Consider the following 83,884-nt stretch of genomic DNA (forward strand, 5'->3'; position numbering starts at 1 on the left):
AGTTACAACAACAATAATTATATTTTTGAATTAATAAGTCTATAAAACACCAGTCCTAATTAAGGGAGGGTTACAATGCATTGAATGAAGATATTTTGTTTGCGCGTCGCGTAATTGCTTTTGTTCTTCATTTTGAGAAGATTGAAGCGACCGGAGATAATCTATTACTGCAGTCTGCACGTTGTCCACTATGCTCCAGTCTTTTTCAATATAAATGTCAGTAACACGATGTTCACCGTCAACATGGTTTAAAGCTTCGGCAATATCATCTTTGCTGATCCGGCATTTATTCCGGGCAATGCTTGCGAAGGTATGCCTTGCCCAATAGAATGTAATCTCTGGTATGCCGGTGATAGTTCTTAGTTGCCGCATCCCTTTGCTCAGAGCGGTATCAAGGCCGTTATGGGTAGTGTACCTGCTTTTCAAAATACCAGCGTACTTTTCAAGAAACGGTCTTGCTTCGTCAACGATCTTAATGCTGATAAAGGCATTGTCGTCCCGGACGCCCTCAGTTTTGGATCGGTTGTATTCCAAACGTTCTGCAGTTGTATCGTAGCCGTCAAGATTATAAAAGTCCACGGCGTTCATGCCGCATAAATAAAAACTGGCAATAAATAGTTCTTTAGCCAGTTCGGCTCGGCTATTGGGTGGAACCTCACAATTCATGAAGGTGAGCAACTGCTCCGGTGTAATATTCCGTTTTCGGGTACGCGGCGGCGCACCAACTTTATAAACCTCAAAAGGGTAATGCTTAATTCGGATAATACCCAAATCTTTGTTGTTGTACTTGCGGCAAGCTTCATTAAACAAAGTACGCAGGTCCCGCATGTGAGGATAAATGCCGCCATCCTTTAAACCTTGCTCGGTGGTGGTGACTTCCTTTTGAAGATGATTAGTGCGGATCATCGTTCTTTCGGTTCGCAGCCACTTATCATAGCGAAACAGCATGGCTGAATTGATTTCGATAATGGCAATGTTATCCCGGCCAAAGTAGTCAACGAGGCTGTTCCTCACCGTACGGTGGTTATCTGCCGAACCTCCGCGGCCGGCTTTACGCTCTTCGGCGATATGCTCATCGCAAAATTTGATAAAATCGACTTCCTCATCTTTATTGGACAAGTAAGCTTTCAGATCATCGCACGTAAAAAAATCAAGACGCGGCCCCAGTTCACCGATAGTGCGGCGGTAGCCATACAGCGTATCGTCGAGTTGCTTCTGAATAAATTTATCTCTTATTTTCAGGTTTTTGTCGAGCTGCTTATCGGTAACGTATTGGTTTGTTTCGATGAAGCGCCTGACGTCTTTATGGAACACTTTGATTTGTACGTGGTAGGTCCCATCTTCTCTTTTAAATTGCTCGTAGACCACGGCATTAACAGTCGCCATAACTTTTAATCGTTGGTCGCGAAAAACGGCGTGACGGAATAGTGACGGTTTTCCGCGAAGTTTAACAAAAAATTATGCAAATCCTGACGTTGTGCAGTAGTCCGGCGTCAGTACCGTGGTTTGTGATAAACCGCTCAAATATACGAAAAAAGGCCATTTTGCATTACAAAATGACCTTTTTTGCTCTGTGCGCCCACCTGGGCTCGAACCAGGGACCAAAAGATTATGAGTCTTCTACTCTAACCGACTGAGCTATAGGCGCGGTTATTTTTGTGAGTTGCAAAGGTAAAAAATTCCTTGTTACTTAAAAATGAAATTGTGCAAATTGTATCTTTTTTACCACTCAATTTTTGTGCTTATTAGTATGTTTGTTATGTCAACAATTTAGCAACCTGCTATGCCAGCTATCAAAAACATAATTTTCGACTACGGCAACGTAATATTTATGCTCGATTTCCTGAAATCGCAAAAGGCATGGGAAGATATTGGCATCACCAATTCCAATGTATTCTATGCGCACGGCGTGCAGGATCCGATCTTCACGGCATTTGAAGATGGCTCGGCCGATGCCACTCAGTTCCGTGAGTATATCCGCCAGAAAACCGGCAACCCCAACCTGACTGATGAACAAATTAATAAAGCCTGGAATGGATTGCTTGTAGGCGTGCCCCACGGAAACCATGAGCTATTGCTTGATCTAAAGCTGAAATACCGCACATTTTTGCTAAGCAATATCAACCCTATCCACTACGATTACATAATGGATTACCTGGATAAAGAATTCGGCTTCAAAGGGAATGACCACCTGTTCGAGAAAGTGTACTACTCGCATATGGTGGGCAAACGCAAGCCGAACGCCGAGATATTCGAACAGGTATTGACCGAAAATAACCTCGATCCTGCGGAAACTCTGTTTATTGACGATAGTCCGCAGCATATTGCAAGTGCCTCAAAGCTTGGTATCAATACTTATTTGATGACAGCTCCGGATAATATCCAGGCTTTGAGATTTTTGCAGTAATCGGTTCTTGCTTTAGTAAGAAGGCTTAACTCCCTTGCCTTTCCAATAATCAATAATAGGCTTGTAAGGGCCATATTTGTGCTGCGCTTCGGTAAACGGATCTTTGAACGGGCCCCTGTCATAATCTATTGCTTTTTCCTCAGCGTTGGGGTATTGGTATTCTTTTACAAACGGGCGTTGATGTATCTTGTCATCGTTAATAAATGCAGCGAGATCCAATGCTTCGGCACTCGTTAAAAACGGCTTATCGTGGGTGGCCTTATCATAGGGCATGTTCGACACCAGCCACCGGGCCATCTTCACTACCCTGTGCATGCTTGATCCCGGCTGATAGGCTTTAGGTCCCCATAAGGGTGGATACTGATAAGTAACGTTATCCAAACGCATTTTACCTTGTCCATTGTCGCCATGGCAACGTGAGCAGTTAGCGGCGTATAACCGGGCGCCGGTAACAGGCGATGCCGCAGTGTCGGGCAGCTCTATTTCGGCGTTTTTCAACCCTAGTGTATTCTTGCCGACATTACATGAGTCACTCAGCCATTTAAGGTACGACATGATGCCTACCATTTCCCTGCTATCCAGGGGGAGCGGCTTTCCAAGGTGTGGATGCATAATACAGTTGTTAATTCGCTCCGCTAAACTCAGTACTCTTCCCTCCCTTGCGCGGTATGAGGGATAATTTCGAAACGCTGTAACCAAATTCAGTGAAAACGGCTTAGTGCCCGCGTCCTGATGGCAGTTGCTGCAATTCATCTTATTGCCCAGGTATTTGCCGTTAATACCGTCAGGTCCGATATAATAGGCTGTCTTTAACAACAATTCCCGGCCGTATTTCACCGCTTCACCAAATTTGCCGGACGGTATTTTATTGGTATCGACAGTAACTATTGAGTCTGCCCTGGCTACAACAGTCTGCCCTTCATTTATATCACTGCCTTTGCTGCTTGTGCAAGCAGTATAAAACTGTATAACACCCGTTAGTAATATCAGTCCTATAGTATACAAGTATCTTTTTTTCATTTCTTTACTCCTCTTCGTTATGTTAAGGTTTTAGATATGGCTCAAGCTCGCTGCCCCTGATAAATTCTGCACGATAGGTCGGCACGGCTGTTTCCATCGTCCATAACAATGTTCCTTTTCTGTCGGTAAGTACTATAATGTGCCTTTTTGAGCAGCAAACCAATATGCAGGTATCATTTATCATATAGGCGCTACCCATCCTGCCATTAAAAATCTGTTTGGGCAGTTTTATATACATGTCTATCCTCGACGATTGATTTTGTTCATCAATTTTCATCGCAAACACACCCGACTGCTGTTTTTCTACACCATTGTCAAAAAACATTAGATCACCTTGCTGATTGATATGCACAGCATGCGTCTGCGTAAAGTCGCATTCCGCAGGTTTAACAATCGTACCCCCCTTACCAAATTTCCAGATAACCTTTCCGCTTTTCGAATCTATCTTCCATATCTGCCCGTTGTTATAAAATGATAGCAGGAAATTTCCGTCCCTATCATAACTCAGGCTGTTGGCATGCATCCAGTCTTTCTTTATTTTTAACAGATGTTTATCTTTTAGCGGGTCTAACGTATTAAACACACTCCATTGCCATAATTTTTTGCCGGTTTTATCCATAACGATAATTCCGTCGCCGCTTACGGTATCTTTGTCTTTACCACCGATTGCGCGAAGATCCATCACCTTTTTATCCACATAGATAGTAACGAGCTCGCCCTTATCATTTTTCAAAATCTCGTGATGAATATTGGCCGGAAGGTCATTCTGTCCTTTTTTTAAATGCAGTACCGTATCGCCCGATAAATTAAGTTCAAGTATTTCATGTCCGTAGCTGGTAGGCTCGTCATTACCGCCCATGATAGACAGCAAGGTATGGTCTTGTGTAAAATGCAATACCTTAAAGCCAAGGTCGGCAACCATGTGATACCAGCGGATTTCTGCTTTCCTGTCGACCAGGTAAGCCACGCCGGGTGCATAACGTTTGTTAATCAGCATCAGGCCGTCGTTAAACTCCCCGGGCGGGTTGATCGATTTAATCGTATCAGCCCTAAACTGATCCTGTAAAAACATCGGCAAGGCATTGGTTTTAAAAGTGTAAACTTTACTTATGGTGGCTGCATTTTTGTTTTTTGCCACGATACGATAAGCGTAGTCCGTTTCAGGAAATATGTTGCAGATAATCAGCCTGCCTTTCGAAGTATTCCTTGCAACTGTCGACGACCATTTTTTGGTACTATCCTTTTCTTTCCAATACTCTGCGTATATATCTGCAGGCGTGTTTGTGGTAACTTCCAGCTGGATTTTTAACTCATTGTTATTATGCAACCCGACGTGTATCTCGCTCAAAATAATTTTTCCGCTGCCTTCACATCCCGAAAAAGCTATTGGGACCAGGAGCAACGCTATGCATCTTATTAAAAATTCGTATGGGTATTTATCTTGCATCATCTACCTGCCTGGCTACTTTATTCAAAGCGGCGGGTTTAAAACCCACCGCTATAAAACAATTGCTTTATTATTCCTGCCTGCCTGAATTATTTAAATTAGGGTTGACATTTACCTGGTTAAGCGGATAAGGGAAATATTGGTCGCGCGGCAGCTGCACCCTTGGAGTCTGACCTATGCGGGTCAGGTATGCGTTTACTACCTTATCATATTTGCCCATTCTTAACAGGTCGGCGCGGCGCTTGCCTTCATAAAAGAACTCCCAGCCGCGTTCCTGTAAAATAGCGTCCCTTAAAGTCTCCTGGGTAAAATCGCCAAGTTTCAGTTCTTTTGCGTGCGAGCGGTCTTTTACCTGGTTGATCAGGCTGATGGATTCAGATGTAGGGCCGTTCAATTCATTTAGTGCTTCGGCGCGGGTTAACAGTACATCGGCATAACGCAGTATGTCAACACTGTGGCCATCATAATAAGTTTTTCCGCTGTTGGGATCGGCATATTTGGTTGTGGCAACGTCAGGCATGTAAAAAACGCCATCCGGAGGGGTTGCACCTAAACTGGGGGCCTCTTCATGTTGCAGGCCATCAACACCCATGTACGATGGGAAAAAGCACTTTTTGCGATCGTCAGCATCGTCAAATGTGTGGTAAAAATCCCAGGTAACCGCGTAATATTGCCACCTGTCGGTAAGCACAGGGTGCAATAACGGGCCAAAGTGGTTCAGTAGTTCAGTGCCATTAACATTGGCATCACTCAACACCGAAAAGATGTTTTCTGAACACCATTTATTACTTTCTGCAAACAGCCCGGAATACGACGGATAAAGCTGATAAACATTTAAATCCATTACCTGTTTAGCCATATCCGCGGCTTTTTGCCAGGCGTGTTGGCGCAGATATAGTTTGGCCAGTAAAGTCATTGCCGCACCCTTGGTAGCTCTGCCGGGGTCGCTGGTTGAGTAAAAGGTTTTTGCGTCATAATTAACCGGCAAGGTTGCAATAGCGCCTTGCAGATCATTTATCAAAAACGCCTCAATATCGGCAAGCGGAGTCACTTTGGCCTTAGCCGTATAGTTAGGGTCAACCAGGTCTTTTTCTGTGGCCAGTATCACCGGGCCCCACAGGTCGGTAAGGTCCATATAAGCTACAGCACGTAAAAATTTAATTTCCGATAAAAACTGGTTCTTTTCGGCATCGGTGATAGTTTTCATAGCCGATATATTCAAAATGGCATTATTAGCATTGGCCACCAGCTTGTATATCTGCCGCCAGTCTTCTGCAATCAAACCATTTGATGAGTTCCACTGAATTAGCGAAAGTTGGCCGGGGTCGCCGCCATACATACAGTGCCCCACATCGGTAGTAAGGTCTGTAAGCGCAAAATGCCTTACTGTCCAGTAGTCAAAGTTATCACCCACTGCGGGGCCTTTTAGACGGGCGTATACAGCATTAACCGCTGCAATGGCATCTGACTTTGTTTTAAAAGCGTTAGCACTGGTCAAACTGCTATAAACCTTGGGGTCGAGGTTCTTATTACAGCCAAACTGCAAAACTACAGCTGCTGCAACCATCGTTATTATATATCTTTTCATTTTCATGTTATTTGTATTGATGTTTAATGTCTGCCACGCACCTACTGAAGCGAAAGTTTTATTCCTACGGTATAGGTTCTGAAAGCCGGGAAAGCACCGAAGTCCAAACCGCCGCCAGTATTTGACCCGTGCACATTAACTTCAGGGTCAGTACCTTTATAAGAGGTTATCGTGAATAAATTTTGCGCCTCGCCATATATTCTTAAACCCTGTATATGCTTGATGTGCGAAAACAAGGTTTTTGGAAGGCTATAACCGAGCGACAGGTTTTTAAGGCGCACGTACGATGCATTTTCAACAAACCTAGAGTTTACATAGCTGCCGTAAGTGCTCAGGAAGTAGCCTTCGCGCGGTACATCGGTGTTTTCATTCTTACCGGCCACAAAACGGTTTAGCGCGTCAGTCGAAGTTGTCGACTCCAGCACCAGGCGGTTCATATCGTATAAATAATAACCGAATGAGCTTTGGAAAAACACATTCAAATCAAATCCTTTATAGTGGAAATCGTTACCAAAACCTGCTGTAAAATGCGGGTTTGAATTGCCCAAATATGTCTGGTCTGCAGGGGTTATCTTTCCATCACCATTTACATCCTTATATTTCGGATCGCCTGGTTTCGAATCAGGCTGCGGCGAATAAGTTTCACCGGTTTTTATGACGCCCTCATATACATAGCCAAAAAGCTCGCCCAATTCCTGTCCGGGTACAAGCTTGGTAAACTGCCTGCCGGATACCGTTCCGCTCGGGTTAGCTGTGTTGGCGTCTATTTCAGTCACCCCGGGTGCAAGTGTTATGTCTTTTTGCTTGTTGTAAGCAATGTTAAAGTTCGTATTCCATGAAAAGCCGGAGCTGCGAATATTGTGTGACGTGATACCCAGTTCAATACCGGTGTTCCTTATCGAACCACCATTAACATATTGCGTAGTAAAACCATACTGTTGACCAATTGGTACCAGTATCAGCAGGTCGCTGGTTGTTTTGCGATAAAAATCGATGGTGGCGCTTAATCTGTCACCGGCAAATGTCATGTCTAAACCCGCATCAAACTGCGCTGTACTTTCCCATTTCAGGTTTGGGTTAGGCAGTGTTGCCGGTTCAATACCTACCTGTAAAGGACCGCCAGGAGCCAGTACGGTGCTATAGTTTCCGAAAGTAGTCAGGTACAAGTAGTTGGTTATACGGTCGTTACCAGTTATGCCATAGCTTACCCTCACTTTCAGGTCCGAAAAAGTATTCAAATTTTTAACAAAATCCACATCGGTAAGCTTATATGCTAATGCGCCTGACGGGAAAAGACCGTACCTGTGGTTAGAGCCGAATTTTGAAGAACCGTCATACCTTAATGTAAAGGTCGCCAGCAGCTTATCATCAAACGAATAATTTACCCTGCCAAAGTAGTCTGTAAGAGTCGACTGTGCTTTGTTACTTCCATACCCGTTAGTTAACGAACCTGCACTGAGGTTATAGTACAGGAATGCGTCAGTTGGAAACCCCTTGGCCGCAGCGCTTAATGACTGGCTTACATCCTTCTGATTTGATGTACCCGCCAGCATGGTAAAGTCGTGTCTTTTATTGATGTTAAATTTGTAAGTAAAATAGTTTTCAACCAACCACCTGAATGAAGTGTATGATTGTTCAGCAGCCAACCCGTTGTTGGCAGCACCCGCAACGAGGGAACGCGGAGTATATTGCCCCAAAGTTGTCTGGCTGAATTCGCTGCCTGCATTCAAATGGTAGGTCAGGTTTTTCAATAACGTATAATCCAGCGTTACGTTACCGTTGATCAGTTTGTTGTCTGAATTGTTAGTTGGCTCAATAAGGTTAGCAAGTGCATTGTTCTTACCGTTATACCTGTAGTAGGTACCATCGGGGTTATATACCGGGATATTTGGCTGCGCCGTGAGAATACTAAATAAAGGAGCGGTTATATCGCCCGTATACGATTGCAGATTTTGAAAAGTGCTGGCTCCATAAAAGTTTGCACCTATCTTGATGTCTTCATTCAGGTTCTTTTCAGTTCCTATCCTGGCCGAATATCTTTGCATGCTGGTATTCTTCAATACACCAACCTGGTTCAAATAACTGCCTGATACATAAAGCTTCGAGTTTTTATCGCCGCTGGTAATGCTTAAATTCCTGTTCTCAACCGTGGCATTTTGTGTTGCTATTTTCATCCAGTTTGTATTAGCCACCGGAAATCCCGCCGGAAAAATCGGCGGGTTACCGTCTTCTACGGCGGTTGCGTTCTGAATATCGGTGTATTGCTGCCCGGTTAATAACGACGGTTTATAAGTTAAAAATTGCTGCCCGTTGGCAACGTCAATGTCGATAGCTACCCTGCCTGCTTTGCCTTTTTTGGTAGTGATGAGCACAACGCCATTACCACCCCGCGAACCGTAGATAGCCGCCGCCGATGCATCTTTCAATACCTGAATATCTTCAATATCATTGGGATTTATAAGGTTCCCATTGTCTGATATAAAACCGTCAACCACATATAGCGGGGCATTGCTGGTATTGATAGAGTTACCGCCCCTTATCGTTATAGATATAGCACCTCCCGGGGCAAAGTTGGTTTGCTGCACCTGCACGCCGGAAACCTTGCCTTGTATGGCCTGGCCAACGTTAGATGTGGTGCCGCCAAGATTCAGGTCATCGCCTTTTACTGAACCTACCGAGCCGGTAAGGTCTGTCTTTTTTACCGAGCCGTACCCAACCACCACAACTTCCTGCAGGGCAGTATTATTGTCACGCAGCGTTACAGTAATAAAGCTATTATCGTGTATGGTTACTTCTTTAGTTATATAACCGGTGTAGCTTATTACCAATACCGCACCCGGATCGGCGTCTATCGAAAAGTTGCCTGCCTGGTCAGTCAGGGTAACCTTTTGGGTGCCTTTAATTTTAACCGTAGCACCCGGTAAAGCAAAACCGGTGCTATCGACCACTTTTCCTTTTATTGCTGCCGCGGAGGTCTTTGACTTATAGGCCGGATTGCGGGAAACTGACGCAATTGCCGCTTCGGTAGCACAGCATATCAGCAAACACAACAAGGTGCTTGCCAGGGCGTAGCTTTTTAATTGTTTGAGTATAGTTCTGTTCATAATATTGATGGATTAATGAGTTTATGTTGTTTTTTGGGGCTGGCTTATCCTTCTTAAGGACCGGCTTTCACGATGGGCTGCAGGCGATTTTCATATAAAAATGCATTAGTGTTCGATAATCAGGCATGTTAACGGTGTGTTAACAATGTTGGAAATTAGAGATTTGCGGAGTGCAGATACGAATGGAACAGCGCGCAAACGTTTGTGCTCTATGAGTTGTTTGCGTCTGGAAACGCAACTAAAAATAAGCCAGGTAATTAAAAAGCGCTCAATACACTAAGTATCCGCAACACCTTACATTTTTGGAACTTTATGAAATATAGACTTTAGCTTAAAATCAGGTAAAAAGCGGGCTTTGTCTACCTTTTTGCCTGCCGTAACAAACGTTTGCGTGAAAAAAGGCGGGTTAGAACGGCCCAAAATAAAAAAGCCAGCGGCAAATTACCTGCTGACTTTCGCGTTTTTGGGAGGTATTTAGATTGATGTTTTTTATTGGCTGATGTGCTTTATCCTTGCTTCAAGCGCATTAAGCTGTTTTGCATGGACTTGCTTTTGTTGTTTTAGCAAACGTATCACGCTGTCCATGTCATCCTCCAGCTTATCATCAACCAGGTTTGGATACGGCGCACCAACGCCCAGGTGCTCGGGCCAACCGCGCGCTTCTTTAACCTTACGCTCTGCTTCTCCGGTTTTTTTGGCCTTAATCAATTCAAGGGCAAGCATTAGCTTGGTTTGCTCATATAGTTTATGACCATCCCTTGAGCCTTCGTAGGGTAATACACGCAAGGTATCTAATACACTTTCTGCGGTTTTGTATTCACCGTTCAGCATTTGACAGCGGGCATAAAGCATACCCATAATATAATTTTCCGGATGGGCGACGAACCAGGGCGATACAGTGCTCAATGCCTCTTTATATTGTTTTTGGACCAGGTAAAAATCGGCCAGGTTTTTTACATAATGCCAGTCGCGCGTATCGATAGTTGCAGCTTTTTTTAGATCACTCAATTGCAGATCGTGGCGCGTAGAATCGTGCAAACGTGCCCGGTAGGCGTAAAATGGCGCGAAGTCTATGTCTCCGTTAATACCTTCTATTTCATGGCGTGCCTTTGCCCTATCGTGGGCAGCTTCGTATAGTAATGAAAGATAGTAGCGCGGTTTCCAGTCGTGTTTGTTTTGGGCAGCAGCCCATTGCATTATTGTTGTGCTTTCCGCTTTGTACGGAAACACCATATCGGCACTTCCGTTTACCGCATCATTAAGCCATTGTACGACAGATTTATCATATCTGTGCAAATATGCCAACCAATAGGCCAGCTCATTATTCTTTGCAGGAGCCAGTTGTAAGATTGCGACACTTTCCTGATTCCGGTTAAGAGCATGATACCATACCGCCAGGTCGAGATAAGTTTGTTCCGGGAGTTCGTCGCGGATTAAAGCCGTGAATTGTTCGACAGACTCCTTATTCCGGTGCTGCCAGTATTTTTCAAAGCGGATAAAATGGTTCAGCGGGTCGAGGGCCAATATCCTCTCCCCTGTTTGTTTTTGCAGTTTTGATTGACCGCAAAGCCTGGCAGATAAATACTGCAGTTGCAGGGCGGTAGTATTTTGAGCATTGTACTCCAGCGCCTTTACGGCATATTTGCCGGCCTCGGTATATTTTTGCTGCATCATACGGATGCGCGCCAGTTCTGTAAACGCCGCCGACCGATAGTCCGTTGTTAATGCCGCCAACTCAAATCCGTCTTCTGCGTCGTATATCTTATCCAGCTTTAGCGCGGCCAGCCCATAGTAGTAATTTGCTTTGCCATCATAAGTATCAATACTTAACGCTTTTTGTGCATAATCAAAAGCGGCCTGGTAATTCATTTTTTTATATTGAATCAGGGCCATTTCCGAAAGTGCCGGTATAAATGCAGGTTCTTTGGCCAGCGATGCTTTAATACATTCTTCGGCCTCGGGATAATGCCGGGTGCCTGTAAAATAATGGCCTTTTAAGTACAAGCCATAGGCCGAGGCATAGTCTGCCTTTTCAACCGGCGTGGCTGGCCTGCTAAGTACTTTTTCAGCGCTATCCTTAACTTTGCAGACCAAATCGCCGATGGAGATTTGGCTGGGTGTTTCTCCGCTTTTTAGGTCAACTGTTTGTTCAAAGCCCTGTAACGGATCGAGCTTTAGGGCTTTACTATAAATTATCTCTCCAAGGCGGTCTGCCACTTTTAGCGTATCTTTCACATAGTCAACCGGCGAAAAATAAATTTTCAACTGCTGCCCATCCTGCTTTACGTTTATCACTCCTGTGGTATCGGCGATAGCTACGCCGTCGGTTTGGCTAAATGGATACCAATATTCTTTCCAGGTATCTGTCTGATAAGGCATAAAAGAGGTTTGCTTGTAGGGTGTATAAACACTCTCCGGCACGTTTTGGATGTATAATCTGCCACTCTGCAATTCGGCATATTGCCCGGCGTTATCGTTAAGCAGCTTATCCCATATCATACCCTCGCGCGAGCGGCCCCAAACAAACACTTTCTTGCCAACCTTATCCTCCCGCTCTGCATAGTGCATCATGCCATAATTCTCATTTTTCCAGAACGCGCCCCAGTATTTGCTATATGTGCCGGTAACATGGAATGACTGCGAACGGCCAAAGTCCAATTCCCCGTAATGCGATAAGTTGCGCTTGTGCTCAGCATCGATGGGCCAATTATAGGCTTTCCCGTCATGGAAAATATGGCGGGTGCCCGGCTCTATAAATTGCAGGTCGTCGCTCACTTTTTCAGCCAGGTTCATCCAACTGTAGTAGGGCATGTCTTCGCCGCTGCCATTATGCCAAAAAACAGAAGTAGTAAAATAAGCTTTGTCCTTGGGCAGTCTTATCTCCATACTCCAGCGGCTTTGGGTAAGTAAATCCAGCAGGCTTATTACACAACTTACACTACCGTCTTCATTTTTCCGGGCGATGTAATCCACAGGATTGGATACACCCGGCGTATGACCAATGATGCCAAAATTTGCCTCAATGCCGCCGCTTGTCCACGGGCCGCGCATGGCGATATCCCTGAACTTTACTACATCATTGTTGTAGATAAAAGGTTTATTATTTTTTTTGTCGGTCGCCGTCCATATTTTACCGCCGATCTGCGGCATAATTTGCACTTTAATAAAATCGTTCTCCAACTCAACCACCTTCCATTGCTGCTGAACAGGATTGCCGGTAAAACCATCGAAGCGAAAATATGGGTATATCAGGCCGCTATTAGGCACCGGGTTTGGCTGCGAAAACGGGTAGGTGGTATAAGTTTTCAGGTACTCTTTAATTGTCGCGTCGTTTTGAGCATGGGTTAATAAGGGTAACCATGCCATTAAAAATACCGCGTAATATTTAAGGCCGGATCTTTTCATAAGGTTAAATTTTGGCTTACAATATTGAAAGTTAGTGCTTAAGCTATTCCACTTTCGAATAAAACCGCGCGCAAACGTTTGTTTTCACAAAAAATCCCGGAAGTAACCAGCTCCCGGGATGCGCCGGCATGTGCATGGCGGCATTTCGATCAATCAACTAATCAATACTTTCTCAAAACCCGCTGTCATCCAGCGCGAACACATTTTTGCGGGTTTTCCATTTGCCTTTGGTAAAGTCCGGAAACTCCTGCGGGGCATTGCCTTCTTTTAATGACTTTGTCGACAGAGGTGCGATTACGCTCATGGTAACCGAATCATAAACGTCTATCGGGGTTTGCTTTTTATTCTTTACAGCCAATATAAACGCGTTAAATACAAACCAGTCCATACCGCCGTGACCTGCTCCCGCCGCATCGCTTGAATATTTTTTCCAAAGCGGGTGATCATATTTTTCGAGCCATGCCTTGGCTGGTTCCCATGCATCGTCCTGTTTAGAAACATGATCGATGTAAATGCTTTGGTTTACATCCATCCAGATACCTTTGGTTCCATCAATCCTGAAACCCAACGAATAAGGGCGGGGCAGGTGTGTATCATGTGTCAGTAAAACGGTTTCACCATTGGCGCAATTGATCATGGTTTGGGTAATATCGCCGTTTTTGTAGTGTATCTTTTCATTCTTGTGGCCAGGGGCAATTTCATGGATATAAGCCGCCAACCCCCGTGCCTTGCTGCTGAATGACGACAGGCTTGTAAAGCGGTTTCCCCTGTTAATATCGATGTACTGCATGCATGGGCCTGCGCCGTGTGTGGGATAAAGGTCGCCATCCTGGTCGATGTTGAATTGCGTACGCCACATTGCCTCGCTGATGGTGGAGGGGCCATATTCCGGACCGACACTGTAATCGTCTTTTCCATTGTTAAAAAGCACATTACGCAGGTTATGCTGGTACCCGCCTTCAACGTGCAACAACTCACCAAACACATTCTGGCGCACCATATTAAGTGTCGCCATTACATCGCGGCGGTAGCAAACATTTTCCAGTGTCATGTAAGGCATGCCGGTACTTTCAGAAGTATGCACAATATCCCAGTGCTCATCAACAGTAAGGCCCGCTATTACTTCGCATCCGACATATTTACCCGCCTTCATGGCATCTATCGCCTGCGAATGGTGGAACTGCCACGGGGTAGCGATAATTACAGCATCAATATCTTTACGGTCGAGTAATTTTTTATAGGCATCCAGGCCGCCGGTATATTCGGCAGCAGCGGGACGGCCTTTTTTGGCGATATATTCGCGGCAACGTTTTAGCGAACGTTCCTGTACGTCGCAAATAGCTACTATCTCCACATCATCGCGCAAAATCCCTTCGGATATATGGCTCATGCCACGATCACCCACACCAATGTATCCCAAACGTACTTTATCTTTTACCGAGGCAAAAAGGCTGCCCGACGGCAAAATGGTTATCCCTGCTGCGGCAATTGCGCCGTTTTTTATAAATTCTCTTCTTTCCATTATATGATTAATTGATTATAGTTTCAACTATGTTCACTGCTACCGGTTTTATGGCCGGATATACCATAATACAAAATATAAATATAACAGGGCACCATACTTAACAGGAATGCCAATTGTGATGTTGACACCTTTGCCAGGTAGGCATACACCTGCGGTATTACTGCTCCTCCGGCCACACCCATAACCAGCAAGGCCGAACCCAGCTTGGTGTGCTTGCCCAGTCCTTTGATACCTAAAGGGAAAATTGCCGGCCACATTAATGAGTTAGCCAAACCCAAAAGGGCGATAAACAATATACTTGTGTAGCCTGTGGTAAAATAAGCAGCCACAGTAAACAGCACGCCAATGATGGCTGATATTGCCAGTGCGCGTTCCTGTTTTATATACTTTGGAATACAGATTATGCCTATGATATACCCCACCACCATAGATGCGAGCGTGTATGAGGTAAATATCTTCGTTTTATCTATACTCATACCTAAGGAACGCCCATAACTGCCAATAACATCACCTGCCATTACTTCTACCCCCACATACAGAAAAATGCATATAATACCCAGGTTAAGGTTACGGTATTGAAAAATACTTGCCTTGGGCTTTACCGATTTGCCATCCTCGTTTACATGGTCTTCCTCCGCGTTAATTTCGGGCAATGACGATGCCCGAATCAGCAAGGCGAGGATGACAAGCACTATAACTATAACGATGTAAGGGGGTACAACGCGCATGGCCAGTTCGTGCAGCAATGTCTCTTTTTGTGCAGCATCAGATATGCTTTTGAGCTTATTTTCGATATCCTGTGCTCCTTTTAACACAAGCGCACTCAGAATCAGCGGGCTTAATGCACCTGCTATTTTATTGCAGATGCCCATAATGCTTATACGCTGTGCCGCACTTTCTATAGGCCCTACAATGGCTATATATGGGTTTGATGCAGTTTGTAAAAGAGATAAACCCATGCCCTGCACAAACAAACCCAGCAGGAACAAACCAAATGTACGCGTACTGGCTGCCGGAATGAAAATCAGAGCGCCCACAGCCATTACAAAAAGCCCCAGCGCCATGCCCTTTTTAAACCCGGTTAGCCTGAGTATGTAAGATGACGGTATTGACAAAAAGAAATACGCTATATAAAATGCAAACGTTACCAGCAAAGCCTGGGAGGTATTAAGTTCGCAGGCCAGTTGAAGAAATGGGATCAGGGTACCGTTTAACCAGGTAACAAACCCAAACACAAAGAACAATGCACCAACAATAATAACGGGACCAAAGCTGCTGGCTGATTGCGCTGAATGTGCGGCTGATGTTTTTTTCATGTTTTATTTTGATAAGCTTATCGTGTCAAACTCAAAGATTGTCCGGCTGCGAAATACCTCGCCCTCCCGAAGGACAGTGGATGGAAAATGCACATGATTAGGTGCATCGGGATAATGTTGTGTTTCAAGGCAAAACCCACCGCGATTGTTATACAAAACACCATTCTTCCCTTTGGTTCCCCCCAGCCAGTTACCGGTGTATAAATGTACCGAAGGTTCGGTGGTATATACAAATAAAATGCGGCCACTATTCGGGTCAGTTACACGGGCGGCTAATTTCAGCTCCGGCGAATCTTCCTTTTTAATCACCCACGTATTGTCATATCCCCTGCCCATCACCAAAAAAGGGTTCGGCGAATCGATATCTTTGCCGAACGCCTTTGGCTTGCGGAAGTCAAAAGGCGAACCCGCTACATCAGCAAATGTGCCATCCGGCACGTGCAGTCCCGTTACCGGCAGGTATTCATCCAGCGGCATCATCAGCTCCTGGTCGTAGATATCAGGACTATCGCAACCTGATAAATTAAAATAAGTATGCTGGGTAAGGTTAAGTAAAGTGGTTTTATTTGTAGTTGCCTCGTAATCTACCAGCAGTTGATTGTTATCATTTAATGTATAGGTAACTGAAACATTTAGCTCACCCGGAAAACCTTCTTCGCCGTCGGGGCTGATATAATTCAGTCGTATCGACTTATCATCAGCATCAATCACATCCCACATTTTTTTATTGAAACCCGCCTTACCCCCATGGTGATGAAAACCGGCTTCTTTTATAGTAAACTGGTATTTTTTTCCGTCCAGTTCTACTGATCCGCCTGCAATCCTGTTCGCAAAACGACCTACGACACAACCCATGTAATTTTGATCATCGCGGATGTAATCTTCCAGTTGATCATAGCCCAGGGCTATATCGGCAAAGTTTCCCGCTGCGTCCCTTACCTTGATGCCGATAATGGTAGCACCAAAATTGGAAATGGTTACAGAGGCGCCGCCTGCATTATTAAGCTTGTAAATAAAAGCGTCCCGACCTTCGTAAGTGCCCCAATATTTTTTATCGGCAATCCTTTCAATCATCTTGAATTACAGTTGTCCTGGTAAGTGTCTTTAGAAGAAAATAGTGTTTATAACGTTTGTCAATGATACTCTAAATTTACCTGATACATTATCCCGCGGATAAATTTTCTTTGCGCAAACGTTTGCATAAACATCTGTCTCAAACTTAGCCAATCAAGCATCCAGGTTTTGTACCGCCGGTACTGCAAAATATACTTTAAAACGTCCATTAAATGAAAATAATGATTTAATGAACGCTGAAGGCCAATTGAATATATTCCAGGTATATTTTCTATATTATCAAAAATCACACGCAAACGTTTGATATTTTGGAAATAGCTGTTACCTTTTGCCGAGATTTGAGAAAACGCTGCACATTAATGACTAACAGAACGAAACCTGCTACGATAAAAGAGATTGCCCAGCTGCTGAATATCTCTGTTTCGACTGTATCGAGGGGGTTGCATGACCACCCGAGCATCGGGCTCACTACCCGGCAGAAAATAAAAAAACTTGCTAAAGAGCTCAACTACGAACCCAACCAAACGGCGATATTTCTTCAGAAAGGAAGTACGCAGACCATAGGCGTCATCCTGCCTGAATTATCTGAGGCATTTTTCTCGACAGCTATAAGTGCTATTGAAGATACGGCTTATAAGCGCAATTATACGGTACTGCTTGCCCAGTCGCATGATGATGAGCAACTGGAAAAGCAATTGGTGGAGAAAATGAAGAACCATCGTGTAGACGGCTTGCTCGTGTCAGTTGGTAAAAGCACTTCATCCTATCAACATTTCGAGCGGCTGAAACAGTACGACATTCCGATAGTGTTTTTCGACCGTATTCCTGCCATGCCCAACATACATTATGTTGCCTGCAATATGGAAACCGGCACTGTAGAGGCAGTAAGCTACCTGCTAAAGAAGGGCCATCGCAATATTGGAATGATCAACGGCCCGTCTACTATCTTCGCCAGCAGCGAACGCAAAGGAGGATATATTAAAGCACTGGCCAAAAACCGGCTGAAGTTCGATCCTTCGCTCATCGTGTCATGCGACCTCACCGAAGCCGGAACCCGCGATGCTATGGATAATTTACTAAGCAAAAAACGCAAGCCGACCGCTATCGTAACATTTAATGACTATGTAGCCTTGTTCGCTATAAAATATGCTGCTGAATTAAAACTATCTATTGGTAAAGACCTCGAATTTGTAAGCTACGCCAACTTGCCTATGATTAATTTTATGGAAAAAGTACCCACAGCATCAGTTGAGCAATTTCCTTACATGCAGGGGCAAAAAGCAGCAGACATTTTATTAGATTTACTGAATAATAAACAACGCGGTATGCCAGAACAGACGGCTTATTATAAGATCATTATTGAGTCGCAACTGGTGGAAAGCCGCAAACCAATAACCCACAAAACCCCTAAAAAATAAACAAACGTTTGCGCAGCATCCGGCGGCATCCTGAAAAGGTGATTAGGTATGTTTGAGCAAGAATCACTGAAATAATGCTGCATACGATATTAAAAGCCTATAGCCTTAAACCGGAAAACTTTAAGATAGAATCATTTGGATCGGGCCTAATTAACCATACCTGGAAGGCAACCGGCCCGGAGAATTCTTATATTATCCAACGCATAAATAAGCAGGTATTTAAAGAACCTGAAATTATAGCAAATAACCTGCAAAAGCTTGATGAGTACATTAAGGCAACTGCAGCCGGGTATTTATTTGCAGCGCCGTTGCCCGCTGAAGACGGCAGTTTCCTGGTTCGTATCGATGGCGATTACTATCGTTTATTCCCTTTTATAAAAAACTCCCACACAGTAGACTTTCTTTCAGCGCCTGAACAGGCTTACGAGGCTGCGAAACAATTTGGCCGCTTTACGCGGTTGCTGGGCAATTTTAATCTTTCCGGCTTAGGTTATCCTCTGCGGGATTTCCACAATCTCGAACTCCGGTTGAAACAATTTAATGATGCACTGACACATGCCGGCGCTGACCGCAAAAAAAATGCGGCGGCAGAAATAGCACACATACAGCAGCTTTCCGACATATCTCTTACCTATGAAAAAATCGTCCGCGATGCATCCATTCCGCTAAGGGTAATCCATCACGACACCAAGATCAACAATATCTTATTCGATGAGGATGAAAAAGGCCTTTGTGTAATCGATCTTGATACCGTAATGCCCGGGTATTTTATCAGCGATGTGGGCGATATGATGCGCACGTACCTGGCTGAGGCCAACGAAGAAGAGAAAGACCTGGATAAGATCATCATTCGCGATGATTTTTTTGCTGCCATTTACGCCGGTTACATGGAAGAAATGGGTAGTGTATTGAGCTCGCGGGAAAAGGAACTGTTTATTTATGCAGGAAAGTTCATGATTTATATGCAGGCCGTCCGCTTCCTGGCAGATTACCTAAACGGCGATATTTACTATACTACCAATTATCCTGAACACAACCTGGTCAGAGCACGGAACCAATTGCGGCTGCTTGAACATTACCTGGCGCATGAAGCCGCTTTTAAAAGCATGATTGCTCAATTTCAAAAGCAGGTAGCTGGTCAAAATTAATTACCGTACCAGGCTTTTTTGATATCGCCCCAGGTAACCAAATAAATACCCTTTGCTTTTATTTGCGCCTTAAATTCTTCGCTGGTTCCATAATTATAATCCTGCTGCCTCCAGGTGCTGCCATAATCAGGATGATCTTTGGCGATAGCTTTCATCTCGTTATCCTCAAAAGCCAGGTGAAATACCAGCTCGTTCAGGCCGGGTTTTAACTGCTGTAAGTTAGTGTTATAAAAATTTTTCCATTTGTCTGCAGGCGCCATCATATAGGCCATAATGAAGTTGTCCACAATCACCGCTGATGTATCAATAGAAGCCACCAGCTTTGGCGCAAGCATTTTGACGTAGCCTAACGGAACCAATACAGGCAGCTTATATTCGCGCCCTAAACGCTGGTACATCTCTATAATACCGGGTGATGTAAGGATGCTGCCCATGTGATTATCGAGGTGAGTTAGCCGTATGCCAAATGCCTTTGCCTTCTCAATCTGGGCGCGCATTTCCTTTTCAGCTTCGTCAACTTTGGCATTTGCGCCAAACTCTTCGTTCGACGGATAAAGATAACCGTCTTTATTCAACAGGCTCGGGGTTTGACCGGATGACGCCACACCACCCCATTTGTAGTTTTTCCACTCCGCTGTTAGTGTCAAATGTATGCCCCAGTCCATTTCTGGATGAGCTTTTGCAAAGCCAGCGATCTCGGGAAACCATGGGCAAGGCACCATAATGCTCGCCGAATTAATAACACCTTTGGTATAAGCCGACATAATTGCTGAATCGGCACTGTGTGAAAATCCGGCATCATCCGCATGGATAATGAGCAGTTTCGCATCTTTGGGATAGCCTAATTTTTCGGCCAAATTCTTTTTTTGAGCGAATGTGATCAGGCAAACAAAAAACAGGGGGACAAAAGCGGTAAATCTTTTCATACAGGTTATATTGGCTGACGGATGCCGGTAGCATTCCAATAAGCTAATATAAAGATGTTTTAGTTAACCTGCGTGCGCTTTCTACTCAAATACGCACGAACCGGTGTATCATACACCAACATCACCAACCAGGCGAAACCGATCAAAAGCACGGTGCAGCAACCAATAATAATTGCCAGTTTTCCGGGGCCGGGTTTATTTGCGGCATAATAGTTGGCAAACATCCAGATAAAAGTATAATGCGTCATATAAAGCGGGTAGGATAGCCTGCCTGAGAAAATGCAAATTTTCTTTAAACCGTCAGCCAACTTTGCTCCTGCCCCTAAAGCAACCAGTAACGGGAAATAAATAATTACTATCAGCGGTTCAACTATCCAATTCCACCTGGAAAAAGGGCTCACAAAGGCAAGAAACAGTAATATTGCCAAACCAATAAAGCCCAGCCTGTTTTTGATGATCCAGTTGGATCGATAAATCAGCATTCCCGCTAAAAACGAAAAGGCCACCCGGGCGGCGCCATCCCATTCATTACCCTTCCCCCAGCCGCCCATTAAATTGCCTGCGCGGTAACACACTGTACATAAAACAATTCCGGCAATTATGGTCAATACAAATAACAATTGCCGGCCTGCGCGCCATAGTACAGCAGCAAATAATATATTCGCAACATATTCCCAAAACAGAGACCAGGCAGGCGCATTAAAGCCGAATAAATTAAAGGCCCTGTCCTGAACAACCGGAAAAGGGATCATGAAGATCGAAGCAAGAAATATAACGATGATCCGTCCCGTGGAATAAGCTCCGGGGTGCCCGCCGAATGGGTCGAACAAAAAGGCAAGTAAGCCCAGTACCGAACCCAGAATAACCAGCGGGTGCAGCCGGATCAGCCTCGATTTAAAAAACTCCGCCATACCCATTTTGCCAATACGGTCGTCATACGCATAAGCGATCACAAATCCTGACAGGCAGAAAAAGAAATCGACTGCCAGAAAGCCGTGACCAATAAAATCCTGGCTGTAATTGGAATAAGCTACTTCCATAAAATGGAACAGTACAACAGAAATTGCGGCAATGCCACGCAGCCCGTCAAGTATTTCGAAATGTTGTTTGGTCTGCAGCAGGCCTGGTGATAATTTTTCTTGCTCCATCAATTCGTTTCAAATACGGGTTGGCAACAAGAATAGCCAATAATGGCGGCTTCGTCAATTAAATTGACAAATCAGGGCAGGAAAAGGGCGCATACAATGGATGTTAGCCTGTAAAACGGGCAAGGCTTAGCACCTAGCGTTTCCGATAGTAAGATTAAGTATGCGGAGAATACCGGTATCAGATCCAGCCGCTTTAAAAGCAGCCTGGCTCATGATTAATACCAAATGGCATTTTGTTAACCCGGCCATGCGAGTTGTCAAACACCTTGTAGTGCAGAGATACTTTTTTGTACGAATGTTGAATGACCTGCATTTCGACAGCTGGTTCAATCTTCTCGGGTTGAACAGCTTTAGCAACTTTTTTCATAACCCCTCCTATAATTGGTTTAACTAAGTTAATTATTAATTAAGCCATTTCAAATATTTTTTTGAATAAAGATTCTCTACTCCGGTGTAGTGAATTAGAATGCGGGTTTATTAAAATAATACGCCCGGCAGTGGGCCTACTTCACCCATTCCATCTCTTTTAAATACCTCGCCAACAACTGATTATCTGAAGATAATGCCGGAATCCAATCTCCAACTTTTTTTCTTGTCCAATATAAATTTTGCGGATTGCCCGGCTTTGCGAAATTGTAGATATATAATGTGGCCCTGATATAACGCGGCGGCTTGCCTGGAAAAGGGTTACCGGCAAACAGCCCCACCGCATCTTTGTCATTATGCAGCAATTTCCAAACCATGTTATAAGTCCATGGGTATTGGTCGGCGGTTGACATGGAGGCAAACCACATTTGCCAGTCTAACCGTAGCTGGTAAGGTGCTATTTGTGGCGGGCGCTTATTTAATAACACCGGCAGGCCTTTGTAAATATATGGTTTCCATATCGCATGGCCCCCGGTGGTGTCATCGTTAGTACCTTCAAAAATTACATTGGGCCGCTCCCTGCCTACGGTTCCAAATGCGCCGTAGGTATTCACCAGGTCGAGCGGGTCGAACGAGCCGTTCATAATTTGTTTGGCGGAGAGGATATTCAACGCAGGCTCAACACTCAGCATTCCCAATATAATGGTAACTATCCATATGAACCTGGGTGTCCCTGCCTGCTCCTCAGCGCCCCGGACTGCCGCTTCGGCTTTCCGGACAAGCTGACGGGGTAAAACCCCCGACAAAAAGGCATCATCAAAACAAGCAATTGCCGGCACGATGGTTAACCAGTTGAGGAAAGAAAGATTACCGCTTAGAATGATAACGATTTGAAAGCCTATGATAACTATGCCGGCTATATGCCGCCCTGCCCTGGGCCAAAATACAAAAAGCGGTGCTACCAACTCAGCCAGCCAATTAAACCAAACGCCAATTTTTAACAACATTCGTGGCAAAAAGTGGAACCACCTACTTAAGGGGCCGGGAATAGGTTGAGTTTCGAAGAAATAATTTAACGCAGTACCGTCGCGCCATATCGCATCGCCTCTGAACTTTATTAACCCCGCTCCAAACATGATGCGAAAAGTTAGCCACCGGAACAAAACGATAACCGGAAAAGGCGGCGGTTGTTTGGGAAATGGCCGCATATCGAAAAATGGACAGAGGAAAATAGCAAGAAAACCTGTTTCAGTTAACTGAATTTCCCATCCATAGCCATACCAGTCTTGCCCGATGTGGTTAAAAGACATATATAACAGCCACAAAACTGTTAAAGAAAGGCCGTTAGTGTAACCGGCCAATGTTGCAAGAGACAGCACAAATCCAATCCATGCTACCACCAGCAACGCCGTATCCGAGTGCCAGAACCAAAAGAGGGACGGCAGATGCATAAACCCCGACGCCTCGGAACCATAAGCCTGGCCAATCTGCTTTAAGTATAAGCTCGCCGGCAGCAAACCGTTAGAGCCGATTAAAGGAACAACTTGATTGATAGCAACCACGAAAGCAACGGCATATACTGCGCCTAACAAACGCAAAAGGACAAACCGGGTGAGCCAGTAGTTAGGTGCCCCGGCCGGGCCAAAAGTTCCTGTGGATGCGCTGTCCATTTTACCTTCATTGTTACTTATTAAACAATTCCGGCAAAAAAAGTTCAACGCGCTTTCTAAATAAAAGCACGCCGAAACGGCCGTCAAATCGGGCTATTTCACTTCCCCACCTCGATCACATGAAATGTCCCGGAAACCTGTTTTGGCCGTCCGCCTGCCGGGTTGGGCTCTGTTTTGGCAGTCGGCAGAAATAAGTGGTGAGTTACTTCATCCAGGCCGATCGTGCGGGCGCCGGGCTCGGTAGGAATATTCTCCACAAATTCGAATTTGTTGGCGTTTATTTCCCTTACAACTGAAATATTTCCATTGCCGTTTGAAGCATAGGCCAATTTCAATTGATTATCAAATACAACGCCATCCGTATTACCAATAGGGAATTTGGCAATAGTTTTGCCGTTTGCCGCGTCCATCACTACCATGGTTTTTGAGTCGCCGCAGCCAATAAAAAGGCGGTTGGTTTTACGGTCGATGGCCAGGCCGCTGGGGGCTTCTCCGCCGTCTATTTTATATCTTGCAGTTTCTTTGTAAGTCATAGCATCAAAAACAATTACCGTACTGGTACCCTCACCGTTTACAAATATTTTGCCTTTACCGTCTGATACCGCTGTTTCAGGTTTATCGCCAAGCGGCACGGTAGCTACAACCATTCCTGATGCCGGGTCGAGCACGGTCGCATCTTTACTCCGTCCGTTACAGGTAATGATCTTTTTCGAAAAGTCGTCATAAAAAATAGCGTCCGGATTTTGGCCAACTGCAATCTGAGTCAAAACCTTTAAAGTGCCAATATCAAACACCACAACCGCGTTGGCGCGACCGGCGCTGATATAACCCTTGCCCAGCGAAGGCACGAGGGCAATGCCATGGACGCCAGGCGTGTTGGGTATGTAACCCACCGAGTCGCCGGTTGCTGCATCAAGTACATTTACCTGGTTGCCATGCGACACATACAGCCTTTTTGCCGCGCCATCGGCGGTGATGTAGTCCCAACCGCCGGAGCTGGCTATTTTATACTTTTTAATTACATGGAAGCCTGTTTTTTGCTGTGCTTTAGCCGGAACGGTCAGGCATAGTGCCATGCCGGACAACAGCATAGCCGTAGTTATTTTTTTCATCGGGGTTAATTTTAATTTTTAACCAAGTTAATCATAAAATCTGTCAAAAATCTGTAGTTAATTATATAGCTACGTTCCTTACTGCCAGATGAAAATTTATCTTATTCGTAATAATTCAGGGTTTACACAAGGTTTACACTTTTTGCCTGAAACCCTAACACAACAAACTGATAATAAGCAAGTTAAATGATTTCAGTTGGGTTACACCTGTAACCTTGCGCCAGCGCCTTAAAATCGCTTATTATTAGCACACTATTTACAACCTCGCTGCTGCCCTCTCACCTATTCCTGGCATATCACGCTGCAAAGTAATCAACAATTCATCTGCAGCATTTTCGCAAAGCGGCAACAGCTTTTTCGGAACCATAAAGGGTATACCTGTAATCTGCGAGCCCGATAATTGAGAAAGGGCGCTTTTGGTAGTTTCGAATACCTTTTGGCCTTTTTTGTTGAATAGCGAAATGGTGGCACTGGCTTTTATTTTTACCAAAGCCATTTTAGGCCCCACCCCTCTTTTGTCAAGTTCAAACTTTACAAATATTTTCATTATGCCATCACAATCAGGAAAAATAACAAACATCTCTTTCTCGTTGTCATTTTTCTTTTGGTCTGGTAATACCTGGTAACCAGGTACAGGCAGGTTGGTCCTAAAACTTAAAATATCATCCACGTTACCATTTTCCGGTATAAATTGCCTGTAGTCCCTATTACCAAGCACTTCTTTTTCAGGCAAAAGCCGGAAGGGAAATTTATCGGCATCGTTTTTAAAGAACTGCGCCCTGAAGTTTTTAAGAATTGGCAGGATATTCCAGGCGGTATCTTCTGCCAGTTTTGCTGAGTTTAACAAATCTTGCTGCGATGGCTTATCCACAAAACCCAGTTGCTTAGGCATGTACAACGAAACCAGTGCAACCTTTTTCTCCTGTGCGAAGCTTTGAAGTGTAAACAACACTACGAATACAAATAGAGGTATTTTTTTCATTTTTCCTGACCGGCAATTATGCCTGATTTTTGAGCTGACTATACCAGCAAAAATCAGGCCCTGATCGTAATTATATAAAATTATTGCTTGCCAGCCATTTTGCTATAAGTTCCTTGTAACCGCCAATGCCGCCGGTGGTGCTGCGGATGCCGTAGCCATGGCCGCCGGTCGGATAAATATGCAGCTCGGCCGGAACTTTAACCTGCTTTAAAGCACGGTAATAAAAAAGGGCGTTATCAGCATTGATAGGGTCATCTTCTGTCTGAAAGATAAAGGTTGGCGGCGTTTTTTCCGTTACCCTGATTTCCGGCGCCAACTGGCCGGGTTGTTTTTCATTTGCCAAATAAGCCGGGTAAGTTAATATAGTAAAATCAGGACGGCAGCCTACATCATCGGCTGAATCAACCGGTTGATAAGTTCTTTTATCATAACTGTTGCTAACCAGCGCCGAAAGATGCCCTCCGGCCGAGAAACCCATAATGCCGATATGATCAGGTTTTATACCCCACTTCACTGCATTATAACGCACTATACCCATAGCGCGCTGCGCATCCTGTAACGGCAATTCGTATCTGAGTTTACCCGGGAACGGCGGAACACGATACTTCAGCAAAACTGCTGTCACCCCTATCGAATTAAACCATTCGCAAATTTCAGTCCCTTCCAAATCCATTGCCAATATATAATAACCACCGCCCGGACAAACAACTACAGCCGTGCCGTTCGGATGTTTGGGTTTAAAAACTTTAATGGTCGGGTCGGTAATATCGCCCAAACGGATTACATCCTTGCCACTAACCTTGTCGTCTGTAGGTTTAGTAATATCGTGCTCAACCAGTTTATGCCCATTCGCCGTATAAATTATTCTGTCTTTCGGCCATAAATTAATTTCGGCAGGGCTTTGAGCATTAGCTATTGCAGTCATGAGGCAAAACAAGGCTGATATGTACGTTTTCATTGCTTTAAAAGTACGGTTAAAAAGTTACCTGTCAATAAAAATAACGCGCGGTATTCCCCATGTTGACTGTAAAAAATAAGCCCCATGTCAATCTATAGTCACTTTTATAATACAATCTATTAAAATTCCCGGGAGCCAAAACATTTGATTTTGCAATGGTGTTATCAGCTTACCAATTGTAAAAATTATGTCGAAAAGAATTTTGATCGTAGAGGATGACCGTGATATTCTCGGCTTGTTGAAAGACCTTTTAGAAGACGAAGGTTATGAAGTGGCTGCCCTAAACTACACCGAATCCATCATCAAAAGCATTAAAGAATATGCGCCGGATTTGGTGATGCTGGATTTTTTACTGGCGGGCATTAATGGCGGTGAGCTATGCCATGAAATTAAGGCCACGCCGGAAACATCGCATTTGCCGGTCATTATGGCTTCTGCTTTTCCGCGCGTGCTCGATTCGCTTGGCAATTATGGTTCCGACGCATTTTTAGTTAAACCATTTGATATAGAGGTGGTGCTGCGTACGGTGAGGGACTGTATAGAGAACAGGATGATTCACGCCTAGCAGGCTGCCGGTTCACAATGTCTTAGCACAGGTGTGCCAGCCTGTGCTAAGCACTATCATCTTACAACCCATCCAGCTTGACCCCTGCTGCCTTTATATTTTGCAGCAGTGTTGCCATTAACTTCAGCCGCTTATCCTCGTACCCGTGTGCTTCTACCCAAACATTGGTCATCACCGTATAGCCGTCTTTTTCGAGCGACGAAACGCCTATGCGACGGGCCGGCTCCGCAAGAATGCTTTCTTCTTTGTCAATCGTGTCGTTAATCACTTTCGTTAGCTGGTTAAGATCCACAGCGTTGCCGAATTTATAAGTTATATCCAGCCGGCGCTTTCCTTCACGGCTGATATTGATGATAACCTCGTTAGAGAGCTTGCTGTTTGGAACAATGACGGTGCGATTGTCAAACGTCCGCACTATAGTGTAAAATATTTGTATCGATGTTACCGTCCCTTCTAATCCCTGGGTAATAATATTATCACCGACAACAAACGGCTTCAACAGCAGGATAAGCACGCCACTGGCGAAATTCTGTAAAGTACCCGACAAGGCCAGGCCTGCTGCCACACCAAAAGCACCAACCAGCGCGGTAAAGATAGTGAGCTGGAAGCCCATGATCTGGACGACGCAGATTACCAATAACAATCGCAGTATCACAGCTATAAGGCTGACCAGAAAAGGCTTAAGGGTGGGGTCAACATTCTTTCTTTCCAAATTACCATGCGACCACTTACCGAAAAGCCTGATCAGCCAAAGCCCGGTAATCAATACGACTATGCCCAGCAATACCTTTGGCCCGCTGGTTAACAGCCAGTGGTAAAAATGTGTAATCAGCGTATTTATATCAAAATGCATAAGGGTTGAACTTAATTGCTACTGAAAATACGCTTGCATAAAGCAAATTGTTTGAATACCGGTATATTAGAAACCTATTAATGAATTGCCATGACCGATTCCTTAGCTTACATTCTGCTGCTCCTGACCGCCGGAATTGTACTTATTGTGTTACTGACCACACGGTACAAGGTCCCGGCTTTTTTTGCGTTGTTTGCGGCGTGTCTGGTAGTTGGGCTGGGCATTGGTTTGCCATTGACTGATGTAATAACTGTAATGAAAGAGGGCTTCGGCAATATAATGAAGTCGCTGGGCCTGGTAATCATATTGGGTACCGCCCTGGGGGTGTTGCTGGAATATACCAGCAGCACAGCGATTATGGCCGCCTGGCTGCTAAAAAAACTGGGTAGTGGTCGTGCGCCCCTGGCCATGAGCATCACCGGCTTTATTGTTGGTCTGCCAATATTTTGCGATTCGGGCTATATAGTTTTAAGCGGTTTAAACCGTTTTATGGCTAAACGGACAGGCGTACCCGTGGCAGTGATGTCCGTTTCGCTGGCTACAGGCCTGTATGCTGTGCATTGCCTCATTCCGCCGCACCCCGGCGCATCAGGTGCGGCAGCTACTATTGGAGTTGATTTCGGCAAGTTGATTCTGATCGGGATAGCGGTTGCAATGCCCGGAATGATTGCAGGTAATTTATGGGCAAAATATGCCGGAATAAAATTCCCCGGCATAATAACAGATGACGGACTGGAAGTAAAAGAGACTAATTCCGCACCGTCGCTTATCAATGCATGCCTGCCGGTCTTCGTACCGATAATTTTAGTTGGAGTAAAATCGTTTTTATCTGCCGGACAGCACATCTACGCCAACTGGCTTAAATTTATGTTAGCGCTTGGCGACCCGGTTATGGCTCTGCTCATTGGTGTATTACTGGCATTTAACTGCAAACGCGACTGGAAAAAAATGAGCTCCGGGGAGTATTACAGGAAGCAACCGAAAAAGCGGGTGGCATCCTGGTGATTATTGGAATGGGTGGCGCATTTGGCGCCATTTTAACCGCCGCTAAAATTGGTGAACATTTTAGCCAGGTTGCTGCGCTTGGCAGCATGGGTATCTTCTTTCCATTCTTATTGACATCCGTCTTAAAAACCGCGCAGGGTTCTTCAACCGTGGCTATAATTACGGCCGCATCAATTATATTGCCGCTGCTGCCGGCTTTAGGGTTAACCACCGAAAGCGGCAGGCTGCTTTGCGTTCTGGCCATGGGCGCGGGCTCTATGATGATATCGCATGCCAATGACGCTTATTTTTGGGTGATAGCCAAATTCTCGGGTATAGATCTGAAAACGATGCTAAGGGTTTATTCAATAGCTACAATATTGATGGGGCTGACCACAATAACTATCATTTATCTTTTATCAGGAGTATTGTAACATGCACATCCTCGTCGCCCCAAATGCTTTTAAAAACAGTCTTGACGCGTGGCAAGTTGCACAGGCACTTGGTGAGGGCCTTGCACAAAGCAACCTGGAATGCACTACCCAATTGTTTCCGGTCGCCGATGGCGGCGACGGCACCGGTAGTCTCATCGTTAAAAGCTGCAGGGGGTTAATAATCACAAAGGAAGTTGCCGGCCCGGTTGGCCGCAAAATAACGTCACAATTTGGATTGATAGAAAACCGGGCCACGGCAATAATAGAAATGGCAGATGCTTCCGGTTTGCGGTTGTTAAAAGAGGGTGAGCGGAATCCTTTAAAGGCATCTTCCTTCGGCACAGGCCAGCTAATAAAATTTGCGTTGGACGAAGGTGTTAAACGCATTATTATCGCAATGGGCGGCTCGGCAACTGTCGATGGCGGCTGTGGGATCTTGAGCGCACTGGGGGTAGTATTCCGGGATGCCAATGGTGACAGCTTGGCGGCATATCCTGAAAATTTGGTTAACATGGCCAGCATTGACGCCACCCGGCTGGATGAACGCATACACGGATGCGAAGTAGTGATATTGTGCGATGTAAACAATATGCTTTTAGGGCCTAACGGCGCGGCGGCTGTCTTCGGGCCGCAAAAAGGTGCATCGGCTGAAGACGTTACCGTATTAGAGCGCTTCTTAAAGCGGTTTGCGCAAATAACCCTGGCGCAAACCGGCAAAGACATGACCGCCATCAAACATGGCGGAGCAGCCGGCGGGGCTACGGCAGGTCTGTACGCCTGGCTTAACGCGAGGCTGGAAGACGGCATCGGTTATTTTTTATCGTTGACTAATTTTAAAGATGCGCTTCAGCAAGCCGGTATAGTCATCACGGGCGAGGGCAGCATAGACCGGCAAACATTACAGGGCAAAGGCCCGTATGGCGTTGCGCTGCTGGCAAAACAGGCAGGTTTAAAGGTAATCGGGGTAGCCGGTTTAATTCCATCTGAACCAGATGAAGAGTTAAACCGGTATTTTGATGAATTGATCTCTATAAACGAACCAAATATTGCTTTGGCAACAGCCTTAGCCATCACCAGGGTGAATTTAGTTAAGGCCGGAAAGAAGATAGGCAATATGCTTGCCGGCTAATATTTGGTAATGGCCATCACTTCAACTCTATCAAACTCACCGCAAACGGCTTCATCTCAATCGATTCACTTTTAACAGTGCTTTCAATGGCCGCACCATCGCCCGAGGCAGCGTCTATGGTGCTTACTTTCGCTCCGGCAAATTCCGCAGGTAATTTTAAGGTTGCCGGCCTGTTTCGTTTATTCAGCACCAGCACAATTTTGTTTTTACCGTTGGTGAAGGCCTGGGCATGCAAATCTCCGTTTCCGTTAGCTTCGATGCCGGTAGCCACCAGCTTATCACCTGCATGGATATGATCTTTAATAAGCTTTAAAACCCAGAAGCGGGCATTAGGCTTACTATTGGTGTAGTTGATCATGCTTACATCAGGATACTGAGTCGGGAACCCCACCAGTTGCGATTCACCAATGTAATCTATCCCCTGCTTCGTCAACTCAATAAAAAAATAAGCATAAACGGAGGCCGACAGGTTCCAGTATTCCTGGCTGATCGGCTGTGCGCGCATGGCGTTGCTTACAAAGGTGCCCAGTTCGTTAATGTCTGTTTTTGTTTTGGGCGATAAGCGTTTGCGAATGCTTTCTATAAAAGCGACTTTCTCTAAAAAGTTATCCGCCTTATCAAACAAGGTATATTCATAAGCATCAAATTTTTGCCCGTCGTTGGCGTTAGCATAACAGTGATAGGATATCATATCTAAAGGTATCCCGGGTTTATGATTCTTTGGGTTCAAAAAATATTCAAACCAATGCGGCTTCTCAAATGCCAACCCCAAACCAACAAACTTTGTCCCGGGCGATACCTGGTGCATGGCGGTATACATGGCGTCATAAACTTTGGTATAGTGCTCCGGGGTAAAGCTATGTTCCAAATCCGGTTCGTTCAAAATCTCCCAATAAGGTATTTGGAAATGGTAACCCGACTTATGGTATTTTCCCAGTTCATCCGTAAAGCCGCCTTTGGTGTACCAGCTCAGCAGGCGCGCATAATAACCGGTAAGCTCTTTCATAGTTGGGTCGCGAAACTCGGTGCCCCCGCCATAGCCCCAGCCTACCTCGTTCGGGTCGGCGGGGTAATTAACTTTACTGCCGGTTTTAAACATCCATTGAGGGATGGTGCTAAAATTCATAATGAAAGTATGCCCCTTTGTCGCATCCAGAAAATCGATGGTCATGGGGTCTATCAGGCTAAAGTCCCAGGAGGTAGTGGTAGCCGTTGGCGGTTCCAGTTCAGCCACGGCCAGCTTTGGATACGGGAACCATGGTACATAACGTACAAAGTCTGCTTTCAAATCCTTCAGGGCGGCAAAAGATCCATCGTGCATGCTGGCGCCACGCCTTAACATCGGGTTGCCTACAACCTGTAATGTGGCAGTTGATCTCGACACCATTTCAATTTTATTCCAGTCTGCCCTGAGCGACATCTGAGCAGTACATAGTTGAGCCGATAGCCCGAATAATATTAATAGTCTAAGTTTTTTCATACCGTTCTTGTTTCGTTTTCCCGTTGTATCAGCCATTGGGTTGCCTAATCAAATTTAATGTTCTTTACGCCATATTTACCATTATAAACCGGCTTGCTGCGCAACGGCGAGTTTGCCGGCAACTGGTAATTAGTAAAATATTTTAGCTGCATTGCTGACGTTACCCTGGCTGCTCCCGGCTTTTTAAATTGGGGATTAATATTCAGCCCAACCATTTTGCCATTCCGTTGCTCTTTACCGCTTTGCTTAGCCCAGCTGTTGATGTTGGTAAAACCGTCAATATAAAACCCCTTGTTAATGCTCCACCAGTCGTTATCATGGTATTGAGCCTCTCCTACTTTATCTCTGCCCCGCATCAATGAATCGCGGCCCACAAAAATGTTATTATAAAAGCGCATACCGTGGCTGTCGCTGGTTTTAGACCAGCAAAATGCCGAAACCTTATCGTTATAGATAATATTCCCGTAAACATCGCAATCGTGAAAGTCTTTACTGCTTTCGGCGACATTCCAGACATATATGCCCGCCTGCGAATCGGAAACCGTACCGTCATTCTCGCTGATATTAAACCGGATGATGTTGTTGTACCACGGGTCAGCGCCCCAGTATTGAAAAATACAGTACCCGCTCCCCTGGTTACCGTACGACATGCAGTATTGGATAATAGAATTGGTTACTCCGCCGTCAAAGTCAAAGCCGCCGCCATCTGCTCCGCCTTTTGAAGTCTTGTTCTGGTACGAAAGGCAATACTGAATCATGACGCTGTCAGCTTCGTAAGCCCAAATACCAACAGGACCGTTGCCAATACGCGGCATATCCCAACCATTGTTGGTCGCTGTACAATGGTCAATCAAAACATTCCTGCAATCGCCTGCCACAATGCCATTGCCGCTGTGATTGGTCAGATTAGTTGGGTCACCGGGATTATTTTCAGCACGGCAGTTTGATATCGTGATATGAGTGCTTTCGCGGGTTTGATAAGGCGCTTCTACAGTAATTCCTGCGGAGCCGTTATCATGCGCGAATACATTTTTTGCATTTATATACTGCGAGGAATAGATAAGTAAACCTGATTTTTGGAAACCCGAGATATTTAAATCATCAGCAGCAATATGATTACTATGCTTAACCGTAAGGCCATTCCTGGTATTTCCGGCCTTTCGCCCCGAACCGGTTAGCCCTAAATTCCTGAGCGTTATGCCGGTGCATTTTTCAAGTATAATTCCCGCACTGTCGCGTGCGTTGAGTATAGACTTTCCCCTTCCGTAAGAAGTAATTATGATTGGATTTTTTACTGACCCGTTAATGTTATGCAAGTAAAGCGTACCCTCAAAAACTTGCCCTCCTTTAAACAACACGCACTCCCCGGCCTTCAATTGAAGCGAACTAATTTTTTCAAGCGATCTGAGCGGCCGGGCTATGGTTCCGGGGTTATCATCATTACCTGTGCGGGCGTTTACATAGTATGTTTTGGCACGCATCTGTGCAAATGCCATGGTACACCACATTGATAAAGCAAGCGCAACACAATACGTTAAAAAAAATTTTAAAGACATTTACAATCGGCTTAAAAACAGGAAAGATGCCCGGTAAACCAAATGTAGTTATACTGTACGAGAAAAAACGACATTATTAATTGTAAAATAAACAACAAAAAGCCATAACTTATGTGCGTTCAGCCCTCTTAAAAGTGCTATTTATCAAAGATTTTTAATGCTTACCTCCCCATTTTTTTATTATTAAACTATCCATTACATTTGCTCAACCTTAAGTAATTCTGTTCTTCAAATGCACAAATATTCTAAGCAGACCCGCCATTTATTAGCTGTTGATTGTATAGTATTTGGCTTTGATGGGGAAAGCTTAAAAATCCTGCTCATACAACGTGGTTTTCAACCCGAAAAAGGAAACTGGAGTCTTATGGGCGGTTTCGTGCAGCAAAACGAAAGCCTCGACCAGGCATCAAACCGTATTTTAAAGGAGCTAACCGGTCTTGACGGCGTTTACCTTGAACAGCTGCATACTTTTGGCGACACCAGTCGCGACCCGATTGAGCGCACTATTTCAACGGCCTATTTTGCTTTGATCGATATACACAAGTATGAAAAGCAACTGAGTGATGATTATCATGCCGAGTGGTTTCCGCTAAAAAATATCCCCGGGCTCATTTTCGACCACCAGGATATGGTTGAAGCGGCCAAACGGCGTATCAGGTATAAGGCGGCTCTTCATCCAATCCTGTTCGAGTTGCTGCCCGACAAATTTACCATACCTCAATTACAGATACTGTACGAAAGCGTGTTTAATACCACAATCGACAAAAGGAATTTCAGCAAACGGGTTTTAGCCACAGGCTTATTGATCAAATTGTCCGAGAAAGATAAGGCCGGCTCCAAACGCGGCGCCTATTATTACCAGTTAAACAAGCAAAATTATTACGCCAAATTCCAGGCATTCTTGAATTTTATACCCAACCCTGATACATTGCTGCTTTAGAATTCCGGCAACAATTTATAATTATTGATTTCTGATATTGTAAATAATAAAAAATAAGTGTTATTTAGACACGAATTTATAAATCAACTATGATTGCAGACCAATTTGTGATTGGGGTAGACTACGGTACCGACTCCGTCCGCTCCGTATTGATCAATGCGCGCAACGGCGAAGAAATAGCAACTTCGGTATTCTATTACCCCCGCTGGCAAAAAGGTTTGTACTGCAATGCCGCTGAAAACCAGTTCAGGCAGCACCCGCTTGATTATATTGAAGGCCTGGAAGCAACCATAAAGGATTGCCTGCAAAAAGCTGGCCCGGATGCCGCTAAGGCCGTTAAAGGTTTGGCGGTAGATACTACCGGCTCAACACCTGTTGCAGTCGACAAAACCGGCACTCCCCTTGCTTTAACCGCTGGTTTTGAGGAAAACCCGCATGCTATGTTTGTGTTATGGAAAGACCATACCGGCGTAGATGAAGCCGCACAGATAAATGAGCATGCTGCCAAATTCGATACGAATTATCTGAAATATGTAGGCGGTATCTATTCGTCGGAATGGTTTTGGGCGAAATTATTACATACGCTGCGCACCGATGAGGCCGTTGCCAGGGCCTGCCACTCGTGGGTAGAGCATTGCGACTGGATACCGTTTTTATTAACCGGCGGCACGGATGCAGCGCAGATAAAGCGCGGACGTTGCTCAGCGGGCCATAAAGCCCTTTGGGCTGAAGAGTTTGGCGGGCTGCCCCCTGATGATTTCTTTTCATCACTTGATCCGTTGTTAAAAGGTTTTACATCAAGACTATTTACCGAAACTTATACGTCTGACGAACCGGCAGGTAACTTAAGTGCTGAATGGGCGGAAAGATTAGGTTTGCCGACCGATGTTGTTGTCGGCGTTGGCGCTTTTGATGCCCACATGGGCGCCGTTGGCGGACAGATTGAGCCTTATCATTTAAGTAAGGTGATGGGCACCTCAACCTGCGATATTTTGGTGGCCCCGGCCGGTGAAATGGACGGCAAATTGATTCGCGGCATTTGCGGACAAGTGAATGGCTCTGTGATCCCCGGCATGGTTGGATTAGAAGCAGGACAATCAGCATTTGGTGACACTTATGCATGGTTTAAGAATTTGCTGACCTGGCCGCTAAAAGGCTTAGCCTCATCAAAGCTTATCGACCCCCAAACCGCTGAAGCGCTCAGAGAAGAACTGTCAGCCCAAATTATACCCGAATTAAGCAGGCAGGCAGCTTTGCTTCCGGTTGAAGATGACGGTGAACTGGCTGTCGACTGGCTAAATGGCCGCCGCACACCGGACGCCGATCAAACGCTCACCGGCGCGATAACCGGCCTCGGCCTCGGCAGCGATGCCCCCCGCGTTTTCCGGGCATTGGCAGAAGCTACCTGCTTCGGCGCGAAAAGCATCGTGGACCGGTTTGTTGACGAAGGCATACCGGTTAAAGGCCTGATAGGTATTGGCGGGGTGGCAAAAAAATCGCCCTATATTATGCAGATGATGGCTGATGTTTTGTGTATGCCTATTCGCATACACCAATTTGAGCACACCTGTGCGCTTGGCGCCGCAATGTTTGCGGCGGTGGTGGCCGGCATATACCCGGCGGTTGAAGATGCTATGCAGGCTATGGGGCGTGGATTTGATGCCGAATATTTTCCAAACGAGGCCAATAGTAAAGTGTATTTAAAAAGATATGCGCAATATGCGGCCTTAGGGCGATTTATTGAAGGACGCTAGTCGTCAGCATTTATTTCGAAGTTCCGCAATGGGTTTCAAATCCGTTGCCATAAAAAAATAAAGATGAGTAAATATCATCATATCAAACAAAGCGCCTATGCGGCAAACATGCAGCTGCCAAAGCTCGGCCTGGTGCTGTTTACTTTCGGCAACGTAAGCGCGGCAGACCGTAGTCTGGGTGTATTTGCCATTAAGCCCAGCGGTGTGCCGTACGAAGAATTATCGCCGGAAAAAATGGTGATCGTCGATTTTGAAGGAAATACGATCGAAGGCAATTTAAGGCCATCGTCTGATACCAAAACACATGCTGTACTTTATAAGCATTGGGATGGCATAAACGGTATCGTTCATACACATTCCACCTATGCCACTGCCTGGGCACAGTCGCAGCGGTGCATACCAATATTCGGCACCACACATGCGGACCATTTAACGGCCGATATTCCCTGCGCCCCGCCAATGGACGACGAAATGATAACCGGCGACTATGAATATCAAACCGGCTTCCAGATCATCAACCATTTTGAGCAAGCCAGCCTTGATTACAGGGAAACTGAAATGGTTTTAGTCGGCAACCATGCACCTTTCACCTGGGGTAAAACCGCCGAAAAAGCAGTATATAATAGTGCTGTGCTGGAGTCGGTGGCACAAATGGCATACTTAACGGAGCAAATAAACAAGAATGCCCCACGGTTAAAAGATTCATTGATAAAAAAGCACTTTGAGCGTAAGCATGGACCTGATTCGTATTATGGCCAAAGTTAAGTTGGCAGTTTTCAGTGTGCAGCGGCAGATAGAAAAAATTGCGGTAAAAATTAATAGAATTAGCGCCTAATCACTAATTCACTAAATCACTAATTCAATAATTATAAAATGATTGATTTAAAAGCATTCGAGGTATGGTTTGTTACCGGCAGCCAGCATTTGTATGGCGAGGAAACCCTGAAGCTGGTAGCAGAGCATTCGCAGCAGATTGCAGCCGGACTTGATAGCGCGTCAGGCACACCGGTGCGGGTAGTTTACAAACCGGTTGTAAAGACTCCGGAAGAAATTTATACTACCCTGCAGGATGCAAATGTGGCCAAAAACTGTATCGGCATTATCGCCTGGATGCACACCTTCTCGCCCGCTAAAATGTGGATACGCGGGTTAAGCATACTGCAAAAGCCTATGCTGCACCTGCACACACAGTTTAATCGCGACATTCCCTGGAATTCCATCGATATGGATTTCATGAACCTGAACCAGAGCGCCCACGGAGACCGCGAATTCGGGTTCATGGTATCGCGTATGCGCAAAAACCGAAAAGTAGTGGTTGGTCACTGGCAGGACCCTGAAGTATTAAGCCAGATCAACTCCTGGGCACGCGCCGCTGCCGGCTGGCACGACTGGCAGGGTGCAAAATTTGCCCGCATAGGCGATAATATGCGTTATGTAGCTGTTACCGAAGGTGATAAAGTTGAGGCTGAACTAAAATTCGGCTACTCGGTAAATACCTATGGCATTGGCGATTTGGTAAAAGTAATTGAAAGCATTGACCACGATACCATCAACAACCTGGTAGATGAATATGAGTCGGCGTACACCATGGCCGATGATCTGAAAAAGGGCGGCGACAGGCACCAATCTGTATTTGATGCCGCAAAAATAGAACTCGGATTGAGGAAATTTCTGCAAGAGGGCGGCTTTAAAGGTTTTACAGATACGTTTGAAGATTTGCACGGCATCATTCAGCTACCGGGCATTGCGGCACAGCGCCTGATGGCCGATGGTTATGGCTTTGCCGCTGAGGGCGACTGGAAAACCGCTGCTCTCGTCCGTGCGTTTAAAGTGATGGGCAGCGGCCTGGAAGGGGGCAACGGCTTTATGGAAGATTACACTTACCATTTCGACCCTGATAACCAATTGGTATTGGGCTCCCACATGCTGGAAATTGACGCCTCGCTGGCTAACGGAAAGCCGTCATTAGAGGTGCATCCGTTAGGCATTGGCGGCAAAGCCGATCCGGCACGTTTAGTATTTAATGTAAGCGGCGGGCAGGCGTTGAACGCGTCCATGGTAGATATGGGCAACCGTTTCCGCTTGTTGGTTAACGAAGTAGAAGCCGTTGAGCCGCAAAACGACCTGCCCAGGTTGCCTGTTGCCCGTGTGCTTTGGAAGCCATATCCGGATATGAGAACCGGCTGCGCCGCCTGGATTTACGCAGGCGGGGCGCACCATACTGTTTACAGCCAGAACCTGACCGCCGAACATGTTCAGGACTTTGCCGATATGGCCGGTCTGGAGTTTGTCCGCATCGGAAAAGATACTCGCCTGGATCAACTGCGCAATGAATTACGCTGGAACGACGCCAGCTATCGATAAAAGGTCTGTTCAAATATGATTGATTGAGTGTAGTCCGGCAGGGAGTTTTCTTGCCGGACTTTTTTTGTACACTTGTAAGGCAAGGCATCAAACTTTTACCGCCTTCAAACGTCATTACCACTATGAAATATCTGAACATCATTTTCGCAGCAGCAATACTTATGGCGGCCTGTTCACCCGGTGGCCCAAAAACCGAAAATAAAGATGGCGACCAGCCTACTGACTCAACTCTTGTTAAAAACAATTCAGGCGCTGCTACCGATACCTCACGCTGTTTTTTACTGACCGAGGGCAAAGACAATAAAGACACAACCACTATTGAGCTTGCCATAAAAAGCGGAAAGGTGACCGGCCAGATGATCTGGCTGCCTTATCAAAAAGACAAGCGCCAGGGAACATTGGAGGGCGTTATTAAAGATGACAGCATACGCGCCGTTTGGAGTTTTATGCAGGAAGGCATGCGCGATAGCATATCATTAAAATTTTTATTGAAAGGCAATCTGCTGATACAAAAGCCATTGAAGTTTGATGAAAAAATTGGCAAAGAACAAACCGATGAAAAAGCCGGCTATACCTTAGCCTATAAGGAAACGGACAAGATAAAAAAGTAGCAAATTTATCCGCTTGTTTCGGTCTTGACTGACTTTCCGGACTTTACTGACTTTTCCTTATTTTTGATTCCGATGTTAACGTATACCACACACACCCTCGAAAAACTGGAATTGCTGCTTAAATCCGCCGGTTATCGCGTGCGGTACGAAAAAGGTAACTTTAAGACCGGCGCCTGCTTATTGCTGAACAGCAAAATGGTAGTGGTGAATAAATTTTCGGGGCTCGAGAGCAAAATACTTGCTATAAGCGAGCTGGCGCGCGGCCTTGAAATGGATTATAACCTGCTTGATGATAAGCAAATTGCCTTTCACCAGCAATTGCAACAAACAAAACTGGAACTGTGACGATAACTTTTTTAGGAACCGGGACTTCACAGGGTGTGCCTGTAATTGCCTGCAATTGCGAGGTTTGTACTTCGCAGAATCCGCGGGATAACCGCCTGCGCACGTCCATTTTGATTGAAAGTAAAGGAAAGGTGATTGTTGTTGATTCGGGGCCGGATTTCAGGCAGCAGATGCTGCGCGCCCATGTGCAGCGGCTGGATGCCATCGTTTTTACCCATGAGCATAAGGACCATATTGCCGGGCTTGACGACATACGTGCCTTTAACTACAAACAGCAAAGCGCCATTGATGTGTATGCCGACCAGCGCGTGCAGGACGCTTTAAAGCGTGAGTTTCATTATATCTTCGCAGAATTTAAATATCCCGGAATACCCCAGCTCAACCTCCACACTATCGGTCCCGGGCCGTTCAATATAGGCGGCGTTAATTTTATGCCGATTGAGGTATTGCATTACAAGCTGCCTGTTTTAGGTTTCAGGGTGAACGATTTTACCTATATCACCGATGCAAAAACCGTGTCGGAACAGGAAAAGGAGAAGATAAGGGGTACCCGTATATTAGTTATTAATGCACTGCAGAAGGAGGAGCATATATCCCACTTTACTTTCGATGAGGCCATTGCTTTTGCCCAGGAGATCGGCGCCGAAACTACTTATTTAACCCATATCAGCCACCGCCTTGGCCGGTATGCTGCTATTTCAAGGGAATTGCCCGATCGAATTGAGCTGGCATACGACGGTCTTCAATTGAATACGGCAGACTGACCAGCAGTTATCATACAACCCACAGGAATTTAATTTTTTAATAAAAATAAAGGAGTTATCTTAGTCGGAAACATTTTTACCTATAATGAAACAATTAGCCTATGTGAGTACGGCAATCCGCCTAATGACGGACAATGAGCTGACGGATATTTTAAAGGTAGCCAGAAGAAGAAACGCTGAAAATGATGTTACCGGCGTATTGCTTTACAGCGACGGCACCTTTATACAGGTGCTTGAGGGACAGGCTGACAGCATTGATACCATATTTGATTCTATTGTGAATGACAAGCGTCATAAAAATATCATCAAATTGGTTGACGACAAGCTTGATGTAAAATATTTTCCTGACTGGAACATGGGCTTTGCAGCCGTCGATAAAGATAAAGTCCATGAAATAACTGGTTTCCTGGGCTCTACAGGCGAGATCCTGAATGACGGATCTGGCAATTTACTGGCCGGCATCCTGAAAACATTCATTGCGACCAACAACCTGGTGATAGAAAATTAGTTAATAAATTCTACGTAGCTCACACGGTCGATACTGCCACGGTAAAGGCCGAGGTGGCCCGTATTGTGCAGGTCGATACGGCCGCGGATTTTCAATTTTTTATTGCTGATCAGTACAAATTCGCCATCGGTGGGTTCGAACAGGCCTTTGCGTGTGCCCTTAAGATAAAGCAGGCAATCCTGGCTGAAATTTATCCAGAGGGCGTGTTTATATGAATGGTCGGTAAAAAGGCTGTCGTTATAGAGGGCAGATTGGTCTTTTGATTCCTGGTAAGTGCCGGAAACTTCCACGTACTGACCGTCGTATTGCTTAATATTGTTTATTAACGTGCTGAAGTCAACCTTTTTAAAGCTGATGCCGGCATCGCAATTACTGCTGTACACCATCTTATTACTATTGCAGCCCTGTACCGCAAACAATATAAAGCCAAAAGCAATCAAGCGTTTACCAAGTATAATACAAGAATGTTTTGCACAGCTATATGCCATAACCATAAGTTTATTATACTTTTTCGGCAATTACATTTCTACGACAAGGTAAAAACGAAAAAGTTTAGTGCTATTTTTTAATATTTGCATATTTCCGCATTCTGTTTTGCAATAACCAGCAATTCCGGTTACTAAGGATAAACTTTACATAAAAATTGAACTGCTATAAATCTATGAAAAAACAAATCTTGTTAGCGTTGCTTGTAATATCGGGCTTTGCCTTAAAGGCACAACAAAAAGTAATTGAATTATATAACGGCGCTGCCCCCGGATCAGAAAGCTGGGCTTACAACGAAAAGGAAACAACTTCTCCCTACCGGGCGGCCTACAATGTATCTCACCCGACGTTAACTGCCTATTTGCCTGATCCTGCCATAGCTACCGGAACCGGTGTGATTATATGCCCGGGCGGCGGTTTCTTTATTTTAAGTATGGATTCCGAAGGTGTTGATGTGGCTAAATGGCTTAACAAAAAAGGAATCGCCGCTTTTGTTTTAAAGTACCGGCTTGGCCAGTCGTCAACCGATAAGCCTGTAGAGGAGTTGGCAGGAAAGATGTTCCAGAGCAACTTCCCCGATATGATGAAGCCCATTATTCCGCTGGCCGTGGCCGACGGCAGGGCCGCCATTAAATACGTGAGGACTCATGCCGGCGAATTTAATATATCGCCTTCGCGGGTTGGAATTATGGGTTTTTCAGCAGGTGGCACTGTAACTGCTTCCGCTGCCTTTAACTATACGCCTGAAAACCGCCCCGATTTTGTAGCGCCTATCTATCCTTACATGCCGCCGGAATTGATAAAAACTGTTCCTGCAGATGCACCACCGATGTTTATCTGTGTTGCTTCAGACGACCAGTTCGGTCTGGTACCCCATAGTCAGGCGCTATACAACAAATGGCAGGAGAACAAACACATAGCAGAGCTGCACATTTACGAAAAGGGCGGCCACGGATTTGGCATGCATAAGCAAAGTATTCCAACCGATACGTGGATCGACCGTTTTGGCGATTGGCTTGGTCAGCAAGGCTTATTGAAACCCATCGAACCAAAAGCCGCTGTAAATATTGCACAGCGCCAGTATGATTATGAGCACCGTTACGACGGCTTACTGAAGGATTGGGCAAACATAAAACGCTATGAAGCAGATAATTCCAAACTTGCGGCCCCGGCAGCGGGCGAAAACCGCGCAGTTTACATGGGCGATTCCATTACCGACTTCTGGATATACAATGACAGCCTGTTTTTCGCGAACAACCATTATATAGACCGTGGGATCAGCGGTCAAACTACCGGGCAAATGTTGGTGCGTTTTCGCGAGGATGTCATCAACCTGAAACCAAAGGTAGTAGTAATACTGGCCGGCATTAACGACATTGCCGAAAACAACGGCCCATCAAAACTGGAAGACGTGATGGGCAACATTGCCTCGATGGCCGAGCTGGCTAAGGCCGCCAATATTAAAGTAGTACTTTCGTCGGTATTGCCGGCCAGTGCATTTCCATGGCGGCCTGCAATAAAACCTGCCGAAAAAGTAAAGGAATTAAACGCAATGATAAAAGCTTATGCCGTTAAAAATCATCTTGTTTATCTGGACTATTATACACCGATGGTTAACAGTGAAGGCGGCCTGTCGCCCAACCTGGCTAAGGATGGCGTACACCCAACCTTAGAGGGTTATAAAATAATGGAACCAATGGCGGTAAAGGCGATTGAAACGGCAATGAAAACCAGGCAATAAATTTTGTTCATTGCGAGCGAAGCGCGGCAACCTCGTTGCTGTGTATGCCGACCATACATGCGGGCTATGTACAGCTACGAGGTTGTTTCGCTCGTTCCTCGTTTTATGATAAAAAGAGCATAAACACTACCTTGCCAGCTGTTTCTCCAGTTTGCGGTGCGTTACTTCTCTTGCCTTATTTTTCTTTGGCTTTTTACGTTTGCCCCACCAGATGATAAACCCGGTCACCGGTAAGCTCGCGCAGATCAGGCTTGCCAAAAATGCGATAATCTTCCCGGTGATACCCATTATCTGGCCCACATGAATATCATAATTCATATTATTCAGCTTCATACCGGGGCTTTTCTTTGCATGGGGCAGCGTTTTTAAAAGCTTCCCGGTGTATTTGTCAAAAGTATATTCGTCGCTTTTATAAAAGTGCAGTGCTTCGGCATAAGCAGTAATGCCTGCTACTCCCGCGGCGGCATCATCGAAATAAATTAAAAACATTTTTGCCTGCGGAGACTGCATCTGAACCACAGCAAAAGCCCTGTCCATAACAGGCTGACCGGCAATAATTTTCGATTTTAGCAACGTATCTGATTTAGGGATGATTTTTTCTGATGCATAATTTCCGCCGAGATTAGCCGCTGTATAAAGACCTTCTCTAACCCAATCAAAAGAAATGGAAAGACCGGTGACAGCCAGTATAATCGCAATGCCGGTTGCATAAAAGCCAAGCACGTTATGCAGATCGTAGTTTACCCGGCGCCAGCGGCCATTCCATTTAATGGTAAAGCTGCGCTTGCGGTCGCTTTTGCGTTTGGGCCACCAAAGTATAATGCCGGTTATCATCATCGCCACAAAAATGATGACAGATACACCAACAATCATCCCTCCCACTTTTGCCGGCAGCAGCAAATACAGGTGGATAAACTCCACAACCACAAAAAAATTAGTCGCCGGGTTTTCGGTATGTGTAACAGTACCGGTATAAGGGTTCATGAAAACATATCGCGGCCCTCCTTTTGGGAGGCTCACAATCGCCATAGCCGGACGGTCTTTACCGTAATAGTACAGGTAATTAATGATGGCCCCAGCGTGCTGTTTTAAGGCGGTTTGCTTTAATACGGATGGCGCGATGAAAGGCCGGTTTTGTATCTCAACCTTGCGATAATCACATACCGCGTCCTGTATCTCATCCTGGAAACAAAACAGGCAACCGGTAATACTCACAATAAACACCACCAGCCCGGTGATGAACCCGAGCCAGCGATGTAAAAAAAGTATGGTCTTTTTTGTTTTAGTCATACTATAGCTTGTAAGTTGCGCTTAACACAAACTGGCGCAGTTGCTGCGGGTTAATAGTGGTGTAACCGGTGTAATATTCTTTATTACCGATGTTGTTTACACTTAAACCAAGATGATATTTAGGCTTGTCATAAAACACCGAGCCGTTGAATAAGGTGTATGATGGCAGCGAGAACGTGCCCTGGCTTATACTATTAATGATCTTATTATCGCTGGCGTAATTACCGCCCGCACCAAAGCCTAAACCTTTCGCAACGCCATCTACCAAACGGTAGCTTACATACACATTGGCCAGGTACGGTGAACCGGCGGTTACGGGGCGAAGGCCTAACACATCAGGGTCGCCTTTGGTATATTTGGAATCGTTGTAAGCAAAGCCCGCCACAATGTTAATTGCCGGGATTGGGTTGGCAACAACTTCTGCTTCGAAACCTTTGCTGGTTTGAGTGCCATCCTGCATTTGCGCAAATACCGGCGAGTTTGGCACGGCACGTAATACGTTGGTAAGGTTAATGCGGTAATAGCTTAATGTACCGTTGATTTTGCCGTTAAGAAAAGCCATTTTAACGCCGCCCTCAATTTGGTTGGCATTCTGCAATTTCGCCACTACAGATTGGCTGTTCTCGTTGGTATAAAAGCCCGGATTGATGAAGCCGTTCTGATAGTTGGTAAACAACGATACCACATCCTTAACAGGTTGGTAAATCAACCCAAATTTCGGTGCGAAGGCTGTTTGGCTGAACGGCTTGCTGGTTTGTACGTTATCTAAATTATAAGAGCCGCTGTTTTTATAATGGTCGGCACGTACCCCGGCAGATGCAATCAGCTGGTCTGTAATGTTCAATACGTCAGAAACATAGGCGCTGTAGATATCGGTTTTGTAGATGTAGGGATAAGTATTGGCAGAATTTAGCGTCTTTGATGCATAGGCGGAATCCACTTTCAATTTGTTGAAGGCGCCATAGTCAAACGCCGGGTTGTTAATTGGCGCTATGCCATAGTCGTTATCGAAATAGACCTGGCGCGAATTCTGGTGTTGATAATCCAAACCGAGCACAATCCGGTTGCGCATGCTGCCAATGCGGAAATCGCCGTTGATGTTTTCCTGTATTTCGATGGTATTTAGCTTGCTGTGGCTGGTAGACTGGTCGTGGCGCAGGATGTAGTTATTGTTGCCGGCAATATCAGGCGCACCAAAAGTTCCTGCAACAGCGTCTGTAACCAGGTAATAGTAGGGATTCGGGCCGTTTGAGTAGCTGTTTGATGACGAGAAAACAGTCTGCGACGTAAAGCTATCCGAGATTTTATACTTAGCCTGCGCAAAATAGTTCATGCTGCGCGAGTACTGCGAGATGTTGTCGTTGGAGTAAGCGTTATAGTAGTTAATGTTTAAGTCGCTAACCTTGCTTACCGCCATATCTTTCGGGCTCGACCAGAAGAAAAAGAAAGGTTTAGCCGAGTTGCGGCCAAAAAATAGCTCCGCCTGCGCCAGGAATGATAACCGTTCGCTGGATTTGATCGACAGGCTCGGGGCAAGCGCAAAGTTGCGTGTAAGGCCATAGTTCTGAAAGCTGCCCTGGTAGTTATAAGCTGAATTTAAACGGAACAATACGCTTTTGTCTTTAGTAAGCGGCGTATTAAAATCGAGGCTGGTGCGGCTCAAATCGTAATTACCCGCTGCCTGGCCAATCTCGATACCCAAAGTATCATAAGGCTTTTTGGTAACGCGGTTTATCAAACCACCAAATGATGTTAATGTACTGCCAAACAGCGTTGCCGACGGGCCTTTAATTACCTCAATCTTATCGATATTCACCGCATCTATGCCGCTGGTTACTAAACCGGCAACGCCATCGCGCAGGCGTGTTTGCGTAACAAATCCCCGCAGGGTAAAATAACCGCCGCCATCACCGGCACGCCCGGTTGCATCCCATAATTTTTGCAGGCCTGGCGCATTGCGCAACGCTTCATCCACGGTAAAGAGTTGCTGCTCTTTAAGCAGCTCTGTAGTTACTGTTGTATAGCTCTGTGCATTTTCAAGATTATTCAGGGGTATTTTGCCCACATCAGTGCTTATTTTTCTGGCAAATCGGTTCGCACGGCTGGCAATAACGTTTACCTCGCTTAACTGCGCCACCCTGGCGTCTACAGTGATGAGTGGAACATTTATGATTTCGTTGGCGGTAACCGTTACCGGTACCCCTACGGTTTTTACCCCCACGTACGATATGATGAGTGTATAGTTACCCGGTGAAGCTTTAAAAGCGAATTCGCCTGCGGCGTTGGTGTTTGTACCAAAGCTTGTGCCCGTAAGGCCTATAGAAATATCTGAAGCAGGCTGGTTGTTCGCGGCTACAACCCGGCCTTTAAGAGTGCCATAGATCTGCTGGGCCGAAGTACTGCCGGGCGTCATCCATATAAGCGATATTAGGAGTAGCGAAAGTTTAAAGAAAGTTTTTCGTTGGAAGTTTGCCATTGTATTTATTTAGACTAATTATAAATAATGGCGCAAATGTAGGTTTGACGGTTTTAATATCCAAGCGTTTTTGAAAATTGTTTAGAATTATTCTTAATAAGATAATTTGTAATGGCTTAGAAGTTGTGAACAGGTTGCGGACTATGACAGGCGATGTAAGAATTGCGAAGTTCAAAAGCTTCGCAATTCTTAGGGTTATCAAATGATCAATTATTTAACCACCGGCAATATTAATTTCGATTGGTTCAAATAAATATTAATCGTCTCTTTCACAAAATCCGAATCTTTTGCATGATATACATCCACAAATTGCTGCGGATTGCGGTCGGCCAGTGGGAACCAGCTGCTTTGCACCTGAACCATTATGCGATGGCCTTTTTTAAACATGTGCGCGACATCCGGCATTGTAAATTTAACTTCCGTTGGTTTGCCCGGAACAAAAGCCTCAGGCTTGCTGAAACTATTACGGTACCTGCCACGCATAATATCGCCGCGCACCAGCATCTGGTAGCCTGCCATGGTATATTTGGTTACCGGGTTGCGCGGCTCATCATCCGGGTAAACGTCAATCAATTTTACTACAAAATCAGCATCGGTTTTTGATATGCTTACCATCAAATCAGCCATTACCGGGCCGGCAAGCGTTACATCTTTATCTAATATACCGGTTTCATAGCTCAGCACATCGGTCCGGCGGCCGGCGAAGCGCTGGTCGTCAGTCATGTACTCGCGGGTACGGTTAGCGTGTACGGGTTCGGCGTAAGGAACCGGTTTCGCAGGGTCGCTTACATAAGTATCCATTTGCGGTTTGCCGTGTGCTGGTGTGCTGAACGACAGCTTGCCATTCGCTTTGAGGTAGAGGGGCGTAGCAACTGCTTCCGGCAGCGGCCACTGCTTAAATTTATGCCACCTGTTCTCGCCCGAGAAAAACACAACCGCCTTGCTGATGCTATCCAATGTGCCCTTGCCTTTTAAATGATAATTGAACCACGGAACCTCCACATGCTCCTGGTACCACTGCGAAGTGTTGGAGTAAAACATCACATTACCCAAATGCGTACCATCGTTACCGGCCCACTGGCCGTGAAACCATGGGCCCACAACCAGCGTGCTGTTTGTTTGCGGGCTCTTCTGCACCAATGCTTTATAAGTATTCCATGCCCCATAGCCATCTTCGGCATCAAATAAGCCGCCAACCACCAACATGGCCGGTTTCACATCTTTTATACCCGACCGCGTATCGCGCGCGCGCCACCAATAGTCGTAGTTGGGGTGCTTCATCATATTGTCCCAAAACTCCAGGCTGTCGCCGCCTATTTTGGTGAAGTTTGGCAGTGCGCCCATCTTCAGATACCATGCATAGTTGTCCCTTCCGGGAATGTTGTAGGTTTTCGCGGGTTTAGTGGTTGGTTTCGGGTGTGGCTGACTAAAACCATATCCCACATGAAAATCAAAGGCATCCATCAGGAACAGCACACCGTTGTGATGGTCGTCATCGCCCATAAAGCGGTCTGTTACCGGCGCCTGCGGACTAACGGCCTTTAACGCCGGATGACCGCTCAAGGCAGCCTCTGTAGCAAAAAAGCCGGGAAAAGAAATTCCTATAACCCCAACATTGCCGTTGTTATTTTCGATATTCTTCACCAGCCAGTCGATAGTATCATAGGTATCGCTGGCTTCATCTATGTCTTTATTCGTTTTTTTGTTGGGATTGAAAGGCCGCACTACTTCAAAATGTCCCTCGCTCATCCAGCGGCCGCGCACGTCCTGGGTAACCAACACGTAACCTTCTTTGGCGTATTTCAGCATATAGCTACGCCAGTATTGGCGGTAATCCTTGCCATACGGCGAACAAGAATAGGGTGTGCGGGTAATCAGTATTGGATGCTTTTCAGCATTATCCTTCGGTGCGTAGATCGACGTAAAAAGCTTTATGCCATCGCGCATCGGGATAGTAACTTCTTTTTTGACGTAGTTATCCACAAACCAGGTGGAATCGGCGTTTTGGGCAGACGATAAAAATGGGAAAATACAAATTGCCAGAAAGTATAGTTTCTTCATGGTGAATACGGATATGAGTCAGTGAGGTAAATATATTGAGATTCATTGATTAAATATGAGGCAGGTTTAAATGATTTTAGGTCAGGCAGCTTATACCTGTTATCAATGCCGGCTGATAAATCTCCTAACTACTGTCGGACAAAAAAATAGCCGGCGATCTCTCACCGGCTAAACTCCATCCTTATATTTATCTATGAAAACTTAAAGTAAAGCCCTGACTTTTATCAAATTGACAAAGTAAAAATTAATTTTTACTTTAGTTCTTAACAAAAGGCTCCCGGCCTCGCGCCAGGAGTCTTTTTGATTTGATAAATTATTGATGAGCAGGGCGCTCAATGAGTGTATTTATACGGCAACGTTTTTTTTAAGGTTACAGTTTTTTTTAATTTTTTAAAAAAAGCCGCTTTCGCCGAAAACGCCGGGACAATGCCATGTATTTGAGCCTTGGAATTTCATCCTGTTGACCTGGTCCGGGATCCCATATGAATACTCACCTGCTGTCAGGTCTCCAGGCGGATTTATCCGCCCGGAGATTTTTAAGAGCTGTTTAAGCACATTTACTTCCCGGGGCGTAAAATAATAAAAGTCAGCTGCCTGTAAGACGGGGCAAAATCAACGATACAGCGTTTGGCACAACTCACAATAAAAGCTCTTTCGCTGGCTTTTGCCGGTATCTTTTACCATGAAAGGTACATGGTTTCGCGGACACTCCTTTTTGTTATAGGCCAGCCAGTGTCTTTTTAATACACCCGCCTTTTTCCATTTCAAAAAATCAAAACTATAACGACGAGCTTCGTTAGTCATTTCCTTCAGTTTCTTCGGGGGGATAGCGTTTACCTTGCTTAGCGGGTGGATATGCGTATTAAATAAAACCTCATTCTTGATGATGTTCCCAACCCCGGAAAACATCTGCTGATTCATCAGCGCATCGCAGGCCAGCAGGTCCGGTTCGGCTTTCATTTTTTCGATGGCTTTATACGAATCCCAGAGGCCGCTCATTACGTCAGTTTCCCAATCATAAAGATCATCCAGTGGCTCGTTGATCATAAGCAACTGCGCAGCATAAAAATTCAGCTCTCCATTTTCAAACTGTAAATGCAGTCTCGCCGGTTTGTCCCGGTGCGAATTGACGCGATAGCTGCCAAACATCATCATGTGCACCCTAATGGTAAATTCCGGAAAGCAAATCAGGAAATGTTTGCCCCAGCTTTTAAAATCAGTAATAGGTTGATTGATCAGCCGGCCGGCATCAATTGCGCCGTTATTGCACGTTGCATCGATGACAGTCTGACCCTTAAATTCCTTTACCGCTTCTTTTAAAATAATGATAGATGGGCCTTCAGGCATAAATTGATCTTTCCCGGAAAGACAAATAAGCGGCTATTGATGTTTGAATACCGCAGGCATTTGCAACTATGCAATTACATCCGGGAGAGGTTTTTTATCTGATAGCCACGACGCTTTTCCTGAGGAGGCTTCCTGCTGAATCCTTAACCTCTATCGTATAGTTTCCCTTAAAGAGGTAAAGACAGCGCTCTCCTTCACCCGCAACAAGTTGGTCTGCCGGAATGCGGTTGCCAGGCTTTTCATTAGTGTAAAAAGCCTGTATATAGTCTCCGTTCTTCACATTTATTTCCGCGAGATCATATCGTTTGCGCATGCCTCCAACGCTATAAAAATAAGGCCGTTTGCCCATTTTGATGTATTTTGGAAATATCACCGTCGCGTCAACAAAGTCGCCATGCCATGGTTGGTTATTCTGAATAGCGATTACCGGCGCAGTTATATGCTTTAAAATATTTACCGCATTAAACTCCCCTGCATTATGTTGTGGGTACAAATGCTCCACCTGTCGTGTCATTTCGACGGTAAACGGGTCGATACCGGTAAAACCCTTAAAAAACTGGGCCATCTTTTTCCAGCCGTTTTCGCTGCCTTCGTGAATGTGATCGTAACCGGCGTAGACCAGTATTTTAGCGTTCGGAGCGGTTTTAATTATTTTACTGAGGTTAACCGCCATCATAGAATCGCGGAACCGGTTGCAATACTGTGAATCTTTACCTTTTCCGTCGCACTGCGCTTCCGACTCATATTTTATCAGTTTAAAGTGCAATCTGAGCGCCTCCCGTATCAGTTCACCAAAAAGCGGCTCGTGCGTGTAATAACCTGTTTGATAGTCGGGATAGGTTTTCTGATTAATAGTTGAGTCGCCAAGCGTTTCAATTGCCAGGTACCTGTACCCCGCATCATAAAATCTTTTTAACATAGGCAGCACAAAGGCCCGGTGAAAAGGTAGGTGGTGCGCCTCGTTGATCATTACAACCTGCTTTTGCCTGGCCTGGGCAATAATGTAATCAGACGCGTTTACCAGCGAATGGGTTTTCACAAAAGCTGTATCACATACTATCTTCCCTGTTGGTGGCCGGTTGCCATAACGTGCATCAGCATAAAATAAGGCCTTTTCATAATCGCCCAGGAACGATTCATATGTCATAGCAGCCTGCAGCCAATAATTGTATCCCAGGAGGTCAGATGTATCGGGCCTGCCGCCTTCCAAAGCTTTTACCGGTAAAAGATAGTTTTCCGGCTGCTTATCCATCACATGAATGGCGGTATCGACAGGATTAACGAACTTTTTTTGAGCGGTTGCGGTAGCCATTGTAAGTGCAAACGCTCCTGAAAGAAGGAAATATCTAAGCATGAAACAAAACTAACTAATTAGTTTTGAAAAGCCTGCACTTTAAATTATAATACTCGTCTGCAATTTTGCTGATTTGCTGCAGATAAAATTTATTATGAAGTCTTTTTTATGACCTTCCCATTGATTAGCGATAAAAAAATAATGCCGATCCCCGCACCTTTTAGCATTCCGTCCACAAAATCGGGCATGGCAACAAAATGACTCAGGATAAAACTTGCTGAAATTAAAAGCAACCCCGCCGGAAGCATATACTTAACCGGAAACAATGGTCTCATCATATATCCTTTATATTAATTTATATAGCTGGTGGCGTACTTGTCTTGTCACCGTTCCAATCTTCCCATCACCAATAGTCTTCCCATCAACCATGGTAACCGGCAAAGCGTATTGTGTCGTGCTGGTTATAAAAGCCTCTTTAGCACTAAACATCTCATCAAGCCCAAAATCACGTTCAACAACCCTATACCCATCAATATTCAAACCGAGCACCTTACTTCTGGTGATGCCTTTTAAGATATTACTTGTTGGGGTTATAATCTCCCTGGCCGTTACAATAAAAAAATTAGCACGCGGGCATTCGCTGATGATTCCGTTTTTATGATAAAGTATATCATCCAGTCCGTTTTCTCCCAAAAAAGGGTGCAGGCGCACGGCCGCTAGATAATCGATGGTTTTAATATGGGGCAATTGGCGCACGTGGTTATAGCTAGCCAGCTTTAAACCCGATTCCAGGGCATTTTCCTTGGGGAAATTTAACGGGTATTGCATAACCAGCAGGTTTGGTACGCCCATTTTATAGCCATCTTCGGAATAACCGCCGGTAAGCAATAATTTTACGCCCGAGGCAGGCATATTGTTCATTGTTATCAGTTCTTCTACAGTGCTTCTTAATTGCGTACGGTTAAGGCCTGTATCCAGGTGCATCTCTCTGGCAGAGTTAAAAAACCTGTCAAAATGTTCGTCTATAAATACAGGCTTTCCATCAACCAATTTAAAGTAGTCAAAAATGCCGTAGCCACGGTGCATGGCCAAATCGCTAACGCCGATTTTAGCATCATCCGCCAAAACAAGCCCGCCGTTTACAGAGACATATTGAGCTGCCATATAGGTTCTACGCTTTCCCGGTTTTCGAGCCGCCCATACCCCCACCCATACTGAAGATATTTTCGCTGTAGCTAACCACCAGGTTCTCGCGATCGCGCTGACGCTTAAGAGCGACGTCCACCAATGTTTTTAATAATTGACCGAAGTTCTTGTCGCTGGCTTCCCAAAGATAAAATGAAAGTGACCCGGGTATGGTGTTGATCTCATTTACGTAAACCTTATTGTCTTTCTTATCAACCAAAAAGTCGATACGAGACACACCTGAGCAGGATAGAACGCGAAAAGTTTCCTTTGCCAGTTCCTGTATCAGCTGAGTTTGTTCTTTCGGCAGCTCTGCCGGGATCCGGCGTTTGGTGCTGGTCATGCCTTTTGATGCACCGCCTTTTGCATTGCTTACGTATTTGTCTTTATAGCTTAAAATATCGCCTGCCCCAAGCGGCTCCTCGCATACCGATGCGGTCTGGTTGTTTGCGTCGCCGAGTACAGAGCAATTCACTTCTTTCAAATCTACCACCATCCGCTCAACCAAAATGCGGCTGCTGAAACGGCTGGCCAGCTCAACAGCTTCAATCAGCGCTGCTTCATCAGCGGCCTTTGAAACCCCAACGCTCGAGCCCAGGTTTGATGGTTTAACAATAACCGGGAAACCTATTTTTTTTACTTCAGTAATGATAGTGTCTTTATCCATGTGCCAGCTGCGGTCGGTAAACCAGGTATAGTCAACTACAGGCAGCTTACTTTCTTTCAGCACCATTTTCATAATGATCTTGTCCATCCCCAGGGCCGACGATAATACGTCGCAGCCAACATATGGTATACCCTTAAGTTCCAGTAAGCCCTGCAAGGAGCCATCTTCGCCGTTAGTTCCGTGAATAATCGGGAAGGCAATGTCTATCTTGCCAATCTCCTTGCTTTTCCAGATAGAACTTTGCATGGCGTTGATTGTAAAATCGCCATAAGTTGGAGAAAGATATATCTCGGTACATTGGGCTAAAAGAGATTCGGTATTGCGATAGTTGTCAACGTTCAGCAGTGCAGCGCCAGTGTACCATTTGCCGGTTTTCGTTATATAGATGGGGGTAATTTCGAAGCTGTTCCTGTCAAAAGCGCTGATAGCCTGCTGTGCAGAAATAACTGAAATTTCATGCTCAACCGACCGACCGCCAAAAATAACGCCGACTTTAATTTTCATAGTGCTGTTAAAATAAATAATCTATAGTTCGTAAGTATCAGGCAAATCGTTTTCGTACAGTAATACGTCGCCCGCACGTGTCATCCCACTCAAATGGTTTACTGCATCTTTAAAGTTTTGTGCAACATAAATCTGCGCATCAGGGTAATTTTTATTTTTCAGCCCCTTCATTATTGGCAGAGTAATGTTTCTACCTACAAGTATAGCATAATCACAGGTATTTGCAATCTGTTCACCTAACAAAGTATTATAATATTCCTGTTTTTCGCCCAGCTCTATCATGCCCGGGGTAATAATGATCTTTCGCTGCCCCTCGATCCCTTTCAATACGTCCAGGGCCATTTTGCTGCCGACCGGGTTCGAGTTAAAGGCATCATCAATAACAGTCACACCATTCGGGTGTACCTTTACCTCAAGCCTGTGCTGCACAGGCTCCAGTTTTTTAATGGCAAAAGCTACGCTGCTATCGGGCACTTCCAAATGGCGTGCTACTATGTAACCGGCCAATATGTTCGAAAGATTGTAACTGCCTACAAGCTTCGTATCAAAGTCGGCAATCTTTTTACCTCTGTGATAAACTGAAAACGCAGAGCCTCTTGCTGTATATTGAATATCTTTAAGATAATAATCTGCCCTTTCATTATCTGATGAGTAACGTGCCGTGTTTCTGTCAGACACCGGGCGATTGGCTATATACTCGTAATCCTCATTTATCACAGCCAAGCCACCCGAAGGCAATGCATCTATCAATTCAAACTTGGTTTTCTGTACGTTTTGAATGGTTTTAAAGGTCTCCAGGTGCTGTTCTCCCACGGCAGTTAAAATACCTATTTGCGGATTCACTAAATCGCATATTTCCTTAATATCATTTAATTGCTTGGCGCCCATCTCCACAATAAATACCTGGTGGGTAGCCTGCAACTGCTCGCGAATAGTACGGATAACACCCATGGTAGTATTAAAGCTGCCCGGCGTCATCAGCACGTTGTATTTCTCGCTCAGCATGCGGTGCAAAAAGTGCTTGGTACTTGTTTTTCCATAGCTGCCGGTAATCCCGATGATGATCAGATCAGGTCTCTGCGCCAGTATTCGTTTGGCATCATTATAAAATGATTTATTGATAGCCGCTTCAACCGGAGCCATTAAAACATTCGCTATCGCGATAAAAATAAAGCTCAACAATAAGGTCAATCCAAACACCCAAAGAGAGCACAGCGTTCTGTTGATGATAACGAAATAAATTACAGCAACGATAACTGAAAGTAAGGCAGTTAACCCGAACAAGCGTATAGCCCTTTTGGTAAATACTACCGGCTTTTTTTGTTTTTTGATGAATTGCAGATAAGCCAACAACCCAAACAACAGGATAAATGCGATAGAAGCCACCATACTACTGGCCAGCAGGATAAGCAGGCCGGTAATTAACAACGCCACCACCTCAAGTATACGGGTGCTGATGATGAGGTTTGTTTTAAGCCATTTAAAATATCTTTCGTTGCGATAGGAGTTCAATTGCATCATGTGCAGCTCAAACCGCAGCTTTGCGAACGCATACACCAATAAAGCTGCCAGTGCGGCAAAAAATAGTATGTTTTCCATTTATTTCGATGTAGAGACACAATACTTGTGTCCCTGAATATGTTTATTTAAATGTGCGATAACCTTGCCCTTCAGATACACGCGTCTATTACGTTTCTACGGTTAATCCCTTAACCATTCTTCTTATCCGGTTCCAAAAAGTTATTCAGGATAATTAAAAACTCTCCCAGTTTCTCTACAAAGGCAAAGTGCCCCGCGTTTCTTAATACCACCAACCCTGCATTCGGTATCAGCTTTTCCATTGTTTTGGCATCGCTAACAGGCGTAGCCGTGTCATTTTCGCCCCATACCAATAAGGTCGGCGCTTTTATCTTAGGCATTTCAACTTTCAGGTCCTCATTTACCGATTTTACCAGCACCTGCCGCATAACCGGCGATGCGCTCTTATAATCACTCGAGCCAGCCTGCTTACGGTAATTTTCAATGATCTCGTTCGCTTTTGCCCGGCCAACCAGGTAAGGTAATACGGCACGCACAAATTTATAAGTGTACACCCTGATGTAATAGCTTAGCGGGCGGGTTGGTTTTATGCCGGCGCTATCCAGCAAAATAAGCTTGTGCACCGGGTTGCGCGACGAGTAAACTATAGATATGCGGCCGCCATAGGAGTGCCCCGCCAATATGGGATTGCTGATATTCTTTACACTTAGAAATTCTTCAATAAATTCGGTGTATTCATAAACGCCCCATACCTCATTCGGTTCCTGGCTTTTGCCAAAACCCGGCAGGTCGACAGATATAACGTGAAAGCTGCTTTCGAGATTTTCCTGAATCCTGGTGAACGCCTGCAGGTTTGAACCCCAGCCGTGTAATAGAACAACCGGCTTCCCCGCGCCGGTCTCGTTATAATTTATATTAAGTCCCTTTATTATTTGGGTTTGCTCCATAAAAATGTCGTGCTGCGCAAAGATAATAAATAAGTGATAGCAATAACAGTTTACGGCAGCCCGCGCAAACTCAAAAGAGCTAACAAAAAGCGGCCGTTTATGTGTTAAAAAAATAAGAAATCGCTGAATGTTTCAACACCCTGCCCCCTTTTTAATTCTGATCACAACACCTGCTAACAATTAATCACACCTTATTTTCAATTACAGATAGAATTGCCTTTTTTAAAATATCCACCGCCTGCTCCAGTTCCTTTTCGTTCAGTGATGCAAAACCTAAGCGGACAGAGTAATTAGGATACGCCGCATCATGATAATAATCCCTCCCATAGCTAATGGTAAGCCCCATAACGGATGCCCTTGCGGCCACCGCTGCGGGCTTAACACCATTCAAATATTCCACCCATACAGCAAAGCCGCCATCGGGTACTTTAAACTTTACATGGCCGTTCAGTCTTTCTTTCAACAAGCCGCAGAGTATGTCTCGTCGTGCATGGTAAATCTTATTTGCTTTTTTAAGATGCCGGCCAATATCCCCGTTTTTCAGCAGGTTAGCCATTGCCTCCTCTATCAGTTGCTCGCCCTGCCTGTCAATCATCCTGCGGATTCGGGTAGCCTGCCGGATAAAATTTTGCGGCGCGGCCATAAAACCCAGCCGTATGCCCGGCGCAATGGTTTTTGAAAACGAGCCGACATAAATTACAGAGCCATAGTTATCGACACTGGCCAGCGGCAGGATAGGGCTGCTCGCATAATGAAAATCGTAGTCATAGTCGTCCTCTACAATGGCGAACTTGTATTTGCGGGCTAGTTCAAGTAATTGCATACGCCTGTCGGCACTCAATGTAACTGTTGTTGGATTATGGTGATGCGGGATGACATATACAAGCCGCACCTTTTTTGCTTTGCAGATAGCTTCTATTGCATCCACTTTTATGCCATACTCATCAACCGGTACCGTTTCCAGCTTTGCCGGTATGTGGCTCAAAATCTCGCTGGCGCCCGTGTAGCCAGGCTCGCCCGCGATGAAAGTATCGCCCTTTTTCAGCAGCACCCTTGCAATTAAATAGAGCGCCATTTGTACACCTTTGGTAATCAAAATATTTTCGGATGTTACCTGCAGGCCGCGTGTCTCCCTGAAAAAACGGGCAAGTTCTGTTCTCAGGTTTTCTGAACCCTGTTCCGGCCCGTACATTAAATATTTTGATGTAAAATGGTAGTTTGCAAAACGCCGGTATTCCCTTACCATCAACTCAATAGGCGCCAGCCGGATATCCGGGAACCCGTCATTAAATATCAAATTACTTTCAGGGCTTTTAACGAAGGTATTGGCGAATGGAGTATTATCTTCCTGCACATCAAAAAGTGTTTCGGCCGGGTAAGCATAAGGTTGCATTGCATCCGTAATTTTTCGCGGCGAAACCTCAGGCAGGTTTTTAGCAACAAATATTCCCCTCCGCGGATAAACATCCACCCAGCTTTGGGCATAAAGCTCGTCATAAGCAGCAACCACCGTATTGCGGTGAACACCCAGGTATTCTCCCAAAACCCTGCTGCCCGGTAAGGCGGATGACGGCTTTAGCGTGCCGCGCCTTATGTGGCTGATAATACAGTTGGCAATCTGCAGATAAACCGGCACCTGCGAATGCTTATCGATAGTTATAAGGCCTTTTGGAAATTGCATATCTGGACTATCATATTTATCATTTCTGGACTATAAAGATAGGCCAATAGCGTTATAATTTTACATCAATAAATCTAAATAATATGCAACTTATTAAAAACTATACCATCCCTTCCATCGCACTACGGTGTTCGCTTGCCGGCAGCTATCTGTGGGAAGTAGCCGATCGCCTTGGCATCCTCGGCGCTCATGGCCTGCCACACGTAGGCTGGGGCGACTGGTCGCACTTTGTTGCCTATGCCCGGCAAACCATGGCTTTCCTGCCCCCATCGTGGGTACCTTTTTTTGCAATCCTTGCAACTATTGGCGAAGCAGGATTTGGGCTGATGCTGCTTGCCGGCCTGTTCACCCGTATTGCTGCGGTTGGCAGCTTCCTGTTGGCTCTCGCTTTTGCCCTGTCGATGAGCATTTCATTCGGCATCGAGTCGCCGCTGGGGTATTCAGTTTTTACTGTGGCTGCGGCAAGCCTGCTGCTGGCAACCATTCCCGATTATAAATACAGTATCGATTCAGTCATCAATAAAAACAAGCAATCATGAAATCAATCAGTCAACAAAAAGCACCTGCATTGCTCGTGCTATCCGCTTTTGCAATAGTCTACATCGTATGGGGCTCAACCTTCTTTTTTATCCGTCTGGCCGTGCAGGGCTTTCCTCCAATGCTGATGGGGGCTGTCCGTTTAACCACCGCAGGTTTTTTATTAATGGGATGGTGCGTTTATCAAGGCGATCAGATCTGGAATAAAAAGGATATTATTAATTCAGGCATCAGCGGCATCTTGTTATTATTTGTGGCAACCGGTATCGTTATCTGGGTCGAGCAAACCCTGCCCAGCGCCATCGTAGCCATAACCATAGCCGCCGAGCCTGTATGGCTGGTGTGTATGGATAAAAGCAACTGGCGGATTAACTTCAAAAATAAATCTATCGTACTTGGCCTGATCATTGGATTTGCGGGCGTGATTATTTTATTCGGTGAACAGCTTTCAAAGGCTTTGGGCGGCGGGCAAAATGCACCTGCCGTTTTAACGCTGATACTATTGGCCCTCGGCCCAATTGCATGGTGCGCCGGATCATTGTATTCAAAAAATAAAGGCAGCGAAACTCCCGCCCGGGTAAATACCGCCTGGCAGATGCTGATAGGCGGACTGGCATTCCTCCCCGCCAGCTTAGCGCGGCATGAGCTGAACGGTTTTAATATTCATAATGTGTCCAGCCAGGTTTGGGCCGCCATGGCTTACCTGGTGATATTTGGCTCGATAGCTGCTTACAGCGCCTATATCTGGCTGTTAAAAGTGCGCCCGGCCACACAAGTGAGCACACACTCATATGTAAACCCGGTAATTGCGGTTTTATTAGGCGTGATGTTTGCCGGTGAGCAAATTACCAGGCTACAAATAGGCGGGTTGGTGATCATACTCTTAAGCGTACTGCTTATTAATTTAGATAAGTATCGCAAACCGGTTAAGCCTGAAAACAATACTATTAAACTGCCTTTAAGCAGGGAAGTTCTGGAAGCATGTTAGCTGATCCCGCCAATTCATAACCCAAAAGCTTTGTCTGCATAAATGCGTTGACAAGGCTTTTCTTTATAGGGTAATATCCCTTATTCTTGCCGTCATCGTGTAACAAAAAAATTTCTTCCGGACTTTACCGACTTTCCGGACTTTCGGACTATATTGTACCTCAAATTATCCAATTTAAACTTAACCGCTTGTATTAAACCATGGACCAAAGCCCCAATCGCTTTCTATCGCTCGACGTTTTTCGAGGAATGACCATCTGTTTTATGATAATTGTGAACACGCCCGGCAGCGGTGCTGCGCCTTTTGCCCCGCTCGAGCATGCCGCATGGTTCGGTTTTACCCCTACCGACCTGGTTTTTCCTTCGTTCCTGTTTGCAGTGGGTAATGCCATGAGTTTTTCGATGAAAAAATTTGCGGGTCAAAGTAACGGAGCGGTAGTCTGGAAGATCGTTAAACGTACAGCACTGATATTCTTATTCGGATACCTGATGTCGTGGTTCCCGTTCTTTTTACATGATAAGCAGGGCTGGCACTTCGCGTTGTCGCCTATCAGCCATACACGTATTTTAGGCGTTTTGCAGCGTATAGCACTCTGTTATATGTTCGCATCGCTGATGGTGTATTTTATTAAATCAACCGCAACTATAGTCATCATCAGCATTTGTCTGCTGTTTGGTTATTGGGCATTGTTGCTCATCTTCGGCGATCATAATAACCCTTATGGCATGCTTACTAATGCCGGCACCTATCTTGATAAATATTTATTGGGCGATGATCACCTTTATCACGGTGAAGGCGTAGCTTTTGACCCCGAAGGATTTTTAAGTACTCTGCCATCTATTGTGAACGTTGTATGCGGCTATTTTGCCGGGCGTTACATACAGGAAAAAGGCAAGCGTTACGAAACTATCGCCAAGCTAATGATGTGGGGCGGATTGTTTCTTTTCATTGCGCTTTGCTGGAATATGACCTTCCCCATCTCCAAAAAGCTGTGGACGAGTCCATTCACCCTGCTTACCGTCGGCCTTGATTTGATGATAATTTCGGTATTGATATATATCGTTGAAATACGTGAGTGGAATAAAGCCAACTGGACAGCATTTTTTACTACAGTCGGCAAAAATCCGCTGCCTGTTTACCTGTTTTCAGAGTTGTTTGTAGTTTGCTTGTACTTAATACCTGTTACATCTAAAAGCACTTTTTACGGATGGATCAACGACGTGGTATTCCAGGTTATTGCACCAGGAGCTATCGGCTCATTACTTTTTGCTATCTGCTACATGCTGGTTTGCTGGTGTTTCGGCAAGATTCTGGACAAAAACAAAATTTACTTAAGGGTCTGAAACTAAGTTTTCGGAGTGCGTAAAATCCTTCTGAATTAAAGCTTTGATAACCCCGGTTATCAGAGCTTTTTCTTTGGTATCTTTGGCGATATATATACAATCATGTCTGAAGACAATTTAGTTAAAATACTTTTTAGATTTTACAGTGATATATTGGAAGAGCATACTGTAGAAACTATGTGGGCAAAGATCGCCGACGCGGAAAAAGGTTACTATAAGATAGCTAATATACCGTTTTATGTGCCGGTGCTGGCCTCGGGCGATACAGTGCTGGCGCAATTCGACGAAGACGAAGGAATGCTCATTTACAAAGAAACTATTGAACATTCTGGCAACTCAACCATACATGTCATCATAACCGATGATGAACTGGAACTGCAGACAGTTTACAACCTTTTTACCGGGCTTGGCTGTCCCTGCGAAGGAATAAATGGAAATTATCTGGCTATTGAAATACCGGCTGATATGGACTACCTGCCAATAAAGGAACGCCTGGAATTAATGGAGCAGGATGAAGTGATTGGCTACGCTGAAACTTGTTTGGCAAGAGGGCATAGGTATAAAGATATGGAATTAGGCTTTTGATAACTATACCTTAAAACTTTGTCATTGGGCCGAACGAACCAAACCTCACCGATGCAACGGTCCGCAAGTCAATAACATATATTCTTCGGAGAGTTTGCTGCGTCGTTCCCCCTTACAGAAATGACAAATAGCCAAGCCTATCTCTAAATCACCAGCCTTTATCCTTACCTCAAATCAACAACCTCAACACCTTTATGGGCTTTGGTATCGAAGCTAAAAGTTGCATCAGTTACCGGCACATTTGGCGTAAAGCTTTTGATGGTATAAGTATAACGGCTGCCATTTTTGTCGAAAATCAAGGCACTGTATATCTGGCTTTTTGCTTTATCAATTTCAAGCCGCACCTTAAAGAAACCTTTTTTGTCGTTTTCAGGGCTTAAATCAATTTCCTGGTAAATTTTACCGCCTATTTTTTTCTGGCCGGTGTAAAGGTATTTGTAGCCTTTCTCGTAAATGGTGAATATCTTCGCCGGATTTAAACCCTCTCCGCTCAAGTCGACATTATTTACCTGAACCTCGTTGTCTTTTTTCAGATAAGTCCACTGTGTTTTACCATCGCTGATGATTTCCTGCTGCGCTGCGTTTTTTGTGGCCGCATCAGCGCCATATAGGCTCACTTTAAATTTATTTTGTTTTGATTTAGCTATCAGCGTACCGGTTTGGGTTTCTTTTACGCCGGCCTGCGGATTGTCGAGGGTGAAAGTAAAGTCGGTCTTCACCACATCATATGATTTATATTTGGCGCTAACCTTGTTTAAGATAGCTTTCGCATCAGCATCCTTTTGAGCAAACGTGTAACCGGTAACAAATATCAATAGTATGGATAACAGAAATAACTTTTTCATCTTATATTCAGGGCAACCCCATTTTATTATTAGAGCGCGTTTTTAAAAATTTGTTTCAGCCGGCAAAAATAACGCTGCCCGGCAGTTTATCAAATCACGCAAATGTATGATTGTAATTTATTACAAAGGTTTAACCCTCTCCTTTTTGAAGAGCCTCCAGGTGGCGCTCAAGGCTGTATTCATCAGGGTATAGTACATCGCGGGCCTTGCTGCCTTCAAACGGACCAACTATACCGGCCGCTTCCAGTTGATCGATAATACGGCCTGCTCGGTTATAGCCCAGTTTCATTTTACGTTGAATAAGCGATGTAGATCCTTGCTGATGCAATACAATCAGTCTCGCCGCTTCCTCGAACATCGGATCGCGGTTGTCCGGATCGTACTCCTTGGTGCTGCTGCTTGCTTCCCCTTCGCCTACATACTCAGGCAGCAACAGTGCCGATGGGTAGCCGCGCTGGTTACCTATGTAATCAGCTATCCGCTCCACCTCATGTGTATCCACAAAGGCACATTGCAGGCGGATCAGATCGCTGCCGGTGGAGAGCAGCATGTCGCCACGGCCGATAAGCTGGTCAGCGCCGCCGCTATCAAGAATAGTGCGCGAGTCGATTTTAGACAGCACCCTGAATGCGAGTCTTGATGGGAAGTTAGCTTTTATACTACCGGTAATAATATTTACCGACGGCCGCTGTGTTGCAATCACCAGGTGAATACCCACAGCACGGGCCAGCTGCGCAATACGTGCTATCGGCACTTCCACCTCTTTGCCGGCCGTCATCATTAAATCCGCAAACTCGTCAATTACCAGCACAATAAATGGCAGGTACCGGTGCATTTCTGGATTACTTATTTTACGGTTTACATACTTATCATTGTACTCCTTCAGGTTACGAACCTGTGCATCTTTCAACAGGTCGTAACGCGCATCCATCTCTATACACAGCGAGTTAAGCGTATTCACCACTTTCTTTGTATCGGTGATAATAGCATCCGCCTCATCAGGCAGCTTGGCCAAAAAGTGGCGTTCTATCTTGCGGAACAAAGTTAACTCTACCTTTTTGGGATCGACCAACACAAATTTCAGTTCAGCCGGGTGCTTCTTATAAAGCAGCGAAACCAATAAGGCATTAATACCTACCGATTTACCCTGACCGGTTGCACCGGCAACCAGCAAGTGCGGCATCTTGGCTAAATCGGCAATAAACACTTCGTTGCTAATGGTTTTTCCTAGGGCTATCGGCAAATCCATCGTCGTGTTCTGGTATTTTTCGGTGGATAATACCGAACGCATGGATACCATCTCGGGATGCTGGTTGGGCACCTCTATACCGATGGTTCCTTTACCCGGCATCGGTGCGATTATACGGATGCCCAAAGCGGCAAGACTCAAGGCAATATCATCCTCCAGGTTTTTAATTTTGGATATCCGTACTCCAGGCGCCGGTATTATTTCATATAAAGTAACCGTCGGCCCGATGGTAGCCTTAATCTTATCGATCTCGATGTTATAATGGTTCAGCGTTTCAACAATCTTGTTTTTATTAGCCTCCAGTTCATCGGCGTTTACATTTATCTTGTTTGAACCATAGTTTTCCAGCAAATCCAATGGCGGGTATTTGTACGACGCCAGGTCAAGCTTATGGTCATAGGTGCCAAATTGCTCCACCAGGCTTTTCGCCTTGTCATCATCGCTTTTCTCAATGTTGGTTACCGGCGTGGGCCTTTCATTGGTAACGGTCAGCGGAATGTCGTTATCTTCTGCATCCCCTTCACCGCCGGGCTCCGGAACCAAAACTAAAGGCTCGTGGAAGACGGGGTTCTGAACAAATGCCTGTTCCTTAACCGGCTCAGCGTTTACCAATTTTTCAGTATTGCTGACACCTTCCTTTATTCTGTTTGACCGCCCGCCCTGCCATTCTACAGGCACTGAAATCTCTTCAGGCTCCAGGTCGACAGGCTCCGGTACAATATCACCAACAGGGGTGCTGTCAACTGTTTTGGGCTTTCGCTGCGGTATTTTAAAATCGATATTATAAACAATGATCAGTATTGTAAGCGACAGGAAGACGAGGATAGCTCCCGTTCCTGTACGGCCGATCTGCGCATCAAGCAGTTGATTGGTGTAATAGCCAAAGCCACCCTCAACATAGTTCGGCGTATCTGATAAAAATGCATGAAAAAACCCTATCGAAACAGAAATAAAGACCAGTGAGAAAAAGCCGTAAGCCAATGTCTTGGTTAATGATACCAGCCGCACCTTATACAACATGCGGAAACCAAGCACAAAAAACATAAACACAAATACAAAAGAAGCAATGCCAAACCATTCGTAAATAAATTGGTTCGAGAGCAGCGCGCCAAGCTTACCCGCCCAGTTATCTACAACGGGGCTTTTCACATGGTTTTCCATTAGTTCCTGTGTCGTGCGGAACAAGTTATGCCAGCCGCCGTTGGTAGGCGATACATAGCTTTGGTCTTCTTGCCACGTAAACAGGTAGGAAGTAAATGCCACCGCAAAATAAACCGACAACAATAATAAAAACAGACCCGCTATCTTTATTGCCTTCCCATTCAGCACGTATGAGGGCATGCGGTTTGCGGTACTTTGCTTTACCGGGCGCTCGCGTTCAGCCTTCGGCGCCTGACGCGGCTGATTATCTTGCTTGAAAGTATTTGCTTTAAACGAATTTGCTTTTGCCGGCATCCTGTATAACCCTTCTGTTTTGCAAATATAAAGTTAATAGATAATAAGGCTCGCCTAAAGCGGCTATTTATTAACAACGGGTTAATAACCCCGCCCGGTCTTAATCTGCAACATTCCTGTTACAAATATCAAAAATTAGTTTATAAACAACTGTGGCAACGAATTTGAATCTTATTAAGATGCAGGCAACGGCCCAACGGGTCAAGCTAACACCTTAATACAATTATGTTATTTAACTCTATCGAATTTGTAATCTTTTACATTGTTGTAACAACCTTGTATTTTCTTGTTCCCCACAAAATCCGGTGGCTTATATTGCTCGCAGCAAGCTGTTATTTTTACATGGCTTTTGTGCCTATTTATATATTAATCCTGGGTTTAACTATCGTAATTGATTATATATCAGCAATATATATAGAAAATGAACATCACCCGCGGAAGCGCAAAATACTACTCGGCCTTAGCCTCGCTACCAACATCGGCATATTGGTAATATTTAAATATTTCAATTTTTTAAACCTGAACTTCGGGTTTCTTTTGCAAAAATTTAATTACCACAATCCTATACCATATTTGAGGATATTGTTACCCATCGGCCTGTCATTCCACACTTTCCAGGCTATGAGCTATACCATAGAAGTGTACCGTGGCAATCAGAAGGCCGAGCGCCACTTCGGTATCTACAGCCTGTACGTAATGTTTTACCCGCAACTTGTAGCCGGGCCTATTGAAAGGCCTCAAAACGTTTTGCACCAATTCCGCGAAAAGCATCAATTCGATTTAAGCCTGATGCAATCCGGATTAAAATTAATGTTGTGGGGGTTCTTTAAAAAACTGGTAGTTGCCGACAGGCTTTCCATATTCGTCAGCTCCGTTTTCGGTAACCCGGATATTCATAATGGCACAACAATCGTTATCGCCGCTTTCTTCTTTGCTATACAGATATACTGTGATTTTTCAGGATATACCGATATTGCCATCGGCTGCGCACGTACTATGGGCTTCGATCTGATGACCAATTTTCATCGCCCTTACTTCGCCTCCAACATACAGGACTTCTGGCGCAGATGGCACATATCACTTTCCACCTGGTTTCGCGACTACCTGTATGTTCCGCTCGGGGGGAGCAAGGCCGGCACAGGCCGCCGTTATTTAAACCTTTTCATTGTGTTCCTCGTGAGCGGAATTTGGCATGGGGCAAATTATACTTACATAATCTGGGGAGCGCTGCATGGCTTGTATTGTGTAGGCTATGTAGCCTTGAAGCCTTATCTGCCGGCTGCCAAAAATAAATTTACAGCAAAGCTGTTGAACCTGAGCGGAATAGCCGTTACCGTTTGCCTCGTAACTTTTGCCTGGATATTCTTTCGGGCTGCGTCTTTACACGACGCATTTACGCTGGTGCGAAACTTAAGAAGCTTCGGAGCGGCTCCTTTTATTGGCGACGGGCTTAATAATTTTGCGCAATGTATACTGGCTATCATATTGCTGTTTATGCTGGAGTATAAGCTGGAGTATTATCCCGGCAAGTTTAATTTCTTCAGTTCGCCCAATATCGTCGTCAGATGGGGAACGCTGGCTTTTACCATATTATGGATAGTGGCCTTTGGCGTATTTAATGGTGGTCAATTTATTTATTTCCAGTTTTAATGGAATCCGGAAAGCCGGTAAAGCCGGAAAGTAAGGAAGAAACGATTCATAATCCGGTTAAAAAGTTTAAGTTTTTGTATAAATGAAGAACAAACCTGTGATCCGCTTTTTTGTACGATTAGCTGCATTCAGTGTCATTTTATTTGCGGCCGACCGCCTTGCCGGCCTGGCTCTGAAGAAAATATATTTCAGCCAGCGCGTAGGCCAGTATAGCCAGACCACTTACGCGCTCGACAGCGCTAAACAGGATATTTTGATTTTCGGCAGTTCGCGGGCGGCACGTCATTATTCTCCTTACATTATATCGAAAGTATCGGGTTTAAGTTGTTACAATTCCGGAAGGGATGGACTGATGATACCTTATGCGGCGGCGGTGCAGGAGGTATCGCTTGCCCGGCACATTCCAAAAATGATCATACTGGATATCAGTCCCCGGGAGCTTGGAATAGACCGTGTGAAATACGAACGGCTATCCATTTTACTGCCCTATTGCGCCGAACACGAGCAGTTAATAAAATATGTAAAAGAAGTGAGCCCCTATGAGCCAGATAAATTAATCTCTAAAACCTATCCTTTTAATTCTTCCGCATTCGTGATGGCGTGCAACACTTTGCTCGCAAAATCAGTTTCTAAAGATGAGAACGGTTATTTGCCCCTTCAAAACAGCTTAACCAAAGCGGAGACAGATGATTACTTAAAACGAATGTTAGCCCGGGCAAATTCAGTACATCAGAAAGCAGAGGTGGCAGAGGATAAGGCTGTCGCCTACTTTAAACAATTTCTTGATAACACAGCCAGGTACAATATCAAAACGCTGGTTGTAATATCCCCGACTATCCTTAAAAATGCCTTTTATCTTGACAACAAGGTGCTGGAACGGCGCCTTATTGAAGAAATAACCGGCCGTTATAAAAACGTTACTTTTTTGGACTACTCAAAAGATCCGCGCTTTAACGGACACCCTGAAAAATTTGCAGATTATTTCCATTTGAACGCTGAAGGCTCAACGGAATTCTCACAACTTATTGCCCAAAATGTAAAGGCAAATATTTAAAACGGCCTGTTGTATACCTGCTATTTTTCATCTTGAAAAAAGTGCGGCCGGATGGCGAAATCTTATGTCTCCCACGTACACGTTGTCATTTTTATTTTTCGAAAAGGATTGCAGCATAAGAAATTATTACTTAATAGGAAAAAAGGCCTTTAAGTGTTATATTTACCATTAATATCACCCTTACCTACTGTTAATACGCCTGATGAGTGTTGAGAAACTGGAACAATTTATAACAACCGGCGATCTTGAGGGGCTCGATGCCTTGCTTAGTGAAAACCCTTCACTGGCAAAAGTCCGTACCAGTCACCAGGTCTCGCCGCTGATGTTGTCCTGCTATTATAAAAAGCCGGATGTTACCTCTGTCATTTTAAAATACCTCGACGAAATAAACCTTTTTGAAGCATCTGCCGCCGGCCGGTTCGATGTGGTAGCTAACCTTGTGTACGCCCATCCGGACGCGATTAATTTCTACGCGGAAGACGGCTTTACGCCACTTGGCCTGGCCTGTTATTTTGGCCATTATGAAATTGCACAATACCTGGTTTTAAAAGGCGCCGATGTGAATTTGCCGTCCAATAACGGCTTCCGGGTTTACCCGCTGCACTCCGCCGCAGCAGGTAACTATACACAGATTGCCCGCATGCTGATAGAAAATAATGCTTTGGTTAATGTAAAACAACAGGCCGGCGCCACGGCGCTTCATTCAGCCGCGCAAAATGGTAATATCGATTTGCTGATACTTTTGCTGGAACATGGCGCCGATGTAAACTCACGCATGGAGGGCGGCAAACTTCCGGCCGATCTGGCGCGCGAAAAAGGATTTGCAGAGATTGCCGAGGCGTTGGATTAACATTCCGGGCGTATCATTTACCGTAAAAATCCACCGCTGCCTTCGCAATTTTCGCGATCACTCCTTCACGAACATCCTCTTTATCTGTTGAATTACATACAAATACCGCAATAGCCAGGTGCTTGCCGTTTGGCAGGGTGATAATGCCAACATCATTTGTAGCCGGTGATAAACCGGCGCTATTAGTTGGCGATGTGCCGGTTTTATGAGCAACCACCATCTCCGCAGGCAGCAAACCTTTAAGACGCTTTGGGCCGGTAGTGGTTTCAACCATTATTTTATATAAAAAATCAGTGCTGTTTTTCGAAAGCAAACCGCCTTTATAAAACTTATCAAGTAAAACGGTTATTTCTTTAGGCTTAGCCCAGTTGGTGTACTGCAGTTCCCATGAAGATGCCATCTCCTGCTCAGAAGTCCTCACCGCAATTCCGCGGATGCCGTTACGCAACATAAAATTCTGAACGGTTTTAGGTCCGTCTATCTTTTTTAGCAACATATCGCAGGCTACGTTATCGCTTTGTGAGATCATATAGCTTAACAGATCGGCAATCGTTACGTCAACATCTCCCTTTGGAAATTTATCGCGCAGCGGGCTGTACAACTTGGTTGCCATATCGCGTTTTTTAAAGTGGATTTTCTCGTCAAGCTTCAGTACGCCTGAATCAACCAGGTGCAATACCGTCAGTGCAATAGGAAACTTCATCACGCTATGGAGTACCAGCCGGGCATCTCCGTTAACCGAAAGGGTGTCGCGGGTTTCCACCCCAAGGATCGAAACACCCACAATGCCTCTTGCCGGCTTTATAATATCAGCAATCTGCTGGCGTAGTGGATTTTGCTGTGCATTAACTATAAAAGGGAAGAAAAAGATCAGTGATAAAATAACAGAGATGGCATTTTTTTTCATACGCAATATTAACGCAATTATTTCGTATGAATTTTAATCCAGTCAGCAATTATTTTCATCGCTTCTGGAGATACGCTCTCGCTTAACTGCTCATATTCCGAAACATCGCCTGTTTTTGCGGTTTGAAGCAAATGGTTAAGACCGGGCAAGATTTTCACTTCTACATTTTTGTTACCGTTTTTAACAATGGTTTCCTGTATCACTTTTAAGTTCGAAGCTGCATCAACCTGGGTATCTTTTCCGCCGTTAATGGCCAATACAGGGCATTTTACCTTGCTAAGATCGTTAACGGGGTTATAAGTTATAAAGTAACGCATCCAGGGCATATTGTACAGGCGGTTGTATTGGTTGATGATATCCTGATCGGACGCCTTATCGGCATGCAACACTGTGAGCGTTGCGGGCGTTTGCTTGCTTTTCCACGCGGCAAAAACCGTGGGGATTTTAGCATCAAGCGCCTCAACGGTGGCCGATGAAGAGAATAAACTCAAAATCTGCATATTTAAATCTGAAAAGGCCTGTATGGCCGTTTCATCCACACCTGCATTTTTCAGCGCATGGGCATTTTGCTCTGTGTTGATCTGTGCCCCCCCGGTTACCGATGCACCCCACATTACAATAAAGCTCACGTCTTTACGCCTTGCCGCCACCATTGGCGCTATCATACCGCCTTCGCTGTGCCCTATTAATCCAAGATGCTTTTTATCTATGTCAGGCCTGGTTTCCAAATAATTAAGGCTTGCTTCCACATCATACGAAAAAGTAAGGCTTGTGGCATTCTTAATATCAGGCCCAAGTGTGCTTTTACCGGCGCCCCGGTCATCTACCCTTAAAACAGCAATACCGTTTTTGGTAAGGTAGTCAGCCAGTACCCAATATATTTTATGGCCGAAAATGGTGCCGTCCCTATCCTGCGTACCGCTGCCGCTTATAATAATTACTGCCGGGTATTTACCGTCACCGTTTGGCCGGCTGAAAGTTGCGCCGTAATGCACGCTTTTATCAGCATTATCATATTCCACATCCTGGGTAAAATAATTAAATGGCGGTTTTGGCGTCTGCGGACGATCAGGAGTTTTGGACAGTCCTGCTTTTTCTTCAGCGCTGATGCGTCGCAAATCGAGCGGTATTTGTCCGCCGCCCTGCTTGTAAATCCCATTTATGGCATCCTTGCCATTCCATACGCCGTTGTATGAGCCGCCTATAGCTGCGATTTCAATATACAGGCTGTCTTTGGTCAGTATTGTTTTACTGCATCCTATACCGAATGCCTTTTGATCAGGACTATCGAACGTTGCTGAATAGCCCGCTTCGCTTTTCGAAATATTAAACACCAAACGAAGGTTTGCCCCGCCGGCGGGGATGGTTCCAAGCCAGCTTCCGGTGATATCCTGAGCGGCGGCACTGTTAAGAGCGGCAAGTATCATTGAGCAGACAAGTAATTTTTTCATGACTTCTTTTCAGGCTGATGGTTTTTAAAATAAACATATGAATAAATAACAGGAATGAGCGTTAATGCCATTAACCCCGCTATAAACACTACAGTTGCTGATGCTGATGGAAGTACTAAGGTAGCTGCTGTTATCACCAGCCCTCCGGCAAACCAGAGTTTAGCTGCCAAACGATGGGTTGCGCGCCAGGTATCTTCGCTTTCCAGTGTCCATGGTGTACGCACGCCTGCAAAATAATTGGGCTTGATGTTATTCATCATGTTGCCCATGAAGGTGAACAGCAATCCTGCTATAGGCAATATGATCTTATCTATCGGCAAGTTACGGTGCACAGTTACATAAAGGATAGCTACATTCAGCGCCGACAGAAATAACATAACACCAAAGGCAATCTTTCGAAAAGTTTCTTCGCCATATTTAACTTTGTTCTTAGGGTCGATGGCGGGCAGGAATTTAAGCAACAGGTAAACTAGTGCGCCCACAAAAAGCATGATGCCCGTTAGCATGATCAGCTCGCTCTTATTACCGTAGCGATCAACCTTACCGCCAATTCCATAATGCACCGGCACAATTTCTGGCAACGAACTGTAAATGCTGTATAAATAAATTATGGGCAGCAACCATACAACCAGCGCGGTTGCATCCATATAACTGAATTTTTTCATCCTGATCTATTTTTGATTTTTAGGTGTTTGTAAGCTGATTATCCATTTAAGCATATCGTCCATTACGGTAGTATTGAGCGAATAGTAAATGAACTGTCCTTCTTTAACTGATACTACCAGCCCGGCCTGCCTCAATAAATCAAGGTGGTGCGAGATGCTTGGCTTGGAGATGTTGAACTGGTCGGCAATTTCGCCGGCGGTAAGATCATTCTCCTTTAGCAATTCCAATATCTCCCGGCGGGTGCCATCATTTAATGCTTTGAACAGGTTATGCACTTTTTGCGAATTTATATATTTAGACAAATGTCTAAATACTTTGTTACAGATTGAAATAATTTATAAGAAATGCCGGAACGAAATGGTTATGCTGGTTGCATGGATCGCGGAAGCTTTGAAATCAATCATTAACGCGGTTAACGCTCATAGTTGGAAGCGACCGTAATAACGTTAAAACCGATTCCCGGACATTTTTAAGACCTGAATGCGTCTGGACATTCCGGGTTGCCGGCCTGCTCTAAACAGATGCCCCATTATTTTTTTTTCTGCCATACCTTAATTTCTTTAAAATTTCGTTACTTGTAGCTACCAATCAAAACGCTATCATGCAACGCAGAAATTTCCTGAAGACCGGCTCAGTGGCTGGTTTAACACTGGCTACGCTTGGCGCCGCCTCATGTACCCCATCATCAAAAGATTCAACCACCGCTGATTCATCCAGGGAAAAACCGGACGACTTTGCCCTTAACGAAGTAACGATTGATGCCTTACAGGAGAAAATGAAAAGCAAGGAATACACGTCGCGTTCCATCACCGAAATGTATCTTAAACGCATTGAAGAAATTGATAAGAACGGGCCAAAGCTTAATGCCGTTATTGAGGTAAATAAAGATGCCCTGAACATGGCCGATGCTATGGATAAGGAACGTGCCGCTGGGAAGGTTCGCGGGCCGCTGCATGGTATCCCGGTTTTGATAAAAGACAATATCAGCACCGGCGATAACATGCGCACTACAGCCGGGGCCCTGGCGATAGCTGATAATTTCGCCAAACAGGATGCCTTCATAGCTCATAAATTAAGGGAAGCCGGCGCGGTATTGCTGGGCAAGACCAATTTAAGCGAATGGGCTAACTTCCGCAGCACACATTCCACCAGTGCCTGGAGCAGCCGCGGCGGACAAACCAAATGCCCCTACGTATTAGATCGCAATCCCAGTGGCTCAAGCTCCGGCACAGGATCTGCGGTATCGGCCAATTTATGCGCCATTGGTATCGGTACGGAAACTGATGGTTCTATTGTATCTCCATCTTCAGTTAACGGTTTAGTGGGCATAAAGCCGACGGTTGGACTGTGGAGCCGCTCCGGCATCATCCCTATTTCAAAAACACAGGATACTGCCGGTCCAATGGCGCGCACTGTAAGAGATGCAGCCATCCTTTTGGGCGCGTTAGCAGGTGAAGATCCCCGGGATGCTTATACACTGGCCAGCAAGGGCAAAGCTGAAACCGACTACACTAAATTTTTAGATGCGGATGGATTGAGAGGAAAACGTATCGGCGTCGAAAAAGACGGCTTAAAAGTTAGCCCGGCCATGGATGCCATTTTTCAGCAGGCTATTGATTTATTGAAAGCAAAAGGCGCAACAATCGTCGAGGTTGAACTTTATAAACAACTGAAGGAGGCCGGCAAGAATGAATTTACAGTGCTGTTATACGAGTTTAAAGACGGCGTAAATAAATATCTGGCTGACGCGAACTCGAAAATGAAATCGCTGGCGGACGTAATTGCCTTTAATAAAGCAAACGAAGCCAAAGCTATGCCGTTCTTTAAGCAGGAAACCCTGGAACTCGCCGAAAAAAAAGGCGGGCTTGATGCTAAAGAATATCTTGATGCTGTAAAGGCTACTACCACCATCACCCGCAATGCTATTGATGGTCTGCTGAAAGATAACAAGCTTGATGCCATCGTAGCACCCACCAACGGGTTTGCAGTTTGTATCGACTTAATCAACGGCGACTACGATAATGGCTATGGATTTTCGGGCCCCGCAGCAATGGCTGGCTATCCGCATGTTACCGTTCCGATGGGTTATGCACATGGTTTGCCCGCAGGAATTTCATTCGTTAGCACAGCCTACAGAGAAGGTGATGTTATTAAGTTAGCCTATGCTTATGAACAAGCCAGCAAGAAAAGGGTGAAGCCGGAGTTTAAGCAGGTCGTGGAGTGAGTTGATCAAGTTGAATAGGTTGATTGAGTTAAATACGCTTGTCGACTAACTTTCTTAAGCTGATATCAAGTATTTCGCTACTTTTACCACTGGCCAACGACTCGTTTCGGCCATTAACTATGAACCATCAACTATAAGCTACTATGGAATTTGGACGCGTAACCGATAGTGAATTAATGGAAGTGGATTTTACGCTTCCTCCTGATACTGAACTTACCAAACAAACTTTAGCGGCTGCTAAAAACGGTCAGCCTTTGCAGGTGCATGTAGGCTGCGCCAAGTGGGGCCGCAAAGAGTGGCTCGGAAAGATCTATCCGCCCAAAACTAAAGAGGCTAATTTTTTAGATGAATACGTTAAGCATTTTGACAGCATTGAGCTTAATGCCACTTTCTACAATGTTTACCCGCCGGAAATTATCGCAAAATGGAAGGAAAAGACGGCCGGGAATCCCAACTTTAAGTTTTGCCCTAAATTTTCACAAAGCATTAGTCATATCCGCCGCCTAAAAAATGCCGATGAGATAACTACTGAGTATTATAAAGGCGTAATGGCTTTTGGCGAAAAACTGGGGCCCATGTTTTTGCAACTGGCGGATAATTATTCGCCTAAAAGCCTGCCGGACCTGAAAATTTATTTAGAAAGCCTGCCCAAAGATGTCCCTGTATTTTTGGAAATGAGGCATAAAGAATGGTATTCGGTGCCTGAAACACGGGCAGCATTGTTCAATATGCTGCATGAGCTGAATATTGGCTCTGTAATTACCGATGCCAGCGGCCGCCGCGATGTAGTGCATATGGAGCTGCCGACCCCTCACGCATTTATCCGCTTTGTAGGCAACAGCCTCCACCCTACCGACTATCAGCGCTGCGACGACTGGGTTGAACGTATAGCCCGTTGGAAGGAAATGGGGCTGCAATCGGTTTGGTTCTTCATGCACCAGCACGATGAACGTTATTCGCCGGAATTATCAGATTATGTGGTCGAAAAACTGAATAAAAGATTAGGTTTAGAATTGTTACGGCCCACGTTTATCGACCGCGACGCGCCAATGGATATGTCACAAACATCGCTCGCTTTGTAGAATTGCATTATATGATAGTCCTGGTCTGTAAATCTTATTGGGAAATTAGCCCCGATATCACGTTAATGCTTAATGCAACAATGGCGGTATTAAAGGCAAATGCGATTAAGCCATGTCCCCAGGCTATTCGGCGAATCATGCGTGACGATATTTGAACGTCGGAAACCTGGAACGTCATGCCGAGTACGAAGGAAAAATAGACAAAGTCAAGATAATCGGGTTCATTTTCTTCAGGAAACAGCAGGCCGCCCATCGGCTTCTTTTTATCATCATCCGGGTTGGTTGAATAGTATAAATGCCCGTAGCGTAAAGTATATATGGTATGCACTAACCACCAGGAGATTACAACTGCCGACATCGCAAGTACAACATGCGAGGAAATTTCAGTCTTTGACCCGCCTTTTGAAGATATCAACAAGTACAATATCGCCCCTAAACTCATCACCGATGCGCTGATAACGATAAGAAATAATATAGACCGGCTCGAATCTTCCAGCCTGGCTATTTTACGGATCTCACGCGGATGAGCCCAAAGGATAACGATCCAGTCGAGCACGATCAGGCTCGAGGCAAAAGCGATCCAAACCGTCAATATAACAGCAGGCAGAGAAGACAAATCCCTAAAAAGGAGAAAAGCTATAACACTTATTCCCAGCGCAATAAACATTTTATAATGTGCATCAAGCCGGAAGATCAGGTGTTTCTTGGGGTTCATAAACTTAGCCATATTACGTGCTCCGAAGAGAATAATGAAAGAAAGTCCAAAATCAAACGACTGCCTAAGTTATGAAGTTTTAATAAACAAATCAGTCTTCATAAATTTCTATAACACGGCCAACCTGTCCGTCTTCCAGCCTCACCTTTATTCCACGGGAATGATAGGCGGAGCTGGTTAGTAAATCTTTAACGACTCCCCGGGTGCGCCTGCCGGAACGCTGGTCCTTTTTGAGGATGATATCCACTTCCAAACCAGGGTATATATCGTTCCGGTTTTGTCCGTTCATAGTTTTTTGATTTGACTGATTGTTAGGATTGAATAATCAGGAGATCAACTGACTGATTGCCTGGTCTGTCTTTTCAAAATCAAAATTACCCAACAATTTATTAAATGTAGCAGTTATTTCAGCGTTCATTAAATTACCTATGCTGCCTTCGTGAGTATGGTTTACCTGCCTTTCAGGATTAAAATGCCCTTGCTCGATAGCCAACCCAACTTGCTTATAAGCATCGCGGAATGGCATACCCTTCAAGACCATTCGGTTGACCTCATCCACGCTGAATAGATAGGCATATTTAGGGTCGTTCAGGATGTCAGTATTTACGGTTATATTTTGCAGCATAAACGTTGCCATGTGCAGGCACTCTTTTATATCAGTAAAGGCCGGGAACAGTAATTCTTTCAGCAGCTGCAGTTCCCGGTGATAACCGGACGGCAGGTTGGTTGTCATCATAGCTACGTCTGTTGGCAGGGCTTGCAGGCGGTTGCATTTGCCGCGCATTATTTCCCAAACGTCGGGGTTCTTTTTGTGCGGCATAATGCTGCTGCCGGTCGTGAGCGTATCCGGATAGCTTATAAAGGCAAAGTTCTGGCTCAAGTACATCGCCTGGTCCATCGCCATTTTAGCAAGCGTTGCCGCGATTGCTGATAATGCCTGGGCGATTATCCGTTCCGTTTTTCCGCGGCCCATTTGCGCATAAACCACATTATAATTAAGGCTATCAAAGCCCAATAATTTTGTGGTAAGGATACGGTTAAGCGGAAACGACGAGCCATAACCCGCTGCAGAACCCAGCGGGTTTTTATTGGTAATTTTATATGCGGCTAATACCAGCTCCAAATCATCGGCCAAACTCTCGGCATAAGCGCCGAACCACAGACCGAATGATGAAGGCATAGCCACCTGCAAATGGGTATAGCCTGGCAGCAATACATCTTTATGCTTTTCGCTCAATTCAATCAGCAGGTGGAAAAGTTTTTCAGTTTCTGTAACAACTTCCCGCAACTGATGGCGGAAGAATAGTTTTAAATCCACCAGTACCTGGTCATTGCGTGAGCGGCCGCTGTGTATTTTTTTGCCGGCATCGCCAATGCGTTGGGTAAGCAACAGCTCCACTTGTGAGTGAACGTCTTCTACTTCGGGTTGGATAATAAAGTTATCGTCCTGTATATCTTTATAGATGTTTTTAAGCTCCTTCTGGACCGACTTCAAATCTTCAGCACTCATCAAACCGATACTTTCGAGCATCTGGGTATGGGCGAGGGAGCCAAGTACATCAAACGCAGCCATCTCCAAATCGAATTCCCGGTCTTTACCAACTGTAAAGTTCTCAACCAACTCGTTAACAGTAACTGATTTCTGCCAAATTTTTGCCATGTTGCAAATATGGGATTTATATCTATACAATCAATTCACCTTGTCATTGCTGAGGAACGAAGCAATCTCATCGCTATGCATTGTGGATTATGCTTGTTCGCGACTTATCGCTTCAATGTGCAAAGCAACGCGGTTGCCGCGCTCGTCCCTCGCTCGCAAAGTTTATTAATTAATTCTTTCCAGCATTTGTATATACAACTCAATCCCTTCCCTTATCTCATCCACATACACAAATTCATCTGCCGTATGCGACCTTGCAGAATCACCCGGACCAATCTTAAGAGATGGAATATCCAATAGCGACTGGTCTGAAGTGGTAGGCGAACCATAGGTAGTTCTTCCTAATGTTATCCCGGCTTGCACTATTGGGTGCTGCTTATCGATTTTTGACGGCTTAAGGCGGATAGAACGTGGTTTTACATCACAACTTACATGCTGACGGATAATTTCAAGCACTTCTTCGTTGCGATAAGCATCGGTCACACGAACGTCAACCGTAAATGCGCAGCTTGCCGGCACCACATTGTGCTGCGAACCGGCGTTAATAATGGTAACTGACATTTTTATCGGCCCGAACACTTCCGATTCTTCAGGGAAGCGGTACGTGCGAAACCACTCTATATCTTTAATAGCTTTGTATATCGCATTTTCGCCTTCTTCGCGCGCGGCATGACCAGCTTTACCATGTGCCACACAATCCAGCACCATCAGTCCACGCTCAGCAATAGCCAGCTGCATCAGTGTTGGTTCTCCAACTATACCAAAATCAAGTTGACCAAGCTCAGGAATAATCAACTCCAAACCATTAACACCTGATATTTCTTCCTCTGCCGTAGTAGCCAGGCAAAGGTTATATTTCAGGTTTTTCCGGTCGTAAAAGTAAAGGAATACGTTTATCAGCGACACCAGGCATCCGCCGGCATCATTACTGCCCAAACCATATAACTTGCCGTCCTCAATTTTCGCCTCAAACGGGTCGCGCGTGTACCCGGAATTGGGTTTTACCGTATCGTGGTGCGAGTTTAATAAAATCGTGGGCTTGGATTCGTCGAAATGTTTATTCCAGGCCCATATATTGTTCATTTTGCGGTAGGTTTGTACACCCTTTTCCTGCAAAAAGTGCTCAATTAAATCGGCAGTATGGTTTTCTTCCTTGCTGAATGAGGGGATGGCTATTAATTGCTGCAGCAGGTTTACCGCTTGCTCGTGTAGTGTTTTTGTATCCGTCATAAATGCAGGACAAAATTAGCGTTTTTTGAACAGGAGATGTTAACATTTCGCATCGCTCGGCCAGAATGATAATTATTTAACCTTACGGTTACGATATTTTTACAAGCGGATACCTTCATAAATACCTATTATTGCGGTTTAAAATAAATCTTTTTGATGAAAAAAATATTGCTATCCATAGTGCTGCTGTCGGCAATAACCATAGCCGATGCAAAAAACGAAAAAGTTTATGTAAAGGGCGGTTACAAACTCACCTTAACCAATAACGATGCCACACTTGATACCGCTGAGCTGACCCGTTTAGTAAAAACTTTTTTCACCGTGTACCCGCAATTGGCGGCTGAATACAATCCAGGAACGTTGAAAGAAGTTACGATGGCTGTTGACACGGCTTATAAAGGCGTTGCAGCCACGGCAGATGGTAAAGTAACCATTGCATCAAGCTGGCTGCATAAGCGTCCGGAAGATATTGATGTGGTAACCCACGAGGTGATGCACATTGTACAGGATTATGGCGAAAGCGTGGGACCAGGCTGGCTTACCGAAGGTATTGCCGATTACGCCCGTAACAAATTTGGCGTTAATAATACAGCCGCCAAATGGAGCCTGCCTGAATTTAAGCCGACCCAAAACTATGATAATGCGTATCGCGTAACGGCAAGGTTTTTATACTGGATTGAGGAAAAGAAAAAGCCCGGCATAGTAAAAGAACTGGATAGCCAGCTGCGAAAGCATACTTATACCGATAATGCATGGAAGCAACTAACAGGCAAAACGGTTGACGAACTGTGGAAGGAATATGCCGCGAATCCAGCTATTTGATGTAGGGGTTAACGTGCGGATTGGCGATTGAAAACTAAAACCAATGGCGGCTGCGTTTCAACAGCCGCTTTTTCATTTAATCAGGGTCCGAAAAATCCTTAATCCCCGTAATCCCGGTTCAATCTTCAGTCTTCAATTTTCGAATGCTTCCTTGTATCGTTCATGGTACAGTACAATATCAGCGACAATATAATGCAAATGGTTACGTACCAGTAAAACCATTGTGCATGGTTGTCATCTTTAAACCACAGCGCAATATATTCTGCCGTACCGCCAAAAATAGAAACGGCGATAGCGTAAGGAAACCCGACACCCAACGCCCTTACATTAGCAGGAAAAAGCTCCGCTTTTACAACTGCATTGATCGAGGTGTAACCGCTCACTATGACCAAAGCACACATAATCAGGGCAAATGCTACCCAAACATCCTTAGTGTGCTCAAGCATTGTTAAGATGGGTACAGTAGTTATCGTTCCCAAAATACCGAAACCTATCAGGATAGGCTTGCGGCCGATTTTATCCGAAAGCAAACCCAATACCGGCTGCAGCAACATAAACACCACCAGCGTTAGGGTGGAAATAAGCGTTGCAGTACTTTTTGAAAAGCCCGACGTGTTCACCAGGAACTTCTGCATATAGGTAGTAAACGTATAAAAAGCCACGGTCCCGCCAACCGTCAGTCCTATAACAATCATTACCGCCTTCGGATGTGCAGCCAAAGCTTTGAAAGTACCGCGCTTAGCCCGATCGGCTGCATTCTCATTAATATCAACAGACTCTTGCAAACTCCGCCTTAAATACATTACCGTAACAGCCAGCACAGCGCCTATAAAGAACGGAATACGCCAGCCCCACTCATGCAGCTGCTTGTCCGAAAGAAATACTTGTTGCAATAATACCAGTACGCCCAGGGCCAGGAGCTGCCCCATTATCAGCGTTACATATTGAAAGCTGGAATAAAAACCGCGGTGCTTTTTGGTGGCCATTTCGCTGAGATAGGTTGCGCTGGTACCATACTCGCCGCCTACGCTGATACCTTGTATTATGCGGGCGAAAACCAGCAGCAAAGGGGCGGCAACGCCGATTTTCCCGTAACCCGGCGAAATGGCGATGATCAGCGAGCCAACGCTCATCAGCAATACCGAAAACGTGAGCGCCGCTTTACGGCCTTTCCGGTCGGCGTAGGTTCCCATCAGCCAGCCGCCGATAGGCCGCATTAAAAAGCCGATAGCAAAGATTCCGGCTGTATTTAATAGCTGTACTGTCTGATTCTCTTTCGGAAAAAAAGCGCCCGAAAAATAGAGCGTGAATGCAGTGTAAGCATACCAGTCGTACCACTCAACCAGGTTGCCCAATGAGCCGCCGATGATTGATTTTACCCTTTCGGCGGTAGTTTGGGGAGCACTGATAGCTTTGTTTTCCATATAGTTTATTAAGTGCGTTTAAAGATATATATTTATTGCAGGGTATGGGAATATTTAACCCGTTGAGACGAAACACTTGTGTCTCGGATAATGCCTGTGTCACCTGAAAGTTCCCAAGAGATAGAAATTTACAAGAGGCACGAGTGTTGTGTCTCTGCAAAATATACCAAAATGAAAAAATTAACGATCCTGACAACGCTGTTATGCGCATTTCTGTCCGGCTATGCCCAGAAAAAAAACCAATCACCCAAAATCCCCTACGGTAATAATCCCGCCGCCGGTAAATATTACGATATCCGCGGCATAAAAATGTACTGTGAAGTTTATGGTCAAGGGCAGCCTGTGTTGTTAACCCACGGCAATGGCGGCAGCATTTCGGCATTCAGCAAAACCATACCCTATTTCGCCAAAAAATATAAAGTGATTGCCGTTGACAGCCGTGCACATGGCAAATCAACTGACACCCGCGATTCTTTAAGCTTCGAAATGATGGCAGATGATTTATCCGCCCTGCTTGATGCTATGCATATTAAAAAAAGCTATGTTATCGGCTGGAGCGATGGCGGAATCAACGCCATAGTAATGGCCATGCGCCACCCTGAAAAAGTAATAAAATTTGCGTCAACCGGGGCCAACCTTTGGCCAGACTCAACTGCCCTCACCCCAGATACCTGGAAAGACATGCGCAAAACGTACCTCGCAGATAAAGACAAGCCACGCACAACTGCCAAAGAAAAAAACGACTGGAAGATATTTATGCTCGACTGGCTGCAGCCCAATATAAAGCTATCAGCGCTAAAAGTAATTCAATGTCCTGCATTGATCATCTGCGGCGACCGTGACCTGATCCCCGTTGAGCACACCAACCAAATTTTCCAGAATATTAAGCAGGGATATCTTTGGGTAGTGCCACATTCAGGCCATGCGACCTTAATTGAGCATTCAGATGATTTTAATAAAAAAGTTGATAGTTTCTTTTCGGGTACCTCATTTTAAGCAAAAAAGGCCTGCGCCGGGAACTGGTGCAAGGCCTTCCGATTTAGGTTGAAAAAGAACGGATTTAGGTTATTGCAGCGAGCTTCATTAATCATTTTATGCGCCCCTGGTTTAAAAACCCCTTTCAATTAAGAAAGGGGCCAAAAACAAACACTCAGCATATTTGCATGCGAAATCCGCTCCCTCTCACTGGAGAGGACTTTCGCAGGTAAATCCATTCTGAATCAGGGGGCCCCGCCGTAGCGGCGAAGCGGAGATAATATCACCATACCAGCAGGCTCATTCCTCCTGCCTGATACGCGGCGTGGTATCCGGTTCGGTGGCAGGCCAGGGTGTAAGCTGGTTATCTATAATTTTGCCGATCTCGTCAATCGGGATAATTTCAGTACCAAAAAGATGCTGTACCCTTTTCCATATACCAAAGTCGTTCTTAGCGATGATATGGCAGGTTGCATAGTTAAAAACGCTGAAGGTATAATTATCTGCGCTGTTGCGGATAATCCTGAACGTTTGGTCTCTTACTATTACTTCTATTGCGCTCATGTTTTGATATAAACAAAGCTAAGCGGCCCGCCAATTCGATACAAATTTCGGCGGGGGGTATTATAACCCAATTTTCGGGGGGTGTTTTAACGGGGTCGGGAAAGGTGATTTAGCGGGTAAAAACAAACTTCGGAACACAAAGCAAGTAAAAGATAGAGTTTAATCCCGGTCTACCATCTTCATAGCTCCCTCCGCGTACCGCGAACCCGTATTTGGATATCTATCCATTACTGCCTGTATATCATTCAAATCAGACCCTGATAGCGCAATATCAACTGAACCGGCATTTTCCCGCAGGTATTTAGTCTTTTTGGTACCGGGAATGGGGATAATATCTTCTCCCTGGGCCAACACCCACGCCAATGCCAATTGCGCAGGGGTACAATTTTTTTGAGCAGCAAGTTCGGCAAATGCAGCCGCAAGTTGCTCGTTGTTCTCCTTATTTTCATCGCTGAAACGCGGCAGTGTTTTCCTGAAATCATTACTGCCTAATCCGTCAAGTTTTACCGTGTTGGTCATCAACCCGCGCGAAAGCGGACTAAACGGCACGAGCGAAATGCCAAGCTCACGACACACTGGTAATATTACTTTTTCAACGTCCCGGGTGAGCAGGGAATACTCACTTTGCAGGGCTGCTATCGGATGGGTGGCGTGGGCTTTCCGCAATGACGTTGCTGAAGCTTCTGACAAACCGAGGAAACGTACTTTACCTTCTTTTACCAATTCAGCCATTGCGCCAACTGTCTCTTCTATCGGAACATTCGGGTCCACCCGGTGCGCGTAATACAGGTCGATGGTTTCAATATTCAGGCGTCGCAGGCTCTGTTCACATGCCTGCTTTAAATACGCTGGCGAACAATCTACATAAGAACCAGACGCGCCCGGGTAAGCACTATTGCCCTGCCGTTGCCTGAAACCGAACTTGGTGGCGATAAATATTTTATCCCGGTTGACCGTGAGCACCTTCGACACCAGTTCCTCGTTTTTTCCGTTGGCGTATATATCCGCAGTATCCCAAAAGTTTATGCCCAGCTCTATCGCCAGGTTAAGGGTGGCTATCGATTCCTTGTCATCAAAAGTGCCATAACCATGATTCATGCCCATACAGCCTAAACCTATGGTGGAAAGTTTTTTTCCTGTTTTACCAAGTTCCCTGAATTTCATAATAGAACGATTAGATGTTTAGATGATAGCAATAGGCGGGTCGCGGAATTGTGCGTCCCTTTTCACAAAAATATTAAAAAGCAAAAGCCCTAAAAGTTTTAATAAATATATATAAACTTTTAGGGCTACTCAATGGATATCGCGGACTTTATTGCTGAACCTGCGGCCTTTGCTCTGGTTGTTGTTTTACAGGCTCTGGTTTTTTTGTTTCTAAGGTTCTTGGCCGGGGCGATGTTACGGGCCGTGCCTGCTGTACTGGCCTTGGCTGTTCTTGTACAGAACGAGGCTGCGGCTGTTGTGGTACCGGCCTTGGCTGTTCCTGTAC

The 83,884-nt window shown here is 45.1% G+C and carries 69 protein-coding genes, 1 tRNA gene and 1 pseudogene; 27 read left to right on the forward strand and 44 right to left on the reverse strand.

Features of this window, described 5'->3' with window-relative positions:
• Window positions 1–39 precede the first annotated feature (39 nt).
• Both Q3W13_RS22050 and Q3W13_RS22055 read right to left on the reverse strand, forming a co-directional pair.
• On the reverse strand, window positions 40–1,386 hold the full coding sequence (locus Q3W13_RS22050) for a site-specific integrase (protein ID WP_302867647.1): 1,347 nt from the start codon (window positions 1,384–1,386) through the stop codon (window positions 40–42).
• A 188-nt stretch (window positions 1,387–1,574) separates the two neighbouring features.
• A tRNA-Ile gene (locus Q3W13_RS22055) sits at window positions 1,575–1,648 on the reverse strand.
• A 135-nt stretch (window positions 1,649–1,783) separates the two neighbouring features.
• Between Q3W13_RS22055 and Q3W13_RS22060 the strand changes: the two genes are divergently transcribed.
• The gene (locus tag Q3W13_RS22060) at window positions 1,784–2,407 is read left to right on the forward strand and encodes an HAD family phosphatase (protein ID WP_302867648.1); all 624 of its coding nucleotides are present in this window, start codon (window positions 1,784–1,786) and stop codon (window positions 2,405–2,407) included.
• Window positions 2,408–2,419: 12 nt separating this feature from the next.
• Here the strand turns inward: Q3W13_RS22060 and Q3W13_RS22065 are convergent, their stop codons facing one another.
• The 8 genes from Q3W13_RS22065 to Q3W13_RS22100 form a co-directional block, all read right to left on the reverse strand.
• Complete coding sequence (locus Q3W13_RS22065) at window positions 2,420–3,427, reverse strand: c-type cytochrome (RefSeq protein ID WP_302867650.1); 1,008 nt, start codon at window positions 3,425–3,427, stop codon at window positions 2,420–2,422.
• Window positions 3,428–3,449: 22 nt separating this feature from the next.
• Window positions 3,450–4,877: an aryl-sulfate sulfotransferase gene (locus Q3W13_RS22070; protein WP_302867651.1), complete on the reverse strand. Its 1,428-nt coding sequence runs from the start codon at window positions 4,875–4,877 to the stop codon at window positions 3,450–3,452.
• 67 nt (window positions 4,878–4,944) lie between these two features.
• Complete coding sequence (locus Q3W13_RS22075; protein WP_302867653.1) at window positions 4,945–6,462, reverse strand: RagB/SusD family nutrient uptake outer membrane protein; 1,518 nt, start codon at window positions 6,460–6,462, stop codon at window positions 4,945–4,947.
• A 41-nt stretch (window positions 6,463–6,503) separates the two neighbouring features.
• The gene (locus tag Q3W13_RS22080; RefSeq protein WP_302867655.1) at window positions 6,504–9,566 is read right to left on the reverse strand and encodes a TonB-dependent receptor; all 3,063 of its coding nucleotides are present in this window, start codon (window positions 9,564–9,566) and stop codon (window positions 6,504–6,506) included.
• A gap of 489 nt (window positions 9,567–10,055) precedes the next feature.
• Window positions 10,056–12,971: a DUF5107 domain-containing protein gene (locus Q3W13_RS22085; protein ID WP_302867657.1), complete on the reverse strand. Its 2,916-nt coding sequence runs from the start codon at window positions 12,969–12,971 to the stop codon at window positions 10,056–10,058.
• A gap of 172 nt (window positions 12,972–13,143) precedes the next feature.
• A complete protein-coding gene (locus Q3W13_RS22090; protein ID WP_302867659.1) occupies window positions 13,144–14,493 on the reverse strand; it encodes a Gfo/Idh/MocA family protein in 1,350 nt (449 codons plus the stop codon).
• A gap of 23 nt (window positions 14,494–14,516) precedes the next feature.
• The gene (locus Q3W13_RS22095; protein WP_302867662.1) at window positions 14,517–15,812 is read right to left on the reverse strand and encodes a sugar MFS transporter; all 1,296 of its coding nucleotides are present in this window, start codon (window positions 15,810–15,812) and stop codon (window positions 14,517–14,519) included.
• A gap of 3 nt (window positions 15,813–15,815) precedes the next feature.
• Entirely contained in the window at window positions 15,816–16,886 is a 1,071-nt protein-coding gene (locus Q3W13_RS22100) for an aldose epimerase family protein (protein WP_302867664.1), read from the reverse strand.
• 359 nt (window positions 16,887–17,245) lie between these two features.
• Here Q3W13_RS22100 and Q3W13_RS22105 point away from each other — a divergent pair, with 359 nt between their 5' ends.
• Both Q3W13_RS22105 and Q3W13_RS22110 read left to right on the forward strand, forming a co-directional pair.
• Window positions 17,246–18,304 (forward strand): LacI family DNA-binding transcriptional regulator, encoded by a 1,059-nt coding sequence (locus Q3W13_RS22105; RefSeq protein WP_302867666.1) that lies wholly within the window; start codon window positions 17,246–17,248, stop codon window positions 18,302–18,304.
• Between the two features lie 74 nt (window positions 18,305–18,378).
• Window positions 18,379–19,452, forward strand: coding sequence for a phosphotransferase enzyme family protein (locus tag Q3W13_RS22110; protein ID WP_302867667.1), 1,074 nt, complete (start codon window positions 18,379–18,381; stop codon window positions 19,450–19,452).
• On the opposite strand, the gene Q3W13_RS22115 is transcribed toward Q3W13_RS22110, so the two are convergent.
• The 7 genes from Q3W13_RS22115 to Q3W13_RS22145 form a co-directional block, all read right to left on the reverse strand.
• Complete coding sequence (locus Q3W13_RS22115; RefSeq protein ID WP_302867670.1) at window positions 19,449–20,378, reverse strand: polysaccharide deacetylase family protein; 930 nt, start codon at window positions 20,376–20,378, stop codon at window positions 19,449–19,451. The genes Q3W13_RS22110 and Q3W13_RS22115 overlap by 4 nt on opposite strands.
• Window positions 20,379–20,437: 59 nt before the next feature.
• Window positions 20,438–21,526, reverse strand: coding sequence for an acyltransferase (locus Q3W13_RS22120; protein ID WP_302867671.1), 1,089 nt, complete (start codon window positions 21,524–21,526; stop codon window positions 20,438–20,440).
• A gap of 193 nt (window positions 21,527–21,719) precedes the next feature.
• Complete coding sequence (locus tag Q3W13_RS22125) at window positions 21,720–21,893, reverse strand: hypothetical protein (RefSeq protein ID WP_302867674.1); 174 nt, start codon at window positions 21,891–21,893, stop codon at window positions 21,720–21,722.
• Between the two features lie 136 nt (window positions 21,894–22,029).
• Window positions 22,030–23,562: a lipase maturation factor family protein gene (locus Q3W13_RS22130; RefSeq protein ID WP_302867675.1), complete on the reverse strand. Its 1,533-nt coding sequence runs from the start codon at window positions 23,560–23,562 to the stop codon at window positions 22,030–22,032.
• A gap of 98 nt (window positions 23,563–23,660) precedes the next feature.
• Window positions 23,661–24,674, reverse strand: a complete 1,014-nt coding sequence (locus Q3W13_RS22135) for a YncE family protein (RefSeq protein WP_302867677.1) — start codon at window positions 24,672–24,674, stop codon at window positions 23,661–23,663.
• Between the two features lie 256 nt (window positions 24,675–24,930).
• Complete coding sequence (locus Q3W13_RS22140) at window positions 24,931–25,656, reverse strand: hypothetical protein (RefSeq protein WP_302867678.1); 726 nt, start codon at window positions 25,654–25,656, stop codon at window positions 24,931–24,933.
• Between the two features lie 70 nt (window positions 25,657–25,726).
• On the reverse strand, window positions 25,727–26,614 hold the full coding sequence (locus Q3W13_RS22145) for an alpha/beta hydrolase (RefSeq protein ID WP_302867680.1): 888 nt from the start codon (window positions 26,612–26,614) through the stop codon (window positions 25,727–25,729).
• 187 nt (window positions 26,615–26,801) lie between these two features.
• Here Q3W13_RS22145 and Q3W13_RS22150 point away from each other — a divergent pair, with 187 nt between their 5' ends.
• Window positions 26,802–27,179 (forward strand): two-component system response regulator, encoded by a 378-nt coding sequence (locus Q3W13_RS22150; protein WP_302867682.1) that lies wholly within the window; start codon window positions 26,802–26,804, stop codon window positions 27,177–27,179.
• Between the two features lie 61 nt (window positions 27,180–27,240).
• On the opposite strand, the gene Q3W13_RS22155 is transcribed toward Q3W13_RS22150, so the two are convergent.
• A complete protein-coding gene (locus Q3W13_RS22155) occupies window positions 27,241–28,032 on the reverse strand; it encodes a mechanosensitive ion channel family protein (protein WP_302867684.1) in 792 nt (263 codons plus the stop codon).
• 90 nt (window positions 28,033–28,122) lie between these two features.
• Here Q3W13_RS22155 and Q3W13_RS22160 point away from each other — a divergent pair.
• Window positions 28,123–29,450: pseudogene (locus tag Q3W13_RS22160) on the forward strand (GntP family permease).
• Between the two features lies 1 nt (window position 29,451).
• On the forward strand, window positions 29,452–30,579 hold the full coding sequence (locus Q3W13_RS22165) for a glycerate kinase (protein WP_302867685.1): 1,128 nt from the start codon (window positions 29,452–29,454) through the stop codon (window positions 30,577–30,579).
• A gap of 16 nt (window positions 30,580–30,595) precedes the next feature.
• Here the strand turns inward: Q3W13_RS22165 and Q3W13_RS22170 are convergent, their stop codons facing one another.
• Together Q3W13_RS22170 and Q3W13_RS22175 are read right to left on the reverse strand one after the other, a co-directional pair.
• On the reverse strand, window positions 30,596–32,059 hold the full coding sequence (locus Q3W13_RS22170) for a glycosyl hydrolase family 39 (protein WP_302867687.1): 1,464 nt from the start codon (window positions 32,057–32,059) through the stop codon (window positions 30,596–30,598).
• Window positions 32,060–32,103: 44 nt separating this feature from the next.
• Window positions 32,104–33,555, reverse strand: a complete 1,452-nt coding sequence (locus Q3W13_RS22175) for a right-handed parallel beta-helix repeat-containing protein (RefSeq protein ID WP_302867689.1) — start codon at window positions 33,553–33,555, stop codon at window positions 32,104–32,106.
• 292 nt (window positions 33,556–33,847) lie between these two features.
• Between Q3W13_RS22175 and Q3W13_RS22180 the strand changes: the two genes are divergently transcribed.
• The 8 genes from Q3W13_RS22180 to Q3W13_RS22215 all read left to right on the forward strand — a co-directional run bounded on the left by Q3W13_RS22180 (window position 33,848) and on the right by Q3W13_RS22215 (window position 40,901).
• The gene (locus Q3W13_RS22180; protein ID WP_302867692.1) at window positions 33,848–34,555 is read left to right on the forward strand and encodes an NUDIX domain-containing protein; all 708 of its coding nucleotides are present in this window, start codon (window positions 33,848–33,850) and stop codon (window positions 34,553–34,555) included.
• A gap of 89 nt (window positions 34,556–34,644) precedes the next feature.
• Window positions 34,645–36,309, forward strand: a complete 1,665-nt coding sequence (locus Q3W13_RS22185) for a ribulokinase (RefSeq protein ID WP_302867695.1) — start codon at window positions 34,645–34,647, stop codon at window positions 36,307–36,309.
• 63 nt (window positions 36,310–36,372) lie between these two features.
• Entirely contained in the window at window positions 36,373–37,074 is a 702-nt protein-coding gene (locus Q3W13_RS22190) for an L-ribulose-5-phosphate 4-epimerase (RefSeq protein ID WP_302867697.1), read from the forward strand.
• 108 nt (window positions 37,075–37,182) lie between these two features.
• Complete coding sequence (araA, locus tag Q3W13_RS22195) at window positions 37,183–38,673, forward strand: L-arabinose isomerase (RefSeq protein ID WP_302867698.1); 1,491 nt, start codon at window positions 37,183–37,185, stop codon at window positions 38,671–38,673.
• Window positions 38,674–38,795: 122 nt separating this feature from the next.
• Window positions 38,796–39,284, forward strand: a complete 489-nt coding sequence (locus Q3W13_RS22200; protein ID WP_302867700.1) for a hypothetical protein — start codon at window positions 38,796–38,798, stop codon at window positions 39,282–39,284.
• A gap of 72 nt (window positions 39,285–39,356) precedes the next feature.
• Entirely contained in the window at window positions 39,357–39,629 is a 273-nt protein-coding gene (locus tag Q3W13_RS22205; protein ID WP_302867703.1) for a hypothetical protein, read from the forward strand.
• Window positions 39,626–40,393 (forward strand): MBL fold metallo-hydrolase, encoded by a 768-nt coding sequence (locus Q3W13_RS22210; RefSeq protein ID WP_302867705.1) that lies wholly within the window; start codon window positions 39,626–39,628, stop codon window positions 40,391–40,393. The genes Q3W13_RS22205 and Q3W13_RS22210 overlap by 4 nt, the downstream gene beginning before the upstream one ends.
• Before the next feature lie 85 nt (window positions 40,394–40,478).
• A complete protein-coding gene (locus Q3W13_RS22215; RefSeq protein ID WP_302867707.1) occupies window positions 40,479–40,901 on the forward strand; it encodes a BLUF domain-containing protein in 423 nt (140 codons plus the stop codon).
• Here Q3W13_RS22215 and Q3W13_RS22220 read toward each other — a convergent pair.
• Window positions 40,898–41,389, reverse strand: coding sequence for a hypothetical protein (locus Q3W13_RS22220; protein WP_302867709.1), 492 nt, complete (start codon window positions 41,387–41,389; stop codon window positions 40,898–40,900). The genes Q3W13_RS22215 and Q3W13_RS22220 overlap by 4 nt on opposite strands.
• A 173-nt stretch (window positions 41,390–41,562) precedes the next feature.
• Here Q3W13_RS22220 and Q3W13_RS22225 point away from each other — a divergent pair, with 173 nt between their 5' ends.
• The gene (locus Q3W13_RS22225) at window positions 41,563–43,128 is read left to right on the forward strand and encodes a GDSL-type esterase/lipase family protein (RefSeq protein ID WP_302867711.1); all 1,566 of its coding nucleotides are present in this window, start codon (window positions 41,563–41,565) and stop codon (window positions 43,126–43,128) included.
• A gap of 126 nt (window positions 43,129–43,254) precedes the next feature.
• Here the strand turns inward: Q3W13_RS22225 and Q3W13_RS22230 are convergent, their stop codons facing one another.
• The 10 genes from Q3W13_RS22230 to Q3W13_RS22275 form a co-directional block, all read right to left on the reverse strand.
• Window positions 43,255–44,418: a PepSY domain-containing protein gene (locus tag Q3W13_RS22230; RefSeq protein ID WP_302867713.1), complete on the reverse strand. Its 1,164-nt coding sequence runs from the start codon at window positions 44,416–44,418 to the stop codon at window positions 43,255–43,257.
• A 1-nt stretch (window position 44,419) separates the two neighbouring features.
• A complete protein-coding gene (locus Q3W13_RS22235; protein ID WP_302867715.1) occupies window positions 44,420–46,894 on the reverse strand; it encodes a TonB-dependent receptor in 2,475 nt (824 codons plus the stop codon).
• A 210-nt stretch (window positions 46,895–47,104) separates the two neighbouring features.
• Entirely contained in the window at window positions 47,105–48,955 is a 1,851-nt protein-coding gene (locus Q3W13_RS22240) for a CocE/NonD family hydrolase (protein ID WP_302867717.1), read from the reverse strand.
• Between the two features lie 612 nt (window positions 48,956–49,567).
• Window positions 49,568–50,302 (reverse strand): DNA-formamidopyrimidine glycosylase family protein, encoded by a 735-nt coding sequence (locus tag Q3W13_RS22245; protein WP_302867718.1) that lies wholly within the window; start codon window positions 50,300–50,302, stop codon window positions 49,568–49,570.
• 94 nt (window positions 50,303–50,396) lie between these two features.
• Complete coding sequence (locus Q3W13_RS22250; RefSeq protein WP_302867719.1) at window positions 50,397–51,614, reverse strand: hypothetical protein; 1,218 nt, start codon at window positions 51,612–51,614, stop codon at window positions 50,397–50,399.
• Between the two features lie 327 nt (window positions 51,615–51,941).
• Window positions 51,942–52,760: an aminotransferase class IV gene (locus Q3W13_RS22255; RefSeq protein WP_302867720.1), complete on the reverse strand. Its 819-nt coding sequence runs from the start codon at window positions 52,758–52,760 to the stop codon at window positions 51,942–51,944.
• Between the two features lie 7 nt (window positions 52,761–52,767).
• Window positions 52,768–53,952, reverse strand: a complete 1,185-nt coding sequence (locus Q3W13_RS22260; RefSeq protein WP_302867721.1) for a D-alanine--D-alanine ligase family protein — start codon at window positions 53,950–53,952, stop codon at window positions 52,768–52,770.
• Between the two features lie 21 nt (window positions 53,953–53,973).
• Window positions 53,974–55,551 carry a Mur ligase family protein gene (locus tag Q3W13_RS22265; RefSeq protein WP_302867722.1) on the reverse strand — a complete coding sequence of 526 codons (1,578 nt, stop codon included), beginning with the start codon at window positions 55,549–55,551 and terminating at the stop codon, window positions 53,974–53,976.
• A gap of 110 nt (window positions 55,552–55,661) precedes the next feature.
• Window positions 55,662–56,438: an alpha/beta fold hydrolase gene (locus Q3W13_RS22270; RefSeq protein ID WP_302867724.1), complete on the reverse strand. Its 777-nt coding sequence runs from the start codon at window positions 56,436–56,438 to the stop codon at window positions 55,662–55,664.
• Between the two features lie 184 nt (window positions 56,439–56,622).
• Window positions 56,623–58,119 carry a PLP-dependent aminotransferase family protein gene (locus Q3W13_RS22275; RefSeq protein WP_302867726.1) on the reverse strand — a complete coding sequence of 499 codons (1,497 nt, stop codon included), beginning with the start codon at window positions 58,117–58,119 and terminating at the stop codon, window positions 56,623–56,625.
• Window positions 58,120–58,202: 83 nt separating this feature from the next.
• Here Q3W13_RS22275 and Q3W13_RS22280 point away from each other — a divergent pair, with 83 nt between their 5' ends.
• The 4 genes from Q3W13_RS22280 (at window position 58,203) to Q3W13_RS22295 (ending at window position 61,572) form a co-directional block, all read left to right on the forward strand.
• Window positions 58,203–58,658 (forward strand): DoxX family protein, encoded by a 456-nt coding sequence (locus Q3W13_RS22280; protein WP_302867727.1) that lies wholly within the window; start codon window positions 58,203–58,205, stop codon window positions 58,656–58,658.
• The gene (locus Q3W13_RS22285; protein WP_302867729.1) at window positions 58,655–59,644 is read left to right on the forward strand and encodes an EamA family transporter; all 990 of its coding nucleotides are present in this window, start codon (window positions 58,655–58,657) and stop codon (window positions 59,642–59,644) included. The genes Q3W13_RS22280 and Q3W13_RS22285 overlap by 4 nt, the downstream gene beginning before the upstream one ends.
• Before the next feature lie 200 nt (window positions 59,645–59,844).
• Entirely contained in the window at window positions 59,845–60,987 is a 1,143-nt protein-coding gene (locus Q3W13_RS22290) for an acyltransferase family protein (RefSeq protein WP_302867733.1), read from the forward strand.
• A gap of 102 nt (window positions 60,988–61,089) precedes the next feature.
• The gene (locus Q3W13_RS22295) at window positions 61,090–61,572 is read left to right on the forward strand and encodes a DUF4265 domain-containing protein (protein ID WP_302867734.1); all 483 of its coding nucleotides are present in this window, start codon (window positions 61,090–61,092) and stop codon (window positions 61,570–61,572) included.
• 164 nt (window positions 61,573–61,736) lie between these two features.
• Here Q3W13_RS22295 and Q3W13_RS22300 read toward each other — a convergent pair whose 3' ends face one another.
• Both Q3W13_RS22300 and Q3W13_RS22305 read right to left on the reverse strand, forming a co-directional pair.
• A complete protein-coding gene (locus tag Q3W13_RS22300) occupies window positions 61,737–62,417 on the reverse strand; it encodes an outer membrane lipoprotein carrier protein LolA (RefSeq protein WP_302867736.1) in 681 nt (226 codons plus the stop codon).
• 130 nt (window positions 62,418–62,547) lie between these two features.
• Window positions 62,548–65,121, reverse strand: coding sequence for a DNA translocase FtsK (locus tag Q3W13_RS22305; RefSeq protein WP_302867738.1), 2,574 nt, complete (start codon window positions 65,119–65,121; stop codon window positions 62,548–62,550).
• A gap of 342 nt (window positions 65,122–65,463) precedes the next feature.
• Here Q3W13_RS22305 and Q3W13_RS22310 point away from each other — a divergent pair, with 342 nt between their 5' ends.
• The 3 genes from Q3W13_RS22310 (at window position 65,464) to Q3W13_RS22320 (ending at window position 68,675) form a co-directional block, all read left to right on the forward strand.
• Complete coding sequence (locus Q3W13_RS22310; protein ID WP_302867739.1) at window positions 65,464–66,771, forward strand: MBOAT family protein; 1,308 nt, start codon at window positions 65,464–65,466, stop codon at window positions 66,769–66,771.
• An 82-nt stretch (window positions 66,772–66,853) separates the two neighbouring features.
• On the forward strand, window positions 66,854–67,825 hold the full coding sequence (locus tag Q3W13_RS22315; RefSeq protein WP_302867742.1) for a DUF1574 family protein: 972 nt from the start codon (window positions 66,854–66,856) through the stop codon (window positions 67,823–67,825).
• Between the two features lie 202 nt (window positions 67,826–68,027).
• On the forward strand, window positions 68,028–68,675 hold the full coding sequence (locus Q3W13_RS22320) for an ankyrin repeat domain-containing protein (protein WP_302867744.1): 648 nt from the start codon (window positions 68,028–68,030) through the stop codon (window positions 68,673–68,675).
• 13 nt (window positions 68,676–68,688) lie between these two features.
• Here Q3W13_RS22320 and bla read toward each other — a convergent pair whose 3' ends face one another.
• From bla to Q3W13_RS22340, 4 genes are read right to left on the reverse strand one after another with little or no spacing between them, the layout of a single operon-like run.
• A complete protein-coding gene (gene bla, locus Q3W13_RS22325) occupies window positions 68,689–69,582 on the reverse strand; it encodes a class A beta-lactamase, subclass A2 (protein ID WP_302867746.1) in 894 nt (297 codons plus the stop codon).
• Window positions 69,583–69,599: 17 nt separating this feature from the next.
• Window positions 69,600–71,033: a S9 family peptidase gene (locus tag Q3W13_RS22330; protein ID WP_302867748.1), complete on the reverse strand. Its 1,434-nt coding sequence runs from the start codon at window positions 71,031–71,033 to the stop codon at window positions 69,600–69,602.
• Window positions 71,030–71,698 carry an SdpI family protein gene (locus tag Q3W13_RS22335; RefSeq protein ID WP_302867751.1) on the reverse strand — a complete coding sequence of 223 codons (669 nt, stop codon included), beginning with the start codon at window positions 71,696–71,698 and terminating at the stop codon, window positions 71,030–71,032. Before Q3W13_RS22335 ends, Q3W13_RS22330 begins: the two co-directional genes overlap by 4 nt.
• Window positions 71,699–71,704: 6 nt before the next feature.
• Window positions 71,705–71,974: an autorepressor SdpR family transcription factor gene (locus Q3W13_RS22340; RefSeq protein WP_302867754.1), complete on the reverse strand. Its 270-nt coding sequence runs from the start codon at window positions 71,972–71,974 to the stop codon at window positions 71,705–71,707.
• A 326-nt stretch (window positions 71,975–72,300) separates the two neighbouring features.
• On the opposite strand from Q3W13_RS22340, the gene Q3W13_RS22345 reads away from it, so the two are divergent.
• Together Q3W13_RS22345 and Q3W13_RS22350 are read left to right on the forward strand one after the other, a co-directional pair.
• Window positions 72,301–73,923: an amidase gene (locus tag Q3W13_RS22345; protein WP_302867756.1), complete on the forward strand. Its 1,623-nt coding sequence runs from the start codon at window positions 72,301–72,303 to the stop codon at window positions 73,921–73,923.
• Between the two features lie 143 nt (window positions 73,924–74,066).
• Entirely contained in the window at window positions 74,067–75,005 is a 939-nt protein-coding gene (locus Q3W13_RS22350; RefSeq protein ID WP_302867757.1) for a DUF72 domain-containing protein, read from the forward strand.
• Between the two features lie 34 nt (window positions 75,006–75,039).
• On the opposite strand, the gene Q3W13_RS22355 is transcribed toward Q3W13_RS22350, so the two are convergent.
• From Q3W13_RS22355 to Q3W13_RS22370, 4 genes are all read right to left on the reverse strand, one after another.
• A complete protein-coding gene (locus Q3W13_RS22355; RefSeq protein ID WP_302867760.1) occupies window positions 75,040–75,720 on the reverse strand; it encodes a DUF1345 domain-containing protein in 681 nt (226 codons plus the stop codon).
• A 91-nt stretch (window positions 75,721–75,811) separates the two neighbouring features.
• On the reverse strand, window positions 75,812–76,009 hold the full coding sequence (locus Q3W13_RS22360) for a YwbE family protein (RefSeq protein WP_302867786.1): 198 nt from the start codon (window positions 76,007–76,009) through the stop codon (window positions 75,812–75,814).
• 36 nt (window positions 76,010–76,045) lie between these two features.
• Window positions 76,046–77,380: an argininosuccinate lyase gene (gene argH, locus Q3W13_RS22365; RefSeq protein ID WP_302867789.1), complete on the reverse strand. Its 1,335-nt coding sequence runs from the start codon at window positions 77,378–77,380 to the stop codon at window positions 76,046–76,048.
• 165 nt (window positions 77,381–77,545) lie between these two features.
• On the reverse strand, window positions 77,546–78,610 hold the full coding sequence (locus tag Q3W13_RS22370) for a M20 family metallo-hydrolase (protein ID WP_302867791.1): 1,065 nt from the start codon (window positions 78,608–78,610) through the stop codon (window positions 77,546–77,548).
• 156 nt (window positions 78,611–78,766) lie between these two features.
• Between Q3W13_RS22370 and Q3W13_RS22375 the strand changes: the two genes are divergently transcribed.
• Window positions 78,767–79,432 carry a basic secretory protein-like protein gene (locus Q3W13_RS22375; protein ID WP_302867792.1) on the forward strand — a complete coding sequence of 222 codons (666 nt, stop codon included), beginning with the start codon at window positions 78,767–78,769 and terminating at the stop codon, window positions 79,430–79,432.
• Between the two features lie 125 nt (window positions 79,433–79,557).
• On the opposite strand, the gene Q3W13_RS22380 is transcribed toward Q3W13_RS22375, so the two are convergent.
• On the reverse strand, window positions 79,558–80,856 hold the full coding sequence (locus Q3W13_RS22380; RefSeq protein WP_302867795.1) for an MFS transporter: 1,299 nt from the start codon (window positions 80,854–80,856) through the stop codon (window positions 79,558–79,560).
• A gap of 171 nt (window positions 80,857–81,027) precedes the next feature.
• Between Q3W13_RS22380 and Q3W13_RS22385 the strand changes: the two genes are divergently transcribed.
• Complete coding sequence (locus Q3W13_RS22385; RefSeq protein WP_302867798.1) at window positions 81,028–81,852, forward strand: alpha/beta fold hydrolase; 825 nt, start codon at window positions 81,028–81,030, stop codon at window positions 81,850–81,852.
• Window positions 81,853–82,131: 279 nt separating this feature from the next.
• On the opposite strand, the gene Q3W13_RS22390 is transcribed toward Q3W13_RS22385, so the two are convergent.
• Both Q3W13_RS22390 and Q3W13_RS22395 read right to left on the reverse strand, forming a co-directional pair.
• Window positions 82,132–82,395, reverse strand: a complete 264-nt coding sequence (locus Q3W13_RS22390) for a hypothetical protein (protein ID WP_302867799.1) — start codon at window positions 82,393–82,395, stop codon at window positions 82,132–82,134.
• 159 nt (window positions 82,396–82,554) lie between these two features.
• Window positions 82,555–83,559 carry an aldo/keto reductase gene (locus Q3W13_RS22395; RefSeq protein ID WP_302867801.1) on the reverse strand — a complete coding sequence of 335 codons (1,005 nt, stop codon included), beginning with the start codon at window positions 83,557–83,559 and terminating at the stop codon, window positions 82,555–82,557.
• 132 nt (window positions 83,560–83,691) lie between these two features.
• On the opposite strand from Q3W13_RS22395, the gene Q3W13_RS22400 reads away from it, so the two are divergent.
• On the forward strand, window positions 83,692–83,884 hold a 193-nt coding region (locus Q3W13_RS22400; protein ID WP_302867803.1), incomplete at its 3' end, for a hypothetical protein.

It is taken from the genome of Mucilaginibacter sp. L3T2-6 (genome assembly GCF_030519355.1).
Taxonomy (GTDB): Bacteria; Bacteroidota; Bacteroidia; order Sphingobacteriales; family Sphingobacteriaceae; genus Mucilaginibacter.

What these genes read in the sequence shown, in the direction of transcription:
- Q3W13_RS22050 (WP_302867647.1), bottom strand. Translation starts at nt 1,386, where the DNA reads ATGGCGACTGTTAATGCCGTGGTCTACGAGCAATTTAAAAGAGAAGAT.
- Q3W13_RS22060 (WP_302867648.1), top strand. Translation starts at nt 1,784, where the DNA reads ATGCCAGCTATCAAAAACATAATTTTCGACTACGGCAACGTAATATTT.
- Q3W13_RS22065 (WP_302867650.1), bottom strand. Translation starts at nt 3,427, where the DNA reads ATGAAAAAAAGATACTTGTATACTATAGGACTGATATTACTAACGGGT.
- Q3W13_RS22070 (WP_302867651.1), bottom strand. Translation starts at nt 4,877, where the DNA reads ATGATGCAAGATAAATACCCATACGAATTTTTAATAAGATGCATAGCG.
- Q3W13_RS22075 (WP_302867653.1), bottom strand. Translation starts at nt 6,462, where the DNA reads ATGAAAAGATATATAATAACGATGGTTGCAGCAGCTGTAGTTTTGCAG.
- Q3W13_RS22080 (WP_302867655.1), bottom strand. Translation starts at nt 9,566, where the DNA reads ATGAACAGAACTATACTCAAACAATTAAAAAGCTACGCCCTGGCAAGC.
- Q3W13_RS22085 (WP_302867657.1), bottom strand. Translation starts at nt 12,971, where the DNA reads ATGAAAAGATCCGGCCTTAAATATTACGCGGTATTTTTAATGGCATGG.
- Q3W13_RS22090 (WP_302867659.1), bottom strand. Translation starts at nt 14,493, where the DNA reads ATGGAAAGAAGAGAATTTATAAAAAACGGCGCAATTGCCGCAGCAGGG.
- Q3W13_RS22095 (WP_302867662.1), bottom strand. Translation starts at nt 15,812, where the DNA reads ATGAAAAAAACATCAGCCGCACATTCAGCGCAATCAGCCAGCAGCTTT.
- Q3W13_RS22100 (WP_302867664.1), bottom strand. Translation starts at nt 16,886, where the DNA reads ATGATTGAAAGGATTGCCGATAAAAAATATTGGGGCACTTACGAAGGT.
- Q3W13_RS22105 (WP_302867666.1), top strand. Translation starts at nt 17,246, where the DNA reads ATGACTAACAGAACGAAACCTGCTACGATAAAAGAGATTGCCCAGCTG.
- Q3W13_RS22110 (WP_302867667.1), top strand. Translation starts at nt 18,379, where the DNA reads ATGCTGCATACGATATTAAAAGCCTATAGCCTTAAACCGGAAAACTTT.
- Q3W13_RS22115 (WP_302867670.1), bottom strand. Translation starts at nt 20,378, where the DNA reads ATGAAAAGATTTACCGCTTTTGTCCCCCTGTTTTTTGTTTGCCTGATC.
- Q3W13_RS22120 (WP_302867671.1), bottom strand. Translation starts at nt 21,526, where the DNA reads ATGGAGCAAGAAAAATTATCACCAGGCCTGCTGCAGACCAAACAACAT.
- Q3W13_RS22125 (WP_302867674.1), bottom strand. Translation starts at nt 21,893, where the DNA reads ATGAAAAAAGTTGCTAAAGCTGTTCAACCCGAGAAGATTGAACCAGCT.
- Q3W13_RS22130 (WP_302867675.1), bottom strand. Translation starts at nt 23,562, where the DNA reads ATGGACAGCGCATCCACAGGAACTTTTGGCCCGGCCGGGGCACCTAAC.
- Q3W13_RS22135 (WP_302867677.1), bottom strand. Translation starts at nt 24,674, where the DNA reads ATGAAAAAAATAACTACGGCTATGCTGTTGTCCGGCATGGCACTATGC.
- Q3W13_RS22140 (WP_302867678.1), bottom strand. Translation starts at nt 25,656, where the DNA reads ATGAAAAAAATACCTCTATTTGTATTCGTAGTGTTGTTTACACTTCAA.
- Q3W13_RS22145 (WP_302867680.1), bottom strand. Translation starts at nt 26,614, where the DNA reads ATGAAAACGTACATATCAGCCTTGTTTTGCCTCATGACTGCAATAGCT.
- Q3W13_RS22150 (WP_302867682.1), top strand. Translation starts at nt 26,802, where the DNA reads ATGTCGAAAAGAATTTTGATCGTAGAGGATGACCGTGATATTCTCGGC.
- Q3W13_RS22155 (WP_302867684.1), bottom strand. Translation starts at nt 28,032, where the DNA reads ATGCATTTTGATATAAATACGCTGATTACACATTTTTACCACTGGCTG.
- Q3W13_RS22165 (WP_302867685.1), top strand. Translation starts at nt 29,452, where the DNA reads ATGCACATCCTCGTCGCCCCAAATGCTTTTAAAAACAGTCTTGACGCG.
- Q3W13_RS22170 (WP_302867687.1), bottom strand. Translation starts at nt 32,059, where the DNA reads ATGAAAAAACTTAGACTATTAATATTATTCGGGCTATCGGCTCAACTA.
- Q3W13_RS22175 (WP_302867689.1), bottom strand. Translation starts at nt 33,555, where the DNA reads ATGGCATTTGCACAGATGCGTGCCAAAACATACTATGTAAACGCCCGC.
- Q3W13_RS22180 (WP_302867692.1), top strand. Translation starts at nt 33,848, where the DNA reads ATGCACAAATATTCTAAGCAGACCCGCCATTTATTAGCTGTTGATTGT.
- Q3W13_RS22185 (WP_302867695.1), top strand. Translation starts at nt 34,645, where the DNA reads ATGATTGCAGACCAATTTGTGATTGGGGTAGACTACGGTACCGACTCC.
- Q3W13_RS22190 (WP_302867697.1), top strand. Translation starts at nt 36,373, where the DNA reads ATGAGTAAATATCATCATATCAAACAAAGCGCCTATGCGGCAAACATG.
- araA (WP_302867698.1), top strand. Translation starts at nt 37,183, where the DNA reads ATGATTGATTTAAAAGCATTCGAGGTATGGTTTGTTACCGGCAGCCAG.
- Q3W13_RS22200 (WP_302867700.1), top strand. Translation starts at nt 38,796, where the DNA reads ATGAAATATCTGAACATCATTTTCGCAGCAGCAATACTTATGGCGGCC.
- Q3W13_RS22205 (WP_302867703.1), top strand. Translation starts at nt 39,357, where the DNA reads ATGTTAACGTATACCACACACACCCTCGAAAAACTGGAATTGCTGCTT.
- Q3W13_RS22215 (WP_302867707.1), top strand. Translation starts at nt 40,479, where the DNA reads ATGAAACAATTAGCCTATGTGAGTACGGCAATCCGCCTAATGACGGAC.
- Q3W13_RS22220 (WP_302867709.1), bottom strand. Translation starts at nt 41,389, where the DNA reads ATGGCATATAGCTGTGCAAAACATTCTTGTATTATACTTGGTAAACGC.
- Q3W13_RS22225 (WP_302867711.1), top strand. Translation starts at nt 41,563, where the DNA reads ATGAAAAAACAAATCTTGTTAGCGTTGCTTGTAATATCGGGCTTTGCC.
- Q3W13_RS22230 (WP_302867713.1), bottom strand. Translation starts at nt 44,418, where the DNA reads ATGACTAAAACAAAAAAGACCATACTTTTTTTACATCGCTGGCTCGGG.
- Q3W13_RS22235 (WP_302867715.1), bottom strand. Translation starts at nt 46,894, where the DNA reads ATGGCAAACTTCCAACGAAAAACTTTCTTTAAACTTTCGCTACTCCTA.
- Q3W13_RS22240 (WP_302867717.1), bottom strand. Translation starts at nt 48,955, where the DNA reads ATGAAGAAACTATACTTTCTGGCAATTTGTATTTTCCCATTTTTATCG.
- Q3W13_RS22245 (WP_302867718.1), bottom strand. Translation starts at nt 50,302, where the DNA reads ATGCCTGAAGGCCCATCTATCATTATTTTAAAAGAAGCGGTAAAGGAA.
- Q3W13_RS22250 (WP_302867719.1), bottom strand. Translation starts at nt 51,614, where the DNA reads ATGGCTACCGCAACCGCTCAAAAAAAGTTCGTTAATCCTGTCGATACC.
- Q3W13_RS22255 (WP_302867720.1), bottom strand. Translation starts at nt 52,760, where the DNA reads ATGGCAGCTCAATATGTCTCTGTAAACGGCGGGCTTGTTTTGGCGGAT.
- Q3W13_RS22260 (WP_302867721.1), bottom strand. Translation starts at nt 53,952, where the DNA reads ATGAAAATTAAAGTCGGCGTTATTTTTGGCGGTCGGTCGGTTGAGCAT.
- Q3W13_RS22265 (WP_302867722.1), bottom strand. Translation starts at nt 55,551, where the DNA reads ATGGAAAACATACTATTTTTTGCCGCACTGGCAGCTTTATTGGTGTAT.
- Q3W13_RS22270 (WP_302867724.1), bottom strand. Translation starts at nt 56,438, where the DNA reads ATGGAGCAAACCCAAATAATAAAGGGACTTAATATAAATTATAACGAG.
- Q3W13_RS22275 (WP_302867726.1), bottom strand. Translation starts at nt 58,119, where the DNA reads ATGCAATTTCCAAAAGGCCTTATAACTATCGATAAGCATTCGCAGGTG.
- Q3W13_RS22280 (WP_302867727.1), top strand. Translation starts at nt 58,203, where the DNA reads ATGCAACTTATTAAAAACTATACCATCCCTTCCATCGCACTACGGTGT.
- Q3W13_RS22285 (WP_302867729.1), top strand. Translation starts at nt 58,655, where the DNA reads ATGAAATCAATCAGTCAACAAAAAGCACCTGCATTGCTCGTGCTATCC.
- Q3W13_RS22290 (WP_302867733.1), top strand. Translation starts at nt 59,845, where the DNA reads ATGGACCAAAGCCCCAATCGCTTTCTATCGCTCGACGTTTTTCGAGGA.
- Q3W13_RS22295 (WP_302867734.1), top strand. Translation starts at nt 61,090, where the DNA reads ATGTCTGAAGACAATTTAGTTAAAATACTTTTTAGATTTTACAGTGAT.
- Q3W13_RS22300 (WP_302867736.1), bottom strand. Translation starts at nt 62,417, where the DNA reads ATGAAAAAGTTATTTCTGTTATCCATACTATTGATATTTGTTACCGGT.
- Q3W13_RS22305 (WP_302867738.1), bottom strand. Translation starts at nt 65,121, where the DNA reads ATGCCGGCAAAAGCAAATTCGTTTAAAGCAAATACTTTCAAGCAAGAT.
- Q3W13_RS22310 (WP_302867739.1), top strand. Translation starts at nt 65,464, where the DNA reads ATGGCTTTTGTGCCTATTTATATATTAATCCTGGGTTTAACTATCGTA.
- Q3W13_RS22315 (WP_302867742.1), top strand. Translation starts at nt 66,854, where the DNA reads ATGAAGAACAAACCTGTGATCCGCTTTTTTGTACGATTAGCTGCATTC.
- Q3W13_RS22320 (WP_302867744.1), top strand. Translation starts at nt 68,028, where the DNA reads ATGAGTGTTGAGAAACTGGAACAATTTATAACAACCGGCGATCTTGAG.
- bla (WP_302867746.1), bottom strand. Translation starts at nt 69,582, where the DNA reads ATGAAAAAAAATGCCATCTCTGTTATTTTATCACTGATCTTTTTCTTC.
- Q3W13_RS22330 (WP_302867748.1), bottom strand. Translation starts at nt 71,033, where the DNA reads ATGAAAAAATTACTTGTCTGCTCAATGATACTTGCCGCTCTTAACAGT.
- Q3W13_RS22335 (WP_302867751.1), bottom strand. Translation starts at nt 71,698, where the DNA reads ATGAAAAAATTCAGTTATATGGATGCAACCGCGCTGGTTGTATGGTTG.
- Q3W13_RS22345 (WP_302867756.1), top strand. Translation starts at nt 72,301, where the DNA reads ATGCAACGCAGAAATTTCCTGAAGACCGGCTCAGTGGCTGGTTTAACA.
- Q3W13_RS22350 (WP_302867757.1), top strand. Translation starts at nt 74,067, where the DNA reads ATGGAATTTGGACGCGTAACCGATAGTGAATTAATGGAAGTGGATTTT.
- Q3W13_RS22355 (WP_302867760.1), bottom strand. Translation starts at nt 75,720, where the DNA reads ATGAACCCCAAGAAACACCTGATCTTCCGGCTTGATGCACATTATAAA.
- Q3W13_RS22360 (WP_302867786.1), bottom strand. Translation starts at nt 76,009, where the DNA reads ATGAACGGACAAAACCGGAACGATATATACCCTGGTTTGGAAGTGGAT.
- argH (WP_302867789.1), bottom strand. Translation starts at nt 77,380, where the DNA reads ATGGCAAAAATTTGGCAGAAATCAGTTACTGTTAACGAGTTGGTTGAG.
- Q3W13_RS22370 (WP_302867791.1), bottom strand. Translation starts at nt 78,610, where the DNA reads ATGACGGATACAAAAACACTACACGAGCAAGCGGTAAACCTGCTGCAG.
- Q3W13_RS22375 (WP_302867792.1), top strand. Translation starts at nt 78,767, where the DNA reads ATGAAAAAAATATTGCTATCCATAGTGCTGCTGTCGGCAATAACCATA.
- Q3W13_RS22380 (WP_302867795.1), bottom strand. Translation starts at nt 80,856, where the DNA reads ATGGAAAACAAAGCTATCAGTGCTCCCCAAACTACCGCCGAAAGGGTA.
- Q3W13_RS22385 (WP_302867798.1), top strand. Translation starts at nt 81,028, where the DNA reads ATGAAAAAATTAACGATCCTGACAACGCTGTTATGCGCATTTCTGTCC.
- Q3W13_RS22390 (WP_302867799.1), bottom strand. Translation starts at nt 82,395, where the DNA reads ATGAGCGCAATAGAAGTAATAGTAAGAGACCAAACGTTCAGGATTATC.
- Q3W13_RS22395 (WP_302867801.1), bottom strand. Translation starts at nt 83,559, where the DNA reads ATGAAATTCAGGGAACTTGGTAAAACAGGAAAAAAACTTTCCACCATA.